This window comes from Sulfolobus acidocaldarius DSM 639, from assembly GCF_000012285.1.
In the GTDB taxonomy this organism is placed as follows: Archaea; Thermoproteota; Thermoprotei_A; order Sulfolobales; family Sulfolobaceae; genus Sulfolobus; species Sulfolobus acidocaldarius.
This window is the reverse complement of record NC_007181.1, coordinates 910,252-1,025,594: the sequence shown is the minus strand read 5'-3', so window position 1 is coordinate 1,025,594 and position 115,343 is coordinate 910,252. Positions and strand designations below refer to the sequence as shown.

The window sequence follows — 115,343 nt, the reverse complement described above, 5'->3', positions numbered from 1 at the left end:
TGGCTGAAATGTTGAAGAGTAGTTTAGGACCAAAGGGAATGGATAAGATGTTGATTTCAGGAACATCAGATGTCACAATAACAAACGATGGTGTAACAATAGTAAAGGAAATGGATATACAACATCCCGCAGCAAAATTAGTTGTGGAAGCTGCTAAAGCTCAAGACGCTCAGGTAGGAGATGGTACTACCTCAGCAGTAGTATTAAGTGGATTCTTAGCAGATGAAGCTGATAAACTAATTGATCAAAAAATACATCCAATCGTTATTATTGAAGGATATAAGAAAGCGCTTCAAATCGCTTTAGAAACTGGTAAATCAGTAGGTTTGAGTGTAAACCCACAGGACAGGAAATCGCTCAAGAATGTTGCCTTTACCGCATTGTCAAGTAAATTCTTTGCAAATTCAGAAACCTTAAACAGAATAATAGATGTCTCTATAGATGCAATATTATCCGTTGTAGAAAAAGTAGACAATGCTTACAAGGTGGATTTATCTAATATTAAATTCATAAAGAAGAAGGGAGAAAGCGTAGACGAGACAACTTTAGTCAGAGGATATATTTTGGACAAGGAAGTTGCACATGAGAATATGCCAAGAAGAGTTGAGAAAGCTAAAATAGCAATATTAGACTTCCCCCTGGAAGTGGAGAAACCTGAGATTTCTGCTAAGATGAGCTTTAATGATCCTTCTCAGATCAAGTTAGCATTAGAGGAACAGGCAAAGTACATAAGATCCATGATTGATACCCTTGAAAAAATTGGTGCGAAGGTTGTTATAACTCAAAAAGGAATGGATGACATAGCGTTACACTTCTTGGCTAAGAAAGGAATAATGGGAATAAAGAATGTCAGTAGGAGCGATGTGGAAAAAGTTGCTAAGGCTACAGGTGCTAAAATAATATCCTCACTAAAAGACGTTTCTTCAGAAGACCTTGGTCAAGCAGAATTGGTGGAGGAAAGAAAAATTGGTAACTCAAAGGTTATTCTCATAGAAGATTCCAAAGACACTAAAGCTGTAACAGTTCTGATTAGGGGTTCAAGTGAAATAATAATGGATGAGCTAGAGAGGAGTTTTCAAGATTCATTGAACGCAATTAAGAACGTTATAGAGAGCCCATACATAGTTGGTGGTGGCGGATCTTATGAAGTTGAGTTAGCAATGAAGATCAGAGAAGAATCAAAGAAGGTTGGTGGAAAAGAACAATTGGCGATAGAGGCTTTCGCAAATGCTCTAGAGGAGATTACAACAACCTTAGCAGGAACTGCAGGTATGGACGAGATAGATACTGTTGTGAAGTTAAGGAATCTACATGCGAGTGGAATGAAATTTGCTGGAATTAATGTACTTAAGGGTAAGGTTGAAGAAGACGTGACCAAGGAGAACATCATTGATCCATTGATAGTTAAGGAGAGTGTACTAAAGAGTGCTACAGAAGCTGTCACAGCACTACTAAAGATAGATGACTATATTGCAGCTTCACCAACACAACAGAAAGGCGCAGGAGAACAACAAATGCCTCAATATCCTATGGGATAAAAAGTTAAAATATAGGATTTCTTTTCTTTCCCTCATGACTTACTCCTTGTCCCTTAAACCTTTCTTCATCCCAAACATTTCCTCTTTCATGATAACCTCTTTCCTCCCAGAATCCGTCAATATATTCTCTCGAGAACTGTATTGCCGTTAACCATTTGGCACTTTTCCAGCCATATAGGTGAGGGATAAACGGTCTAGCGGGAAATCCTGACTTAATATCTAGGGGTCTACCATTCATCTTAAGGGCTATTATGGAATCTTCATGCAAGGCATCTTCTAATGGCACTACGGTTGTGTAACCATCCAATGAGTAGAAGATAACCCACTTCGCTCCTGGCTTCACTTTTGCCTTCTCGGCTATTGTCTTCATCTTTATTCCCTCCCATTCAACGTTTTCTACACTCCAGCCTGTAACGCAATGAAAGTCTTTGGTATACTTTACGTCGATCATCTTCAGCATTTCTTCATAAGTAATCTCTATTTTATTCTCAACCTCTCCAAAAATTTTGAGCCTATACTCGTTTAAGTTTACTTGGGGTACACCCAAAGCTGCATAATAAATGAATCGTTTCACATACTTTTGTCCTGGTGGAACTTCTTTCTGCATTGTTTATAACTTGTATAATAAGTATTTAAAATAGCGTTAAAATGATGCTAACAGTCTATATTTCGCCATGGTCTGAGCCTTAGAATAGCACTCCTGTAACTGCTTAGCACTTGCTGACCATCTGAAATTCTCATTAACTCTCCTTACACAATTTTGCCTTATTTTGTCCCATAACTTCACATCATTCGTCTTAACTTCAGTATATTTTAGAAAATCTCCATTGTTTGTTTCTGAAGCCATAGACAATGATAAAGCAGAAATTAACGCTTTTGATAGTTCCCAGACATTTTCCGGTTCTACCAGTAGTCCTGTTCCCTGCTCTTGGTCAACCCTGATGTCTACTATACTCTCTCTCAGCCCGCCTACCGAGTATGCAACTACCGGGGTTCCTACAGCCATTGACTCTACTGCAACTAGCCCAAATGGTTCCCATCTTGAGGGTATCACAAACACTGAGGCACTATAGTAGAAGAGCCTGTACAGTTCCTTACTCATTTTGCCTAGGATTATCCTAATGTTACCACCGTGTCTAGATATATTAGATACCACATTTTGTAGTAATCCATAGTCTGAGGAGGGTAATCCTAATATTATTAGACGGGCATTGTTAATGGTCTTAAGTACTTCATCAAATGCTATGAGTAATGAGTCTATTCCCTTCTGATAAACCATTCTTCCTGCAAATAGAATTAGAGGACCGTTTTCTAGTCTACTATATGTCCAGTCATCCTTTATACCTATATTGAATCTGTTATTCCAAAGTATGTTACCTGTAGTGTAATCCTCAGGGGTTACTCTTAGGACTTCTAGTTCGTCAAATAACCTTTTTCTTATTTCAGCCCTATCCTCAGTCCCAAACTTGCTGTAAGCGTACTTTTTAGTCTCCTCTACTTCCCAATCAGTACCGTTATAATGGATACAACTCTTGTTCTCTATCCAGTTTCCTATGAAGTTAAATATATCATATGTTAGGTAGCTTTTACTAACTGATGTTATTAGATCAGCCTCATAAGAACCAAACTTTTCTATGGAACCAGAAGAGAAGAAATCCCACACTTCTCTAGTTGTGTACAAGTCATGTTTTATTATTCTCCAAATGTAATGTGGATAATTCATCAGTCCACTCCAATCTTCTGACGCGTAATGCCAAGGTGCACTGACCTTGTTTAACAGGTGAACTGTAAATACTAGAGGAACTATTACTCTCCTAGCCTCAAATGTAAATTTAGCAGTCACACCTGCAATTACAGAGTGCCAATCATGTACGTGTATTATGGACGGTATGTCATTAGGTATTGAGAACTTTGCATACTTCTCGACAGCCCTAGCCAGAAGTGAAGATTTCTCCATGGCGTTATCGTAAATGTTCCATGAATCAATTATCCTTCCCGTGTTGTAATCCAGTCCTTTAATTAAAACCACGTTCATTCCATCCAAATTTCCATGTTCAAACCCTAGCTTGTAGTGATAAGATTTACCATCAATACCTATTCTATCTCCTTCTGCGACTAAAGATATTTCGTTCAATTTAAGGAGTGACCTATAATAGTCATTAAGATGACGACCATGGCTTGGCATGATTACAGTTACTTTTATACCCTGCTTAACTAATTCTTTACCAAGATTATATACTACTGGTCCCAATCCCCCTAGACTAGCTACTTTCTCTAGCTCGGCACTGATCATCCAGACGTGCTTTAGTTCGTCCTCAAACCATAGGCTTTCATATCTCTTCATTGCTTAATCCACTCTTGAATATACTTTTCGAAGTCTTTATATTCTGGCTTTTGTTTTATCAGCTCTTTATACTGGTCTATCGTCCAAACTTCCTTACCTCTCTTCAAACCCTTGTAAAATATAAACGGTTCATTTTCTATCTTTAACTTCTTTCTCATTTCCTCTTGAAACATCGAGATAGCGTAAATCTCGTTTATGAACGCATCAATTGGTGAGTTAAAGGAGCTAAAATATGAGTGAACCTCTGCTGGACTACTACTACCTAAAAACAGGTAATAATAATGATCACTAGTTGTGAAATACTTCCAGGCTTTAAGGTACTCTTTACCCAACTCTTTTGCCAACATTTCGGTTCTTCTGACCATTTCATCATAAGCCCATTGCATTATATTTCCTAACCAACTTGACTCATCCTTGTTTATATCAGCCCAAGACGATGTTTGAGTTATTTCTATCTCTTGAACAGCCCTATCATATACCTCTTTAGGTAGTTTCATCTTTATTTCTCTTCTAGAAAGTTCTCTTGGTAACCATCTCAAGAAGTCTAGGATTCCGCTCTCAGGCCAATGATGCTCCCCAAATGTTTCATAATCAACGAAGATTAATCCAACATCACCCTCTGACCACAGTACCCAATCAGAGAGTTTTTGTGCAGTCAATGGGTATTGGTCCCAATTCCTGTTCGAAAACCTGAAGGCAATATCATCACTTAGCCTATAGTTTCTCAGTAAGCCTACTAATTTACTGTTCTTTATTCTGTAGACATAATTTGGTGATCTACCGTTCAGTACGCTCTCTTTTCCTTCCATTATAATTGATTTGAAACCTAAGTTCTCAACTTCCTTTAATATTCTGGGAGTAACTAGTAGTTCAGTGTTCTCAAAAGTTGTCGGTGTCTGATCAAAGTATTCCTTTATTAATTCTGAGTGCTGTTTAACTTGTTCTTTCCATTCATCTAAGTCATCCCACAAACCTGTTATCGAGTGGTAATAAGTTTGAGATAAAAACTCCACCTTTCTTGTATACGATAGCTGTTGAAGTAAGTCTATTACTTCTCTTCCCCACTTTTCTGCCTGCTCCATGAAGGTTCCTGATATTGAATAGAATACCTTGACGTCATATCCTTCATTTTCCCCCCTCTCAATTTCATCTAGAATTATCTTAGTTGCAGGTATATAGCATTTTTGTTTAGCTCTAAGAAATACATCCCTATTTAACTGGTTATCAAAATATTTTTCTATCGGATTATCTCTAAATTGGGGGTTCCAAAAGTAGCTTCCTTTTATTCTAAAAGGCTGGTGAACTTCGAACCCTAAGATGACATTTCTCATATGAGAATATTTATAGTCTCATAAGTAAAAACTATTACTGATGACTAGAATAGAAGATATAAAAGTGATTATACCAATTGGCGGTGAGGCCACTAGGCTAAGACCATTAACTATTGAAACATCGAAAGCTACAGTGAGGCTTCTGAATAGACCACTGATTGAGTATACCTTGATTGAGTTAGCCAGACAGGGTATTAAAGAAATAATATTTGGAGTGAGAGGATACGTAAACTATAGATCTTTATTTGACATCTATCAAGAAGGCATAGGTTTCTCAGCAAGGTATCACATAAAGCCTAGAGTACACTTCAAATACCAACCAAGAGTAGATAGTATAGGGAATGCTGACTCTGTAAGGATAAACATGGAATACTATAATATCAATGATCCTGTGCTTGTTGTACAGGGCGATAATCTCTTCAAATTGGACGTTAAGAAATTATTAGAATATCATGAAGAAAAGAGAGCAATGATGACAATAGTGATCAAACCTATGGAAAATGTTGAGGAGTTTGGTGTTGCGGAATTGGAAAGTGACAACAAGATAAGGAGATTCGTTGAGAAGCCAAGGAGAGAGGAGGCTCCATCAAATCTGGTTAACACAGGAATATATGTATTGAGCCCAGAAATCAGGAAAATATTTGAGAGCGAGGAGGTCAAAGAGATGTACGAAATGGGTAAAATGGACTTTGGCAAGGATATCATACCCTATTTAATAAGGAAAGGTTATCCTGTATACGCGTATAAGATGGACGGTTTATGGTTTGACGTTGGAACACCTGGTAGATACCTGGATGCAGTTTATACTTTACTTAGGGAATTGGATGATAGGGATGTCCATGGGGTAAAAATTGTAAGCAATAGGAGAATATTTGTACAAGGTACTAGTTACGACTCGAGAAAAAGGAGAGCCAAAATTAAAAGGATGTATAGAAACGGGGAATTGAAACTTGAGGGAAATATCTTAATTGGTAGGCACTGTCAGATAGGTAAGGATACTTATATAGAGGAATCGTCAATAGATAATTTCACAATAATCGGTAGAAGGGTTAAGGTAGTAAAGAGTGCTGTTATGGACAGAGTATATATCGGGGACAACGCAATTGTTGAAAGATCAATAGTGGGTAGACATGTAGAGATTAGATCTTCTCCCAAAAAACCAACTGTGGTAGTAAATAGTGTAATAGCTGATGGTACAGTGGTGGATGAAGGAACAGAAATAGTGAACTCAAAGATTTATCCACATAAGGTTATTAATGCGGATAGTAAGCTATATGATACGATACTCACATGAGATACGTCAGTATTGGTAACGAAAGAACATTGATTAATTTGGATCAGTTAGGGAGAATAATAGATATTTACTACCCACACGCTGGGATGGAAAACCACACTAATGGGAAACCAGTTAGACAATATATTTTCACGCAGGGAAAATTAATACCTGATGAGGAGTGGCGAGTATCACTGAATTACTTCCACAATACTAACATTGCAGAAATAGATGCATCTATAAATTCAGATATAAGATTATTAGCATATGATTTTTCAGATATTTATGCACCACTGTACTATAGGATATTAAAGGTTTATAACACATCTAACTCACCACTAAAAATTAAGTTAATATTCAATTTCGATCTAGATCTTTACTCAACTCCCTTTGGTGATACAGCGTTCATAGAACCTGAGACGAATTCGATTGTTCATTACAAGTCTAGACGATATATCGGCATTAAACTATTTAGTATTCTGAAAGATATGCAAGAATACTCAGTAGGCAAGGAGGAGATCGCGGACGAGATAAGACGTGGTTATCTTAGTAATCGACCAATAGAGAATGGGGATGTACAGTCGGCTCTCGCATTGGAGCTTGAAATCAACCCTTCCAATAGCGAGAAGGCATACTTAGCCTTAGCCTTTGGTAGAAGTCTATCAGAGATAAAAACCTTATTAAGAAGGGCAAATTCCACTGAGATAGAATCCTCATTTGTTACCAACCATTCATTTTGGTCCAACTGGTTGTTCAAGTCAGAAAGAAAATTTAGCTTACAAAAGATGAACGATCTATATAAAATTAGCCTGCTCACTATAAGAGACCACATGAATGAAAATGGATCTATAATCGCGTCCTCAGACTATTCCTTCATGGGAATTTATGGTGATGCTTACACCTACTGTTGGCCAAGGGACTCGGCTATTTCAGCCTACGCTTTAGATATTGCAGGTTATGGAGAACTTGCTTTAAAACACTATAAATTCATATCTAAGCTTATCAGTGAAGAGGGTTATCTTTACCACAAATATAATCCTGATTCAACACTGGCTAGCTCTTGGCATCCTTGGATTTACAAAGGAAAAAGGATACTTCCAATTCAGGAAGATGAGACTGCACTAGAGGTGTGGGCTATAGCAAATCATTACAGGATTTATAAAGACATTGATGAGCTAGTAGAAATATACAGAAGTTTCATCAAGCCAGCCATAAAGTTTCTGATGAAATTCATAGAAGACGGTCTACCTAAACCCAGTTTTGACCTCTGGGAGGAGCGTTACGGCATTCATATATATACAGTGTCAACTGTGTATGGTGCGTTAACTGAGGCGTCTAAACTAGTTTATGACATGGGAGATGAGGTAATGGCGAGTGACATGGTTTCTGTAGCAGAGTATATGAAAAGTATGATGTTGAGGAAGATGACCTATAATGGGAGATTTATTAGACGATTGGATGAGAACGGAAATATTGATACTACAATTGATGCCAGTATGTATTCTCCATTTTTCTTCGGAGTAATTGATCCTAAAGACCCAATAATGGTATCTACTATCAATGCAATCGAGTCTGCGTTAAAGGTCAATGGTGGTATTATAAGATATGAAGGCGATACATATAGGAGAAGTAAGAGTAGACCGAATCCATGGTTAATAACTACTCTTTGGGTAGCAGAGTATTATTTAAGAGTGGGTAATGTTCAGAAAGCCAATGAATACATAAGTTGGGTTTTAGATAGAGCTGTTCCTACTGGTCTACTTCCTGAACAAGTTGATCCTGATAATCTTCAAAGCACGTCAGTTTTACCATTGGTATGGTCTCATTCTGAATTGGTCATTGCATCTCACCAGATGAAAGAAGCAATTTGATAAGACTAACTAAGAGTCCATGTAATGGTCTTAAGCCTCATCCCGTAAAAAATCATTATAATCTCAACAGTTTAACATTTCACTGGATAAGTATGTTTTTATACAATGTGTATAGAATCACAGAAATCTAAGTAAATAGTTTTAATTACTACTCATTCTAATCTCGATATGAATGCATACACCCGAAGAATGCGAGAGAAAAGAGTGGTTGCTGACTTTTGGCACTGGTGGATATTCTTCCTCAACGATCTGTGGTATTAACTCAAGAACTTACCATGGTTATCTCGTAGTCCCTCTCAATCCTCCGCATAAGAGATACTTAATTCTCTCAAAATTTGAGGACTTTCTAGTTTTAAATAAGGAGGACTTCCCGCTCTCGACAAATCATTATTCCAACGCCTATTATCCTGATGGTTATAAATATCTTAAGCACTTCCACTGGGGGAGGAATTACGTAAAGTGGATTTACGATGTTAACGGAATTATTGTTGAAAAGCTACTGATTGCAAACCAAGGTACTAATGGTGTGACAATAAAATATAAGGCTACAGAGGGTTCAATAAAGGTCTATCCGCTGATGACATTTAGGAGTCATCACCTAGTCTCTCAGCCTGATAACCTTATATTCACGCAAAAAGTGAAGGATAACTTAGTCAGCCTTTACAGATACGATGGGTCGTTAGCTCTAAATTTCGTCGTGGAAAATAAGTTTAAACTTACTAACACTGGTTACTCATACTATGACTTCTTTTACGTAATAGACTATGAATTAGGGAATAATAGCAAGGAGAACCTATACAATCCATTTTTCTTAACAAGTGAAAAGAATGAACTGACAATCCATGCATACCATAATTCTTTTGATAAGTCTGAGATCAAAGAGACTCCTTCAGACATTATTAAATTGCTCGGGGAGTCATCATTAAACTTTCTTGTGAAAGGTCATCAGGGCTATTCCATAGTGGCAGGATACCATTGGTTCGATGAATGGGGTAGAGATACATTCATATCTCTTGAGGGAATACTACTATTACAGGGACTGTATGATCAAGCAAAGGAAATAATTAACAGATACTTACAATACAATAATAGGGGTCTCTTACCTAATCATATTACCCCATCCGGGGAACCGATTTACCTCGGGGTTGACGTAAGCTTATGGGCGATCAATTCGATATATAAACTCTACACTTATTCCCGTGATACTCAGTTTATAGGAAAGATTTACCCAATACTTCAGGATATCGTTGAGTCCTATATGAAGGGGAACGGAATTGTATATACAATGGGGGAAATTCTATTTCACAGGGGTGCGCCAAGAACGTGGATGGATGCCAGCTATAATGGTAGAATTGTAACCCCCAGAGAGGGAGCAGCTGTTGAGGTCAATGCCTTGTGGTACAATGCATTGATGATACTTGATTATTTCTCTAAGATCTTGGGGGACTCAAGCTCACTGTATAGAGAAGTTGCAGAAAAGGTCAAAAGGTCCTTCATGGAGAGGTTTGTCACAAATTGGGGTCTTTATGATTACCTAACTCCCTCATTTACACCAGATAACACAATAAGACCTAACCAGATTTTCGCCATATCACTTCCTTTTAACATATTGCCTGTTGAAAAGGGGAAGAGTGTAATACTAACAATAGAAAAGGAGCTTTTAAGATCATACGGGCTAAGTACACTATCATCTAAAGACCCTAAATATAAACCAGTTTATAGAGGGGAAAGAGCAAAAAGGGATGAAGCTTATCATAATGGTCTAGTGTGGCCATGGTTAATAGGAGCTTATGTCGATGCTAAGCTGAGGTACGAGACTGACATAGTGAGATCTAAGCTTCTATTGGATACTTTCAAACCTTTGTTGGAATATGCGAAGCTACACAATGGTTTTATCCCTGAATTATTTGAGGATGTTCCACCTTATTCCAACGGTGGAGCTATTGCTCAAGCTTGGAGTGTAGCCGAGGTATACAGAGCCATGAATAAACTCATATCTTTATAAAAGGTGAATCATAATTTATTATAATGCAAATAAAAACAATAATGTTACAAGATCCTCCAGTGTTAGGCTTACATGATAAACTATATGATGCATTTAAACGAATTAATACAAGGGGGATAGGAAGAGTAATAATTGTCGATAAGAGTCTTGAGGGTATAGTTTCCACTCGTGATTTAATTTCATGTATTGTCGACGCATGTGAGAAAACTTGTAACCAGGCTCAATTATATGAATTATTGAATAAGGAAATCAGTAAAGTGATGTCACCAAAGCCTGCTTATGTTTATGAGGACGATGATGTGGTAGACGCATTAACCATAATGGTTGCCAGAAATCTAGGCTCCTTACCTGTGATTGATGTGGAGAAAAAGGTGAAAGGGATAGTGACGGAAAGGGAGATGATGCTAATTTTTCAGGATCTAGATCATGTTTATCCGGTTAGTAAGTTTATGACAAAAAGGGTCACAACTATTTATGAGGATATGCCTGTTGTAGAGGGAGCAAAATTAATGGTTAAGAGAGGGTTTAGGAGACTACCAGTAGTTGATACTGAAGGTAAACTCGTAGGTGTAATTACCGCTGCAGACATACTTAAGAACTTCTTGAAACATCTCTCAAAAAACAGCTTAGATACATTTTATTACGAGAAAATAAAGGATATTAAAACTCCTAATGTACATACCATAGATCCTAATAAGTCTATAAATGAAGCAGCAGCAAAAATGTTGTTAGAGAGAATAGGTTCATTAATAGTTGTTGATAATGATAATGTACCTACTGCTATTGTAACTGAAAGAGACCTGATTATAGCCCTTCACTACCAGCTACATCTTGCTCGTTGAAAGTGAAAACTATATTATTCCTCTCTATCGAGTATAAATTATGGATGTAATATATACAGAAAAGGCTCCAAAACCCATAGGTCCATATTCTCAAGCTATTAAGGTAGGAAATTTCCTATTCGTTTCAGGTCAAATACCAATAGACCCAAAGACAGGTGAACTTGTAAAGGGCGGAATAAAAGAACAGACTAAAGCTGTGATGGAGAATCTAAAGGCGATAATTGAATCAGCTGGATTCACTCTACAAGACGTGGTAATGTCTAACGTTTACCTAAAAGATCTGAATATGTTCAATGACTTTAATGAAGTATACTCAACATATTTTCCAAACAGACCTCCAGCCCGAGTCACAGTGCAAGTAGCCAAATTACCCAGAGACTCATTAATAGAAATAAGTGTGATTTGCTCGAAAGGTTAAGTTAATAAAAAATCTTTTTTAAAAGGCTTTCTATATGGGGGCAATTTAGATCTCTATGTGTTCCATGTTCAACGCAAGTCGCTGATACAGGCTTACCCTCGAAAAGTAATACTTCAGCCATATCGTCCTGCACTATTTTGTAGAACGCCCCTTCAAAAACAACTCTGTACTGTTGCATTTTATATCACCTATTTGCCGACTTTTTTCATATACATACGCATCACTTCCATATAAGCTTTATCCCTATTAATACAAGTCAAGCCAACTCTGTTAAATCCATAATTCCAGAGACCAAGTGATTTGGTATGTATTATTTACAGTTTTATTAAATACAGTTTTAGGATAATACCCAACAATTAGGATGGATTTAGCATTCGTTAAGGACGGAGTTTATTACCTTTACATGAATGGTTCGTTGATAAGAACTAGCGAATTCAAGGTGAAGGATAATGTTATTGGCTATGTATTGAAAGAGTATAGGGAAGGAAAACCTAAACTTTCCTCAATACCAGTCCATGAGTCATCTAAAGTTAAGGAAATAGTTGAGGCTAAATTAGTTGACGAGATAAAGAACCTAAACGCATATGTCTTTGATGCCAAAGATTTTCTCATAATCCATTTCGGCTCAATAGATGAGGTAAAGAAGGATAACACTTATGTTTTCGTAAACGGAAAGCCTGTTTTGAAAACTAACTTACCCCAGTTATTCGATTTAATGAAAGGTAATTACGAGTTGGTGAAATACTTACTCAAGGAGTTTCCTAAGTATGGAGAGGTAGTGAGGAGGTCAATAATATCCCTTGTAGGCATGAATAAATGTGATGAGGCAATCACATTATACAATTCACTCGAGAAAAAATATCCTGAGGAATCATTGGCTGTGGCTGAATGCTATGAGAAAAGAGAAGAATATCTAGAAGCACTTAAAATATACTCATTCTTCTCTGAGCAAAAATACAGAGAACTAGAGAAAAGATTAAGGGATAAAGTGAATTTGTTAATTGATGAGTTTGAGAGGACATATAATGTCAAGTCACTATTCGAGGCTCTGTCCATACTACCTACTTATGACGCACCTGCGATAAAGTTAGGCTGGCATTTCATAAGGAAGAAAAATCATAAGGAAGCTGTTAAATACTTTGAGGAGGCTGTAAGGAGAAGAAGAGACTTCACAAACATTTTATCTCTGGCTAACGCTTACATACAGAACCAACAGTTCAAGGAGGCTCTAGATACAATACAAGAGGCTGAAAAGATTAGGAGAAACTCTTCTACGGCTTACCTTAAGGGAATTGCTCTGGAGTACCTGAATGCCCCCATGGAGGCGCAGAAGGAATTCTTCTTCGCTTGTAGGGAGGGCTTGGTTGATGCGTGTGGCAAGATCAAGGTTTATGAGTTATACACACCTCAAAATGAGTTTGACCCTAATTCATGGATCGGTTATGTACTCTACGGGTATAAGGTGGAAAAAGTAATAGGAAGTGGAGGAATGGGTTATGTCTTGTTGGTGGAGAAGGGCATGAGAAAGTTTGCCATGAAGATAGTGAAGAAAGAGTTCAGATATGACGAGATGTTATATGAAATTGCAAAATTACAGGAGATATCTAAGGGTTCCAAGTACATAGTGAGGATATTTGCAAGTTTTGTAGACGAGAATTTCACCGATTATTATTCCTCTCCCCCAGCGATTGTAATGGAATATATGGAGGGAGGAGATCTTAGACAAATTATAACCAATAACGAATATTCGACATTGAGACATTCCTCTAGATGGCCAGAGATAGTGTCCATAATGTTTTCTAAAATAGCTGATGCAATTATCCACGTTAACAAAAACGGATATGTGCATTGTGACATAAAGCCCTCCAATATATTGCTTAATGGAAAATTACCGAAGTACGGAGAACAGGCTGTGCAGGCACTTCTAGAGGAGAAAATTACTCCAAAGATTTCCGACCTAGGTTCCTCAGTAAAAGTGGGAACTCCTGTGATACATTATACTCCGTATTATGCTCACCCCCTGCAAAGATTCGGTGGAAGGGCTGAGTACAATTTCGATGTTTATTCGCTTACCATATCCCTTTACGTTGCGTTGACGAATAATTTCCCATTCCCAGAATGGTTAGAAAGAGAGATTGAGGAGGCTGTTATAGATCCATCAAAGAGAGAAAATGTAATAAAAGATTTCTATAATATGGATCCAAGATTGGATTATGTCCCTTCAGAGTTTCATGATCTAATACTCAGAGGTCTCAGAGGTGAGATTACAATCGAGGGAATAAGCAGAGAACTTAAGCAGATAACTAGGACAGAGTATGGGTACAATATACCTCTTAACTACTCAGAGATCTAATCTGACTTCTCTAAAATCTCGTTAAGTCTCTTTTCGTACTTGTCAAGTACATTTTGGACTTCCTTTTGAGCTTCTTCATACAAATTTACTATATCCACGAGTTTCTCTGACAGTATTGTTCCGCCAGCTCCTTTACCGCCTTTCTTCATGTCAATCCCACCTAAAATTTCATTAACTTTCTTTAAGTACTCCCATGCGAACTTGTAAGATACATTCATTGATTTCGCAGATTTAGAAATAGATCCAGTAAGTGTAATTTCCTTCAAAAGATTTATACCACCCTTTCCTAATACTGGTCTTCCATCATCTGTCTCTAACCATAGTTTGAATCTGATTTTCATAAATCTAAACCTTGTTTATATATTAGTTTCATAATAATATCAATTTTTTGTTTTACTTCCTCTAAATCTTTTCCTATTACATTTACGTGACCCATCTTTCTCCTCTTTTTAACATCTGGCTTTCCGTACCAGTAGACTTTACCATATCTTAGTACCTCTGGAGGGACATCATCTGTCCCCAGTATATTGACCATTCCTCCAAAAGTAAGTAATTCAGTACTACCTAGTTCTATCCCTGTTATTGCTCTAATGTGTTGTTCGAACTGAGAAATGTAAGCTGAGTCCAGTGTGTAATGACCGGTATTATGAACCCTGGGAGCAAACTCATTTATTAAAATTTCACCGTCTCTAACAAAGAATTCTATTCCCATGGTACCTACATAGTTCAAAGAATCTGCAAGTCTTTTAGCAATCTCCTCGAACCTATTATCGTGTAACGGTCCATAATTATAGACCAAGATTCCTTTTTCATTATAGTTAAAGGTGGGGGGATATGCCTTGAAATTACCGTTTTTATCTCTCATAGCAATTATTGAGGCTTCATAGTTGAAGTTTACAAACTCTTCAACTACAAATTTAACTTTCTTACTCTTTAAATTCTCATATTTATTAACATCACCTTTGATGAAATATTGCCCTTTACCGTCGTATCCACCTAGGCTTTCCTTAAGTACTCCTATACCGTTAAACTCCTCTTTAAGTATTTTCAATGCTTCTTCCCCGTCTTCCGCAACAAGAAACCTAGGTGTAGGTAAATTATGTTCTTTATAGTATAATTTCTCCTTATATCTTTCTCTTTTCAACTCAACGCTATTAATTCCAGGAAATAGTTTCTCCTTCTCCTGTGCATATTCTAAAGCTTTATCTAGTACATGTTCAAATTCGAAAGTAACCACATCAACTTCATCTATCATTTCTTTGTACTTTTCTGGCGGAAAGCATTTATCTGCTATTCTACACCCTGGTGTGTTTGGATCATCTAAAACATAGAAAGTGAATGGATATTTTCTTCCCTCTAATATCATCATCCACCCTAATTGCCCTCCACCTAGAATTCCAATTTTAAGGTAGTTTCGTGTTAAGGACTTCACTTTTCATATCCTCCATAAACTTCTTAATTCTCTCGGCAATCTCTGAGTACTTAATTCCTAATATTCTTAGTGCTAGCAATGCTGCGTTTTTACTATTTCCTATAGCAACTGTAGCTACTGGAACCCCATAAGGCATCTGAACTATAGATAACAGTGAGTCAAGTCCATTTAGGTTCTTAGAAGGCACAGGAACACCTATAACAGGTAGGTGAGTTAAGGAAGCAGTCATTCCTGGTAAATGGGCTGCTCCTCCAGCTCCAGCAATTATTACTTCAATCCCTTTTTGGGACGCAGTTTTCGCAAACTCCATCATAAACTCTGGGGTTCTATGAGCCGAAACAACCCTTACCTCAACTTCCACTCCAAACTCTTTCAAAATATCCACTGCATCCTTCATATATTCCCAATCGTTCTTACTTCCCATAATTACCGCTACTTTGGGCATAAGATAAATGAGACAAGTAAAAATAAAAACATTAAGACTTTCTGATGTAGAGATAGGGTATTTAAACTTTTTATAAACATATAATTTTCAAATGGATATTCATAGTGAAGAAGAATTATTCAGAATTATACGGTCAGCATACCTTGACAATAAGAAGATCCAGGTCTTAGGTTATGGTAGACATGGTAGGATATCTAAAGTTGATGAATATGTCTACACTAAAAACATGAATTGGTATGAGATCAAGGATGGTAAAGTCCAAGCATTAGCTGGTGCTGATGTAACAAAGATTAGGAAGGAAGCTAGTGAAAATGGGCTACTACTCCCAACACTTTACGACGGTACAATAGGAGGGCTATTGGCTATTAATCCTATATCCCCACTCACTACATCTTATGGGAGACCATCAGATTTCACACTATGGACTAGGTTTCTGACACCTTATGGTGGGATGAAATGGAAGGTCTTTGTCGGTTCCATGGGTCTTTTGGGGGCTATTTCGCGTGCTGAATTAAAATTATTTGAAAAGCCCAGAAGAATACTGACGTATGACAAAAACGATGCAACTGAAGAGGAAATTATGAAAGTTTCCTCATTAAGACCATTAGTATTACTTGTAGAATATGACGGGAGATTTAATGTCCATGCATCTTTTTCCGAAGAAGTGTTATTACAGGGATTCAGTGTAGACGAGGGTGTACCTATGGTTGAGGTTGACAGGGAAAGAGATGAAATAATTGTTGAAGGAGATGACACTTTTGAAAGTTTTAAGAAGATAATTGAACTCTCAAATCCTAGCTATGCCTATTGGATATATAATTCTAAAGCCTTTGTAATATTTGATGCTGACGTGGAGAAGTTAAGCCAGTTTAAGTATTATTCAAGGGATAGACCAAAAGAAATCTACCTAAAGTTAAAGAAATTATTAGACGTTAAAAATATCTTTAATTAATCCACTAACTTACCGGGGTTCATAATCCCCTTACTATCTAGTGATAACTTAAACATCTTATATAGCCTCACTTCATCCTCCTTTTCTCTTAGAATCCATGGTTTTTTCAGAAACCCTACACCATGATGATGAGATGTAGACCCTCCCCACTTTATGACCACCTCAGCTGCAGTCTCCCAGACTTTCAAGAGTACTTCAGGATCCTGTCTCAAAATAACCATAACGTATAAGCACGTGCCATTTATATATAGATGAGTAAATCTTGAAAGTACACTTTTGACTCCATTAATTAAGTACAGATTCTCCCTTAACTCCTTGTAAATTTTTGGAATTATACTCCAACTTCCAGCTAAGTCAAGAGTATCGGTCCAATATCCAGACTGGACTAGACTCAAAAAATTCGCCTCATAGTTTCTTGCAAAGACGTCCCTCCATTTCCTTACAGTTTCTTTATCTCCCTCTTTACCACCATACTTTAACGCTATACTTTTTATGAGTCTCTCCTCTACATCGACAAGCTCTTGGTCATAGCCCCTCACTCTAACCAAGGAGATGAAATACGGAAGACCTAACATATAATTAGCGCTCTCACTGTCGTGAATCACAACTCTGTATGGTGGTGGTAATCTTATCGTATATTCTTTTGCAAATTTTATGGCGTCGTCAATTGAATTGAAGTAAAATGCCAAATCCTTATGATAATTTGCTAAGGGTTTAATTTTCAGCTTTGCTTTGGTGATAACTCCCAATGTACCTTCAGAACCTATAAAGAGACTCAACATTCCTGGTCCCATTGAGTTCCTGACTGATTTATCTGGACCTATTCTGACAATTTCTCCGTTAGGTAAAACTACCTCAATCCACAACAATAACTCTTCTATATTGCTACTACTGTGGGAGCCAGACCCTTTATGGGCTATAGCTCCTCCTATAGTTGCTAGGAAAAAGGATTGTGGGTGATAATCTAATGTATAACCCTTGGAATTTAACTTGTCTTCTAAGTCCTTAATTTTGATTCCGGCTTCAACTGTTACCGTTAGATCGTCCTCATTAAGTTCTAATACCTTATTTAATTCAGATAGATCTAAAATTGTGCAAGAGTTATGATAAGCACCTCCTACAACACTAGATCCTCCAGCATATGGAACAACACATGCATTGTAATTGTTAGCTAGTTTAATTACTTCAGTGATCTCCTCCACAGATTTTGGTTTAATTACCGCACTCGGCTTTCCAACTTTTTGTCCTAAGAATTCCCTTAGGGCTAATAAAGGCGTCCAATCCCTTTTAAAACCCTCAGACTCGTTTAGAACTAATATACCCTTATCACTGACTTCCTTTAGGAATTCGTTTAACATACTAAAACAATCTGTGTTTTCATTAAAAATAAAAATTTCTAACTGAGAATGTGAAGTAAATTAGAGACAACAAATATAAGATCATTGCTTAAATTACTATTATGGTAAGGCACTTCATTATTGACTGTGACACCGCAGAGGACGATATAATGAGTTTGTTCATGCTTTTGAGACACAAAGTGAGTGTGGAAGGGGTAACAATTGTTGAGGGGAACATTTCTTACCAACAAGAGGTTAATAATGCGTTATGGGCTCTAGAGTATATAGGAGAGGAAAATGTTAAGGTCTATCCTGGCAGTGATAAGCCTTTGGTCAAGGACTTTAGGAGTGTAGAAGAGGTTCATGGTAAAGGAGGAATAGGGGATAAAATTGCAAAGCCACAAAAACTCAAGCCTGAGAACAAAAAGGCATTAGACGCCATAGTTGATATTGCCGACAGATATCCTGGAGAACTGGAAATTCTGGCTATATCCCCACTCACAAATTTAGCGTTAGCATATTTGAAAGATAAGACATTAACTGAGAAGATAAGGAAAGTCTGGGTGATGGGTGGAACAGCTTGGGGTAGAGGAAATATAACTCCAGTTGCTGAATACAATATTTGGGTTGATCCCGATGCTGCTAAGATAGTATTTAATGCAGGATTTGATATAACAATGGTGCCTTGGGACGTTATAGTGAACTATCCCGTAGACAACAGGGAATGGGAAGAGATTAAGAACATGAATACTAAGATGTCTAAGTTCTATGTAGATATTTACACTCACTATAGAGAGTATTCAATGAAAAATGAAAAAATTGGGGGTACACCTCACCCTGATCTAATCACTACAGTAGTGGCTTTAAACCATGAGAATGTTGTTAAAAGATCGGACAAACACTTTGTAGATGTAGAGAATTGTGATTGTCTAACCAGAGGTATGGTGGTCATAGACTATCTTTCTATATGGAAGAAAAATCCTAACACAGAGGTAATCTATGAAATACATAAGGAGGAATTTTTGAAGCTTTTGTATGATTTACTTAAGTGGTTCTAACAGTCGAATTTAGTGCATAGACTGTATTCCATTTCTTTAACCAAATCTCTCAATACAATATAATTCTTATATAGTTCTTTTACACCCTCCTCGGTGATGCCAATTATCATATCTCCATTTCCTATAAGAGCTTTAGTGAATATTAATCCCTTCTTCTCCAACTCTTTGAGCGATCTTGATAACCTTATATTCCTTACTCCTAGATAATTTCCAATTTCCCTTATACTTAGTTCCTCCTGGTCTGACAACAATGTAAGTATAGCTAATTCTAAGATATCCACAATTACTATTATTTATCTACGAATATTTTAAAGTTCCGCGTTTTCCAGGCTATAAAAGCGAGAACTAAGGAGGAAATGGCTGATATAAGTAGAGCAAATTTTACAGATAACGCAAGCAAGGATGCGACGTATCCTATAAGCCAAAAGATCTGTTGCAGAGAGATCATTCTTGAATAAGCACTGATACTACTTCCGTTAACTTCTTCTATAGCTAATGGGATGAGGACTTCCCATAGACCGAATGCCAGGGAAAATAAGGGGTTAAAAAACACCAGGTAAACAAGTGAAAACAACATAAGGTAAATCGGAAGTAGCTTATTCCTACCCGCAGAAAGGAACACTACAACCATACCTATTACTTCGCTCATTGTAGCTAACACTCCCACTGCTACATAAGACAAATTGTACAGGTCCTTAGTGATAAGGAACACGAAAGGAGATGCTAATGATATAGGGATGATAACGAGACCGGGTAAGGGGTTAAGTTTTCTAGTATTTTCATAAAAAACTATGCTCTCCTTGTCATATTCTAGACCTAAAACAGGTAGCCCTGAAAGAGTCATAAATAGACCTGCAGTTAAAAAAACATACCTAATTCCCAGTAACTGTGCAATAGCTCCTCCTATCACAGGAGTAAAGATTGCCGGTAAAATCGATATAGCCCACACTTTTGAAATAACACCTTTTCCTAGATTATTCATGTAATAATAATAGTTAGGTAAGGCAATTAATAGAGAAGATGAGGACATTGTAAACCCTAGAATTAGTACTGGTAAAGATGGGGCTATGGCAACAACCATAAGACCAACTCCAGATAAAGCCATGAATAATATAATAGCTCTTTTCAATCCTAGAAGTTTCGATATCTTAGCACTCAATAGGGCTGAAGGAATCCCTATCAGTGTGTATATTATGTAAATTAGTGGTATTAGTCTATCTTTAATAAATGTGGAAGCATATATAGAAGTATATGGATAATATAAGTAGTAAGCAATTCCCCATATGAACCAGCTTGTAGATAGTAGTGTTACTCTATTCATAGAGTTTACTAAATTTACATCCTAATTTACTTTACTTGATTCCTGTTAAAATATAACGATAGAGTAAAGATTTTTTAATATAGTTTAAATTATTTATACTGAGTAGTATGGCAGAAAAACCAATTGACGAGCTTCAGCAATTAGAGGAGAAGGCTGATTATAACTTACGGATATATAAAAACATCTATAAACAAAGCATAGAAGAGCCGAGTAAGTTCTGGGATAGGATAGCGGAGAGTTTGATTGATTGGTTTGAACCTTGGAAAAAAACCTTTGTTCAAGAGGAGGGCTTGCTTACAAAATGGTTTGTTGAGGGAAAGCTAAATGCCTCATATAATGCTATAGATAGACATGCTTTTTCTAACAGGAAATTTAAAGCTGCTATAATTTGGGAAAGTGGAAAACACGAGAGGAGAGTTTTAACTTATCAAGACTTGTACTATGAAGTAAATAGATGGGCTAATGCTCTGAGGGAAATAGGAGTACGAAAAGGTGATCGAGTAACAATATATATGCCACTAACTCCAGAAGGAGTAATTTCTATGCTTGCAGTGACCAGATTAGGTGCAATTCATAATGTCGTATTTGCAGGTTTTGGAGTTCAAGCCCTAGCAGATAGGATATCTGATGCAGGTTCCAAGGTTGTTATTACTGCAGATGCCTATTATAGGAGAGGAAAGTTAGTAGAATTAAAGAAAGCTGTAGATGAGTCAATTAGGTTACTTGGTAAAAACAGTCCGGTAGAGAAAGTTATCATCTACAAGAGGACTGGTTCTGAAATTCCTTTTGATGACAAAAGAGATGTGTACTTTGAAGAAATAGCTAAATATAAACCTATCGACCCTGAACCTGTAGAATCAACACATCCTCTTTATATACTTTACACCTCTGGAACTACTGGAAAACCCAAGGGTATAGTTCATAGTACCGCAGGATACTTAGTTGGAACTTCGATTATGTTACTTTGGTCTTATGGCATGAGTGAAGAGAATGATATACTGTTTAACACTTCTGATATAGGCTGGGTAGTTGGACACTCCTATATAACATATGCACCTCTAGTGATGGGTAGATCTATTGTTATATATGAGGATGCACCAGACTATCCTTATGCGGATAAATGGGCTGAAATCATAGAGAGAAATAGGGTCACTGTTTTCGGTACTTCGGCAACTGCACTTAGGTCCTTCATGAAATATGGAGACGAGGTTGTTAAAAAACATGACCTTTCCTCTCTAAGAGTAATAGTTACTGCGGGCGAACCATTAAATTATGCACCTTGGAAATGGGGTCTTGAGGTAGTAGGTAATGGTAGAGTCTACATGTCCCATCAATGGTGGCAAACTGAGACAGGATCTCCGAATTTGGGTTATATGCCTGGTCTAATTTACTTGCCAATGAAATCAGGTCCTACATGCGGATTTCCGTTACCAGGTAATAAAATAGAAATACTTGACGAAAGCGGGAACACTACGAAGCCTAGGAATAGGGGTTATTTAGTAATGCTACCGCCATATCCCCCATCAATGATGATAGGAATGTGGAATGATCCCGGAAATGAGAGATTAAAGAAGTCATATTTCAGTAAATTCCCTGGGATATATTACAGTGGAGACTATGCGATGATTGATGAGGAGGGATATATTTGGGTAATGGGAAGAGCAGACGAAACCATTAAAGTCGCTGCACACAGAATAGGAGCAGGAGAAGTTGAATCAATAACTACCTCACACCCTGCTGTCGCTGAAGCTGCTGCTATAGGGCTACCTGACCCAGTAAAGGGCGAGAATATACATATTTTCGTTGTATTAAAAACGGGACACGTTCCGTCACAGGAATTAGCGACAGAAATACAAGCATATATGAGAGGACATATGGGTGCCATAGTTACCCCTGAAATACATTTCGTGGAGAAGTTACCTAAGACAAGGTCAGGCAAAGTTATGCGGAGAGTAATAAAAGCGGTAATGTTAGGTCAGTCCACAGGAGATATCTCTACTATAGAAGATGAGACATCCATGGAGGAAATAAAGAGAGCAATCGAGGAGTTTAAACAATCCTTAAAAACGTGAAAATAGGATAAGGATCCTATGGCTATTCGTGAAGACTATTTAGGGAAGCACGTATATCTATTAGAGACAAAAATGAGATTTTTGAACAATATGAAATCACTAAAGATTGAACTATGAGAAAAACTAAAATGAATGTAAAAAATATTGATTACTTTAAAAAAGGCTTTACTTTTTCCTTCTAAATCTTGATAAGACAACCACTATTATTATTATAACGATAATTATAGCTATTATAACGTAAATTAGCGGAGAGCTAAATAGTTGTGAGAGGAACGGTTGAGATATGCTCACATAAAATGTGTCAGATTGCTCAAATGGGAATATGGCTCCTGTTTGATTCCATGTTGCTGCGATGGCTAATGGATAAACACCTGGGGAAGCTCCTCCACTTATATCAACAACAAATGTCACATTTGCAGTCTGTTGTGGATTAATGTCCCCTACAAATACCTCTGATGCGGTTAGCGCTTGTAGTGGGTTAGAGGAACTGACATGAGGATATATTACATCTGACGTCCCTAGTCTGACTATTACATTTTTAGCTGTGGCATTACCTGTGTTCTTTAACGTAATGGTTATGGGCACATTACTATCTCCTGGGTTTATTGTGGAGTACTTGACATTTGTGATTATGATATTAGCTTTGGGATATACATTTAATGCGTACTGGTAATTTGCCTTACCTCCGTCAAATGTTACGGTAAAGTTTACTGTATACGTCTTTGGAATAGTGTCGTTTGGAATGTTGATTAAGAAAGTGACATTTACAGGTGATCCTATAGGTAGTGCTCCAATCTTAATCTCAGGTGATGAGATCACTTGGAATGGTGTTGATACACTTATACTGGCGTTTTCAGCTATTCCATTTCCGTAGTTCGTCAATATTGTTAGCAATCTCACATCATAATAACCTGGGAATACCTGTGGTGGAAGGGTGACTACATTTATGGAAACATTTGGACTGTAAATGTCCACTGGCACCGTTATTTCGGTCTTATAATTATAATAGTTTAGTGTAGCAGGTATGTAATATACTCCAGGAGTTGCATTTGGGTAGACACTGACTGTTACAGTAGCGTAGTTCTCTTGCCCTGCAGGTATAATGCCTACTTGTGCATTAGTTTGAGAGAATTTTAATGGGTACTCACTATTAGAGAAGGTCAGTGTCGCATTAAGTACGTTTACATCTCCTGTGTTCTTAAGGAGAATTGTCAATGGTACCTGCGTCTCTCCAGGACTTACTGTTATGGGTGAATTTATACTACCCCATAAAGACTGAGCTTGTATTGACACGTAACCTAGTATTTCAACAGGAAGCATTACAGTCTCTTTGTACCCATTGTACATGCTTACTGTAACTGGAATGTAGTAAACTCCAGAGGACGCATTGGGATATATATCGGCTATTACTGTTGCGTAGTTGTATTGTCCTGCTGGTACGAAGCCTATTGTTGCGTTATTTTGTAGGAATTGTATTGGGTAGTGTGATTTTAGTGTTAGTGTTACGTTTGATAGTAGGTTTTCTCCCAAATTCTCCACAACAACAGTTAGAGGTATATTATTTTCACCAGGTGCAACAAGTATTGGGTTTGATGGTGAGCCCCATATTCCCTGTAAGGAAACCTGATTACTTCCCTGAATGTATATTGGGAACGTGATATTCTTCGTTATACCGTCATAATATGTTATTTTAGCACTTACAAAATACACACCAGTTGTTGCATTAGGATATACATTGCTCAACACAGTCAATTCAATAGGTACTCCAACAGGTATGTTACCTATACTCAAGTTACTTTGAAGGAACTTTACTGGATATTGTGACTCTAGTTGTAATGTAGCATTAGTTACAGTTGCAGTACCTATATTCTGTAGTATTATTGTTAGTGGTGTGTTTGTTTGTCCTGGTCCTACTACTGTTGGGTTTGATGGTGTTCCCCATACTGATGATGCTGTGAAGTTAACATACCCCAAAACGTATATAGGCATCATTACAGTCTCTTTGTACCCATTGTACATGCTTACTGTAACTGGAATGTAGTAGACACCTGGTGTTGCATTCCTATCTACACTTGCTATTACTGTTGCGTAGTTGTATTGTCCTGCTGGTACGAAGCCTATTGTTGCATTATTTTGTAGGAATTGTATTGGGTAGTGTGATTTTAGTGTTAGTGTTACGTTTGATAGTAGGTTTTCTCCCAAATTCTCCACATAGATTGTTAGGGGTAAAAATGAGGAACCAGCCGCAGCCAATTGAGGATTGGACGGAGTTCCCCATGTATCTGTCAACGATACTTTACTAACTGCACCTATGTCGATAGGGACTGTGACATACTGAACACTGTTCTGGTAATAATTTACCTTAAGTTTTATGTAATATACTCCTTCCGTAGCGTTGGGGTATACGGAGGCAAAGACTGTTGCCTCTCCATAATATCCTGGCTCTATGGCTGAAATTGTTGCGTTATTTTGTAGGAATTTAACGGGGAACTGGGAGCTGAACTCTAAGGTGACATTAGTAACTAACGCGTTTCCGAGGTTTTGTAGTATTATTGTTAGTGGTGTGTTTGTTTGTCCTGGTCCTACTACTGTTGGGTTTGATGGTGTTCCCCATACTGATGATGCTGTGAAGTTAACATAACCCAGAACTGGAACTCCTACTGATACTTGAGTATATATGCTCTGGTTATTAACTATAGCCTGGATATTTAATAACTCTTCATAAATTCCGTCCTTAACTCCATTTGCCACATTGAAGATATATGTGACATTAACCATTTGTCCTGGAGTCCATTCTGGTATAGTAACTGTAGGGTTAACATTATAGTAGTTGAACAGGTAAAAAGGATATGTATCTGTCGGTGAAATTTGTACATTATACAGGACATAGGGGTTTGAATTTATCAGGTGAAATGTTATAGGTATCTCTTGTTCTCCTGGTGTTATAAGCTCAGGGGAAGACGAGTATCCTTGAATGTTTGGTGTAGCAGTTGATATAACGTAACTAAAGGAAGTAGAGATAACAATTATTGATAGAATCAGTAATATTAGGGAAACCCTTTTCTTCATATACATCTATACTATACCGATATATCGGAATATTTAAAATATTCGTATATAAACGATAGTTTAATTGAAGAGAACCCACTATGTGGTTCCTAAATAAGACCATTTTCAATTCTTCACTAGATATTAAAAAATAATTAAGCTCGTTCTAGGAAATTATCGATATCGATAATCTAATTTATATCTTATAATTCTTGCTTATTTACAATTTTCATGATAAAAGGTAAAACTTGATCTTTAGCCATGTAAAAATGTTAAAAGTTTTTAATAAAATAACTTAAGCAAAACGACATATTAGTAATTAGGTAACTTCTAATAGTATATTCTATCAATACTATATATACCCTAATTGAATAATATTCAGTACTAGAGATATATCGAAAACTTTATTTATACGAAAATTTTTAATAGTCTCCATGGATCATAAGGGAGCAACAACCACTCTAGTTACCCTTTCTCTCATGTTGGTTTTGGTGAATTATGTAGAGACTATGGTTATACCCGCCCTTCCAAAAATAGAGGATCAGTTTTCCACTTCAGCTACTACTGTTGCGTGGATCACTTCAGCATACCTAATTGTTGGAGCAGTTGCCTCACCAGTTTTCGGAAAATTAGGAGATAGGTACGGTAAAAAGAAAATATATCTTTTAGCTATAGCCTTCTACTCTCTGGCAGTGTTAATTGCAGGATTTTCAACAAATATCTATATGCTTATATTTGCTAGAGCAATTCAAGGTCTGGGCTTTGCAGTTTTTCCAATTGCAATTGCAATAATTACTGATTTATTTCCAAGGGAAAGAGTAGCATGGGCTCAAAGTATACTAAGCGCTACCTTGGCACTAGGTCCGGCATTAGGTTTGTTAATCGGTGCATACATAGTTCAAGACTTAGGTTGGCAATATGCCTTTCATACAGCGTTCATACTCTCAATAATCCTCATGTTTATATCCATAAGATTTATCCAGGAGATACCATCTAAAACCAAGGAGAGGATTGACTATTTAGGGGCTGTATTCTTAATGTTAGCTGTAATATCACTATTAGTGTACTTGACAGAGGGACCGTCTATCGGTTGGTTTTCAGCAACTCAATTCTCACTCATTCTAACTTCAATTATAAGTTTTGGTGTGTTTATCTTTGTGGAGAGAAGAGTAGCGGAACCTCTTATGAAATTAGACCTGTTTAGAATTAGGAATATTATGGTAGCTAATATATCTGGTTTAATAGCAGGTACTGCGATGTTCCTCATGTTTATTGGCTTAACCTATTATGCCCAGTTACCCAAGCCTTACGGTCTTGGCTTAAGTATAATTGACTCTGGGTTGTTAATGGCTCCTGTAGCACTCACAATGATGGTAGTAGGTCCCATTGTAGGAAGGCTAATCAATAGCACTGGTCCTAAGCCTTTGCTTATATTTGGTTCAATTGTGGGGATTATAGGCTTTTTGTTGTTAAATGCTTTCAATTCAACTAATATTCAAGTGCTACTAGATACTGTAGTAGCATCTGTTGGCATAATATCCCTGATGATACCTTTAGTGAATATGGTGGCAGTATCCTTACCAGAGGATCAAAGAGGGGTTGGGATTGGGATGAACACTTTAATAAGGTCAATAGGAAGTTCAGTAGGACCAGTTATATCTACCGTATTTATGGATACTTATACAGCATGGATAGGTTACCTGTTTAATAATCAATATCTGCCTATAGCGTCAGTTCCGTCGTCTGAAGCATTCCATTATATATATCTAGTAGGAATCTGCTTAATGTTCATCAACTTACTGGTCGCATTACTTACCAAGAACTATGTTTTAAAACAAAAGGTCAAAACTACTGAAAGTGTAGTTTAAAAACAAAACTTTTTCCCTTGTTAACAATCATAATTAAAGTGTTATAATAGAGGATAAACTAAAATTGAAGTTTAATGCCAAATCCTAAAAGTTTTAGAAACAAATATACTTACTCAATTAAAGGGGTGAAATCAAGGTATTAGTTTTTATTTAATAAAAATCATAATTATAAAAATGTTAAATGAAATCTCTTTTACCCTTCTAATATCTTAACTATATCGTAGCTGGTCAGTCTCCTCTTTGGATCTACAACTAATGTTCCCTGTACTACGTTAGCTAACTCGGGCAGAGTATTATGAGGTAGTTTAGGTTTAAAGTTAACCATACTCATCTTAGCCATATTTATGTATTTCATCGCAATACTGGGATCCCCTTTGATGTATTCATCGAAAGCTTTATCCAAATAGTTAACATAATCTAGGTTCTTCATAGTAAGTAACTTATATAGTGTAACACCTAATGCATAATTATCCATGGAGGGTTGTGCTCCCTTTCCTGTTATTACTGCCTCTATTTGCTCTGGTGGTGAATAGGCTGGTGTTGCTTGTGTTATCTTCTCTCCTACTCTAACTGCACTACCTAAGTCCCCCAACTTAATTATTCCCGGGGTAGAAGACAGAATTTTATAAACTACTTCTGGCTCGCCGTTGATTTTCTCTTTCAGAAATATATTTTGTGGCTTTACATCTAGGTGAACATATCCCCTTTTATGTAAAAACGTCAGGGCTTTGGCTATTTCTTTTATGACGAGTTTGACTATGTACTGCCAATATTTAGACTGTACAAGATCAACTCTACTAATTAGATCGAATAATGTGCCGCCCTCCATAAACTCCATTATAATTGCCGGCGGGTACTTATAATAGCTGGTATAATCCCCAGCTAACGCAGACTGAATGTTATTTTTGTCTACAAATGAGCCATATATACTAACTAACCTTGGATCTTTTGATAACTTTTCCAAATTTTCAGATTCCTTTAACAGATTGTCAAAGTGTTCTAGGGAATTGGTGAACTTATTTACTGATAGAACTTTCATAGCGTATAATAAACCGTTCTTTTCCACTTTCATAACATATCCATTTCCACCTAATCCTATTACTTCAATTACCCTGTAACCATAAACCTCTTGACCCACCCAAATTCCAGGATCCCAATTTTCTATAGATGGTATTTTAGCTGTTTTATATCTAATCACTTTCCTCCTGAAGTTTATTTTAACTGTCCCACCTCTAAAAGTTAAACCCTCTTTTATGTCAGGTTCATAAATTTCTTCTTCATCCTCTCTAGATATCCTGATTTCATTTACTTTCCAGTACAAAGGCTCCAGCGACAGTTTAGCGAACTTTCTATCCTTGAGCTTCAATGACGCACCATTAATTTCAATTACAAAACTCGTATCTGGAGGTAGTCCTTCGACCTCAAATACTGTAAAACAGTTCCTGAACTTTTCATACGGTACACCGTCAACTGGAGAGTAATTAATCCTTATAACCTCTCCCTCAAAGGCTAAACCCGTCACCTTATTGGGCACGTAATATTTATGGTCTACCAATGTTGGGCAAAGTTCATATTTCGCTTCTGGAGTATTGCTTAATATAAGCTTCTCATTTGACTTGAGGAGTTTTACTTCAGAATTAACAACAATATTCCAGTTAGCCTGCTTCGGAAGACCGTGTTGGGAGAAAATTATTGAATCTAATTTCACGATATCAGCGTGCTTACTCAAATATATCTCATAACCCTTTATGCCTAAATTTAATAATGCTAGGGAGAAAAGGCTAGATATTATTGAAGTTACAGGAGTCTTCAACAGCCCACTTAACATATTTATTTCTCCTAGGATAGGAACAGTATTTATCAGGGACTGAGTTAGAGAAAATCCTGGATTTAAATATACTGTTAGACCTATCAGGTAAACTGAAGATACGTAAGATACTCTAGGAGATAGCAATGATATTAGTGACAAAACTATTCCTAAAACTATCAAAGCTATCAGCACATAACTGAAAACTGAAATAAGTATCATAGATGTCGATATCAATAATATAAACGACATTAACATAGCTTTTACTACTAATACTGAAAAATTCGCTTGTGAATTATCCTAATTTCCACTAACTAACACCTCGTATCATCTCAACTTTATGTGGGTATATCTTCTTATTGTATATAATTAGTATTGAAACACCTGTTTTTAAACTATTCTATCTCTTTTAATGTGATTAGCTATGATATGAGAGAAATTTATTTCATGATTAACTATTTCTAATCTTAAAATAGACAAGAAAATATTGAATGAAATTCTAGTAGGTATAATATGGTAAAAAGGGTTTATCTACTGAGGATTTGCGCAAATACACTTAAAAGTGCTAAGAATATTACTGCATATAACCAGGGCAGTTCAATTAGACCTAATTGGTCTCTAAAGTACATGAGTAATGGTAAAGAGATTAGAATAAATCCCATAACTTTGACGTTTGCCATTTCGAGAGTATAACTATTTGTTAGTCTTAGAAGTAGCTTAAGCGGAAGATTATTTTTCATTTTCGTAAACTCGGGTAATCTGAATAATAGCCTTTTACCTTCATTCATTAATACACACTTATAGATATTTTTCTTAAAATGAGTCCTCTTACCTATAACTCTGAATAATTTCTTCTCCTCAAAGAGTTCAAGGTAGTATTTGAGTGTTTGTCTTGAGACTCCTAATTCTCTAGCTGCTTTATCTAGACTCAATCCATCGTGATTGATTGTAATCATTTTGGATAAGTTAATTAAGTAAAAATATTGGGATAGGTTTTCTAAAGCTAATATATCTTCATCTTTGCTTTGTCCTTTATGATTATTTCCGTTTATCACTTCTATGTTTAAGACCGAATCGATCTTGTTCCAAAGTTCCTTTCCCTTGTCGGATAACCCATAGATATCATGTTTAACTTTTGTTACAAGTTCTTTGTCAACTAGTTTTCTTATTGCGTCTATTATGGATTTTCTGCTTGTGTTTATTGTTTGTGAGATTTCTGTTGTCGATGATGGTCCTTTGGTTGCAAGTATAATTAATATATCCCACTGTAGTTTTGCCCTAGAGAAATCGACAAGAGAGTCTAATTCTTTTAACACATCGAATAGACTCTTGGTCATCTCTTAGAGAATCTATGCCATCTGAAAATTTAAATATTACTGTTTTTATACAAAAGTAAAACACTCTAGTAAATAATTTACATATGCACTGTTAATTATGTAGCTTTAGACCATAAATAGATCTATTAAAAGAGAATATTACACATAATTCATTAGCCTTATTAGATAGTCTATACCCTCCTCTATTTCAAAAACTCCTATTTTATTGTTAATTTTTAGAATTAATATGTTATCAAATATTATAAGAGAATTATTATCCAATAAGTCAAAGCTATTTACAACTTTAAAGTTTTGTTGAATTTTATCTGCAATTTCTTTCCCATAATATCTCTTTATGTATCTATAAAGCGATTTACTATCATTTATTGTGTTAATTCCGATAATTCTAGATATGTAGAATAAGAATAGCGGAACTGGAGCCATGAATAAAGGTGTATCATAAAGTATTGATAGCACTATAAGAAAAGGTATCATTAATAATGATATAAGAATATATTGCCTTCTCATCAGTATCATGTATAATAAAATAAAAGTTCTTTAAAAAAAAGACTAAATTAACGTCGATCAGCAGTCGAAAAATTGTGATTTTTGGTCGAAGATCGAGGGGAGGTTTTTAAAGACCAACTTAGAAATCTCATTTTGAAAAAGTGATAGAAACATGATATACATGAAAAGAAGGAAAACAAGAGGTTTAGCAGGATTGGATACAGCAATAATATTAATAGCATTCATAATAACAGCAGCAGTTTTGGCATATGTTGCAGTAAATATGGGGTTATTTGTAACTCAAAAAGCTAAGACTACTATAAATAAAGGAGAAGAAACTGCGTCTACTGCGTTATCTTTATCAGGAAATGTGCTATATGCAGTGAATTATCCCACCAATACAAAGAGTTACTGGATGTATTTCACTGTATCTCCTAGTTCTGGTGTATCTAGTGTAGACTTATCTCCTTCAACTACAGCAATATCGTTTACAGCTGCTAGTAGAGGAGTGTCACTATCTAACATCTACCAATTCAGTTTATTATCTGTACTACCTAGCCAGGTGAATAACAAAGTACAAGTTAAATTAGGCACCAGTATTATAAATTTAACATTAGCCTTTTCTTCCAATAGTGCAGGACAAACTTATGTATACTATTCCGATCCCAATTATGCATTATTAGCTCTGAATTATACTTTAGGTCAGGAGGTTAAGGGTGGTCAATTAACATCTTCTCCTCTCTATATCATTTCTAATACGTCTATAGTAGCATCAAAGCCATGGCTAAAGAACGATAACGTATTTACCTTCAATATAAGTGTTAACGGTACGGAGGTAGAATACTATGCATATGTTAATAAAACATTTGCCTTCACGTATCCAGTATCCGGCTTCCCATTAGCCGGAAGTGATATAGCTCCTGCTGGATCCGTAATAGGTGTGATGATATTATTTGGTCCTGGCGAGGCAACTAACGTTTTCCAATACGAGACTGTGACAATTCAGATAACTCCAAATATTGGTTCACCATTAACAATATCCCAGTATATCTATCAGCCTGATGGAAAAGTGACAGTTATAGGATAAATGGTTTAAAATGAGAAGATATTTAAGATATAATGTTTTTTATTTAATATTTCCCACTAAGGCGGTGCATGAGTAATGGCTATCCAAGATCTATTACAATCATCATTATTCATAATATTGATAGGAGTTGGTATACCTATAGCTGCATTCCTAGAAATTCTATTCCGTGTAATTTTACCAAAGACTAAGAGAGTGCAAACCCAGCAAAGCCCTCAAAACATTTCTCAAGAACAGCGATTTCCGACTCAGCAGAAACCTGCTAATGATGAAACCTCAAAATACTCAAGTGACAGTATCGAAAAGGCTCTAAAGGATGTGTTAGGGAAGATGGATAAAAAAGAGAATGAATTGTTGACAAATATAACAAACAGTTTTAATGAGATGAAAAAATTGATAGAGAATCTTAACTCAGCAGTTGAAGAGTTAGCCTTATCTGTGAAGGCAAGTGAATCAGATTCCTCCTCACCGTTTAATACAATAATTCAGCAGGAAGAAGAACATGTTAGTAGAGAGATTAGTACCGTAAGTCAGTTAGTAGGATCTAATAACCCTAATAACGTAAACTTAACATGGTTTATAAAATCATGTGTCCTGTTGGAGATAATGGAATATGATGAAGAAAAAATTAAACAGCTGTATGAATTAGGATATGTCTCTTCAGATGATATGTTTACTATTCTAAGAATTTTATCTTTCATAAAGAATAGAAAAATTACAGCGAAAGAGTTAGCTTCTATTGCTGCAAATATAGCTGAGAGTTACTCATCACTAACTCCTGAAATTAAGAAATATATAATGATTTTGGAGGGTGGTGGTGTGAATGGTTAGTGAGGTTATAAGTGAGACCATTATGATAATAGTTTCTGTAACTCTTATTGGCGTTTTAGCGGGAACCGTTTTTTCAGTCGCCTCATCTATCTCTACGACAATGTCGTCATATTCTATTCAACAATCTCAAAAAATGTTGACACAACTACAGATAGATTATGCTACTAACACGAGCTCAAACACTGTAGTTGCATATTTACATAATGTGGGGGAAACAACGATCTCTTACCTTCAAAATAGTGTAGTGTATTTCGGTCCAAATGGTCAATTGCAACCTGTAGGCTATAATTCAGGTTCTTCCCCCTATTGGACAGTTACATCTAATTCACTACAGCCAGGGTCAGTAGTAAAAATCATTATCTATTTGTCTTCTCCGTTATCATCAAACCAATACTATACTATTCAGATTGTTACACCCAATGGATATACTGTTAGTTACATGTTTAAGGTAAGCTAAAATGGGAGTGTCACAAACTTTGGCGTTTATTCTAATAACTTTTATTGGTGTTTCATTTGGAATTGTATTGTTGAGTGCATATTTTAAGAGCCAGCAAATTTTGAATCAAGCACAAGAATTAAATCATGAATTGGAATTAGAACAGTTAGAAACGAAGATAACTGTAAGCTCCGTATCATTAACGGGAAGTACTTTGAATGTTGTGTTAGAAAATAATGGATCTACTAATCTGTATGATTTTCAAGGTTTTTCCGTTATAGTACAATACTATGCTAACATTAGCAATATCTCAACTTTCAATCTCTCGTTATATAACTACACAAAGAACTCTAACCCTAGCCCTTATTATTGGACAATTAATACTCCTTTGTTAGCTCCAGGCTCTCAGGCTACTTTAACTATCATTCTGCCATATCCTCCGTATCCAAATACTCAAGCTACAGTAGTCATTGTAACAAACTATGGTCCATCGGTAATATGGAGGGGAAGCCTATGATTATAAGTACCGGTAATGACGATCTAGATAGAAGACTAGGAGGAATACCATATCCAGCATCGATAATGATAGAAGGAGATCATGGCACGGGTAAGAGTGTGTTATCTGCTCAATTCGTATTAGGTTTTCTATTGTCAGATAAGAAGGGATATGTGATTACTACGGAGCAGACTACTAAAGATTACTTGATTAAGATGAAGGAAATAAAGATCGATTTAATACCATACTTTATAAGGGGAAAACTAAGAATTGCTCCATTGAATACGAAGAAATTTAATTGGAACTCTAGTTTAGCTGAGAAAATTTTAGATGTTATTGTAAACTTTATAAGAAGTAAAAATATAGACTTCATCGTAATCGATAGTTTGTCAATACTAGCTGCTTTCTCAAAGGAGAAGCAGTTATTACAATTTATGAAGGACATCAGGGTCTTAGTTAATACGGGTAAAATGATTCTATTCACTATTCATCCAGATACTTTTGACGAGGAAATGAAGAGTAAAATAACTAGTATAGTTGATGTGTATCTTAAGCTCTCGGCTGCGACTATAGGTGGAAGAAGAGTAAAGATCCTAGAAAGAGTAAAAACTACAGGAGGAATATCTGGTTCAGACACAATTTCTTTTGATGTGGATCCTGCGCTGGGCATTAAGGTTGTACCATTATCCTTATCGAGGGCATAAGTCATGAGCTTCGTGGAAGACTATTTAACAAAACTTCAGGAAAGACCTACAATAATAGAAAACCCAAATATCTTGAAGGGGAGCAAAATATTTAATGCAATCTATAGAGTAGACGATTTTGTTTATATTCATATTCAGAGTATAAAAAGTGAGGATGGCTATAATCAATATAATGTTATAGAACCTCCTAGACCTACTCATGATGAAATGGAGGAAATAGAGGAGAAGTTTGCCTTATCTATCGGCGATAAGGAACCACCAGAAGATACTAAGGAGAAAGAAAAATTAATACGCTCAATATTAGATAAAATCCTTCTAAGAATGAGGCTTTCTGTTCCAAAGGAATATGTTATTTACCATTTCATCAGGGATAAGTTATATACAGGTTCATTAGAACCTCTCATTAGAGATCCTTACATAGAAGATATATCAATACCAGGGCTAGGACATGTATATATCGTTCATAAGGTTTTCGGTCCAATGAGAACTTCAATTAAATTTGAGAATTATGAAGAGTTAGATAATCTAATAGTTTCCCTCAGTGAAAAGTCATATAGGCCCGTTTCTCATAACAGACCAGTAGTTGATGCGAGTCTGCCTGACGGTTCTAGGGTAAATTTTGTGTACGGTGTTGATATAAGTAGAAGAGGATCAAATCTAACTGTCAGGAAATTTAGTAGAGTTCCAACCAGTATAACTCAACTCATCATGTTTGGAACATTATCCTCTATGATGGCGGCATATATATGGACTATGCTGGATGAGGGAATGAATCTTTTTGTATGTGGAGAAACCGCATCTGGAAAGACAACTACATTAAATGCCATAACTGCTTTCATTCCCCCAAATCTAAAGATAGTTACTATTGAGGACACTCCAGAATTGACGGTTCCGCATTCAAATTGGGTTGCAGAGGTCACTAGAGAAACTGGTGGTGAAGGTACAATAAAATTATTTGACTTACTTAAAGCTGCATTAAGACAAAGACCAAACTACATACTTGTGGGAGAAATTAGAGACAAGGAGGGAAATGTCGCCTTTCAGGCTATGCAAACTGGTCACTCAGTAATGGCAACGTTTCATGCAGCGAATATAACGACGTTAATACAGCGACTTACTGGTTATCCTATAGAGGTTCCAAAGAGTTATATTAATAACTTGAATATTGCGTTATTTCAAACTGCCTTATACGATAAGAAAGGGAATCTAATCAGGAGGGTTGTCGAGGTCGACGAAATAATAGACATAGATCCTGTGACAAATGACGTAGTTTATATCCCTGCATTTACGTATGATTCAGTTCAGGATAAGATGTTATTTGCTGGAAAAGGATCTTCATATCTAATCGAGAACAAGATAGCAGTCAAGAGGGGCATAGATAGAAGGAATATCGGCTTGTTATATGATGAGTTGCAGATGCGATCCAGGTTTTTAAATCTTCTTGTAGAGAAGAAGATATTCAACTATTATGATGTTTGGGATTATATTTTAAGAGCGAGACAGATGGGTTTGGAGGAGGCGATAAAATATGTCAGTAATATTTGACAGGAATAAAAAAGAGGAAATGGACTCTAAATATATCTTTATGTTAGCTTTCATGATGGCTCTCTTTTCTGCAGGGTTGCCCCCTGAAACGGTTTTGTTAAAAGTATCAAATAAGGACTCTTTTCATCCGTATTTGAAGGTCTTTAGGAGAATAAAGAATTTAGTATCAGGATTTAGATATAAATTTTCACAAGGAATAAACTATGCTATAAGAAATTCTAAAGTAAAATTTCTAAGTGAATTTCTGGTAAGATTATCACAGGCCGTTACTTTTGGAGACGACATGGTTCAGTTTCTAGAGAGGGAAATAGATTTCTCATTGGCTGAGTACAGTTCTCACTCAGCTAGAGTTATTGAATCTATGAACAATTTCCTCACAGTCTATGCAACCTTGAATAGTTCTTTAGCATTTCTCGTAGCAGACATGACTGTCCTATCAGTTCTTTACTCTGGTGGTTCTAGTATACTATTACAGATTTTCTTTCTCTCCACGGTCATCTTAGTTAATTTAACTGTAATCATGTACTATATATATAAACCTGAAAGCTATATGCGATATAGTAGTAGAGACAGACTTTTATTAACTGCTTTAATTTTACTGGGAATTGCATTAAATCTAACCTATACATCATTTATAACAATGATAATAACAGGAGTTCTCTATTTAGGAGTGGGAATGAGATACAGGATATTTGAAAATAAAATAAATAATTTAGAGAGATATTTTTTGTTATTTACGCGTTATTTTACTAGAAATTATTCAGTTGTAAACAATCTAAAGGAGTCACTGATGGCTGTTTTAAGGGGTGATTTAGGTTCTGCAAAACCTATGATAAGAAGGGCATTAAACAGGCTAAACTTAGGAGTTAATAAAAGCAAAATTTTTTCCCTTATGGGAAGAGAAAGTAAAAGCGTACTCGTAACTATGCTCAGTGAGATCTTGTACGAGACAATTAGTAATGGAGGTAATATGTTGATCACCGGAGAGATATTAAGTAAAATAGGTGATGTAGTACTGAATATAAGAGCCAGAAAGGAGCAGAACGGTAGGGCTTTCGAGGCTTCTATATACGCACTTCAAGTGTCCTCAGCAGGCGTTTCTGCTGCCTTAATCTCTATAACTAGTATGCTGAATAATTTATTTTCGATTGGTGAATTGGCTTCGGTAATAGCGTTCAACCCTATTGATATAGGATTTGTTTCTAAAATATTTTTAATAATGCTTTTCGTCATGAGTTTTGCGAATGGGATGGCGATATCTTTGGCTTATGGTAAGTCTATTTATGCAAGCCTATACTTTATAGGTCTACTTATGATTATGAGCGCGATATCGTATTATGTCATATTAACGCTCACCGCGCAACTGTTTCAAGCTTTTTCATCTGGAGGTATAATTAGTGGCATTCAGAATACAACTTGATGAAAATATATGACCAAAGGTACTTATTTTGAAAGGACCTTAAATTATATCCTGTTAAATATTTCTGCGAATATCGAAAGTAACGGAAGTAGAATTATCACATATAACCATATCGCTTCCAATATACCCAACTGATCCTTGAGATACATAAGAACCGGAATTGATATCACGTTGAATAGCATTACTTTAGTTAAGGCGATCTCGTATCTATAACTTCCCGTGAGTTTTAACAGGATCTTAAGGGGTAGGTTTCTCTTAAGTCGTGTAAGCTCAGGTAGTCTAGATACTAACTTACGGCTCTCATCAGTTAAAACATATATCTTTTTTGACTTCCCTAAAACACTCTCCTGATTTACTACTTTCAGGAGTTTATTTTCCGTAAAGGTCTCTATGTAATATTTTAGGGTCTGCTTAGAAATTCCGAGTTCATGAGAAGCCTTATCTATGGTTATCTGTTTATTTAAAAGTGCCATCTTTAAGATCTCTAGCATGTAAAAATATTCTGCTATGTTGGTCAAACTGATACTGTTACTTTCTATGGAAGAATCAGGTTTATCTGTTACATTAATAGACATTATAGAGTCAAAACTTTCTAGTAACTTCTCCCCTTTTTCAGATAGACCATATATATCTCCTTTAACTTTTGTTACAAGTTCTTTGTCAACTAGTTTTCTTATTGCGTCTATTATGGATTTTCTGCTTGTGTTTATTGTTTGTGAGATTTCTGTTGTCGATGATGGTCCTTTGGTTGCAAGTATAATTAATATATCCCACTGTAGTTTTGCCCTAGAGAAATCGACAAGAGAGTCTAATTCTCTAAGTATGTCAAACACTCTCTTATTCATGGAAGACATTCATAATGATAATACACAGGTATTTAAATACGTAAAAATTTTAGTCCTTTTTAAGGTTAATTAATATAAAAAATAATAACCACCTAAAATCTTGGCCGAAAGCTTAACTCTCCTGTGAATTCCCTGCTGTTATTTTTACTCTAATATAGGTTTAACGTTTGAAAAGCGTACAAAATTCGGCTCTACGTGATTTCACTAAACGCAAAATTCACGTCAATACTTATATAATACTACAGAGTTGCAAGGAACTAGAAAATTTCCAACTATAAAAATCATTTTTACTTTAATTTTTAGAACATACAGATAAAAATTATTTGCTCTTGTTAGCCCCTATCCCTCTGGGAGTGTTTTAAAAAGTTTAAGTAAACGGTTTTTCAATTTACATGTATTTAAATATTATTACATGAAAATAGTTGGTAGAAAATTGAGGCTTTTAATATTTACCCCCTAATCTATTAGTAATCCAGGTTCACCTACCTACTCTATTATAATATTGTATAATTTGTTGTAATTAATTAAAAAAATCTGTCAAGACTCGAACTAACTAAATCACTATTTTGTAGTTTTTTCAACATCTAGATCCTCCTTAAACCAGGGTTTTAGCACAATTTTCAATGACTAAATATTTTTGAATGCCAATAACATGGTCTCTTATATGTATAAAAGTGCACATTCAAAATATTTTAATGATACAGTGTCGATAAATTAATAAATATAGTATAAGAAAGGAGCATAAATCAAAAGATTAAAAATTTTTATTCACTTGAGTTTATAATCTATTTACAAAGTCATTTATAAATCAACCACTATTCTATTAACAGTACAGTGCATTAGATCCTTATTGAAGCCTTATCTGGGAAGTTTTTCATAAATTTCTTTACTTTAGGGTCAATAACTAATTTGCAATAGGGATAATTCTTGTGCTTGTCGTAAAAGTCATGATGATAATCCTCAGCCTCATAAAATGCTTCAAAAGGTACTAACTCGGTAACGACCTTTTTACCTAACTTCCTCTCGTAAAGCTTAATCATCTCCTCGGCGATCTTCTTCTGTTCCTCACTATGATAGAGTATTATTGATCTGTATTGAGAGCCTACATCATTACCTTGTCTATTGGGTGTAGTTGGATCATGAATTTCAAAAAATATCTCGAGCAATTCCCTATATGTGATGACTGAGGGATCGAAGGTTATCTGGACTACCTCAGCATGTCCTGTCTCGTCTGTGCATACTTCTTCATAAGTTGGATTTGGAACTTTTCCACCGGAATAACCCGGTTTAACACTTACTACACCTTTAACTCTCTTAAACACTGCTTCTGTGCACCAGAAGCAACCTCCGCCTAAAGTTGCAACTTCCATAGTGTATATTATGTATTTAAGGTAATAAAAAGACATGTTTAATTTTCTCTAATGACCTGGAAAATCAGGAAATTACCGGCAAAATTTTGTGCGACGTCGCTTTAGTATAAGTTAACTTTTTATTATATTTAGTTAAAAAGAAATATATGGACACCAACAAAGTGTATGATACAATAATAATTGGCGGTGGTATAGCTGGTTTAAGTGCAGCTTTATACTCAGCTAGACAGAAACTATCCACCTTAGTGTTGTCCAAAGATCTAGGAGGTCAACTCACGCTGACAGACCTTATTGAAAATTATCCCGGAATCGAAAGTATAGGTGGTCGGGGTTTATCTCAGAAGATATACACTCAAGCAAAGCGATTTAACGCAGAGTTTGTTTTAGGGGAGGAAGTTAAAGAGATAAGTCAAGAAGGTGAAATTTTCATAGTTAATGGGATTCATAATGTTTATCAGTCTAAGACCATAGTCTTAGCATTTGGTAAAACTCCGAGGGAGTTAAACGTCCCAGGAGAACAAGAGTTCAAAGGTAAGGGAGTCTCCTACTGTGCTATTTGCGATGCAGCTTTTTTCAAGGGAAAACCTGCTATGGTAGTCGGTGAAGGAGAGCCAGGATTAGAGGCTATTGAGATACTTTCTAAACATGCCAATCCGGCATATTACGTTACCTCTTCAGGACAATTATCAGGAGACGAGGAATTGATAAAGAAAATTATGTCTACCTCAAACATCAAGATCTACACATCGTCTAAAGTTCTTCAGATAAACGGTAACGGAAAAGTTGAAGAAGTGGTTATCAATAAAGGGGGAGAGACATTGAGGCTGAAGGTAGAAGGAGTTATAATTGAAATGGGTTATGTTTTGAAGACTGATTTTCTAAGAGGATTTCTAAAATTAAATGATAAAGGAGAGGTGATCGTAGATGAATTTGGCAGGACAAGTAGGGAAGGAGTTTTTGCGGCTGGAGATGTGACACAGACTCCTTACAAGCAGGCAGTTATAGCAGCTGCTGAGGGTGTTAAGGCTGCATTGTCAGCTTATAACTATTTAAGAAGTAAACGTGGTTTAGGACCTATAACGGTTGACTGGAAGGCTGAGAAGAAAAAGATTAGCCTTAAGCTAAGTTAGATCTGAAAGGTTTTGTTGTCCATAGTAGCACTCATGAAAACTTATTATCATTAAATTTAGTAATAGATTCTGTGATAGAGGTAAGGACTCATACTGCCCTTCATGTCCTCAAGGGAGCTGTAGTCAAGGTTTTAGGAGCAAAGTGGACAGCTAGTGTTTACACTCAAGACAATCACGGTCGGCTAACTGTTAAATTTGAGAGAAAGCCTTCCGATGAGGAGATCGCTGAAATATTTAACTTAGCTAATAAGAAAGTACAGGAAAACGCATTGATAAGGACTGAAGTTCTTGATAGGGTTCAGGCAGAGAGGAAATATGGTGACCAGATATACGATCTCTTCCCTGTACCTCCTGAGGTTTCACAATTAAACATTGTCGTTATAGATGATTGGAACATAAATGCATGTAATAAATCTCACACAAACACTACTGGAGAAGTAGGTCAGATAATTCAAGATTATTGGCGTTATAGGAATTCTAAGCAGTTATTAGAGATTGCGTTTAATGTTAAATAATATTTACTCATATTAATTTTAAAATTTTTTAATTTAATACGCACAATATATAAGAAGTTAATATGTGAACTGGGTGTTACATGAGGAACTATTTAAGGGGAATGTAAAATTATAATTATGGTTATTTTATTATGTTTCAACATATTTTTAAAAAGTTAAAATGTAGTTTAATATATCTTTATTGAGAGATTACTTATTTATATTTTTAAATGATTTAAGCAAGTATATACTTATGCTATCAGAATTAAAAACATATATAAGTAAGCCCGTCCTTGTGGTAAGAGAAAATGACAGTCTTTTGAGGGCAACTAGAGAGATGAGAAACCACAATATAGGAGCATTAGTAGTGGTAAACGAGAATGAGGAAGTAGTTGGAATAATAACAGAAAGAGATGTAGTTAAAGCATTTGCAGATGGTAATTTTGATGCAACAGTAGGAGATTATATGAGCAGAGAGGTAAAAGGAGTAAAAATAGGCACCGATATTTATACTGCCTTAAAAACAATGGTGGATAACGGATTTAGACACTTACCGGTAGTTGAGGGTGATAAGGTCCACGGTATTGTTTCAATAAGGGATTTAGTGAAAGCGTTGGTGGACTTGGATAATCTATCGAACATGAGGATAGAAGCAAGTGATTTAAACTCATGTCCTGTATGTGGTCTGGAGATTGACGAGTTTGGGTACTGTGGTTGTGGAGCAGGATCTGACTAGAGGTTTAGTAAATAAGTTAGCCTTTTTTAAGATTTTCGATTTCTCTTCTTAAATGTTGTCTTATATTGTACGTTAGGTATAGTTTCGCCCGATTCATGACCATGAATTACGAGGTGGTTAGATAAATAAGAATAATTTGATTGGGCTAAGAAATTAATAGATGTTAAGACGATCTAAGTTCTATTCACATTTAATGTAATATTCACCGTTTAGCAATAATAATTTGCTTTAAATAAGTACACAAGAATTTTATGGAAGGTTGAAGGTTATTTTTTTACTAAGAATTTTTAGTTTAATACCTTCCATGGTTAACCATCGCAAGATTCTTTATGTTATTAACTCACCTGTACTTTCATCGAAGAATAGAGCTTTGTTCCCTGAAATAGCTAATTGTATAGTGTCACCCTTAACGTAAGAGCTTGATGAATTTGTTACAACTCTTATTTCATCCTCACGTATTTTTACATGTATCACTGAGAAAAGACCTAGAGGTTCAGTTAATTCCACGCTCCCTTTAATTTTCCCTCCTATATCTATATCTTCTGGTCTTATACCCATGATAACTTCGCTTCTACCCTTTAGTTTCTCCGATATTTCAGAGGGAATTTCAATCTTATACTCATCTAATAACACTGCACCTTCATCAACCTTTACTTTAAGTAGATTCATAGGTGGATTACCTAAGAACGACGCTACCCATATATTGTTAGGTCTCTTAAACAATTTCATTGGTTTATCGTATGCCTGAAGTACACCCTTCCTAAGTAATGCTACTCTGTCGGCTAGAGCAAGGGCTTCAGTCTGATCGTGTGTAACGTAAACTACGGTGAATCCTAACTTTCTCTGAAGTTCTTTGAGTTCTTCTCTTGCTATCATTCTTATTTGTGCATCGAGATTAGCTAAAGGTTCATCCATCAATAATAACTGTGCACCTTTGACTAGGGCACGGGCAATTGCTACCCTTTGCTTTTGTCCACCCGATAACTGGTAAGGTTTTCTATCGAGGAGCTTTTCTATCTGCAATAATTCGGCTACCTCTCTAACCTTTTTTGCTATCTCTTGTTTAGGTAGTTTTTTCAGTTTCAGAGGAAAGGCTATATTGTCAAAGACTGACATGAATGGGTATATGGCGTAGTTTTGGAATACCATAGCAACGTTTCTATCTTTAGGTGGAATATTATCGACCCTTTCTCCGTCAATGTAAACCTCACCTTTGTCTTGAACCTCAAGCCCTGATATTATTCTGAGAAGTGTAGTTTTGCCCTCTCCTGAGGGACCTAATATTACCACAAATTCCCCCTTATTTACATCAAGAGAAACTCCCTTGAGAACCTCAATAACTTGTTTTTTTATTTTAAATGATTTCCAGATATCTGATAGTTGGAGAAATGCTGATGATTGCACGCTTATCTTTTTTTACCTACTCCTTGTGGTTTAAAAATTTTACTGGAAACTAGAAATAAATTTAAGTAAATTAAATAAAGGCTAATTAATAATACTAATATCATTTCGTAAACTACATCTTATAATACTTAAGTTGACATGTTCAACGGAGGTGTCCTTAAGTTTAGACCTTAAATATTTTATATATATATTAAGTTTATAAATAATTACGTGATTAAGTTAACCCGATGAACAAAGATTACAGGAGAAGGAAAAAAGGAGTATCCAATACCCAAATAATAATAGTTGTAGTAGTGGTTTTAATAATCGTAATAGGAGTTGGTGTATATCTGTTAATGGGTAGGTCATCATCTAGTAGTCCAAGTACAACCACAAACACATCCAGCAGTATGTCTTCAAGTTCTTCGAGTGGCGGTGTATCTTCTACTACGTCGCAAACCCCAGTGACTATAACTGTATGGGATACATATAGCCCCTCGGAGGATAAGGCATTCAATCAAACTTTAGCTGCTTTCGAGCAACAGTATCCATGGATACACGTTCAAGTCACTTATGGTGTATCAGTTGCCACCTCCAACTTCGCCTCTGCTGCGAAAGCAGGTCAAGCCCCAATAGTATATAGGGATACAAGCGATGATGCAGGAAAATTATTTGCTGCCGGATTATTACTGGATCTTTCTCAGTATCTCAATTCCAGTGTATTCAGCCAATATTTACCAATAGCAATCAATAATTTCAACCTAAGTGGTAAAATTTATGGGCTTCCTGACAACGTCAACTATATTGTTATGTTCTACAACAAGAAATATGTACCATATCCTCCCAATACAACTGCTCAGTTAGTGAATATTGCGTTAAATGTGAATAAGACATACAATGTTTGGGGAATAGCTTACGGAATGGGTCAGGAATACGGTTATAGATTTGCTGCCTGGTTTGCCGGTTTTGGCGGTCAGATGTTTAATAGTCAAGGCATTCCTCAATTGAACTCAACTGCAATGGTCAATGCTTTACAATTCTGGTACAACTTAACTTATGTAATGGGAGTTAACCCACAAGGTATCTCAACCACATTAGAACAACAGCTATTTACCAGTGGTAAGGCTGCCATAATATTTGACGGTCCATGGGATCTACAGAAGTACGTTAGTGCCCTGGGCTCTGATTTAGGAGCAGCACCATTACCAATTGTAAGTCAAACAGGGTTGAGAGCTGCACCGTTTATAGGATCTACAGGTTGGGTTATATCTAGTCCACAAGCTAGTGGTGCAACTCCACAGCAGATACAAGCTGCACTTCTGTTCATCCAGTTTGTCACTGGCTATAAGGCAGAAATGAACTTATGGAACATAGCAGGAGATATACCTGCATATCTCGCTAGCTATAATCAAGCTCTTACTCAATTGAAAGCAGGTAACATAACACCCTCATATCTCGGCAGTATAATGGCAGGGATATTTGAACAGGCTAATTATGGACAGAAGTTCCCCAATATTCCACAGATGAGTTTCTATTGGAATACCTTCCATGAATACGTCACTGAGTACTATGCAGGTCAAATTACGGCTCAACAGGCTGCACAAGAAATGGAATCAACCATGATACAACAAATGCAAGCTAATGGGTATTATCCAGACTTTATTTTAGCTATACCAGATGTCATGTACTAGGTGATAATAAGTGGGTAAAAGACAAGTAATTTTTAATTATTTTTACCTTCTTCCCATACTAGCATTAGTTCTGTTCCTATTCTTATATCCAGTTGCTTACGCTGTGTATATCTCGTTCACGAATTTCAGCCTGTTTCATTTCTTCCAGTATTCTTATATTGGCTTCAAAAATTACATCAATATCTTAACTAATCCTAACTTTTACTTTGTCGAACTACTCAAAAATACGGCAATCTGGACTATAGGGAGTCTAATACCAATGATGATACTAGGTTTCTTCCTAGCACTAATACTAAATCAGAGTGACCTAAAATTTAAGAATGTTTTCTTTTCGTCCTTCTTAATACCGTGGGCATTTCCAGCATATATCTCGTTGCTTATCTGGTCAGGGATGTGGGACTACTCTTATGGTATAATAAACAAGATAATAGGGTTAATAGGAATAGCTCCAATAAATTGGCTTAACAATACCACATATGCTTGGGTAGCACTTATTCTTACTAATGTATGGTTATCTTTCCCTTATTATACCTCAATTTTTCTGTCTGCGTTACAGAGCATACCCAGAGAATTGTATGAAATAGCAGAGGTTGACGGAGCAGGCATGTTAACGAGGTTTGCCAGGATAACGTTACCAATGATGAAGAGTACATTAGTATTTGTTGGCGTAAGTGGTTTCATATTCACCTGGAACAATTTCTATCCCGTATTTATACTTACCGGAGGAGGTCCTGGCACGTCCACGGATATATTGATAGTTTATTCTTATCAGGAGGCGTTTAGTTATAACCAATATGCGCTTGCTTCTGCATACTCCATAATAAGTACTATAATACTTGCAATTATGGCTGTTATTATGTTCAGATACTCGAGAATATTGGAGGGGAGGGGATAATGCAGAGGGTCGGTAGCAAGAGAACAGTAGGTAAGATAATTAGATTGGCAATATCATATTTAGTTTTAGTCGTAATGGCAATAATTTCAATATTCCCAATTTATTACATAGTAATCACGTCACTGAACAATATCCCCTCATTAGCTTCTGTGAGTCTAGGCTCACTTTTGCCTAGCAGGATAAGTTTGAATGCATATTATGACATTTTGTTTCAGGAGCCCTTCTTTGTCTGGTTAAGAAATAGCCTTATCATGGCTTTAGGTACAATAATTGTCTCCGTATTAGTAGCCTTTTTGACCGGGGCTGCGTTATCCAGATTGAATGTACCAGGAAAGAAGGCTCTAATCGTTTTCCTCTACATACTAACTTTCTTACCATCTGTGGCTACTGTAATACCATTATATCTAATGTTCGCTTCTTTACATCTGATAAATACATATTATGGTCTTATCCTGGCTTATTCATCGGGCACATCTATTTTCGGTGCTTATCTAGTTAAAATATTCATAGATACTATCCCCCCAGAATATGAGGAGGCTGCTATGGTCGATGGTCTTTCAAGATTCAGAGCATATATAAGAATACTTTTACCGATGACACGACCAATTGTCGCTTTCGTAATGTTACTCGCCTTTTTAGGTGCTTATACTGACTATGCCTTAGCAAATGCTTTCATAACCTCAGGGAATATGTGGACCTTGACATTGGGTATGTACTATTTAGCAGTGACAAATCACTCAACCTTGTACAATGTTTTTGCAGCGTTCTCTGTAATCATGGGTGTACCAATTATGGCTATATTCATAGCCTTTCAAAAGTACATCAGGAACGTATATTCCCTATCAGGAGGTAAGTAAGGCTTTATTTTTGTTTTGTAATATTTTTTATATGATTAAAATAATTACACCAAAAAATTTATAAACTTGAATATCTATTTTTATTTATGAAAGTAGTCCTAGTGCTAAGTATATTCGTAATATCCATCCTGTCTGTCCTAGCTCTAGCGCAAACTGGAAATGTCAGCGTTAACTTTAATGTCACATCAAATGGATATGTCACAATATATCTATCTGGACTACCTAGCAGTGACGATGTTATACTACACTGGGGAGTACAACCTGGACCTCAGTCATCATGGACTCAAGTATATGATACACCAATGACCTGGAATGGAAATAACTTCTCTGCAACAATAGGTCCTTTTCAGAATGGGACTTGGATTGGATGGGTTTTCCACGACAACACCACAAATACATGGATAAACTATGATAATCATCCGTTCTGGAACTGGAATTTAGAAGTAAATCCACCAGTGGTGGGGATTACTTACGCTACAGTTCTCAGTAATGGTTCAATATTGATTACCACAATAGGAAGAGCACCAGATGATATTGTGGTTCATTACGGAATTGCATCAGGACCACAGACAGGGTTACCTTGGAGCAATATCACTGATGTGACAATGGTATATAATCCTCTGTGGGGTAATTATACTGCAGTCATAGGTCCGTTCCCTAATGGAACATGGGTTCAGTGGGTGTATCATGATCTCACTGAGAATAAATACTATAGTAATAATGGGCAGAACTTTGCTATTCAAGTTATTTACACATTTTTAACAATTACTGGTGGGAATTATGACAAGTACGTATACACTATTAATCAGAATGGTAAAATATTCTTGACTGTAGATAACAAGCTTAACAGTCCTGTAAATGTAAATATTGTAGTTAATATTCAAAATAATCAACTATCCTATAACGGAATAACCCTGAATCCTGGACAGAACAATATAACTCTTCCATTTACCGCCTCTTTTAGTCAAGGTGTCTATTATCCTGTTGTTGATCTATACTATTCCAACTCGCTACAGGGAACTTTCAATTTGCCACAACTAATTGTTCTTAACACTACTGGTAAAAGACCCATTAGTCTAGTAATAGTATGGAACATGCATCAACCACTATATCTGTCCCCTCAAGGGGTCTGGGAACAGCCCTGGGTATGGGTTCACACTGGTCAAGACTTTTATTGGAATTCCAGTCTAGTAGGAGCTTATGAATTACAAGCCCTATTAATTAACAAATACAATGTGAGCGTAACAATAGATTTTACTCCAGTCCTGTTATATCAGTGGTTGACTATTCTATCCCAAACTAATCCAAAATTCGCAAGCGGAATTAACGTAAATGTAACCCATGATACACAGGCTGTAAACTATACTCTAAATCTTTACAGGAGTTTAGCGCAGGAGGGTAAGGTAGAAGTGTTAACTGTACCCTTCTATCATCCATTACAGCCAATAATACTTGATAACGGTTGGTGGAGTGACGATTTAGCTCAAATACTTATGGGTATCCAAATGACTAGACAAGTATTTAATGTCAGCCCTGCAGGAACATGGACACCTGAACAGGCTTTCAACATGGGCTTAATAACGTTATATAATCAGACTGGTATTCGATACACCATACTAGATCAAGATGCTTATCTTCCTTACGTTACAGTAGTAAGTGGAAATACAAATCCTTATCAACCATTTGAAGTATTAAATAGCCTTGGACAAAGTACAATAGTTCTGTTTAGGGATACAGCATTATCTAATCAGTTTAGTTTCCAGTTCTTTAGTCAGCCTCCTCAGCTTACTGCACAACAACTAATCCAAGAATTAGCCATGATATATATGAATAACCCAGGAGGTGTGGTTACTGTAGCTTTTGATGGCGAGAACCCACTCATATTTAATCCATCTACCGGACCGCAGGATTTGAACGCAATCTATCAAGCTCTCTCTCAGTATCAGGGAAGTTGGTTGATTACACAAACAGCAAGTCAAGCTATAGCAACCCATAAGCCCTACAGTGTGATAACTAATTTGCCCGAAACCTCATGGAATCTAAATCTGAACTATTGGAATAACGGAAACCCAGGTAAAATAGAGATCTGGAAGAGCGTCGCAACTGCAAGAGAATATCTAGTTGCGTTAACCAAAGCAGTAGGCTTGAATTTGTCTCCAGTAGTTAATCTACCACCATCAATATCTCCAAACTCTACAAATCCAATAGCAACCTTATGGAACTACCTGTATGTAGCTGAAGGTAGTGATTGGACATGGCAAACAGGTCCTCCATCAAATGGTCCTTCATGGTTTATGTATCAAGCACTAAACTATACTAACGCCATAATTAGTACAGTGAATCAAATGTTTTCCAAAATAACTCTAACGAAAGCAAATATAGACGGTCATAAGCTTAAATTGACATTCATGAACGGTCTCAACTATACCCTAAACCTAGTGTTAGTAGTATCCTCAGGGAATTATAACACCAGTTACAACATAGTGCTAAATCCGGGGAGAAACGATATAAGTGTTAATTTACCCAAATCTGTCAACAGTGTAAATGTATATCTATACTCTCCTGTAACACCACAAGATGTAGGGGCTTCACCTATACCATTATTTAGTTATGGCTTCCTTATACATAGCTATAGTGTGAATAGTGATGGAAGTAACTCCTCTATGTTAACATTGATTGTGATAGCAGGGGCTCTAATAATCCCAGTGTTAGGTCTAACCGTAAGGAGGTTCCTGAAATAGCATAATTTATAACTAAAATATAAGGTAAAAAATCTTTTTTATTGAGTATAAACTTCTATTTTTTCAGCTGAGACGTCCTCCACGAGTGCATTATCTCCTCCTATGAGGTAACTCCTACCACTCCTTTCCTCTACTAATTCGAAATTAATCACTTCACTACTGATATTAACGTTATTGGGATAACCAAATAACTCAACATTTTCTCCTGTCCTGGTTATTACACCATCCACCTTTACCTTTAATCTTAATCCCTGCTCTTTAGCCTTCATGATCTCCCATGTAGCAAATCTATGGGCACTAAATATCATAGGGAAATCACTTTGTGTCACAGCTTTCCTGTAAACAGTCCTAGATGTCCTCCATCCTTCGAAATAGTAGTGAATGAAGAAAAGACTCATTGTCGAGTCTCTAAAGACATAACTGTAAATGTTAGGATTCGTCGAGAGGCTCATGACTCTCGGCATAAACACGCTTTCCTCTGCATCAGCAGATACCAAGAAAAAGTGTCCTAAAGAATGTACCTTTACTTCCATCACTTTACTTTCCAATAACTTGTTCACTAGAAACTCATCCACATTAGGATAAATATTTAGATAAGTTTTCACGCCTGACTCTGCAACCTTAATAATGTAGCTGATTAGCTTCTGAAGGTAGTTATTAGGAATTTCAACGTATAACTCATTTTTAGCACTCGTAATAACAGATATACAGTTGTTCAATACGTTTTCAGTGCTCTTTGTCATCCACATCATTCCCTGAGATTTCCTGTGATTAGTTTCAAGCTTTTTGATCTGTTCCAGAATAACATGTTTTCTCTTTGTCTGCTCTTGGTCTATCTTTTCCAATACTATGTTTAACCTTGCTGGGATGTAGAATTTCGGCTTACTGTTCTGAACATATATTAGACCTTTCCTCTCTAGGGATAAAAGTATATTGTAAAGCTGAGGCTGATGTATGTAAAGGTCAGATATCATCTCTTTAGCAGTAGCTCCTCCTTTATAAGTTAGATAAGCAAAAACTAAAGCTTCTTTCTTCGATATTCCCAATACTGTAAGGGCATCTATAAACTCATCATTGACTTCAAACATCTATATATAAAAGCTCTGTTAGAATTTTTAAATCTTTTTTTCTCTCCAAATCTTAATTAATAATGAATTGTAGTAAAAATTTTGATATAGTGATAACTATTTAAATTAGAGAATCAATTAGCATAATGTGGAGATTAAAGCAGAGAGAAAAGGAAAGGTAGTAAGGGTACTCATAAACAACCCTAATCCAGTTATTAAGTTTAATTTTAAGGCAGATCAATCAGAAATGATACCATCAGATATTGAAGTAACAAAAGATACTACAAGTCATTCCATAAACGTCCTTCTACCGTTAAATACAAAGACCCACGTTCTTGGACTTGGTGAAAAAGCGTTCGAGCTTGACAGAAGAAGAACTAGAGTTACTATGTGGAATACAGACTCTTATGGTTACACTTGGTATTCTGACCCACTGTATGTTAGCATACCGTTTTTTATACTTGTGGATAGTTCGATAAAAGGATATTTCTTTAATAGTCCCTCAAAACTAGTTTTTGACATGGGGTTAGAGAGATACGACAAAATTATAGTAAAAATTCCTGAGGAGAGTGTTGAATTCTTTGTCTTCGAGGGAGATTCCGTACAAGAGGTAATTGAGCATTATGTTGAATTAACAGGAAAACCGTTTGAACTTCCTGAATGGGCTTTAGGTTACCAGATAAGTAGATACTCCTATTATCCGCAAGAGACAGTAGAGGAGGTTGTGAGGAGACACCTTGAAGAGGATATACCCTTGTCTGCAATCTATCTCGACATAGATTATATGGAAAAGTATAGACTGTTTACATGGGATAAAGCAAAATTTCCATCTCCTAAGGAATTAATTGAAAAACTTCACTCCTTAGGGGTTAAGGTCGTAACTATAGTTGACCCTTGTGTGAGGTTAGATCAAAACTATCATGTATTTAAGGATGGGTTAGGTAACTATGTGGAGAACGAGGATGGGACTATTTACGCAGATATACTATGGCCAGGCTTGTCTGTATTTCCAGACTTTCTGAATTCCAAGACAAGAGAGTGGTGGAGAAACCTAGTGGAGAAATGGGTTAAAGAGAACAACATAGATGGAATTTGGTTGGACATGAATGAACCTTCTCCTCTTAATAAAAAGCCCTTCAATCCTAGAGCTATTCATAGACTAGACGATAATTCACAGGTATATCATGAGAGTGTTCATAATCTATATTCTCTATTTCAAGCAATGGCTACTAAGCCATCCGTAGATTTTGTTCTGAGCAGAGCCGGTTACTCAGGAATACAGAGATATGCTGCTATATGGACAGGTGATAACACCACCAGTTGGAGTGATTTAACTCTTCAGCTTGCATTAACTCTCGGTCTGTCAATTTCAGGTGTGCCATATGTGGGCTGTGATCTGGGTGGATTCATAGGTAGGACAACTGACTACCTCCTGTTATACAGGTATTTCCAAATTGCACTGTTCTTCCCCATTTTCAGAAATCACAAGGATAAAGGGGGGAGTGATCAAGAAATTTACTCAATACCAGATTACTGGAAGGAAAAAATTAAGAGAGTAATTAAGATGAGATATCAGTTCCTACCATACCTGAACGCATTAGCAAGAGAGTCTTCTAAAACAGGTCATCCGATTATAAGACCTTTGGCTTATCATTACTTCAGGGACGAAAATGCCTTCAAGATAAATGACCAGTATATGGTAGGAGAATACTTGCTTTACGCTCCACAAATTAATAAGGAAGGCAAAAGGCTGATCTATTTACCTGAAGGGAAGTGGTTGAATTGGTGGACTGATGAAGAGTATGAGGGAAAGAACTGGATAGAGAGTGACCATGATTTCCCATTATTCTTAAGATATAACTCAGTTGTACCCTATGGAAATGGCTTAATCACACTGAATGTTTACGGGAACAGCGGAAAGATAGAATTAGGTGATGGTACACAAATTCTCCATGAAAATGGTAACGTGAAGATCTCACCTGGAGTAAATAAAAGTAAATTTGAGGTAATGAGGAGACCGAATAAGGGTTAGCACAACTAACAATTTATTTCAACATTTGAGTAAAAATATGCATTAAGCGGTTATTACAATTTGAACAGGATAACTCCTATTTTTCATTTCTTGTATTAAATCTGAATAATTGAATAGCTAAGAATTAGACGTAAAGTACTTATACAGATCTGTCTTTTTAACTACTTTATCTTTAAAGTAAACTCCTTCTTTTTTGATCTTGAAGTCACCGACCATGACTACAACTTCATTCTTATCCCTCTCCTCCCTTATTTCATATTTTTGTCTCATTATCTTGTCTATAAGTTCAGGATCTCTTATGCCGAACGACTTCAGCAAAGAGTATAAGTACATATGTTCATATCTCTTTATTTTACCTAAAACTAAGGGAGTCTTGATCCTGTCTATGATAAGGCTTAACGCTTCAGTTGCCTCCATGTCTAAAGAGTCTTCAAACGAGATTCCGTCCAGTGTTCTCACCTTAACTCTATCCCGATAAAAATGTACCACACATGAGGGTAGCTTAATACTTTCAAGTCTATTTATGATATCGTGATTAGTAGGCATATTGTGGAAGAATATTGAAAACCTGTCATCCTTCAAATTTACGTCAGTGGACTCTTTGAGCAAGGACTCTGCTTCAGATAGGCTTAAGTTTTCTATGGAGAGTATAACATCTCCTTTTACAACGTTTACAGTCAGTTTTCCATCTATAAACCTGACTTTATAATTGAAAGCTTTTACATTATATGTGTTCAGTATGTTTAATAGCTGTCCAATGTTCTGTGTGTCAGTAGTTATGACATATTTTCCTACAACTAGTTTCATGGTTTAAATATTTTGGCTCTATGGTTTTAAAATCAATAATAGTCCTCCAGCTTCATCACTCAGCTCAGAATATATCGCTTTTTTGCTACTCACAAAATCTATCGTCGCATTACTAAACCTATAGTTATCCACCAATATCACTCCACCTTCACTTAACTTATACCATATAGTGGAGAGTTCAAACATCACATTTTCATAACTATGGTCACTATCATGAAGGAAGAAGTTCACCTCATTTACCTCCTGGAGAATTTTAGGTAAAAAACGACGTGACTCGCCAAGGAAGAATTTCCACTTTTTCCTTAGTTTTTGTGGAATTATATATCCAACTTCGTTCCCGTCTTCTAACCTATTTCTCACGTCGATAGAGTAAAGAACAGAATCTTCAGGTAAGGCTGAGAGGATTATGGTTGATGATACTCCGGGACCTACTCCCGTCTCTATAGCAATCTTTGGCGTAGTCTCCTTTATTATCGCATACAATATAATTCTTTTAGTTTTACTTAACGCATAGGGAAATTTTCCGCCTAACGATTGTTCAATATATTTTTCAATGTCCGAATATTCCTTGATATAAGTGTCAGTTTTAATCCTTAGTAGATCCATAAATGATATTTTATCATGCTAGTTTATATATACATATCAGGAAGTTAAAGTAAAATGGTCTAAACACCAATCTGTAAGTCTATTGTTCCTCCCCGAAGGTAAGATACTGTAAGTTATTGAAAAGTATGAAAATTGTTTTCATTATCTCTTAATCCAAGTGAACAAAGTACCCCCTCGTAATTTAATACCCTTGCTATAGTCCTAGTTCTCATACCATTGGAATACATCTTTAATGCCAAATCCCTAACCTCCTTATGATACCTATGCTTAGCATTTTCGAGAAACTTCCTACCACAATTGACACACTTATACTCCTGTCTTCCCCTAACCTTACCGACCTTAACGACGTAATGGCTGTTGTACTCTTATAAGTTATGTCCATATAGACCTCCTTCCTACCCATAGGTAATACTTATACAAAACGTGATAATAAATAGCACCTTCATAACGGCACTATGTCTACATATCATCCATTTAAAGCACAAGGACTAATAATTAGTTAATCTATTTAATTTAACAAGGGACCTCTAATTGGCTGAATGAGTTTTAATTAAAATATTTATATGTCTAAAGTGAAAATAATACGAATATGTGTGGGGAGTTGGTTCATATAGATTACGAAACATGGGATCAGTACATACAAGAAGATGTAATGAAAGTGTATGAAACAACATCAAAGGTTGTTAATCTATACCAACAAGTTGAGAGGATTGTTAAATTGACTTATGATAAATTAGATGATAACTTGAAGAGAATACTTTTAGGAGGTGTCACAAGAAATGAGGATGGCTCCTTTGACTACACAAAAAATAGCAGTGCAAAGTTTTACGCTGACTTTATTGGACTAACGATGGATTACAGTACATATTTACAATCACTTCAGTTAGGCACTTCTATTGTTGCAAGGCTTATAAGCAAGAAACCGATGGAGATGCGGCTTTCTAAATCGATAAAAGATTATATCCGGGAAATCAACGATTTATCTAAAAGAATTATAATCTCTAGTGGTTTTAGACCAAGGGAAGTAGAAAGAGTTTCCTTAAGCGATTTAAATGGAGTTTTTAATACATTCAAAGAACTACTAGAATCACTAGCTAGATTTTCATCAGTGTATAACCCTAGGACTTTTTTCATAACTTCTTTAACAGGTGATATTCTTAAGGCGTTTCTAGAAGCTTATGATAAGTTGAACGATAAGAGCATTAGGAATAGTGTGTTTAGGAAATTTGGAGTTGTTCCTTTGAGGATGTTCTTAAATGATGAAAGATATACAATATATGGCTACACAGATAACTCTTTAGGTCGTTATATTACTGATCTAGATAAACAGGCATATGACTTTTTACGAAACTTTCGTTCTGAGTTTATAAGACTGGATGGAAACATAGAAAAGGACTTTGAATCTTTACTTAGCTATTACATTACATCTTCAAATCTGAGTGAAGTATTAGATTTCGCTTTTTGGACTAACCCAGTTAGGTGCCATATACCCTTATCGAATCCTTCTAAGATCACTTGTGATAATTCGTATAGTGAAGCTTATAAAGCTAAATATAGGTCTAGAACATACACCCTTATAGAAATGCTCGAAGAATTTTCAATACCTCTCTTATTATATTATGATCTAAAGTTTACAACTGCTCAAGATGCCATAATAATGGAGCTAGATCCTAAACGTGAGATCCACGAAGTGTGATCGGATGGTGATGTATACGGATAAGGAAAGGGAAAAAGCTACTGAACAAAGAAGGGAAGAAGAGGCTTACTATGAGGAGATTGAGAAAAGTACGGTGACCTCTCCTGAAGTAAAGAGCACAGAGGACGTAAAAAGTAATACACTTTCTGCATCCGAAAATGTAAAATCCTCAACCAGTGTTAAAAAGCAGAAATTTGACCAGATGAGAAAGGTTAAGATCATACCCTTAACGTTTCCAAGTACTCCTAAAGTTAGCACTTCAAGTCTAGATACTGCTAACTACCTAACGTCGCTCGTTCAAAAGAGACGAGAAACAAATATTGTGCCTATTTACTTTCCTCCTCCACCATCAGTGATTTTATCAGAATTAAACATGGAAGACTATCTAAGCGCTAGCGTTAAAAGAGACAGTGTTATGCGTACACAAATAATATCTCTTCAGTTCCCAATTCCACCTCAAGTTGTAGTTAGCTCTATTGATTCTGAAATTTATCTTAAAGTTAGGGTACAACAGTCTTTAATGCCTACTAGTCCAGAAAAAGAGAGAGTTGAACAACCTAGCCTTTATGAGTCTCCTCAAGTTGTTAGGACATCATTAACTCAGCCTAAGAAAAAGATTGATATAAATATTCTTAACGATATAAAAGAGTTCCTTGGTGCATTTTCCTCAGGATTATCGACCAAACATGGTGTCATTGTAATTGTTTATGATGAAAATAAACGTGGTATTGAAGACTCGTTAGAAAGGATTGCTGAGGAAATTGCAATAATAAGTGGTTTACTAGTTAAGCCTGACCCAATAACTATAAACTTAGGCAATATAACTCAGATGGGTAACCCTGGTATCTTTAAGATAGATAAAAGCTTATGTTCAGTCCGTGAAGATAAAGATGAAGACAAGGTAAAGGAGGTATTAGAATCAAGACTTATGGGGTACCAGTTTTCCATACTCATTATGCCCTCATGCCTATATTATAGGTTTAGAGAAACGATAGGTGGTCAACCCTCAAAAATATTTATTGACGCTGATGTTATACGAGGAGCTGGCTTACCAAGCCCTATAAAAGTATATAAGGTAAACAAAGATCTAATTCAGAAAATCGCTTATGTCGCTTCAGGGTTTAATGTTAATGATGTAAGTGTGCTTTATAGATGGGACTCTATGAAGGATGTAAATACTAGTTTTGAGGAAATATTGAGTGAGAGCCGTAAATGGCTAAAGAACTCCTATCCGTGGTGGGACGTGGAATCAGTTGGCGAAAAAGAATCTGAGTACCATAAGGAGATGAAAGCTGTCGCAATAAGATATTTAATACAACAACGAGGAGTGAAGCCAGAAAACATTCATGTAGAGACACGTATTGAAGGAGTTGTGCCAGATATCTACGTGTCAGACTCAAATATAGTCATAGATGCTAAGACGAGTATTGAAAAGGAGCCAGGTGATGAAATAATTGACGCTTACAATAAATATAAGCGTATTAAATATGAGAATATTACAAATGAGGTAACCGAGGTGTGGGTTGTACTGAGACCTTTGCCGTTATTATTGGATATAGACAAAGTAGTAGGACTCTATAACCTCTTCGAAAAATTGAAGATTATGATACCTGCTAAATGCGGAAAAGATTACAAACTTCTACCTTTAGAGGAATTCCTAGACAAGATGATAAATCTTCAACAGTGTTAGTTTTCATGTATAAAGATAAACTATTTTTATATCTTAAAAAATATACAAGTTTAGCGACCTAATTATATTAAGTTATTATTTTTCTCACGAGTAAATGAGGAATTGTTTATTTTTAGTCTCTTTACTCTACAAAGAGTATTAGGAAACTGTTTAAGATGATATGTTTAAAAATCTTAATATAAAAAGTTGTGTTTTGTTTAAAATTACTTAGACACTAATGTTTCTCTATCTAGCTTAGCAAGCAATCTTGTAGTTCTTACCTTAAAGTATGTCGTGTAGTAATAACCTGCTATTACGTCTTCTATCTTCAACTTGTCGAGCTCATCATTTACGTATCCCCCAAGCTCTATCTTCGCATCTCCTTTCCATATCTCGCCTAGGACATTCTCGTCCCTAACTCTGCTAACCAGTTCAAAGACACTGGTCTCTGATTCCCCTCTTGCAGGATATATCCTAACATTTAAAGGAGCACCAAAGCTCCTCAGAGGCACGTCGTCCACCTTTTCCCTTAGCTCAACCTGTAGTCTAAACAGGAAATTTCCTCCTCTAACAACATATCCTCCAAGCTTTAGTCCATTTTCTGGTTTGTTGTACTTAGGAAGTAGAGGATGTAGTTTGGTCATGGAGATCTTAGCTATCTTTTTAGGATATCCATCTAACCATCCTCTTACCAGAGCCCAGTCCTTGTCCACCCACATGAATGGAAAGTATAAGTAGCTTTTCCCTTCATAGTATACTCGTAAACCTATGGCTCCCTCTAGATACTGGGTTAAATCTGGGTCCTGATACATAAGATCCCAAGTCTCCTCAGACGGGGAGATAAATTCAGCTATATATATCCAGCCTTCTCCCTTGCTATCGAGAAAGTTTGGTAAAAACTGATACAAAGTGTCTTTTTGAAATTTTACATAAGCCGAAATATATGTCACACCATAGTACCATGGCGGAGGAGGAACAATAGCTGATTTACCACTTCTCGTGAAAGGGTATGTGAGCAGATTATCATTCATAAATTCAACTAATTAACTCCATATATAAAGCTTTAATCTTACTAGTTATAGACTCGCGGTAGTATATGAGAGTAGGAGGAGAGAGAAAAAATCTCTGTCCTAGAAACGTGAGTGAACGTTATTTTAGGTTCAGTTCATGCACTAGGATGCGCAGGAGTGAACTCTACAAGCTTAACCAATATCTCACCAATTTATCCGCTATTTTCTCGAAATTGTTTTCCTGTTCCCTTACTTCCTCTATCATCTTACTATCTCCTCCGTAAACCCTTAACCAATCTCTCAGCATCTCCGAATCCACTTCTATATGGAATTGTATTCCTAAGGCTCTTCCGATATTAAATGCCTGATAATATTTTTCACTGTAAGCCAGTAGTGTAGCGCCATGGGGTAGGGAAAAAGTATCACCATGCCATTGAAACACATGTAACTCATCTGATCCAAAATAGTCCTTAAAATCATTTACTAGTCTTATTCTTGAAACACCTATTTCAACTCCGAACTGCCCCTTTACTACTTTTCCTCCTAAAGCTTCGGCAATTAACTGTGATCCAAGGCAAATACCTAAAACTCTTTTCTTCTCTGAGTAAGCTCTCCTGATCAACTTCATTTCTAGATCTAAAAAACGGTATTTTTCTCTTTCATATACTCCCATGGGTCCTCCCATAATGACCACGTTATCAAATCTCTCTTCGCCCGTTATTTCCTCAGCATATATTTCGGTTACATTTTTCAGAAACCTACTGAGTATACCCAGCCTTTCCACAGGATGGTTGTATATGGCTAAAGTGTTCATGCAATTATAAACTACTGTCGTCATATTAAGTTTTGTAGATATAAGGGATCCCAGTTTAATATGGACTGTGTATTTTAAGTCTAAATGTGCCATAACCTACAAGGCTACCCTGAATTAGGCATTAAAATGTAATAGTGTTTGTATGGTTCTGAAAACTAACTGATAATTCAAGCGTATAAATCATGAGACCGTGTATATAATCTATAAAACCTTCAGACAACTAGTATATTTTGAGTTTCAATGATGAAAGTTTTAGTCGTGGGTGCTAGTGGAGTACTGGGAAGGAATGTCATACCTTTACTAGTTCGTGAAGGCTATGAAGTAACCGGAATCACAAGGTCAGTTGAAAAAGTCGGGATCCTCAGGAGCTTAGGCTCACATCCAGTAGTCTGTAACGTATATGATATGCCGAGATTGTATAACGTAGTGAGGGAATCTAATCCAGACGTAATTATAAGTTTTCTGACTGATCTGCCAGATGATATGAAACTGATTAATGAGTTTGCGCCTTTAAATAATAAGATTAGAAGAGAAGGAACGGCAAATCTGATACGAGTATCTAAAGATATCGGAGTAAGTAGGATTTATATGGAAAGTGTTGCATGGAAATTGAATGGTGATTCTGGAAGAGCAGTAGATGAGATGGAAAGTATCGTGAAAGAGGCTAATGGGGTCGTACTAAGATATGGTCGTTTATATGGTGAGGGAACGTATTATGTTAATGAAATTCCTCCTCCACCCAGGGTGAGGATTGATAAGGCTGCATTGATGACGGTAGAAGCTCTCTAAGTGAAATCAGGCGTGGTTATGATAGTCGAATAAAGATTTTAAGAGAAGCCATTTTAAAAAACTCTTCAATCTCTTTTCAAATTCTTCAAGTCGTCTCTCAGAATCCCAACTTCGTCTATAATCCGATCCAACTCATCATAATCAATGTCCTTACCACTGTCCAATTCATTTATCATGTCATTTATTTTGTCCAATATCCTTTCTAATTTATCTCTTATGTCTTCCAATTCCTCTTTTGCCTCTTCTCTCATATGTAAAATATTAAGTATGTCAATTAAAAAATCTGATTAGTTCGTGCTGGAGCTTAAATTCCTACGGAAAATATCCTCAGCATTGACTTTTCAGCTAGCTCTTTAGGTATTATGGAAAGGAGTGTCGTCTCGTTACCTCCGCCACAAAATACCTCTTTATCATCATCTGCAAGTTCTTCATCCATTATAGTCTCAACTCCATTTATTAAAGGTGGTAAACCACCAACTTCATATCCAGTTATCTTCTTTACTTCACTAGCTTTAGCCACTCTAATTTCTCTCACGTTAAGATACAGTTTTAATTTATCTAAGTCAACCCTTCTATTACCTCTCAGGAACACTGCATATGGTTTGTTATCTGCAATAACCAAAATCGTTTTAGCTATTCTATCTTCTGAGACTCCTAAAGACATTGAGGCATCTTTTACTGTCCTTGCATTAGGAACAGAAATGAATTTATAAGACAGAGCCAATTTTTTAAGGATATCCTCCAGGTCATTCATCGTTAAAATTTAGAACAAGTATGTATTTAAATTTGTTTTGAGAACAGAGGCTAGAAAGCCGTGATGATCTTGAGTTCTAGAGAATGTTGAGAGAGATAACTAAAGTTGTGCAATTCTTATACACATATGACAAACGATTAAGCTTTTACTGAGGGAATTTTCACGTGTTATCTTGTTAATATTCTCTATTGTCGAAAACTATCTTATACATATTGTATTTATTTCCTATTATTACTAAACAAAATCTTTAAATAAATTATTAAGCTCAATATTAAATATGGCGAACGAATTAATCAAAAATCTAGTAAGAGACTTCATAGATATACAAAAACTTAATCCTCTAGATAGACCAGAAAGAATTAATGATTTGTTTACTAGATTAAATTTCCTCGGAAAGATAGAGGATTTTAATTGGGTAAGGGATATTTATGAGGAAATCCATGTGAAAGATAGAGGCGGGAAGACAGCCCTCATGTGGTACGATTTAGATACCAAAGTTGAGGAGATTTACACTTATCAAGATCTTCTGATCAGAGCTAATAAATTGATTAACTTTCTTAATCCAGTGGTATAGGTAAGGGAGATCCAGTTTACTTGATGACACCCGTGTTTCCTGAGCAGTGGGTTACGTTCTTAGCTACTATAAAGGCTGGTTTTGTGCTAGTACCTACAGCGAATAATCTTACAGCTTATGAATTAGGCTATAGATTTGCTGATCTTAAGCCTAAAGTTATAATAGCTGATCCAAAAAGTGCAGAAAGGATAGACCAAGCTCTAGGGGATCTAAAACCCTTAAAAATAGTCGTGAGAGGAAGAGTTAATGGCTGGACAGACTTTGAGCTTACTCAAAGTGAAAGTGAAAGCGCTGAGGCATATCCTACCTCATCAGAGGACGATATTTTAAACTACTTTACGTCTGGTACTACAGGATTGCCTAAAAGGGTTATTCACACTGCTACTTCATATCCATTGGGGCACTTATCCACTGCCTCTATAATAGGGGTGTCGACTGAGGACATTCATCTGAATTTGAGTGCACCAGGTTGGGCTAAGTTTGCCTGGAGTTCATTCTTTTCTCCGTTGATAGTTGGAGCAACAATAATGGCTGTCAACTACGAGGGTAGACTAAACGCCCAGGAATATTTGAGTGTTGTAGATAATTTCAATGTAACGTCATTTTGTGCACCCCCTACAGCCTGGAGACTGTTTAATTTAGTGGATCTGTGGAAGTTTAAATTCCATAAGCTGAGGAATGTTGTTTCCGCTGGTGAACCTCTGAACCCTGAGATAATAAAGGTATGGAAGGATAAGTTTGATTTGACAATAAGAGACTTCTATGGGCAGACAGAAACAACCGCAATTATAGGCAATCCACCGTGGAGAGATGTGACTCCAGGATCCTTTGGCATACCGTCGCCCCTATACGACGTTGTTCTACTCGATGACGAAGGTAAAGAGATAACTAAACCCTTCGATGTTGGGCATATAGCTATTAGATTAACTAAATGGCGTGCTATTCCACTGTTTAAAGGATATTCTAATGAGGAGAAAAACAAAGAGGCATTTAGAAACGGTTATTACTTCACTGGAGATAAGGGATATTTTGACGATAAGGGTAACTGGTACTTTGTTGCTAGGGCTGATGACGTGATAAAAACCTCCGACTACAGGGTGGGACCCTTTGAAGTGGAGAGCGCGTTAATTGAACACCCTGCAGTAGCTGAGGCTGCGGTAGTTGGTTCACCAGATCCTGTTAGGTGGCAACTCGTTAAAGCCTTTGTAGTACTTAAACCAGGATACTCACCCTCTTATGAATTAGCCAAAGAACTGGTCAATCATGTTAGTAAGAGTCTATCTCCGTATAAGGTACCAAGGAAAATAGAGTTTGTAAATGAATTACCAAAGACTATTAGTGGTAAAATAAGGAGGAATGAATTAAGGAAGCTGGAGGAGGATAGATATAAAAAGGGTGAGAAAAGCGAAAACGAGTACACTTTTTAAGCGTAACAAGAACCCAATCGAGCTTTTTACTATCACATTTAAAAGATAAATGAATAAAAAAGAAGTGTGTGTCTTTACTTTTATCAAATGTACTCATAATTTATCTCATATTTCACCAGATATCCTGCAGTATTGTTAGTGGAGTTCTGCACACCTAATGCGTAGAAGTTCTCTTCAAAACCCTTACCATTCACTAGGTAGATAGCGTTTAGTGACTTTTGGGTTTGGGCATAGTTACTTGTAATAGACACTAAAACTGCTCCCCCATACTTGTTTATTATCTCTAAAATACCTGAAAACCCACCTATAGCATTAGAATTCTCACTGATCTGGATGGTTAGGTTATAGTTATCGTATACGTAGCCGAATTTATAAAATAGTCCTAAGCTCAGGGTTCCATTCTGTAAATAGCTAGCATTGTATGGAATTATATTTGGATTAGTTATGGGGACAACGAAGGAGGTTAACTGGAGATTTATTGGGAACGTTCCCTCCAAAATTAGCTCTGCGTTGTGTAATCCCTTGATTAAACTAATTTCTTTAAATTGTTGATCAAGTATAGCCTGTTGATAGATAAAACTAGGATTGAAAGATTGGTAAGCTGTTACTTTTCCTTCTTCATAAGTGGTAGCAAACTCTTGCCCATTCTCGAATTTCAGTATAGATGTGTAGTTTATTGAATAATATTCTCCCTGTTGATAATATGTGGAACCAGATAAACCTGTAAATATCGGCTGAGAGTCAACATACCTTGCATCGGCAGATATAAGCTTTGAACTTATTAATGGGTTAGAGTTGTTCACCCAAAGCATCAGGACACCCGAAATTGTCCATGACAGCGCGGTAGAACCTAACTCCTGTGCAGAAGCTAACAGATTACTAACTGTTACTGTTATATTTGGCTTAGTTGAAGTTGCTAAGAGGGGTGTCAGCTCTATATATTGTGGTGTCTCAAAAGCTAATGTGTTTATGGAGGTTACCGGTCTCCACCAGAACAAGTTTATCCCGCCTGTATATATTATAGGATATGGATTCACTACTCCCGCCAAAAGGCTGTTATAATATACTAGTATATTTCTAGTGGCTGGTATATTCGTATACCAAAATTCATCTAAACCACCGCCTTCATAGTAGAGCAATAGAACTGACCTAAATGTTCCATTAGGCATTACTACACTTTGGGTTACCTGATCATTTAATGGATTTAGAACAACCCTCGAGTAGTTTAAGCTGTTCATGAAGAGCGGTATGAAGTAATTTGGTAGTCCCGCAGGTTTGTTACCTGGATAAAGTAACAGCGTTACGTTCATTGAGTAAAGACCAACTATACCAACACTTTTGGCGTAGTAAGTGGCTAAGACAAGCTGGAAAGTCACATTACCCTGTAGCAAGTTTTCAAACATAGTGACATCAGTCTGAGCTGTACTATTTCTGATCTCTTGTGTTGATCCCCAGAATATTGGTATACCATTTGCAAATATGTAAACAGGTCTGTCAAACTGAGCACCTCCGTACTCTTTGATAGATATGTTCAGCAGTATCATGCTGTAATTACCTGGCGGAATATATAATGTTACAACTTTTGGAATTATTCCTGTGTTATTGAATACCATGTTTTGGGCTACGTTGACTATTATAGGTGTAACATTGCTCTTTATGAAAAATGGCTCTTCAGAATAGTATGCAGGATCCACTCCGTTAGGAAATCCTGTTATGTTGTAAATCGTCATATCATTATAGACCCCATAATGGGAGGATGAAGTAGTAGACCCCATTAGTGTTAATGGTGTAATACCAAGAGCAATAACCAGTATAAGTAAGAGGGCTTTCATTCTTGTCTCACCTCCTTCTTAACAACAAGTATATGACAAGGATCAATGATATTATGGCTATTATTAGGGAAGCTATGGTGATATTTCTATAAAACGCTACGTCAGACGCATTACTGGATATTTTACTTGATAGTGAGGTTGTCGCGTTAGACAATGAACTTGATAGTGATATTTGAGGATAAGCATTGTATACCGTAGCACTCACATTATACGGTAATCCATTATATGTCATAACCACTATAGTGTATTGTCCCGACGGTAAAGCGGATGAAGAGAAGGGTATTGAAATCGTTGTGGAATTTTGTGATGAGCTAATAACTGAGTACCTTGTCGATATTCCATTCACTAAAACGTTCAGTATCTTAGCGTTATAACCGGAGACAGTTAGGTTTAGTGCACTTATTTTCTGCGTTATATTTACAAATTGAGGTGATATGGTAGGAGGTGATATTGTAGATACATGTTGTACGTTCGATAGGCTTACTCCGTTTAGCTCAACATTACTATTGACCTGATTGAATGCATAAGTCGAGTTTGCTATTACTACAGAAGTCAGTATGAGGCTAGAGTTATATAATTGTATCGCTACACTGTCAGGATCACCACCTATTGTGGATTGGGCTATTGATAATTTAGAGTTCTTCGCGGTCAGTGAATTTAATGTTGAACTACTTACTCCAACCTGTGAGTTAACCACTGTCAAGTTACCTACTACAACATTATTCAGGGAGATATTAACATTTATTAGTTCTAGATTACCTACGTAAACATTACTCAGAGAATTGGATGAGAGTAACGGCACACTCGTGTAGTTTTGACTAGTAATTATCACTTTACTACCTAAGTAGGTGTATGGAAGAACGTTGAAGTAAGTTGGACCTGAAGATATTGGGTTACCGTTAGCAGAAACTCCTGATATATATACTGTCCAAGGTCCAGATAAAGTGTAGGGCGGATATCCTAGATAGAATGAATTTGCCCCAAGTACTGAGGGTATCTGGAAAGTTCCCTCCCAGAGTCCCAGAGTGGAGTTAAATTGGAGCGGTACTGAGTAATTCGTAGCTACCAAATAAGACTTAAATGCTATGGATGAAGGCAACGGAATTGCGTTAAATATCCCATATTCCACCTCAGTACCGTTAGTATACGTTATGTTGGCATATATTTTGATGTGTTGCCCTTCATAAGCTATTCCTTTTACTTTTATATTGTAACTTAGTGATGCTGGAGAGACATAAAAAGACGTGAAGAACTCACCTGTGCTGACCCCGATTCCTGTTCTCGCCTGTGATTGAATGATTACACTATAGAATCCTGGAGTAAAGTTTGAAGGTATTGTGAAGTTCGCGTAATATAATCCAAAGAAGTTAAATACGCCGAATAGAGTTATCTCAGGAGCTTGAGTTAAATTAACTGTTGATACTAGTTGACCATTTTGGTTGTATATAAATGCTGACACGTTCGAGGACAACTGACCTGTCCCTTCTGGAGTTAGAGTAAAAGCAAATAGCGTTATATTCTGTCCAGGAGATACTCCAGGAAATCCAGTATTTATTGGAGTGTATACTGCACCTTCTATTATGTTTCCAAAGTAAACATAAGTGTACGCACTACCATAAGACGTGTTAACAACTAGTATATATGTGCCCTGTTCAGCAGGAGTAATAAGGGCTAACTGACCAACATATTCACCAGGTTGAGATGTTGGAGTTAATACAGCGCTCTCCACAACCTTTCCATTCTTTAGCAGGTAAACGTTAACTGTTTGGTTAACAGCCGGAGTTCCATCTGGATTATATATTTGAGCTACTACGCCAAATGGTGTGTTGAGTGACAAAGGAGGACCATAGGGGAATGGAATTGGAGATAAGATGTTTATTGATTGTCCAACATCTATATCGTAGCTCGAAGTTCCCGAAAAGCCTGCTGATGAACCATTGACAATTATAGACCATATATTTGGTGTCATTCCAGGTTGTATATTAAAACTTCCGACCCAATCAGTACCATTAAATGATAAGGGTATAGTTGTTACTGTCCCACTGGTAGTCTGAATATATGCACTAAATGTTCCTTGGCTCACTATGGTGCCGTTAGGATAGGTTATGTATGCTATTACACTTACAGTACTATTATACATATACCACGGGATTGTACCATTTGTAGTGACTGAAATTTCTAAATTATTTGTCTTTAAGTATTGCTGAATAGCATTTAATAATTCTCCGACATTAGGAGTTCCTAAGCCGGTAACTAAATTATATCCTGGCTTAGCATAAAATTCTCCGTTGTAACCAAGGGTGATTTGATGGAATGACTCTTGGTAAAGTGCAGGATTCTTGTATATCCAGTAGAGGATTGGATTGAGTAGACCTATTGGTCTACCTAGCTGAGAGATAATGTCAGCCAACATACCAGCCCAGAGTGGTGAAGCTAAACTAGTTCCTCCAATTATTTCTTCAGAGCCCAAAACTGTAATATTAAATCCGGTATATGGATTGGCATCTGCTGCCACATCAGGGACAGCTCTAAATGAGGAGTTTATAACTCCGTCTTGGTACCATGGTCTAGGGAAAAATGTACTATATCCACCACCAGAGGAAACTGTACCAGCATACTCAAAATATTGTGGCAATACACTCCAGGCTGTCTCATAGGCTTTTCCAGAGCTTAAATACAAAGTTGTACCGCCAACCGCTGTAACGAATGGAGAAGTAGCAGGGAATGATGCACCACCGTATGTGGTCAGTGAATCGCCATAAGCACCAGTATCACCTGACGATGCGAAGAAAGTTATTCCCTCAGCAGTTCCTAGTGCGAAGTAATAGTCTAAGTACGGATAGTTGGGAAATGGTTGACCGTTTATAAAGTAGTAGAATCCTGAAGCGGCGAATAAGTTTTCAGATAACCCCCAGCTCATTGATACAACATCTCCTAGTTTTTGCGTAACAACATAATCAACAGCCGCATAAAGCGTTGGACCACTATCTGAGGAGACCACTAAATTGATTTTGGCATAAGGAGCCATAGCATGGGCCGCTTCCACATCTAAAGCTGTCTCTATATCCCAACCTGTTGCTATTCCCTGCTCAGGAATGTAAGGACCTACAGCGTAAACACTTAAGTTTGCTGGTGGTAATCCGTATATCTGATCGAAACTCTTTACATCTTGATATATCAGAGGGTCTCCAAAAGCATCTATTATTGCAATTGTCACGTTCTTACCTGTCCCTGTAACATTATATGCAGTCCTTAACGCATTTGGACCATACCCTAGGTAAGAGAACTGAAAAGCTGGATGGGTCGTATTGTTCAATTGCATAAAATAGGGCTGGAAGGCAGTTTCGTTGTCAAGTCCACCTACTATAATCCCTGTTAGACTAAATGAAGGAGATGTAAGAGGCTTATAGTATACATGTCCGTTATAACTGAATAAACCTAACTCGGTACTAAACACGTTATCTATTTTTCCTGCAGTGGCAGTAGCAACAACTGCAAATGGGCTAGAATAATATATTGTAAAACCATTGCTTTCTAGGAAATTAATTAGAGAAGTTACTTTATTTGGCTGAGAAAATTCCTTAATAATTTGTTGTGGAGTTAGGGGAGATATCTGGTGGTTTGCAACTTCTTCTGCAGTATAATATAGCATGTTTAGGTTCTTGGGCGGGATGAAAAATGTTAGTGTCAGTAAGGTATTAGATGGTAAGAGTTTTGCATTAGTATAAGAATTAAAAAATGTGTTCTGATTTGAGGGGCTTGAGATCCCTAGACTTAATATTCCACTTATAGAGATTAAGAGTATGGATATTGGTATCAAGAATTTGACTTGCATAAAATATTCTTATAAATCATATTAATAAGTTTTTTAATATGTCATCATTTTTTAATTCCTTTTTAAATTCTTTTTAATTTTTAGGTTAAAGATAGAAAAAAGATTCTACTATTCTTTATGACGAGATAGACAAACCGTTATTCTTATTCTAACACTCCACGTTATTTGTATAACACGCTGTATATCTTTAAATGCTCTGCATGCGCACTATCCTTACTCATTTTCACATGCTTCTTCAAATCACTAAAGCACTTAGATCTTATTTCCTTCTTGCAAACTGGGCATTTATCAGCGGGATTTTTCTCAAGATGGATCTTCAAACTCCTTAAATCCTTCACTAATACTGAACATGAATCGTGGAAATAACAACTTAACATGGGTTTTTAGAAGGATATACACACCCACTAGTACTATTATGCGAAATACATTAATAAAGATTACTAATAGATTAAATGCCCTCTTGAAAGCGTGATAAACGAGATATTTTGAAACTGGGACATAGTTAATTCATTATCTATACTCAATTCTAGTAGAGCTATTAGGTGTCATAATTAAGGCTTGAAACGAATTTAAGATATATACCATAAAACGTGATATTAGATTTAAACCTATATATCGAATATTGTTAGCTTCATCCAGTTAAACGAAATATTTCCTAAGACCCAGGCATAAGGTATTTTTCCCGTAACACTAAATTAAACATAGAAGCTCTAGATTAATCAAAATAAATTTTACAAGGCTTTTAAACTCTAAGTATCTTAGATCTAGACATGAATTTGTCAAAATTTTCGATGAGCGATAGATTTTTAGACCAGTTCAAAGTTACAACAACCTAAAAAGTTAATCGTAGGAATTAGATATTCGTATTTTCAAATTAATACTTCGAACTAGCATAAAGTAATAGGAGGAATTGCGTAATTTTTACCTTATCACGATATAGATATCTAGTTTATATCATGAGCATTACTTCAAATAAATATTAATCCTTATTACTGACCGCGCATTAATCTTGATAGTAAGAACTTTGATTTATATTAATAGAGGTTATAAAGATGGTAGTCAATAGTTTCAAAAACAAATTTAACTTTTCCCTAAAAGTTCCATTAAATATGTTGGTGTAACTGGTGTTCTTTGTAACTTTACCTTCCTACCAAATTTATCCTTTATAGCTTTTTCAAGACCAATAAAGGTTGCAACTAGTCCTCCAATACTACCAGCCTCTCCTACGCCTCTTGTACCACTAAGTAGTCCAGACTTAAACTCGACCTCGTCAACAATAACTCTCCAAGTAAACTCCTCTGGAGAAGGCATGCCAGCATCAGCTATAGAAGAGAATGTTGGATTTCCCTCCTCATCATAAGTTGCCCACTCACAGAGCACTTGCGCTATACCCTGCATTACTCCACCTATAACTTGCCCTTCAACTTCTTCTTTTACGACAACTCTTCCTACATCATCCACTGCAACGTATTCTCTTACTCTTGGTGTTAAGGTTTCCAAATCAATGTCCACTACGGATATGTGAAATCCTGGTGCGAACACATCTCCAGCCTTAACGTATACCTCTGACTCATAGATTTGTTCTCCATGGAGGGCTTTATCCAAGTCTATCCCCTGTTCCGTTTAGCTTTTTCTTCAAATTTCTACAGGCTTCAATTATGGCAGATCCTCCTACCGACAATGCTCTACTCCCGTAGCTACCTACTCCTTCTTTCAAACCATCAGTGGTACCTGTGTAAACCTAAATAACATTTTCTGAGACGCCGAGCTCCTCAATTACGAGTTTGGAGAAGGAGGATAGGTAAGCCTGACCATGATGCCCTGAACCAGTAATTACTTCCACCTTACCCTTTCCGATTCTGACCTTTGCTTCCTCTCCTGGTGAAGTTCTACTTTCACACGCATTCTTCATACCCTTACTAGACATATTCAGGGATTACTCAATTCCAATCGTACCTATCCACTTAAATGCCAACGTGGAACCTAAAATGCCCGTAAGAAGATGCTTTGAATTAGGTAGGGCTATTGCCAGAATTGTAGCTAAGAAAAGACCAGAGAACGAGAAGGTTGCTATAATTGGTACAGGAGGCTTGTCCCATTTTCCAGGAACGCCTTACTATGGTAAAATCGATATTGATTTTGATAACTTTATCCTGGAGACATTGAAGGCAGGAAAAGGAAAGGAATTAGCTAAGTTGAGTGATGATAAGCTTGAGGAGACTGGAAATATCGAGTTGAGAACTTGGATCGTACCTGTAGGGGCAGTCGGAAATAAGCCAGCAGAGATATTGGAAAGACAGATAACCTACCATATTGACTATGCTGTTGTTAATTTGCTTTTTTAGAAGTGTCGAATTTAGAAGTGAAAGTAACGAGCGTTAGGAAGGATAAATACTTAATCAAAACCTTTTTATTCGTGTTTCAGATACTTATTTTGATTTAATAGATGATCCGATTTTCGTTTTTCCATAGGTTTACTACCAGCGATAACTCTAACATGAAATATAAATATAGGTACTCTAAATTCTAAAAATTTTAGATAAAACCATTTTTCAGATAGAACTATTCCGCTAAAAAAGTTTTATATAATGGTTATTTGGACAGCGATCCTAAACTAAAACCAGACTAAAGCGTGTAACATAAATCAAATCTAACGAGATTAGGTAAATGTATTGTCTCAACCTGACTATGCGTATGTATTATGAACCATGTTATCTCTATAAATACTACAGTATCTCTCACAGCATGATTTACGTGTATACTATTGTAATACCGCTTTTCATTAGATAACATGTAAAAGGTATTCCGAGAATTTTATCTTTAATGGATCCTAGACTCTGTGTAATATGCAGAAGCTCAAAGTACTTATGCGGACTGGCTTATTGCCCCATCGTAGTTAAGAGTATAACTAAGAAGATAGTGGTACCTAAAGATATGGTTGGTTCATCTCCCCCCTCAATATTTGTGGGAAGATATGGATACCCAAAAGTGAGTGTTTATCCATCAGCCCCTCCAGTGGTAGATGATACATCAATATACGAGGATCCTAAAACTTGGCTTAACATGGATCTTAACACCTTTTTATCTTTAAGGCTAAGTCTAGTGAGAGGAGGGGAGTCCTTCAGGGTTACTGATGCTAATAATCCCCAAAGATTTTTACATGATGTCCAGACTCTCTCAATCTCATCAGGACCATCTGAGATAGAAATGGAATTTGCTAAGGAACCTAGAAAGGTTGTCTTAGACGAAACGTTACCACCTATAGGTCCTTCAGCACCAATAAGGGAGTTCAAATTAGGTACGCTTTCAGCACCTCAAAGAATAGTGGAAAGAGTTTATGAAGATAAGGATCTTAAGTCTAAAGATGCTGTAATAACTCTTTACAGTAATAAGGTCGAGGTTAACGTAATATCACGTCTTTTAAGTGTAGGAGTTCTAGGGGTTAAGAGGAAATTGGTTCCAACGAGGCGGAGTATAACAGCCGTTGACAAACTGGTCTCTGACAGCTTAATAGAGGAATTAAAGCATTTTGAGAGCATTGACAAGATCGAAGTTTATGTAAGGAGGCATATGAAGAATCTCTTTATAGGAATTCTAATACCAGGGAATTGGGCTTTTGAGTGGGGCGAAGCATGGTTTCCAGGAAGCACGTGGAACCAGTTTGGTCATGGGGAAGTAGCATTGGAGTTAGATTATGAGGGGTATAGGGGAAGGAGGACATATCCTAAAATTGGTGGCTGTTATTATGCTTCTAGGTTGGGGGTTGCTGAAAGTCTTCGTCTAAGGAAGAGACAAGCTATGGTGATACTATGGAGAGAAATTTACCCCGGATTTAATTTACCTGTAGGAGTTTGGTTTGTGAGGGAAAACATTAGGGAAATGTTTAAGCAGAAACCAGAAGTATTTGATACGCTTGACCAGGCATTAAGAAGAGTTAAGGGAGAGTTGAAAGTGAATCTTCAAGAGTGGTTAAAGATATCATATGTGGTAAAGCTCTTTAGGTCGAGGTTATTTTAATGATAATTAGGGAAGTTGAGGTTAAAAGTGCACTGAGTAAGTCTGGTTTAAAGGAAATTGATTATTCCTTAAACCCGTATAACAACTGCAGATTTTCCTGTATCTATTGTTATGCCCAAAGGTATGTGAGTGATAAATGGGGAGAGGTTATAACGATTAAGAGGAATATTGTGGATGTTCTTAAGAGGGAGGTCTATAAGTATAGGAGAGGAGTAGTAGGAGTATCCACAATAGTAGACCCTTATCAACCAGTAGAGGGGCTGTATAAACTTACCAGGAAAAGCTTAGAGGTTCTCCTATCCCATGGCTTTAGGGTCTCTATTCAGACTAAGTCACCTATGGTTGTCAGGGATCTGGACTTGTTGTCAAGGTATAGTGATAAGGTGGATGTAGGTTTAACCATTACAACACTGGATAAGGTTGTGAGTAGATATATTGAGCCTCTAGCACCTCCCCCTAAGGCAAGAGCAGAATCAATTAAGAAGTTATCTAGAAGCGTTAGAACCTGGATTTTTCTAGGACCTATTATAAAAGGGGTTAATGACAGTGGCTTTGAGGAAATAGTGAAGTTAGCCAGCGAGACTTCATCATTCATAGTATATGATAAATACAATAATTATAGGGGTTTGCCTAACTTCGATTGCAATCAGTCATGGTGGGAGGAAAAAGAGAATGAAATAAAGGACTTATGTGAAAGATATGGAGTCCATTGTCATTCTGAGAGAGAGGACTGGATTTATGAGCGTCAACGTAGATACAAGACATTATTTTAAATGTTTAAATTTCTGGAAGTTATGAGCATAAGTAAAGTGGCAAGGATATTAAAAAGGTTAACATCATGTTGTTTGAGAACTTATCATTTAGTTAGTTAAATTTTTATATTTTATCTTAAATCCTATTTAATCATGGGGAAAACCACTAATATAGCCCTCATAATTATTATGGCAACATTACTGTCTGGAGTAGCCATTGCCTCAGTTGAATTACAAACGCAGGCTACATATTCAGTTACAGGTTTTGTAACTGATGTCCAAGGTTATAATGGCGGGATACTCTTAGCAGTTAACCAGCAATCTATAGTATCTCAGGGAATATCATATTCTTCGAATGTGTATTATGTTAACTCATCTAATTTAGTTAAAATACTAACAGTGAGTCCTCCAATAAATTTCAGTGTAGAATCAACTGTTATACCCTACAATGGTTCCTACTCAGTGGTCGATTCAGTATATATAAATGGGTCATCCTTAAGTAGCTTATTCTCTGGTACTTTTAAGAATCTATATTATAGTAACGTCTCTATAATATCAAAGCTTAAAGTAGTCAGCTCCCAGTTCTTCAGGAACTATACCGTGGCATATCCTACTCAGCATGGTTTAATTTATCTAACTTTACTCGGTAATCAAAGTGTATTGTATATTCCAAACCAAGTAATATATAGATTTTACAACCAGACTATATATAGTTTCTTTAATTCTAGTTATGGTAATATACTAATAATTTATTTAGCGCCACCATCCCAACTGATTTCTTCGTTTCTAGGTCCCGTAACCCCTTCAGCTTTGCATTTCAAATCAGAGATAACTCTCTTGGGTAAATGGAACATAAGTTTAAGCAGTTTATCTGGTGTTGAGTTAATAAAGGACTATTACCTAATAGTATCGAATTCAACATCAACAATGGTAATCAACGTTACTAATGGTAAAATATTGAAAGAAATTCCTAGTGGAGGGGCAATCCCATCAGGAAATTTAGTGGAAAATAATACAGCATTCTTTGTAATAGGGACTAATTTGATTAAATTAAATTTAGAAAACCTCGACTATAATATCTTCCCTATCCCTGGTCTAGCTTTACCTAGTCAAGTTACCTTTGGACGTGGTTATGCCGTAATTAATAATGTGATAGAAAATAAATATAGTTATAACTACATATTAGTTAACTACACTAACGGAAATATCATATATAATTCAACCTCCTCATACGCATACCCATTACAGGCTTTTTACTCTAATGGATACCTATATCAGATTCAGCTGACTGAAGCTAACAATGCATATATCTCGCTCATTAATGTGTTAACGCCAACGTTTTCATATTCTTCAAGCACAACGACGACAAGCACAACATCCACTACAACCTCTACATCTACTACTACCAGTACATCTTCTACTACTACGACATCAACAACAAGTTCAACTACTACTCAGACCACTAGCCAGACTACTTCCACAACATCCACTACAACCTCTTCCACATCCAGCACCTCTTCATCGAGTGTTTCATCCTCTACATCTACTTCAACGAGTTCACAAAGTTCCACAACTACTACTCAATCATTATCATCTACAGTGCCTTCATCAACTCCTGCTTCCTCTAGTTCAGGATTATCTTTAGGCATTATAGCTACTGTGGTTGTCGTGGTAATCATTGTTGCAGTACTCGTTATATTGTTGTTGAGGAGAAGATAAGCTAAGGAGTAAAATTCTGAGGGCTTTGATGAGAGTTTATGTTTAAGCTTATTTTTCCTACAATCGGTCTTTCTCTTTTATTATTGTTTGTAGAGAATTTTATTAGCATTTAGTAATGTAAGAATAAAAAACTAAAAGTCAATGGTTTCTAATTACAAGATGAAGTTAATGAGAGCCAGAGTTTTGAAAATGTTCTATTATAGTCTAAAGGAGAGATATAACATAAGTGTATTCATATTCCTAATTCTTGTAAATTTGATAGCTTTGATATCTCGAGTAATTACTGACAATCCTTACAACTCTTTTAAAGTGTTTCCTGTTGATTACGGACAGATTACTGTCATCATGATATCTTTTCTAGTGTTAACGTTCTCTATCATAAGGGGTTTATTTCAAATGGAAATTAAAAGTAATATAGATTTTCTATTAACTACTCAGGAGAGACCACAGTATCTTCTACTTATGGCTGGAATTGCAGATTCTATTTACATGGTAATCCTTTTAATCTCATTCGTTATCACATACTCCAAATTTCTTAATGCTATAAATATTCTTGATTTAGTAATGTTTACTACTTCATTATCAATACTTATTGTGTCCTTAAAGTCCATTACAACACTTAAAAGACTGGTGATAGTTTTAGTAATATCAGCATACATTATAGTTTCAGCGTTATTATTTCCTCCTCTTAACCCAATCATTTGGATTATTCAGGGGAGCGTATTAGGCTCAATAGTCTTAGCCCTCTCACTTGCCATAAGTACTCTATTCTGCATTCATGCATCAAATGAAATTTACCAAAATGCTTATGGAGGTGACAGGTATGAATTGTCAAACGACGAGGTAAAAGTCAATAAGGAATTACCAAAAAATATCGTAAAACTAATGTTTTACACTTCTGTTCACTCGATTATCGGAGCAAGGGCAGGATTTAGGAACGTATTGTATGTGATTATACCTCCTTCTCTCCTACTGGGTTTATTAGCGTGGTTTTTTGGTCACAACTTTGTGTGGTTGCTGATACTATCCATCTTGGGATACATTAATTATTCTGTATATGTGGGATTTTCCATAGAGTCTGAAAGACTATGGATAAATTTTGTGAATTTGGACTTCGTTAGCTATATAAGATATAGGATGCTGATTAGGGTAATTATGTCCTTCATATCACTATCACCTTTCCTAGTATCTTTAGCCCTGTTGCATGATATGTCATTGTTTTTTGTAACTCTCTCATATCCGTTCCTAATATGCCCACTATCATGGCTTTTATTCACCTACTCTGGTGTACCTCAAACTAAGGATATTGGTGTTGACTATGCAAATCAGGAAGCCTTTCTCACAATTTCTAGGATGATGATAATGTTAATACTCCCTGTTTTAGGTACAGCGGAAGCTATTATTGGTTCTTTAAGTCTCTACCTGGGAAGTGAAATACTCTCCTTCACGAATATTATCGCATACGTAATACTGGTTTATGTAAAGTCTGGTATATGGGGTAAGGTAGTAGAAAAGTTAACTGTAAATGGGTATGTGTAACTGCAGTTAGCAGATGTGAAAAACATTTTGGTTGAGATGTAAAAATTTATCTTTCTATAATCTAGACACCTTTAGTACAAAATATCCCATCACTAGAGCTATTATATGCGCGGTAGTACAGTATATGCAAATCGCATGAATTAACTCCACTTCAGTGTAAATTAAATATCCCACAAACATAACTCCTATTATCCAAGGGTAAATGGTAACCTCTTTCTTTATCATCCACAATCCTAGCATTAATGCGAACCATGCCAGTCCTAGTATTGCCACGGGAATTCCGAAGAACCTAGAATAAGGACTTGAGGCTACAGTCCCACAGTTTACATAGCTATTTATGTTACAATAGCCTGTATTGAAAGTTGCAGTCAAGGTCTCGTAAGTTAAATAAGAGGATAAAATTATGCCTATTATGGATAAAAGGACGAAAGCTATGTTAATTGACCTTGATAACATAAATTATTCTTAGGAAAAGGAATTATATAAGAATGTGTTCATTTCATTTAACATTAGCTATAATTGATTAATAGTATAGAAGGAGTCCCTGATTATGAAGTCTTGCATATATTAAGATAAGATTTCACTCTTAGACCTGGGATTTTGGATGTGATAATTAACCACAATATTCTATCAAAAAGGAGTAAAACCGTTACTAACTCATGATTAAATTTTTACAAATACTTAATGTGTAGATTTAAAAACTATTTAACCCATAAATTTACCATCCTTAATTTCCCTCCAATCAGGTACTGGAGGAATTACCTTATCTTCACTTTTTACTAGAACCTCGATAAACTTAGGAGAATCATCAACCAATGCTTCTTTGGTCACGCTCTCTATTTCTTCACTCTTCTCTATACGGAGGTAGTCTATTCCAAATGAAGACGCCAGTTTTGAGTAGTCAATTTCACTGATTTCAGTCCCAGAAAGTACTCTTCCATATTTACTTAACATAGCAGCTCTTATCCATCCAAATGACTTATTATTGAATACGAAAATCTTAGCATTAACGTTAAGCCTTTTAACAGTTTCAAGCTCTCCAAGATTGAAGAATAGGTTCCCATCAGTGGTAATTGAGAGTATCCTACCACCCGTCGCAAAGTAAGCACCTATTAAAGCAGGCAATGCATAACCTAACCCGCCCATGGAGTAATTATACATTATTCTCCTTCCAGCCAACTTTAACTTAAGGTATGCTGAACTAAAGATCGCTCCTGTCCCTGGATCCACTACCAGAAATGTTTTTTCATCAACAAACTCCGACAGTATCTTCATGAATCTTACAGGGTTTGTAAGCTCTGTTTTTTCATTAGCAAGGGACTCCACAAACTGCTCAAAACCTCTTTTCTCCCTTTCAATCTCACTAATGGACTGATTTCTCTTAACTTCTCTTATCATTCTAATCATTTCCTTCAGCGTGAGCTTTGCATCGCCTAAAAGTGGGATAACCTTGTAATTATTACCCAGTTCTCTCTCGCTAACATCCAATTGTATAATTGTTGATTTACTACTAGGTAACCTCCAGTCCCATGTGTTAGCCGAGTCAGTATTTGTTCCTATCAGGAATACTACATCAGCTTCAGCTAGAATTTTATTAGAAAATCTTGTGCCTCCTCTGGCTCCTATTACGCCTATAGAGAGGGGGTGTGTTTCAGGAAAAGAGCCTTTTCCGGTTATGGTTGTGGCTACTGGTATTGACAAAGCCTCTGCTAATTTGACTACTTCTTCACTTGCATTTGATAATAGGACTCCCTGACCGCATACTATTACAGGATTTTTAGCAGAGTAGAGTATTTTTAATGCCTCAGTGATCCTTTCTGGGTCAGGCATAAATCTGAGGGAGGGATAGACCGAAAATTCAGGTTGGGAATATACCTCCTCATCACTCACTTCCCCATCATATATATTCATAGGTATTTTAACTACCACGGGTCCTGTCCTTCCTGTCGTGGCAACTCTAAATGCCCTTCTTACGACTCTAGGTAATTGGGAGGGATCGTTTACAGAAAGAAATTCCTTTGATAGCTTGTTGAGGTAAGAATTATCGTGTTCAGTTAACATGTTTCTTTTTTCGACATAGGTTGGAATATCACTAACGAACATGATGATCGGGATTCCTGAAATGTTAGCCTCAGCCAATCCCGGAAGTGTATATGGTGCCCCTACATTTGGAACCTCAACAATTCCAGGTTTATAGGAGAATCTAGCATATGCATCAGCCATTATTACTGCATTTCTCTCATCTCGGGCAAACACATGGGTGATATTTGGATAATCATTAAATGCATCATATAGAGGGAATGAGGTCTCTCCTACAAGACCAAATACGTGTTTAACATTATACTTATCTAGAAGTTCGAGCAAAGACTTAGACGCTTTCATAAAATCCCCTTCCTATATTCGGTTTTAGGATAAAAGAATTTTTACAACCAAAATTTCCTTTTTAGGACATCTATATCGGTATGGCTTCTTCCACGCCATAAAGGGCTAGGCTTCCCTCATTATATAAAAATAGTTTTCCATATTAACGGAAGGGACTAGAACAAAAAATAAAATGATTTTTAATATCTTTCTCCTGAAAGACTCAACGAATTCGTTCAACTACTGGTTTTCGCACCTCTTTGTCTCATTGCTTCATTAACTTCCTCTAATCTTACTCCTACTGTCTTAGGGACTGTGAACCATAGTAGAGCAGCTGCAAATGGAACCGGTAATGCCAATATGACCCATGCGTACAACGGTCCTACAATTGAGATCAGTGGGAATAGAAGCAGTGGTCCTATTACACCACCTAAATGACCTATTCCATCAGTTATAGCAAAACCTGTTGACCTAGCAGTAGTGGGGAATGATTCGCTGGACATTAAATAGCCAGCCAGGTAAGGAGGATTCACAACAAACTCAAGAAGGAAATAAGTAATGAACCATGGTATTAGTGCCTTATTCAATATGAGAAATGTTGTGACATAACTACTTACCAAAAAACCTATGGCGCCAACTTGCGTTAATATTCTTCTATCAGTCCTCTCAATGAATCCCAGCATCGCAAAAGATATTATTGTAGCTCCTACAGCAACAAACCCTAATAACCTTATGTATTCAGCATACTGCCCCGGTGTTAAACCAACAACTGCTTTGACGAATGTTGGACCTAATCCTGTTGAAGTGTATTGGATAAAGTATATGAAGAACCAGAATACTGTCAATCCTATTAGCCTCTTCAGGAATTTAGATTCTCCTAGTATCTTCAGAGGACTTACTTGTTCTTGCTCATACGAGACTATCTTAGGAGGTGGTAGAGTCGAAACTTTAGCTCTTACCATACTAACTCTTTCTATTCCTTCTACTAAGTTTTCGGCTTGTTGATACTTACCCTTTTTAATTAAGACTCTTACACTTTCAGGAGCTTTGATACTGACTACAACAGTTGATATTAGCCCTAGGACTGCGGCTAGGCCAAAGGCTATTCTCCATCCTATAGTTTCGTTAGCAGTAACTATAAACGCAACTAATAAAGTCCCTAAACCCACAGCGATCCAACCAGATATAAATATCCAGTTTCCGTACTTTCCTCGTTTAGAGCTTGGAGAGAACTCAGATATGTAGACCATGGCTAAGTTTAATGATGCACCTGTACCAACTCCTTCAATAAACCTGAACACAAATAACATGGGGTAATTTACAGAAAGCGCCATTCCTAAGCTACCTATTGTCAACAATACAAATAAGGCTATTAATGCTGGTCTCCTTCCTATTCTATCAGCCACAAGTCCTAAACCTATTGAGCCTATTATGTAAGCTGCTAATCCTATGGAGACGATTATAGAGGCTTGGGTAGTATTTATAAACGGTATATAAGGTAAAGCTAATCCTAAATTTGATACAGCATCATATAATGTGGCGAAATATCCTATTCCTATAGCCCATAGTAAAGCATATGATAAACCCCATACTGGTAGTCTATCTATTCTAGCTACATACTCATCTAATGCAGACGGTTTGCCTGAACTCATTATTTTACTTTTATTTTGACTTCATATAAATATAATTCTAAATATTTAAAAAATATTGAAGAATAATGATGAATTTTATTAAATATCTTTATAATAAAAGTTGTTGATTTACTTTCTATTTCTCAAGATAAGAAGTTAGTGTGCCACAAAATGTTGTATAAAAAAGAGTTAAAGATTAGCTTGTTAGTAATAAACGATCTTAGTGTTTGTCCTCTTAAATGCTCCTTTACTTCTTTTACTTTGCTGTAATATCTCAATAAAAAATGGCAATATCGCCTTTCTATACTCCCTTAAACTGAGGCTTTCTCTTTTCCATAAACGCTCTCACTCCTTCTTTAGAGTCCTCGCTAGTTAAGAGAAGACCAAATAATGTTGATTCTAAGCTAAGTCCAGTGGATATTTCCCTCTCTTCAGTGGAATCTATAGCTAGTTTCGCAGCAGCTAGTGCTAAGGGTGATTTCTCAGCTATTTTAAGCGCTATTCTTTTAGCCTCTTCCTCTAACTTCTCTGGCGGCACCACAAATTCTATTAACCCTATCTCTCTAGCCAAGGACGCAGAAATCCTTTCTCCCAAAAATACAATATATTTAGCCCAACCTCTACCAACTAGTCTAGTTAACCTCTGGGTTCCTCCTCCACCTGGAATTAAGGCTAGGTTAATTTCAGGCTGTCCTAATTCAGCATTAGAGGAAGCTATTCTGATATCACATGCCATCGCCAACTCAAGTCCTCCACCTAAGGCAAACCCATTTATAGCAGCGATAACTGGTTTAGGGAACTTAGCTACGGTACTGAAGAGATCCTTTCTGAATATTGCCCTTGACGCAGGACTTCCGGACTGTTGGAAACCTGTAACATCTGCACCTGCGGAAAACGCTTTACCACTTCCTGTAATAATGACTACTCTTACCCGTTGATCCTCAGCTAAGGTTGAAAGAGTGTTAGTTATCTCCTCAGACATCCTTCCGTTGATTGCATTTAACCTCTCAGGTCTATTCAGAATAATTGTTGCTATAGGTTCTTCTATCCTCACGATTATGGTGTCCAGCTTTTTCTCTTCTGCTTTCTTATACTCATAAAATCCTTTACCCGTCTTTTTACCAAGTTCGTTTCTCTTCTGCATTTCCAGGAGTAGAGGATCAGGATCGTAAAAATCAGATGATGATATATCTTTTAGTGTTCTCATTGCGCTGAGTATCTCGTCTATACCAATTTCATCAGCGTATTCGAATATTCCTTTAGGGTAGTTCAATCCCAATTTAACTGCTAAGTCTATTTCCTCCTTTGTAACAATCCCTTCTCTGTACATCCTTGAAGCTACGTTAACTGCTCCGCAAAGAATCAGAGCTGGATTTAATTTCTCCGCTAATTCCTTGGGTATTTCGGGCTTTTGATATTTTCCTGGTGCAGGGTACTGATAGTATCCCTTACCACTCTTTACACCTAATTCGCCCCTCTTGACTTTCTCTTCCACCATACTACAGGGAGGTCTATTGGTCTTTAAACCCAATTTCTCTCTAGATCTTAATGCGTTATATCCTATGTCAAGCCCACTGTAGTCTGCAAGTATGAATACTCCCATTGGGAAACCCAACTTATACATGGTTACAGCATCTACTTCCTTGATATCTGCGAGTCCTTTTTCCACTAGCAAACAGGCTGTACCTGAAACTGCACCTAAAATATTATTCACAACGTAACCCGGCACATCTTTCTTTATCAGTATTGGTTTCTTTCCTATCTTCTTGGCTAATTCATAGGTCGTCAGAGCTACTTCATCATTGGTCTTTTCCCCTTTCATCACTTCGACAAGTTCCATGAGAACTGGTGGATTGAAAAAGTGCATGGCTACAACTCTTTCAGGTTTCGATGTGGCTTCAGCGATACTGGTAACTGGTAATGTACTTGTATTTGTGGCTAAAATTGTATTAGGTGAAAGTAGTTTATCCAGAGTGGAAAATATTTGTCTTTTCAGATCTATTATCTCAGGAGAAGCTTCAACTACAAAATCGGCATCACTAACACTTTCATTTAACCCAACAACAGGTCTAATCCTTGATAGTACTTCATCAACAGTTTCCTTGATCCTGTCTTTCTCCTTAAGTTTACTTAAACTCCATCTTATGTTGTTAAGGCTTTTATTTAGAATATCTTCCGATACATCGGAGAGGTACACATGGTATCCAGCTATGGCGAACACTTCGGCTATTCCATGACCCATAGTTCCTGCTCCGACTACGAGTATTTTCTTAATATCATCGACTTTCATAATCAAAATTATAAATTTGTAGGATTAATAAATATTATACTCACGTGATCGCAGTCAAACTTTTACATTTATGGACTATTTCTGAATGTGTCCTCATTCCACCAATCTGCTTAAAAATGATCTGACACTATAAGGAACTGGTATCTTTATCATTAAAAACTCATGTTCCTTATTATCCTGGATTCTTTACACAATGTATTTTGGATATGAGGAACGTCGATCGCATAAACCCATGGTAACAAACTCTTTTAAATACTATATCTACTAATGTGGTTTATATAGGGTATAAGTACATAATCTCATTAATTTCATCCCTTCTTCATTCCACATGATTTGAGGAAATGTCTTTTGAATAAAATATATCTATGCGAATTTTAGACCGTTCTACCCACATGGTCGAAATCTATTTCTCTTAAAATAGGATCTGTTATCTGATATTCACCTTCCTTAATTTTATCTATGAAATTGTATTTAATCAAAGATTCGAGGGCAGAACTAAACTCCTTATCATCAATACTCCTCTTCAACTTCACAGAGGTAGCGAACTTTATGTCCTTCCATCTCTTGGTAACTTTAAGAGAGGATAATATGGCTAAATATAGCTCTCTATTCCTCCCTTCAAGGAAATGATTTAACTCCTCTAACATTATTCTCTTGCCCTCTTCTATGGTAGACTGTAATGAATACTCATAGTTCAACTTTCTTATGGCATAATTATTACCAAATAAAGTCAACCAACCTACTATTCCATCAAGTTTATTGACCACTTCCTCAGCCTCATTATTCTCGAAGTCGACACCCAGCTCCATCATACCCTGTTTCAAGAAATTAATTGATGTAATTTTGTCAAAAGGTCTCAATCTAACCTCGACTGGCGGTCTCCCAAGTAGAGGTGACCCTTCCTTAGGACTTAATAATGCCTTGACTAAACCTACGTAGGATCCGGAAAAAATGAACCTAACTTTAGGATTACTCATAAAGACGTTTCCCAAGACATCTAGTAAAGGTTTACTAACAGGGGAAAGTTCCTGAACCTCGTCTAGCCCTATAACCATATCTCTATTTATTGACAGGAGTAACTCCAGTAAACCTCTTTGGACTGTCAATCTACCTCTCTTGAGTTCTACGCCTAAAGGACCAAAGTTTAGGTTAACGTTAACATTGAATATGTTGAAAAGTTTATTTCTATTTATTTCTGAAATAAGCAGAGATAATAATTCTCTCAGTGTCTTAACTCCTCTTAAGTTTAAGTATATTCCGTCAGTAGAATTTCTCCTCCTTAACTCATTTATACTAACCTTCATAACACTAGTCTTTCCTATTCCCCTTTGTCCACTAATTATGACCCAATTTCTCGAAATCACCTGTTGTATAATATATTCTACCTCTGTCCCTCTGCCAAACAACTCTCTTAATTCTATCTTAGGATGTAAGTCGAATAACATGTACCCCCACCAGTTACTGGTGACCCACCAGTTAATATAATGTTCAGTCTTTTTATATGTTTTATAAGCAAGTGCTAAGAAATTTTAAGAAATCTTCCAACTTCAAGTGCTCCAAAACAACGCTCAAAAACGTCGTAGAAGACTAAAGTTAACAGAACACTTATATCAGGGTATTAGATTATTGCAAGTTTACGCTAGTATTTGTGAGTCTATTTCTAGAAAGAAAAGTTTAAAACGCAAAACTGGTATTTAATACTATGAGATTTCTTTTAGTAAGTGATGTTCATAAGTCTTTCAGAATCTACAGGAATTATAATGAGTCCGTTGCGGTAGAATGGTTATTAAACGTTATTGATAGGGTTAAGCCAGAGGTTCTCATATCAGCTGGTGATTGGGATGATGGAATGACACCTAATGACTTCTTAAATATAATGTCTAAAGTGAAAAAGTTACTTACCGTTTATGGGAATCATGAGAATTTTCCGCTTATCGAAGGTTACGTTATGCATGACGGAAAGGTATATGAGGTAGGAGGATTGAAAATTGCTGGAATTAATGGACTAATAGGGGAAGGAAGTAAAAAGGGAATTCCTATGACCTCTCCCACACGATTTAGAAATGCACTCTACAGGATAAAAAAGGCAGTAGATAGATTAGATATACTGGTGATGCACCAACCACCATACCTCCCAGAAGTATATCCGGAAATGAGCGAGGATGAGGGCAGTGCCTTAGTATATCAGGGGATAGAAGAGCTAAAACCAAGACTTTTCTTTAACGGACATATGACTCAAGGTTGTTACACCTTTCATAATTTCCAGTTCCAGACTAAATACTTGAGAGTAGATAGCTCCCAGCTTCATAAGTGTTATGGAGTGTTAGAGTCGAATAGCAGAGAGTTAACAGTATATCAAGAGGAGAAGGAAGTATTTAAAATGGAATTTTAGCAACGACAATATTCACGTACTCATAGTTCTTGAAATTAAGACGAAGTTAAATGTGAGAGGAAACCTTAATTCAAGAAATACTTCAATTACTTAGTAATATATATGCCTCTACCCATTATTGGTGACGCTGTATTTTTACGGGATGCTATATAACCTCACATCCTTTTGGGATAACCAAGTTATCTATCTGATAAAAAATTTCATTAAAGGTCACCCTTTGTCTCACCTCCTTAAATACCTCTTGTACATTTTGATGAATAAAATAGAACTGATTACAAAACCTATAAATGACGAGGCTAAATAATATTCACTGACGAATTGATATATTGGACTAGCAGTGTACACATAACCTGAGATCCCCAGCAGAATTAGAAATATTATTAAAGACGGTTTCAGCAAAACTCTCTTAAACTTGATAGAGAGGATTAAAACCGCAAATGCTATTATATTCAACGGCAATAGGAAGTTCAATATTGGCATATAATAGACCTCTGCATATCCATCATATTTAGGTACAGTCGCAATATAACCATAATGGACAGGGTATTGCAAGGGGATAGGATAAGTCCAATTATAGGGCTCTAATATTATAGGAGACCTAGGGGGAGAGTTGAAGTTGAAGCTCTGCAATAAACCTTGGACTCCCTGCTCTGCCAATGTGGTGATGTAGGGCAAATTGAAGTTGTAGTCGATGAAACCTAGGATGGTGTAGCCGGACATTGTGTAGTTATTAACGTAACCCTCTTTCGCATAAGGAGAAATGATAAGTAATGGAATTCTTTGACCAAGACCGTAGTAATTAATGGAGGGAGGGACTACCTGATCAAAGTATCCTCCGCCCTCATCAAATGTTATGAAGATAGCTGAAGAATTCCACTCTTTACTCTCCATCACAGCGTTAATGACATCAACTAAAAGTTTCTCCCCACTTGTAAGGTTTTCTGGTGGGTGCATGTCGTATTGGTCTGTGGAGCCACCTAGGAACATGACCCAAGATACAGAAGGCAAATTTCCACTTTTTAAGTCTTCATAAAACTGGCTGATGTTAGCATAATGAGAGGTATAATTATCAGAGCCTATGAAAATATTTAGAGGATAAGGTACCCCACCCTCATAGCCATAAACGTAGTATTTCCATGTCAAGTTGTACTCTGAAAGTTGATAAAATATACTCTGCTGAATTGGAACGACTTGACCTGGTTCATCAGTGAAAAAAGGGGGAGGACTTCCTGTGAGATAAGCTATTCTGTTAGGTGCTGTAAGCCCCATAACCGGGGAGAAGTAATTGTCTGCCAAGACGTATTCTTCAGCATAGTCCCACAAGGGAGCCAACTGTTCATACGAGAAGTACGCCATTGACTGAGGTCCTGAGTAAAAGACAAAACCGTTGAATGTGTCAAACCAATAATCACCATGATAATTGATCCATCCCTCGTTTGGATCCTCAGTGGAATAAGAGTTAGCATAATAAGGATGAGAATAACCAAAAATAGACAGCCAAGGTACATTAGGGACCGAGATGTAGTCAAGTGTACCTTGTTTTAGCTCAGTGTAATTGGTGTATAGTCCCTGGGGGAACATTACTGATAACGTTATATTATTTACAATAGGAGGATATCCAAAAGGATAAGTGCCAAACAGGTTGTCGAAAGAGTGATTCTCTTGGATAATTATTATAATGTGCTTTATCGGAGTTTGAGTGTTATAGGAGAAAGAGATAAATGACGTATTTGTTATAAACAGTGTAAGGAATAACGTGATTAAGAGAATCCTTTTCATGTACTAATGGACTCATGTAATACATTTAAAGTTTTATTCTCAAAAAGTAATTATATAATCTATAGAAACTATATATTAAATGAATTGTTTATTCTGCTTTTAAGTCCCCCGGGAAAATGATAAACAGTTAAATTAATACACTGTGTAAAACCTGAATTCTCCTATTGTCATAAAAGAGATGGAAAAATAATTTTAGGATATATTAAACTTTAAAAGATCTCTTCAAAGGATAAAATTTCAACATTAATAGAGACAGTACGTCCTTAAGCTACACATTATATCTTATCCCTAATTCATTCAGGAGCTTCTTCTCTTCATCAGTAAACTTCACTCCGTCACCAGCTAAATTATATCTTAACTTTTTAGCAGTACTCTTGATAACGTCCTCCTTATATTCTAACTTTATTTTGCCACATTCAGAAGAATTAATTGTTCCACCATTCTTAGCCTTAACGTAGTTAACATACTCTACTGAATCTCTAGTTGGCTCGAATCCGGAAAGATCTATTTCATGATTTCTTACAGACATAAGGAAGGCTATAGCGTGGGCTACTTCTTTAGGGTAATTGAGCCTGAGGCAGTCAATCAGACGAGATGTATCAATCAGACGAGATGTATGAGAGCTCTCAAGTACCATCATAGTTAATAAATTATACAGTAATACCTTAAAGGCTGTATCTCAAAAATTCTCCTTCATAGAATAGAAGATTTCCAAAACAGGTAAACAAAATTGTATTCTCTTCCTAAGTGCCCAAGTGGATTTTAACTGTTTTAAAAACCTCTTTAAGCCTTTACACATAATACTATAAATGAAGAGTCATAGTCGTAAGTTTCAAAGAGGCTGAAATGCGGTAAGGGAATTTAATATAATTCATATGGTCACTTAACCTAGTTTCAAAAGACACTTTTGTCTCGTCATTCAGGTACATTAGTGCTTAAGGTCTTACCTATTTCTATTGCCTCCAATTTAGTATCATGGAGGAAAGAGAGAATGTCATTCAACTCCTCAAAAGAAAGGTAAAATAACGCTCTAACAACCTCTTTTGCTCTCCTATCCACTTCATCTATCCATACAGGTAATGAAGAGTAGGAGACATTACCGAACACTACGGGAATTGAGTCATTTAATACGTTCAAGTCAAACGACTCTATCCTAAAGAAGCTCCTGGTAAATCCATAGAGTTTAAGTATGACATAGTATGCATATCTATCTTTCAATTCGTTTTCACTTAAAATGACGTTCCCGCTATCTTCTCTTGTAACACTTACCTTAGTGGTCAACTTAAATGGACCAATAACACAGATTTCAGGATAAATTACATTTGAGCATTGTCTCTCTGATAACAGATCTAGAACCTCTATGTCAGTTAATCTACCCATATCAGGAAAAATCTTATTTAGTTTTCTCGAGTTCTCGAGTCTCTTGACGACTCCTACAGCCTTTCTGTTCTCCAGAACGCTTATCCTATCCTTGATTAGTTTTGCCATAGACCATCTATGGGTTGCCTTACCCCAGTGTTTAATCTCATCTTTTTGCTTAGGGAAGGAGGAAAAGAATGTTGGCATTAACTCAACAGGTGTGGGATATATGGGTCCATCTACGATCAATAAATCATCTTGAATAGTCTTCATGAGTTGATTTTCCGTATAAAGCCTAGCCTCGTCTAACATGTCCTCCACGTCGTATAATGTATTCACATTTCCGTCCTCATATAATACCTCGTCTATAGCGTATTCAAATCCCATCACGTTTTTCAACTCGACCATCTGGAGATTTTCCTCAACCAAATTCCTGGAAACATCAAGGTAAGTTATTGGGAAAATGAATTTATCTTGAATATTTAGTGGGTGATATAATACACCGTTTCTTTCAGATTTAATTGCACCACCTGTAATTCCTATGTGTAAAAATGTTGACCTAAGCAGTTTGCTTGATGTATCCAGAGAGGCAATGGAGGAGAAGTTTACACTTTGGAATGAGGATATATTTATTTTATCTATCTTAAATTCGGGGAGAGTATTTATGATAAATCTCTCTTCCCCTGGGACTTGAGTTTTTTGAGGGGAGGGAATAGTTAGATTCCTCACGCTCTGTCTGGTTTTCTCCCCTAATTTTCTCAACTCCTTCTGTACCTCATTTAACCTCAAGTACATACACCTTTGCGAAGAATGATGACGAGTTAAAGAAACTGGATTTAACCAAGCAATAGCCTGCGGGAGCACTTTCAAGAAGATCAGTAAACTCTGTTAATCCTAAATCCCTAAGAACTGTCCTATCATTTCTAAATATAAATTTAGTGTTTGTCTGTTGAATTACTAAAGAGTTCAAATCTTTAGGACTATGAGTAGCCAGGATTACTCCTAGGTTCCTTTGCCTACCGAATCTCAGTATCTTGTTTATTAGTTTTTCAACAGTAGCTTTAGACACTTCCTGTGATATCTGAGGAAACATTTCATGTGCCTCGTCAATTAGAAGGAGTGTTTGTGGTATATCATTTGAATCATTTACACCCTTCTTTCTCATTTTATACATCTTGTCCTTATAATTGTAGATTATGTCCAGGATATTGTACGATATTACACTTATCGGCTCCACCAAAAATAACGTTTCTAATACTATTGACAGGTCTATAACCACGTTTTGTGAGCTTTTTAGTAAATCAATTAATTCACTTCCAGTTATTGTATTCGGTATGTCAAGGATTCCGTATTCTATTAAAGCTGATAAACTCCTTTGGATGTTTCCTGAAGTCTGGGTATTAATATTTGCTCTTCCTAGACAACTTTCTAGCATCTTATAAAACGAGGGAGATGTGGAACTCACTTCAGTTAATTTTTCACATGCTCTAACTACTGAGCTCCATGAGGCTCTGGCATAGTCGCTAAGGTAAGGAAAGGAATCGGGCAATTGTCTAAATATGTCCTTAAACCTTAACGAGAATGGGTAGAAACTTATTAATCTACCCTGTTCAGGTTCACAAACTATTGAGTTATCATCTCCCTGCCAGGTATTCTCACCACAATATCTATCCTGAACCAAATTTTCGAAACTCCCATATTCCTCCATAGCCTTAACGGTAAGAGGAACTATCACTGTTCCCTCTTTGAACTGCTTTATTAAAAATCTCACAAAGTCTCCTTGTCTATCTAAGACTATCGTGCTCTTCTTGTTTTTGTAATTACTGAAGAAAATAGTCTTCAGAAATGTGGTCTTACCTGAGCCAGTGGTACCTATCAGTAAAACGTGACTCCTCAATATGTTTTCCTCAAGTCTCAGCCTTACGTCAGTCTGTCTTGAAAAAGTAGTCACCTCACCTACTTCTAGCCCTTCGCTGGGTATGTTTATCACTTTTTCTATGAGGTCAGGCTTAGGTAAAAACACTGGTGACTGTGGATCTATCGCAGAGACATTCGGAGATATCTGTCCGTTACTCTTTATCTCTCCCAATGGGGAAAATATTATAGTGGTTGGTGTTATCATTGTTGATGGATCTTCAGAATATCTCACTGTCCTTATACCTAAACTAGCTAGTGCATCAGCCCTTGCAATCTGATCTACTGCTCCAAGAACAACTGACCCTGGTATTATTGATACTATACCGATAAACTCTCCTCTCTCTATAGGTTTTTCAAGATAGTTCTCAAATGGAATGTCTATGGCTATTGCTGGCTCTTCAGCAATTTTCACATGCGAGAAACGAGTTACCCTCCCGATGATTTTGCCATCAGAAGATAAATTTACCGCTTTCTCATCAGCTTTTGATATTAAGGATCTTAAACTATCCATCATAATACTATAAGATGTAAGGACACATTAATAAAGAAATCTGTTAGGGATAGTAGGAATCTTATGAAGTCCTTTAATCTTCAGAATTCAATCTCAGTTTAAAATATTGTAGACTGTGAGAATTTTATAAGACTGATCTTTAATACCAAATAAGACTTCTACATGACGGCAAAAAGTTATTCAAATAATGATTAGTTTTAAGGCAACGTTAAGCATATAGAGAACTTTAGGTTCTCAAATTCTTTAAAAACATCTTGTAGAGGAAAAATTATATTCCCCGAAATTTGCTACAGTAAATACTTTATAAGATAGTTCATGGTTCAAAATTTGTCAATAATTGTCAGATATTATTATAATCACTTTCAGACTCCTTGATAGAATGTAGGAAAAAAGAATTACATAGAGCTGTGTAAAAAATACTATATCAGGTTTATGTCTTCATAAGTCCTTAGTTGTACTTATGATTTCTTCGATAGCTTCTGTTCTTAATCCACTTCTAACTGCTAAGAAGTGGAATATCAGTATAATTATGGCAGCCACAATGGTATCTTCAGGGAATGGTATGATAGCGTCAAGTCCAAACCCTCCAAAATATGAGATAGTCATTACTATGAATATTAGGGCAATGAGCCAATAACTAGCTTTGATCTCTTTTCTCACATCCTGACTAACACTATCCCATAATACCAGAATATTGATTACAACTAGTGCTATCATAATTCCCATATAAAGTCCAAACGCAATGTTGTTTGCAGTTGAGAGACCAGAGGTAGCAATATCTAAGGAAAATGCTGAGGCTAATGCTATACCCAGGTCTATGGCTCCTAAGATTGCCGCCATTCTTTTGTCCAGTTTGAATATTTTATATGCATAATACCCAAAAAATATTGGCAAGCCTAGAAATATTGCAGTGACCACATAGAATAACGTCGAAAATCCAGCCCAATATACTATTAGCCCCGCTACTAATGTAGCTATCGGAGCAATTATTTTGTAAGCTGGGACCTTATACCTTCTAGGTAAATCTGGCGCTACATTCCTTAAAGTGTGTAAGCCAATGCCACCCATTATGCATGTAAATACTGTCGCCAACGATATGAAACCAACTAAAGCTATCCATGCTGGAAAAGGTAATAAGAATAGCATGCCTATCAATAACGAAGCTATTAGCGAGAAAACTGGAACACCTGTTTTACCTATTTTAAGAAACAGTGAAGGCAAGTAACCATTAGTAGCAAAACCATATATAGTTCTAGTAGAAGTTCCTACATATATCCATCCAGTACCAGCTGGAGATATAACTGCATCTATCAGAAGTATAAGAGCCCACACACTAAATAGCCCTGCTATAGGACCAACTAGCCCTGAATTCTCGAACATAAATAAGAACGGACCATTAACCATTCCACTACTGGTTAAACCAGTCCAATTACCTACTTTTACTCCTGCAGCTGACCAATTTACCCCTCCTGTAAACGCTACTTGGAGTAATGTATACAAAACTATAGCTATTAATAGAGAACCTATTACTGCAAATGGAATATCTTTCCTAGGATTCTTTCCTTCGCCACCGTATTCAACAGCTTGTCTAAATCCTAGGTATGAAAATACCACTCCAGATGTAGGTATTGCGAAAAGGACTGCTGAAAAGCCGGATAACCCAGCGGATAAGTAAGTAGATGAGGGGAAAAATCCTCCTCCTGCAGTGTAATTAGCTGGATGGTTTAGAAACGCTAGGGCTAAAATAACTGTCACAGAGGGAATTATCAGTTTCCACCACCCTGCAGCGTGTGTGACTTTGCCTAGAATGTTAACTCCCGCATAATTTAGGAAGAAGAATAGTATTAGAAGGAAATAAGCTAAGCCAATACCTTCAAGTGTTAATTGACCTGTAAATGTTCCATTAGTGGTCAAACTGTGTATGAAATAGCTCAAATATGTAACTGTTGCAGAAGCCTCTATGGCTGGAGCAGAAGCTGCGGACAGGAAATATGCCCATATCATTATAAATCCCACTATTCCTCCATGACTGTAATGAGGATACCTTACAATACCTCCTGACTTTGGTATGGCAGAGCCTAGCTCAGCATATACTAAACCCACAAATATAACTAATATTCCACCTATTAGCCACGATAAAATCCCTGCGCCACCAGCATAACCAGCAGTATATAATGCACCAAATAACCATCCTGAACCTATAACTCCACCCAGCGATAAAAACAATAACTCAAATCTACCTAGGGATTTTTTAAGCTTTAAATCTGACTCCGTCCCTAAATCTTTTACTCCACTGCTTGATCTTTGATTTTTAGATCCCATAAACATAATATAAAGTTTCTAATTTAAAAATATTATAGGTTTAACAATAACGTTGAAGTATATATACATTATTTTTTAAATATTAAACTTTTCCTTTCTTAAATAAAATTCGTATAACGAATTATTTCGTTAACGAAAAATGTAAATTTCACATTTAATGTAAAAAGATAGAAGTACGTAATATCTGATAGATATTTAGTAGCTCATTTTTGACTATTCATAATAGTTCTCTGAGTCTAGGTTTGTCTTTCATTTATCAAATGTTTAAAATTTTTAATAAAACTTTTACGACATTTTAATATTGTGCAAATTAAACATGAAAATTTTTCACCACAAAATATATCTACGGCTTGAAAGCTGACTTTAGAATAGTAGAACCAATAATCAATATAGTTTTATAAGAGTCTGAAATCATGATTGTTGAAAAGTTTTCATAGCTATGATCAGTGTTGTATTCTTATTTAATGAATCTCAAATGAATAGACAGCCCTGAAACTGTAATAGAATTAATTATAGTTAGCTTTTTCCTGTTCGTCACTGCAATTATCTTCTAATGATCTTTACTCTAAAGAGAGCAGTAATTAGTTACTTATTTCATAATAGTTCAAGCTATAGGTAAATAACTAACGGATAATTTTTAACTTTAATATTTATTAATAATCAAGTTTAAAATATTCTATTATGATAAAGGGGATACCATCAACTGTAAATGACGATTGGCAATTAAATATACATAAAATAATTCAGTATGCCGGAAAAGTTCACGGAGAAAGGGAAATAATTTCAGACAGAAGGTCTTTAGGCGGCAAGATTCACAATCTAACTTACGGGAAAATACTGGAAAGGGTTTCCAGTTTTACCAACTCAATAGAGAGTGAACTAAAGATAAATCCAGGTGATATTATAGGTATATTGGGTTGGAACGATCACAGGTATTTTGAGTCATTCTTCACTGTCCCGTCTCTAGGAGCAGTGTTACTGGAATTAAACATCAGACTCCACCCTGCAGACTTATTATACATCTTAAAATTGACCAAACCAAAAGGTCTTCTGGTTGATGATTCATTACTTCCATTGGCTGAGGCTCTATCTAAGGAGTATAATTTCGACTACACTATTATCATGAGTGATAAACCTTTTGAGGAAATTAAGACAAATATCAGGAATGCGTTTGGTTATGAAGAATTAGTGAAGTCCGGCTCACCCAACAGAAAATTTGATGAGGTAGACGAGAAGAGCTCAGCCCTAGCTGCATTTACTACCGGGACTACAGGTTTACCAAAGGGTGTATTTTACTCCCATAGGTCAATAGTTCTTCACGCATTAAATGCCTCAAGACGGTTAAAAATTTCAGATGTACTACTTCCAGTTGTTCCATTTTTCCATGTCCATGGTTGGGGTACTCAGTTTGCTGGTGCAATTACTGGTTGTAAGCAGATATTTCCTGGTAGACCAACTGTTGACTCCATGGTCGAGCACATTTTAAATCATAAAGTTACGAGAACAGGAGGAGTCCCAACTGTATTCTTTGAACTACTCCGAAGAATTGAGAACATGAATCCAAAGCCTGATTTAAAAGGGCTGGTAGTTGGAATAGGGGGAGCAGCTGCACCGCCTGCTTTAGTTTCTGCACTTGCTAAGTACGGTATAGAGGTAGCCGGTAATGGTTATGGTGCGACGGAGACTGGACCAGGTGTGGCAGGGGGAATTAAACCTGAGTTAGAGCAATTGCCTCCAGAGGAGAGACGTATAAAGGCGGGTCAAGGCTACCCAACATTTGGTGTTGAGGTTGAGTTAGTGGATCCTGTATCCGGAGAAGAGTTACCTTGGGATGGTAAGAGTGTAGGCGAGATCTGGATCAGGGGACCATGGATCGCTAAGTCGTACTATAATGACCCGAGGAGTGCAGAGTCTTTTACTAGTGATGGGTGGTGGAAAAGTAAAGATTTAGCTGTAATTGACGAGTTAAGCCACATCAAGATTGTTGATAGGTTGAAGGATGTGATTAAGAGTGGTGGTGAGTGGATTAGTAGTATTGATTTGGAGAACTTTTTGATGGCTCATCCTTATGTTAGGGAGGCTAGTGTTGTTGGTGTTCCTCACCCTAAGTGGGGTGAGAGACCATTGGCTATTGTAGTGCTTAAGTCAGACTATGAGAATTTGCCTAAGGACGAGGTTAAAAGAGAATTAAGAGAGCATCTTTTGAAGAGGTTTGCCAAGTGGCAGTTACCAGATGACATTGTCTTTGTTGATGAGATACCTAAGACTAGTGTTGGTAAGTTCAGGAAGGAGGAGTTGAGAAATAAGTATAGGGACTATTACATGAAACAATGAAAGGGTTTTATTAATTCAGAAATCGTAAGCTAGATTGATAAAGTAAATATATAAACTTATACAATGATAGTTGCACAAATCTAAAAAGAATTACCTGATAATAACTACAAGTTTATCCTATAATCTTCTATTACTCCAGTTAAGATAAGGATATAATAGTGTTTAGTACTTATATATTAAAAGCTTATATTCTAGCTTACGTATAGTTTCTTATGCCTGAAGTAGGAGAAAAAGCACCCGAGATTGAATTAGTGGATACAGACCTAAAGAAATGGAAAATACCGACAGACTTCAAGGGTAAGGTAGTCGTTTTAGCATTCTACCCCGGTGCGTTTACCAGTGTTTGTACAAAAGAAATGTGTACTTTCAGAGACTCTTTATCCAAGTTTAATGAACTTAATGCAGTTGTATTAGGTATAAGTGTGGATCCTCCATTTTCAAACAAGGCGTTTAAGGAGCAAAATAAGATAAACTTCCCATTACTTAGTGACTTTAACAGAGTAGCCGTAAAGGCTTATGGTATAGCTGGAGAATTGCCTATCCTAAAGGACTATGTGATATCAAAGAGATCAGTATTCATTATCGATAAAGACGGAGTTATTAGATACAAGTGGGTATCAGACAATCCTGGCATAGAGCCCAACTACGAAGAAATAAAGCAAGTAGTGGCAAAGCTTTCTGGGAAATAAGTTAGTACTTCATTTTATTTTTATTTTCCTTTGCGAGTATGCCAGTAGAGTCTAAGTGAAAAAGTCCGTTATAATTTAAACCCGTATCTAAAGTAGTGGGTAGACTGGAACATTATTATGAGTTTGAACCACTGTCGATATACTGATTTAAGGGTAACATGTTAATAGGAGTCTTGAAAATGCCTAAATAAGCTAACTCTTCATGCTCCATGTCGAAAATGAGATAGTCAGTGAACCTTTCCGAGCATCTCCATATACTTAGTCCACTTTCTGGCTGCCAGGCTCATTAAAGTATCTCTTAACTATTGTGCTAGTATCTAAATAGTTCATCTCTCATTTCCCCAACTAAATCACTGGCGTTTAAGGTAATTCTACTCTTGGTAACTTCCTCAAAGGAAATAAGCCTAGGCGATAGATCTAATTCTCTCATAATCTTATTGACAGTTGACAAGTTACCAAGTTCTGATACTGCTTTCTCGAAAATCTCACTGAGAGTGACCTTTCTTTCAACGGCAAGTTCTTTAGCCTTCTTTAAAACTTCACTATCTATAGATAGTTTAACCTTAACCTTTATATATACGTACGTGCTTATATTAACCTTTACGTAATCAAGCTCACAATACATGAATATGGCGATAAGACATGTTTCCATCTCCCTCCTAGTTGCCAATATTTTTAAATCTTAAGCCATATGCGTGTCTTCGTTATTGTAGAACTGTTAATAAAGATCAAGAAATTTTAAACAACATGTTACACTTCGTATCCAAAAAGTATTCAAAAGTATAATTTACTACTTTCTAATATCACTATATTCACGCCTGGCAGACCCGACCTACTATGTTTAAACTTTTATAAAGTTGACATTATAATCAACTGATTATTTTAAAGGCAGTTCTAATTTTTCAAATAAACATAACACTAATCCTATAGATATAACTAATAACTTTGCAAAACTGCCCCCAAGTAGTATAATTATAAGTGGAAAATCTCTGTCCTTACCTTAAAAACATCATAAAAAACTTTTAAATAAGGAAAGAGGCTAAGGAAAAAAGCAGATTTCCGCTTAGTCTTTCAAATCCACATTTTTAATAAACGGTCTGGAAGAAAAGCTTAATAGGACTGAAAGGTAAAGTAAAGCATGGTTTTGCCTTTTAAAACAATGGAAGCATTCAATGTAGAAATATCAGAAAAACATGAACTTTTTAGAAGGGCAGTAAGGGAATTCATGGAAAGGGATGTAGCGCCTTACGTGGAAAAAGGAGAAAAAGAGGGACAGATCCCTAAGGAAGTTTTAGAGAAAGCTAAAGAGTTAGGCTTATACGGTGTATCAGTCCCTGAGGAGTACGGAGGACAAGGCGGAGACTCACTGATGACAGTTATAGCACAAGAGGAGATGGCAAGAGTATGGGCTGCACTTTCAACAAGAGTGGCAGTAGGAGGTCTATTCATGACTCCAATACTACTTTTTGGTAGTGAGGAGCAGAGGAAGAAGTATGTTACACCTGTTGCCAAGGGAGATAAGGTAGCTGCATTTGCAAACACTGAACCACAGGCAGGAAGTGATGTTGCAGGGATGCAATCAACTGCCAAGAAAGTGAACGGAAAGTATATCCTAAATGCGAGGAAGATATTCATTACCAATGGTGGTATTGCTGATTATTATGTTGTCACTGCAAGGACTTCACCACCAGAACCAAATGCGAGGTGGAAGGGAATATCAATGTTCGTAGTAGAGAGAGAATGGAAAGGAGTAAAAGTACTAAACAGAATTGAGACAATGGGACTAAAGGCATCAAATACTGCTGAGCTGGCATTCGAGGATGTTGAAGTTCCTGCAGAGAACTTAGTAGGAGAAGAGGGCATGGGATTCAAATACGCAATGTCTACGTTTGACGCTTCGAGAGTTGGTGTGGCTGGACAAGCCTTAGGTGTTGCACAAGCTGCATTAGAGAAGATGACAAACTACTCAGTGCAAAGGAGTGCTTTCGGCTCACCACTTCTGGGATTCCAGATGGTCCAGGAGAAAATAGCAGAAACATTAACAGAAGTAAACGCAGCTAGGTTAGTTACATATTGGGCTGCTACCCTTTATAACAAAGGGATGACAAATGAGGCTATCATCGCCTCATCTATGGCTAAGTATTTTGCTACTGAGGTCGCTGAGAGGGCTGCCATAAGGGCTATAACTGTACACGGTGGATATGGTGTAGCCACTTCAACTGGTGTCGAGAGACTACTGAGAGATGTTGAAATAATGAAGATCTATGAAGGGGCAAACGATATACAGAAACTAGTTATATTGAAGGAAACGGCTAGAAGATTATTTGGCATAAAAATGTAACTAATTTTTTATACTGGATTTGTTTTATTTATTTCATGAGCAATGAGTATTACGAATACGAATTAACATTAGATAAAATTTTAGATACAGGTATTAGAACATTTCCTGATAAAGAGATAGTATACAGAGATATAAGAAGATATACTTTTTCTTCGTTCAGTAATTCTGTAAAAAGATTAGTTACTGGGTTAAAGAAACTAGGAGTGAAAAAGGGGGAGAGGATAGGGGTTTTAGACTGGGACACTGATGTATACTTCCACACTTACTACGGAGTGCCATTAAGTGGAGCTGTTTTACATACGATCAACTTAAGGTACCCATTGGATTTGATCGTAAAGACTATACTTCACGCAGAGGACAAGTACTTAGTTGTCAGAGACGAATTTGTACCTCTAATTGAAAAGGCGAAGAACATCATTCCTCCTGGTATGAAGGTAATCACGTATAGCGATAACAAGGAGAAAGTTAAATCCCCAATCTCCAATGCAGATTTCTGGGAATTGATCGAAAGTAATGAGCCTACTGAGGAGTTCGATGTTAAGGAGAATGACATGTCCACCATATTTTATACCTCAGGTACAACAGGAGAACCTAAAGGAGTATGGTTCACTCACAGAAAGTTGTTCATGCATGCCATGAGTGTGGCTTTAACCGGCACAAGGTCGCCATTTAATCTCTCACCAGAAGACGTGTATATGATCCTAGTGCCTATGTTCCATGTTCATCAATGGGGATTTCCATTTGTCACGTTTTTAGCTGGTACAAAGTATGTCTTACCAGGTAGATACGACTACGGATTTATACTTAAGTTAATGGAAAAAGAAGGAGTAACTTACTCAGCTATGGTTCCCACAATCCTTCACTTACTCTTGACCCATCCTGATGCACCTAAGTATACTCACGTGTTTAAGAAGTGGAAAATAACTATAGGTGGTTCCGCTTTACCTGAGGGTTTAGCAAGGAAGGCAAGGGAGTTGGGAATAACAGTGACCACCGGCTACGGTTTATCTGAGACTTGCCCTGTATTGAGTATGGGATACTACAACAATGTAGCACAGAAGTTAGATGCCGAGAAGAAATTCTCACTTCAGATATCCACAGGAGTCCCAATACCTCTAGTTCAAATTAGAGTTGTTGATCCTGATACAGGTAAGGACAAGAAGCCTGGAGAGATAGGTGAAATAGTTGTAAGATCTCCATGGCTCACAAAAGAGTATTATAAGAATCCTGAGAAGACAGCCCAATTATGGAGAGGTGGTTGGTTACACACAGGTGACTTAGCTTATATTGATGAATATGGTTACCTACATATCGTCGATAGAGATAAAGACGCTATAAAGAGCGGAGGCGAGTTCATACCCTCGTTACTGTTGGAAGACGCCATATCATTACATCCAAAGGTAGCACAAGTCGCTGTGGTCGGTGTTAAGGATCAGAAGTGGGGTGAAAGACCAGTTGCTTTTATTGTTGCCAAAGAGAAAGTGACTGAAGACGAGTTAAGACAGTTTATGCTTGGTTTAACCGATCAGGGAAGGATACAGAAGTGGTGGATACCAGATAAGTTCATATTTGTCGACACATTACCCTTAACTTCAACTAACAAGATAGATAAGAAAGTACTGAGAGAAATGGCAGAGAAGAACAAGTGAGATTCATGAGAAACGTGGCAATTGTTGGAACAGGACATTCAAAGTTCGGGGTAAGAAACGACGTAAGTATGCAAGAGTTAGCATGGGAAGCTGTAAAACAAGCCTTAGAAGAAGCTAATCTTGAACAGAAGGACATTCAGTACTTTGTAGTCGGAAATGTCGGAATGTGGAGTGCGGAAGAACTACCAGCTGTAGTGGTCGGAGAGTATTGTGATTTAACACCCAAGGGGACCATGAGGGTTGAAGCTGCATGTGCAACAGGGAGTGCTGCCATAAGAGACGCTTACCAAGCAATTAAAGCTGGAGAAATAGATGTTGCTCTGGTTGTAGGAGTAGAACAGATGAGTCAATCCCCTAACCCTCAAGTAATAGAACTTATAGGAAGGGCAGGGAACTACTTCTGGGAATTTGAAAACTTCGGTTTAACATTCCCAGGTTACTATGCACTATATGCAAGTGCTTATATGGCTAAATACGGAATGAAAGAAGAGGATTTAGGTAGTGTTGCTGTGAAGAACCATTACTACGGTGCAAGGAATCCTTATGCTCAATTCCAGAAGGAAATAACAATGGAAGAATACTTGAAGTCTAAACCTGTAGCCCAACCCTTAAAACTACTGGATTCTTCACCAATAACTGATGGTGCAGCTGCACTTATTTTAGCCTCTGAGGAAGTAGCCAGAAAGATAACAGACTCACCAGTATGGATAGTATCTCAGGGAGTAGCAAGTGGAACTGCTAATCTAAGCAGAAGGACAGATTTCACAGGTATAGAGGCATCATATGTGGCAGCAAAAGAGGCTTATAAGAGGGCTAAAATTGATTTCAGTGATGCATGGAGGTATTTTGATGTTGCAGATGTACATGACTGTTTCACAATAGCTGAGATAATGGCATATGAGGACTTAGGGTTTGCAAAGAGGGGAGAAGGACACTTGATGGCTAGGAATGGTGAGACATATATTGGTGGAAAAATACCAGTAAACGTTGATGGTGGTTTAAAGGCTAAAGGACACCCAATAGGGGCAACAGGAGTAAGCATGGCAGTGTCAATAACAAGACAACTACTATACAGGGCACATAAAGGCACACAGGCAGACATAAGGAACGGGATGGGAATAACACACAACGTAGGAGGAACAGGACACTACGCATACATAACAATATACTCAACCAGGAGGCCTTCAAGTTGAGTGTGAGCGAAACCAGAGATAAGATCCAAAAAGAAATTTCAGCATATGTCAAGAACTTGGACAATGTGATTAAATCTACAGGTTTACCTGTTGTAAATGACCAGAAGACTGGTAATCCAATTTGGGTTGGAGTAAGGGAAATTACTTTACGCTATCAGTTTCCCGTGAAGAAGGTATCCAAATTCTTTGAAGGATTAAAGGAAGGGAAATTACTTGCTACAAAGTGTCAAAAGTGTGGTACCATATATTTCCCTCCGCAAGATGACTGTCCAAAATGCAGAGTATCAAATCTCGAATGGATCGAGATGCCTAAGGAAGGTGAAGTTATAGCATTTACTGTGGTTAATGTTAAACCCACATCCTTTTCCCATTACAGTGACTACGTTGTGGGAATTGTAAGGATTAGTAATGGCGTAAATGTTTTGGGCTGGATAAAGGGAAATAATGTGAAAGTCGGATCTAAGGTAAAACTGGAAGTAGTAAGAAGGGAGCCTGAAGGATATTTAACCTATGTCTTCAATGTAGTCTGATTTTTCCCTCGTTTTTCTCGCTGGACGGTGTAGGTTTTAAAACGAAAATTCCTTTTCTTCTCCTTTTTTACTTAAACTCTTGAAAGACAGGAGATTATACTTTTCACATTAGACTCTGCAATCTGTCTTATATTGGACTCGCCCAGTAGCTTAGTTAACATACCCATATCTAAGATAGCTGTCCACTTTACTGCAGTTTTACCTTCTTCAGACCCTAAATCCAAAACTATATCCATCTTTATACTAACTCCTGCAGACCTACCATTACCTTTTATATGTATCTGATTGTTACTCTCGGTGGTAATTGTAGCGTTAATGGATGCTGTAAGTGTTGTAATATGTGGGATTCTCATCTCACTTACATCGATTTTGAAGACAGCCTTAAATGATTCGCCAGATATCTCGTAATTCTGAATTCCAGGTAAGCACTGGGAGAACATTTTTGGGTCTGTCAATAACTCCTTGACCTTTTCCTCCGATTTTTCTACAAGAAACTTCCCACTCATCTCCATAATTATTCCCCCCTCGCCAGTAATGACAAAAGGATATACATTGCTGTGGAGTACCTATCCTCGTCAAGAGACCCCTTCCTTTCACGTATCATCTTCACCAATACTTTAGGTACTCTCTTCTTTTCTAAGAGTTTCTCATCTAGTTCAGACATGAGTTTGATAGTGGCTGTCTTGCTTTTCTCCCTTATTCCTAGCTTTTCAGATACCATATCACTTACTTTCTCACCGGCTAGTCTAGAAGTGGTAAACTTACCTCCGATGACTGAGATCAAACCGTCTAAGCTATCCACTTTTTCATGGTCAATGATCATGAAATCCCTTGTTGCCCCTCTCCCATCTTCTGCATTTTTAATCAGAGGTCTAACAGACGCGTATGCCCTTTCAGGTTTTACCTCCTTCAACCTGGGAATCATGTATGCCCCTTCCTCAATTAACATGTTTATGTCTTCATCAGATATTTCAAAATTGTCAGGGTCAGGAATAATGGTTGCTGTGGTTCCAATTATGGATGAATCTCCATAAGGTACAATAATGTCTCCGTCTGAAGGGGGTCTAAGCCTATTTATCACCATACTGTTCAATTTTTCCTTCATGACTACCATTATTCCAGCTGTGGGGAGTAAAGGGATTTCTCCTAATCCAGCCATTTCAATTACTCTAAAAGCCCAGGGTCCTGCAGTGTTTACTATAATATCTCCATTCAAGATTTTAGTCTCACCAGAAATGTTGTCCTTAACCTCTACTCTCCTGACAGAGTTACCCTCTCTCAAGACCCTCTTCACTTCATTGTAAGTTAAAATTTTCGCACCATTGAGAGACGCTGTTAACGCCACTGTTGCCAGTAGATCATAACCATAGACCACCTTATCTGGAACCCAGATGGCTATTTTTGACTTCTTATTTATGAAGGGTTCTCTTCTGATGAGTTCTTCAACATCCATTACTTTATTAGTGATTCCAAGACTGTTGAGGGCTGATAAAAACCTCTGTGAGTAGTTTACATCGTCCTCAGTTATCCCCACGAAAACTCCTCCGGTATCTCTTACAAACTCAGGTGCTATCTTAGACAGGACTTCGTTTTCCTGTTTACACTCTTTGGCAGATTCAGGGTCGTTGACCGCATATCTAGCTCCGCTATGTAGTAAACCATGGAATTTTCCCGATGTCCCTGACGCAATATCCCCTCTTTCTACTAAAGTAACGTTTATTCCCCTCAAACTTAGATCTAAAGCTGTGAATAACCCAGTGGCGCCTCCCCCAATTACTATAACTGAACTGTTTTGCTTCATTAAAGTATAGTATAAGAAATGATATAAAACTCTTTGGTTTTAAACGTTATCATTAAATAAAAATTATATACCAAGTTTCTTAAAATAGTTAATGTGTCCAAATACATATTGGCAGTGGATGAGGGGACTACAAGTGCAAGGGCTCTAGTTTTCGATGAAGACCTAAACGTCATAAGCATAGCACAGACTGAACTGACACAGTATTTCCCAAGACCAGGTTATGTGGAGCAAAATCCTGAGGAAATATTTGAAAAGCAGGTAAGTATGATAAAGAAAGCTGTAGAGAAAGCCAAGATCGAGATTAGCCAGGTTTCTGCTATTGGTATAGCAAATCAGAGAGAGACCACCATAATGTGGGACAGTAGGAGTGGAAGACCAGTTTACAATGCTGTGGTGTGGCAGGATAGGAGGACTTCGGATATAACAGACTGGTTAAAATCAAACTACCTTAACCTGTTTAAGAGCAAGACCGGTTTAATCCCTGACCCTTATTTTAGCGCTTCAAAGATTAAGTGGATTCTTGATAACGTCCCAGGTGTAAGAGAAAAAGCAGAGAGGGGCGAAATAAAGTTTGGCACAGTAGACACATATCTAATTTGGAAACTCACTAATGGTAAAGTCCATGTTACAGACTACTCTAACGCATCTAGGACAATGCTGTTTAATATAAAAAAGTTGGAGTGGGATAGGGACATTCTAGAAATTCTAGAAATTCCAGAGGCAATACTGCCTGAAGTTAGGTCCTCCAGTGAAGTGTATGGATACGCTGAGCCCGTTGGAAATATACCGATCAGCGGAGATGCTGGAGATCAACAGGCTGCATTATTTGGTCAACTGGGATTCAGTAAAGGAGATGTGAAATGTACTTATGGTACTGGGAGTTTCATATTAATGAACTCTGGAGAGGAGATATATGATTCAAAAGACCTACTTACCACCATTGCGTGGAAAATCGGTAAAGACGTAAAGTACGCACTAGAAGGGAGCATATTCACAACCGGTGCAGCAGTTCAGTGGGTTAGGGACGGACTAGGTTTAGTAAGTAGTTCCGATGAAATCGAGAGTCTTGCGTCAAGTGTTGTTGATAACGGAGGAGTTTACTTTGTCCCTGCATTTTCTGGTTTAGGTTCTCCCTACTGGGATCCATATGCTAGGGGTCTGATCATAGGAATTTCAAGAGGGACAAGTAGGGGACATATAGCCAGGGCTGTCTTGGAATCGATCGCATATCAGGTTAGGGATGTGATAGAGGTAATTAAGAAAGACGTTGGAAAAGAATTTGTAAATGTCCTAAAGGTAGATGGCGGTGTGTCGAAAAATAACTTGTTAATGCAATTTCAGGCTGACATATTGGGAATAAGGATTGTTAGACCTAGAGTGATAGAGACTACATCAATGGGTGCATCTATGCTTGCAGGTTTAGCAGTGGACTATTGGAGTTCCCTAGAAGAGTTAAAGAGTAAATGGGCAGTAGATAGGGAGTTCATTCCTTCATTACAGGAGGATAGAAGGGAGAGATTGTATAAGGGGTGGAAGGAAGCTGTCAGGAGAACTATTGGTTGGGCAAGAGAAGTGGAGACTATGGAATAGAGAAATGCCAAAAGTTTACTATGAAACGAAATAAACTAAAGGAAGGTTTATTTATTTCTAATGTATAAATAGATTATGCCTTTAGATCCAACCATAAAGAAACTTTTAGAGTCTGGTTTTGTAATACCAATAGGTAAGGTACCTGTAGATGAAGTGAGAAAGGTATTCCGCCAAATATCCTCTGCAGCTCCAAAGATGGATGTGGGAAATATTGAGGACATAAAGATACCTGGGACAGAGACCATGATTCCAGCCAGGGTCTATTATCCCAAGACAAAGGGACCTTATGGAATACTAGTGTATCTTCATGGTGGAGGATTTGTTATAGGAGATATTGAATCATATGACCCAGTTTGTAGGGCAATAACCAACGCGTGTAACTGCGTTGTAGCGTCTATAGATTACAGACTAGCACCTGAGAATAAATTCCCATCTGCTGTTGTCGACTCTGTGGATGCCACAAAGTGGATCTATGAAAATGCGGAAAGCCTAGAGGGTAAGCAAGGTGTCGCAGTCGGCGGAGACAGTGCTGGAGGAAACTTATCTGCTGTAGTATCAATTCTGACTAAAGGTAAAATTAACCTGAAACATCAGGTGTTAATCTACCCAGCTACTGGTGCAGACTACACATCAAGGTCAATGGTAGAGTACTATGATGGGTACTTCCTTACAAGGGAACAAATTGAGTGGTTCGGCTCTCAGTACCTAAGATCTTACATGGACTTACTCGACATTAAATTTTCACCAATACTGAATCAGGATCTCACTGGACTACCTCCAGCTTTGATAATAACTGCTGAGTATGATCCTCTTAGAGATCAAGGAGAGGCTTACGCTAATAAACTATTAATGGCAGGCATACCTGTCACTAGTGTCAGGTTTAATAACGTAATCCATGGCTTCGTCTCCTTCTTCCCCTTAATACCTCAGGGTATGGACGCAATTGGTCTAATAGGGGCAACACTGAGACGAGTATTCTACAACAGTTTTTGAATACAAAATTTTAATTATTTTTGTTTGTTTATATTTAATTGAACTATGAAAGCTGTAATTCTTCCAGGTTTTAAACAAGGTTATAAAATAGATAAAAACGTGCAAGAGCCAAAGGCAGGTAAATCAGAAGTTGTGGTAAAGTTAAGGAAAGCAGCACTATGTTATAGAGACCTTCTTCAGATCCAAGGATTTTATCCCCGCTCAAAATACCCTCTTATATTGGGGCATGAGATGGTAGGAGAAATTGAGGAAGTTGGAGAAGGTGTTGAGGGATTCAAAAAGGGTGATATTGTGACCTCACTACTTTACGTTCCAGATTGGACTTGTGACAACTGTAAGATGGGAGAAGAGATATATTGTAACAACAGACAACTCTATGCACAGGAGCTTGACGGATTTTTCGCAGAGAGAATACTTGTGAAAGCAAACTCTCTTGTTAAAGTCCCTCCTGGAGTTTCAGATGAAGGGGCTGTAGTAGTTCCCTGTGTTGCTGCAATGATTTACAGAGGGCTTAAGAGAGCTAATGTAAAGCAGGGGGATATAGTTTTAGTGACTGGTGCAGGAGGTGGTGTTGGTATTCATGCCCTTCAGGTTGCTAAAGCTTTAGGAGCAAAAGTAGTAGGAGTAACAAGTGAAGAGAGTAAGGCTAAGATCGTTGGAAAATTTTCAGATTACGTGGTAGTTGGGAACAAGTTTGCTGAAGAGGTTAGAAAGGGATTTGGAGAACCTTCAATAGTAGTGGACAATGTAGGAGGTCCTACTCTTGATGAGAGTATGAGGTCACTGAAAATAGGTGGTAAGATAGTACAAGTAGGGAATATTGATCCCTCTGTCAATTTCAGTCTAAGGCTAGGTTACTTAGTCCTAAAGAATGTTGAGTTAATTGGACATGCCGGGGCTACAAAGAAGGACATAGTGGACACATTGGAGATGGTTAGGCAAAATAAGATTACGCCAGTTATAGGTGGTGAGGTATCAATAGAGGATTTTGATAAGGCTTTAGATATGTTGAAGGACAGAAAAAGACATGGTAAAATTCTTATAAAGCCATAAAATAGTGAGGAAAAATAGAAAAACTTCTTTTTATACTCTTTCCACTACAATTGCTCCTCCCTGTCCTCCTCCTACACAGAGCGTAGCAACACCGTAGTCCTTTCCTTCAATCAATAGTTGCCTAGCTAATGTCCCAACTATTCTAGCTCCTGTTGCACCTAATGGGTGACCTATGGCTATAGCTCCACCTCTCTTATTAACTGTGCTCTCATCTAATCCCAATTCCTTGATAGCGTTTAGTACTACTACAGCGAAAGCTTCATTTATTTCCCACAACGAGATGTCCTTTACATTCAAGTTAGCCTTTTCTAAAGCCTTTTTAGAGGAGGGGACTGGACCTTTGCCCATTACCGCTGGAGGAACTCCTGCAAATCCGAAACTCCTGATTTTAGCCATTGGTGTTAATCCATACCTCTTTAATGCGTTCTTAGACATGAGTAGTACATATGCTGAACCGGAGTTCAGAGGAGCTGAATTGCCTGCTGTAATTGTACCATTTGGTCTAAATGCTGGAGGTAATTGAGATAACTTCTCTAAACTTGTGTCTGGTCTCACAGACTGATCAGTAGTCAGCGTAATTTTCTTTCCTTCCACTTCAGTTTCGAAGGGTATTATCTCGTCTTTGAAATAGCCCTCTTGAATGGCTTTAGTAGCCATCTGATGACTTCTTAGTGACCATCTGTCCATCTCTTCCCTGGATATCTTTGCCTCCTCAGCCAGTCTCTCTGCTGTTAAACCCATAACATAACCAGTTGTGAGGTCATACTCAGCGTATTTTGGGTCAGTTAGAAAAGCCATGTTAGGCTCTATGTGTGGGTTGTCAAACATGGGAGTTTTTGACATTTTCTCTACTCCTCCCGCTAATACGATGTCTGCCATACCCGTAGCTACTTCCATTGCTCCTATTGCAACAGTTGTTATTGAGGAAGCACACTGTCTATCCACTGCCATTGATGGTATGGTATAAGGTAATCTGGACGCAAATACTTCATGTCTTCCTCCGAAGCTCCACTGTTCACCTACTTGCAGAGCACATCCTGTAACTATCTCCTCTATTTCTCTAGGGTTTATCCCGTTCTTTTCTATTAACCTGTTTATAACTATGCCTGCTAACTCCTCTGGTCTCAAATTATAAAAAGGATCTTTTTGTGGTTCCTTTCTAGTAAACCTTGTGAAAGGAGTTCTAGCGAAATCTACCAAATATACTTCTTGTAGCATTGTTTTAACCTCTTATAATAATTTAAACCGGGAGATTATAAAGATTGCAGAAACTCTGAAATGTCCACTTTTCCGTTATAAATTTTGCTAAGGGTAAGGCTCCTCTTTAGGTGTAAGTGTATGTCCATATCGTCAGTGAAGCCAATCCCACCATGTACTTGAATACCGCTTAAAATCACTTTTGGTATCTTTTTATTAGCTAACTCCTTCGCTAACCATACATACTTAATGTTATCAGATGCTTCCAATATTATAGACCGAACCAGCTCCACATCAACAGCGTCATTTACAACTCTGTGTTTAATAGCTTGATAAGAACCAATGGGCTTACCGAAAGCTATCCTCTCTTTGCTATACTTTACAGCCATGTTTAACACTTCCTGTCCATGTCCTAACATCTGCGATGCAAAAAGTATAGATATTTCAGCGTTGTTAACTTGTACATTTTCGCCAGCATTATGCTTAACTTCATTTATTTTCATCGAATTATCTAGAGAGTTGAAACTTTTCAATTCCGCATCTTTCCTCTTTACTATTGTGTTATCAATGAGGATTAGATCTGCTTGATCTGCACCTGGGACATAGTTGGAGTCAGAGACCGCTATCTTAACTTCACCTGAGAAGAGCTTATCCAGTATATCCTTACTCTTTATTCCCCTAGAGGCAACTACACTACTAGCTATTATACCTGGCAGAAGTTTACTACCAATTAACTCATTTATTATTACAGCATCTCTCAATGGTGAATTGGAAATATATGGTAGAATCTCCAGTTTTATTATGTCCTTCCACAACTGCTCAGTGAGTTCTTTATTTCCCTCTAAAACACTCCTAAACTTCTTTGTGTCCCACTTAGAATCCAACAGTTCCTTAATACTTCCTAAAATTAGTTTTACGTCATCACTCATTTCGAATGTGGGGTCCAGTAACATGGGGTTCACCATTATAAACTCTCTATCACATCCAAGTCCTTTGGTGTAAGCATCTCTAACTTCAATTCCTTAGCCCTCTGTATAGCCTGAATTCTCACATTCAATAGTTTTTTAGCGTACTCAACGGTGACTTCTGGGTTAAGCTTCAGAGGTATCTCTACACCTTGTGGTACATTAGGCTCTGAAAATATTCCCACAGCGTATGGTCCCAAGTAGTTAATGTGCTCCATTGCAGCCTTGTATACACTCTCTCCTCCTTCTTTTATGAGCCTTGCAATGAGATATGTCCCAAAGGCTATATGCCTTGACTCGTCAGTAGCTATATAATTCACCATTTTAGCTAGTCCTGGAAATATATTAAATGTCCTAGTTATGTATTTGAAAATATTGTATCCGCCTTCAGCAGCGACCCCTTCTACCACAAGATTGTATGTTACAGCTGCTCTAACTTGGTTCTCAGGGGACGGGTCTCTATTCAAATTCCACATTGCCTTTGGGAGCTCCTCATAGAATATCTTAGCGTAGTTTGGTGAAACATCCTTAGTTAATTCCACCAAGTCCTCCTTAACACCTACTGCGTCCAAGAACCTCCTAAAAGCTTCTACATGTTTCGCTTCCTCAAAAATAAACTGCTCTAAATACATGACCTCCTCTACTCTGCCTTCTTTAACAAGTGTGACAATCAAGGGGTGTAGATCAAGGGCTACTGCCTCTTCGCCTGCACCGAACTTAGATGTTACATTGACCATAAGAAACTTATCTATATCCCTTAACTTGTCCCAGTCTGCTCTGTCTTGGGTAAGATCAATTGTCGATGGATCCCAAAAAAGTTTCTTGCCCAGCTGATATAACTTCATAGGAAATAGAGACCAATCAATCCCTCCTTTCTTTATCGACTTAAAATACGTATGTTTGTATTCTTCGAAATTTAATACCATATCTTTATATAGTAACTCTTATGTTAAAAACTTTGCTTAAAGAATTAAAAATAAACTTATGCTAAAAATAATCTAATAAATTGGATTACAAAACTGCCAAAAAGTAGAAAAAGCAACATGACTTAATACTTAATAAAAGAGATATATCTTCAAACATTACAGTAGTGCCTGTTATTGAAAATCATAAATAAAATGAATACAAAATAAAAAATTCTTTAGATCGTCTATTGTTTCATGTAATAGTCCTTATACTTATTTCTCAACTCCTCCTTCCTGAACTTACCAACACTAGTCTTAGGTATCTCATCAACAAAGACAATATCATCCGGTAACTGCCACTTGGCAAACCTCTTAGATAAGTGATCAAGTAGTGACTTCTTTACTTCTTCCTTGTCCTTACTCTGATATTCAGGTTTAAGTGATACCACAGCCAATGGTCTCTCACCCCACTTAGGGTGAGGAACACCAACAACACTAGCCTCTCTAACATAAGGATGAGCCATCAAAAAGTTCTCCAAATCAATACTACTAATCCACTCACCACCGCTTTTAACTACGTCTTTTAACCTATCAACTAATTTAACATAGCCCAATTCATCAATAACACCTAAATCTTTACTTTTCCACCACCCATCACTAGTAAAAGACTCTGCACTCCTCGGGTCATTATAGTACGACCTAGCGATCCATGGTCCCCTAAACCAAATTTCACCCACACTCTTACCATCCCAAGGTAACTCTTCTCCTGATACAGGATCAACTACTTTTACCTCGACACCAAATAGTATTAACCCTTGTTTTAGCCTCTTGAACTTCTCCTCTACAGGTAATTGCTCGAATTCGGGCTTAGCTACCGCAGCTACCACTACCGGTCCTGTCTCAGTAGCACCATATCCTTGTCCTGTCTCAATACCGTGTTTCGCCAAGGCAGAAACTAGAGCTGATGGCGGCTCCGCTCCCCCAATACCTAGTCTTAAGCCAGCTAAATTCGGTTTAGGATCCATCGTCTCTATTCTTCTTAATAATTCTAGAACTACAGTAGGTACTGCTGCCGTTCTCGTAACTTTATGATTTAAAATGTGCTCAACCATGGAGTCAACAGTTGGTCTACCAGGAAATATCTGCTTACAACCAGTAATTGCACCAGCAAACTGAGTACCCCAACCATGGACATGGAAGAACGGAACAGCTTGTAATATCACATCTGATGGTTTAAGATCTCTAGAAATGTTTAACGCATGGAGTACCACAGATCTATGGGAGTAAAATACACCCTTTGGTAGACCCGTAGTCCCGGTAGTAAATGCAGCAAATGCCGTAGACTTTTCATCTACCTCCTCAAATTTTCTGTTGGGTGAGCCGGACTTCACTAATTCTTCATAACCAAATGCATTCCTGATATTCGTCTTGATTTCCTCAAAAGGTTTATCACTCATGATGATAGTGTAGTCAAAATTATACTCCTTAGATAGAGCCTCAGCCAATGGAAGTAAAGAATCGTCAACCAATAGACCTTTTGCCCTAGTGTGTTTTAAGATGTATAGTAAGTCTGCAGGGTGAAGTCTGATGTTTAATTCCAGTAACACTGCTCCTAGAGACGGGACAGTGAAGAATGACTCAAAATACCTGTGATCGTTCCAACCCAATATACCTATAATATCACCAGCTTTTGTATTAAGTTCCTTTTCAAGGGAGTTTGTAAAGCTAGATATTCTATGGAATATTTTTCTATAATTTAAGTTGTGGAGTACTCCCCCTTGAAATCTTCTATCTGAAATAATTTCTCTTTCTCCGTGGACTTTAGAGGCGTATTCGATTACTTTATGTAGGTTCAGTTGCCATTCATCATTTACTGTGGAGGGAATTCCTTTTATCATTATATCTATTATAAGTTGCTAATTTATAAATATTAAATTGAATAAAAATTAACGCGTATGCCCTAGCGTCAAATACATGAGCTTTTCACTGTGGTTTTCTAATATGCTTATATAACTCAAAATCAAATTCTTGAACTATGATAACAACACTAAGCCTACCAATGCCTGGTCCCCTAAAACACATTAATTCTTACGTTATAAGGGACGGAGATGATACGTTGCTTATCGACACGGGTCTTCCCATAGAGGACGATGCAGTAGTCCTAAAGGAATTTATTGAAAAGAGTGGTTATCCTGACTATGTACTTATAACCCACTATCATCCAGACCATATAGGGCAGGCTAGGCTATTTAAAAAAAGCAGGATTTTGCTTAACCAGGAAGAGCTACAGTTTATCACTGACGTCATTGAAGGAGTACATGAAAGAGAAATGAAGGATTACCTATTACGGAATGGTTTCCCAGAAAATTTTCTACAGAGAATTTTCAGTCAGAGGGCTTTCTTTAAAGAACTTCTAGCTGACATAGAATTTGAGGGTGTAAAAGACGGAGATAAGATAGTAATAGGGGGTAATGAGGCTGAAGTTATTTGGACTCCAGGACACACGGTAGGTCACTCATGTGTGAAATACGGGGAAAACCTATTTTGTGGAGACCATATCCTACCAAATGTCACACCTAATGTTTCACTCCACGCTCCATACGATGATCCCTTAGGTAGATATTTAGACAGTCTTGATAAGATAGAGAAGTTGGAGATAAATACAATTTACCCCGCCCACGGAGAACCATTTACTAACGTTAAAGAGAGAATAGAAGAGATTAAGCAACACCATTTCCATAGACTTCAAGAGATAATTGATATCTTGAAAAAGAAGGGTAGAGCTAGTGCCTTTGAAATAGCAATGAATATTTCCTGGTACAGGAAGTGGGATGAGTTGTCAAACTTTGATAAGCAGTTAGCAATGGGTGAAACCATGGCTCACATAAAGTACCTCCTATACAGGGACAAAATTAAGGAGATAAATGAAGGAACCTCTATAACTTATACACTTTAATCGGAATGGATATCATTTATTAACCCTTTAATTTTATACTACTCTATGAAAGTAGAAGATATTAAGAAAATACTCGTCATCGGAGCAGGAACTATGGGTCACGGTATAGCGGAACTAGCAGCCATAGCAGGTTATCAAGTATATCTAAGTGATGTCTCTCAAGATATATTAAATAGTGCAATGGACAAAGTCAAATGGAGTCTTACAAAGTTAAAGGAAAGAGGGACAATAAAGGAGGACGTAGAGACAGTACTGCAGAGAATAAGACCTGTAGTTGGACTAGATAAGACTGTCAGTGATGCTGATTTTTCCATTGAAGCGATAACAGAGAAAATAGATGTAAAGAGACAGACATTTGCAAAATTAGACGAGCTATTACCACCTCATGCAATACTAGCAACTAATACCAGTAGTCTACCAGTTTCCAAAATAGCTGAGGCTACAAAGAGACCTGATAAGGTAGTTGGAATGCATTACTTTAATCCCCCTGCACTTATGCCCCTAGTTGAAGTAATGAAGGGCGACAAAACCAGCGACGAGACCGCAAAGGTGACATATGAGTTAGCAAAGAAATTAGGGAAGCAGCCTATAATGATAAACAAAGATATTCCTGGATACGTTGTAAACAGGATTTTAGGAGGAATAAATATCGCATCGTGTATAGTAGTTGAGAAGAAGCTTGCTGACATAAAAGAAGTCGATGCTGTTGCAAGATACAAACTAGGCTTCCCAATGGGAGTTTTTGAACTCCTAGATTACACTGGTATAGATGTTGCATATTACATTTCAAAATCAAGGGAAGAACTGGGAGTGAAAGACGATATACCAATCTGCTCACTAATAGTTGAAAAGTTCAAGAACAATGAGTTGGGTGTTAAAAGTGGAAAGGGATTCTACACCTATCCAGGTCCAGGTAAGTACGTCAAGCCTGAATTACCTAAGGAGTTGGCAGAGAAGTTAAACCCAGCTTTAATTATTGCGCCAGCAGTAAATGAAGCCGCTAGATTAGTGAGGGAGAATATAGCCAGTAAGGAGGATGTAGACTTAGGTACAGTCCTTGGTCTAGGATTCCAGAAAGGTATACTGAAATTAGCCGATGAGGTGGGAATAGATAACATTGTGAATTCATTGTCAGAGTTAAAGAAATTAACAGGAATAAGTTCATTCGATCCAGATCCCCTGTTGACAGAGATGGTTTCTCAAGGCAAAGTGGGAATGAAGTCAGGCTCAGGATTCTTTGAGTACGGGAAGATTCAACAAAAGACACTAAAAACCTTAATACTTAGAGTTGAGCCTCCCTTAGCCTGGATAGTCTTAAATAGACCAGAGAGACTTAACGCGTTAAGCCAAGAATTAATGGGTGAACTGGACAAGGTTTTGGACGAGTTGGAGTTCAATAATGACGTCCGAGTGGTAATTATCACTGGTAATGGTAGAGCATTTTCTGCAGGTGCTGACGTAACGTCATTTACTACACTGAGACCAATTGATGTTGTGAGATACAGGTATATGAAAAACGTCATCTACAAGATTCAACTTTATACTAAGCCAGTTATCGCTGCTATAAATGGGTTCGCCCTAGGCGGAGGACTTGAGTTGGCAATGGCGTGCGACATCAGAATAGCCTCTAATTTAGCCCAGTTAGGTCAGCCTGAGATCAATATCGGAATAATTCCAGGGGCCGGTGGTACACAAAGACTTCCAAGACTAATAGGTAAAGGAAGAGCGAAGTTACTTATTTACACCGGTGATATGATCCCTGCGGAAGAGGCATATAAAATGGGACTAGTTGATCAGGTCGTTCCGGCAAACAAATTTGAGGAGGAAGTTAGGAGAGTGGCATTGAAGAT

General features: G+C 37.0%; 93 protein-coding genes and 2 pseudogenes (2 of these 95 only partly in view). 48 read left to right on the top strand and 47 right to left on the bottom strand.

What is annotated here, in order from left to right; all coding sequences use genetic code 11:
• Positions 1-1,538: the 3' portion of a thermosome subunit alpha gene (gene thsA / locus SACI_RS05735; protein ID WP_011278052.1), read on the top strand. 82 nt of this gene lie to the left of the window's left edge; the window shows 1,538 of its 1,620 coding nt (coding positions 83-1,620); its start codon lies off the left edge, out of view; it ends in the stop codon at positions 1,536-1,538.
• A 4-nt stretch (positions 1,539-1,542) separates the two neighbouring features.
• Here thsA and SACI_RS05730 read toward each other — a convergent pair whose 3' ends face one another.
• Genes SACI_RS05730 through SACI_RS05720 form a run of 3 tightly spaced genes read right to left on the bottom strand, consistent with a single transcriptional unit; the run spans position 1,543 to position 5,213 of the window.
• Positions 1,543-2,145: a sulfite oxidase-like oxidoreductase gene (locus SACI_RS05730; protein ID WP_011278051.1), complete on the bottom strand. Its 603-nt coding sequence runs from the start codon at positions 2,143-2,145 to the stop codon at positions 1,543-1,545.
• Between the two features lie 36 nt (positions 2,146-2,181).
• Positions 2,182-3,882, bottom strand: a complete 1,701-nt coding sequence (locus SACI_RS05725; RefSeq protein ID WP_011278050.1) for a glycogen/starch synthase — start codon at positions 3,880-3,882, stop codon at positions 2,182-2,184.
• The gene (locus SACI_RS05720; protein WP_011278049.1) at positions 3,879-5,213 is read right to left on the bottom strand and encodes a glycoside hydrolase family 57 protein; all 1,335 of its coding nucleotides are present in this window, start codon (positions 5,211-5,213) and stop codon (positions 3,879-3,881) included. Before SACI_RS05720 ends, SACI_RS05725 begins: the two co-directional genes overlap by 4 nt.
• 40 nt (positions 5,214-5,253) lie before the next feature.
• Here SACI_RS05720 and SACI_RS05715 point away from each other — a divergent pair, with 40 nt between their 5' ends.
• The 5 genes from SACI_RS05715 (at position 5,254) to SACI_RS05695 (ending at position 11,622) form a co-directional block, all read left to right on the top strand.
• A complete protein-coding gene (locus tag SACI_RS05715; RefSeq protein WP_011278048.1) occupies positions 5,254-6,507 on the top strand; it encodes a sugar phosphate nucleotidyltransferase in 1,254 nt (417 codons plus the stop codon).
• Positions 6,504-8,357, top strand: coding sequence for a glycoside hydrolase family 15 protein (locus SACI_RS05710; protein ID WP_011278047.1), 1,854 nt, complete (start codon positions 6,504-6,506; stop codon positions 8,355-8,357). Before SACI_RS05715 ends, SACI_RS05710 begins: the two co-directional genes overlap by 4 nt.
• 172 nt (positions 8,358-8,529) lie before the next feature.
• Positions 8,530-10,362, top strand: a complete 1,833-nt coding sequence (locus SACI_RS05705) for an amylo-alpha-1,6-glucosidase (RefSeq protein ID WP_011278046.1) — start codon at positions 8,530-8,532, stop codon at positions 10,360-10,362.
• A gap of 23 nt (positions 10,363-10,385) precedes the next feature.
• Entirely contained in the window at positions 10,386-11,204 is an 819-nt protein-coding gene (locus SACI_RS05700; protein ID WP_011278045.1) for a CBS domain-containing protein, read from the top strand.
• Between the two features lie 40 nt (positions 11,205-11,244).
• Entirely contained in the window at positions 11,245-11,622 is a 378-nt protein-coding gene (locus tag SACI_RS05695; protein WP_011278044.1) for a RidA family protein, read from the top strand.
• 1 nt (position 11,623) lies between these two features.
• Here SACI_RS05695 and SACI_RS12060 read toward each other — a convergent pair whose 3' ends face one another.
• On the bottom strand, positions 11,624-11,800 hold the full coding sequence (locus SACI_RS12060; RefSeq protein ID WP_011278043.1) for a hypothetical protein: 177 nt from the start codon (positions 11,798-11,800) through the stop codon (positions 11,624-11,626).
• A gap of 183 nt (positions 11,801-11,983) precedes the next feature.
• Here SACI_RS12060 and SACI_RS05690 point away from each other — a divergent pair, with 183 nt between their 5' ends.
• Positions 11,984-13,975 carry a serine/threonine-protein kinase gene (locus SACI_RS05690; RefSeq protein ID WP_011278042.1) on the top strand — a complete coding sequence of 664 codons (1,992 nt, stop codon included), beginning with the start codon at positions 11,984-11,986 and terminating at the stop codon, positions 13,973-13,975.
• On the opposite strand, the gene SACI_RS05685 is transcribed toward SACI_RS05690, so the two are convergent.
• Genes SACI_RS05685 through purE form a run of 3 tightly spaced genes read right to left on the bottom strand, consistent with a single transcriptional unit; the run spans position 13,972 to position 15,852 of the window.
• Entirely contained in the window at positions 13,972-14,316 is a 345-nt protein-coding gene (locus tag SACI_RS05685; RefSeq protein ID WP_011278041.1) for a winged helix-turn-helix domain-containing protein, read from the bottom strand. The two genes, SACI_RS05690 and SACI_RS05685, sit on opposite strands and share 4 nt — an antisense overlap.
• On the bottom strand, positions 14,313-15,407 hold the full coding sequence (locus SACI_RS05680; RefSeq protein WP_011278040.1) for a 5-(carboxyamino)imidazole ribonucleotide synthase: 1,095 nt from the start codon (positions 15,405-15,407) through the stop codon (positions 14,313-14,315). Before SACI_RS05680 ends, SACI_RS05685 begins: the two co-directional genes overlap by 4 nt.
• Entirely contained in the window at positions 15,379-15,852 is a 474-nt protein-coding gene (gene purE / locus SACI_RS05675) for a 5-(carboxyamino)imidazole ribonucleotide mutase (protein ID WP_011278039.1), read from the bottom strand. Before purE ends, SACI_RS05680 begins: the two co-directional genes overlap by 29 nt.
• A gap of 91 nt (positions 15,853-15,943) precedes the next feature.
• On the opposite strand from purE, the gene SACI_RS05670 reads away from it, so the two are divergent.
• Entirely contained in the window at positions 15,944-16,804 is an 861-nt protein-coding gene (locus tag SACI_RS05670) for an FAD-binding protein (RefSeq protein WP_011278038.1), read from the top strand.
• Here the strand turns inward: SACI_RS05670 and SACI_RS05665 are convergent.
• The gene (locus SACI_RS05665) at positions 16,801-18,162 is read right to left on the bottom strand and encodes an FAD-binding oxidoreductase (protein WP_011278037.1); all 1,362 of its coding nucleotides are present in this window, start codon (positions 18,160-18,162) and stop codon (positions 16,801-16,803) included. The two genes, SACI_RS05670 and SACI_RS05665, sit on opposite strands and share 4 nt — an antisense overlap.
• Positions 18,163-18,263: 101 nt before the next feature.
• On the opposite strand from SACI_RS05665, the gene SACI_RS05660 reads away from it, so the two are divergent.
• Positions 18,264-19,199, top strand: a complete 936-nt coding sequence (locus tag SACI_RS05660) for a nucleoside hydrolase (protein WP_011278036.1) — start codon at positions 18,264-18,266, stop codon at positions 19,197-19,199.
• Here the strand turns inward: SACI_RS05660 and SACI_RS05655 are convergent.
• Both SACI_RS05655 and SACI_RS05650 read right to left on the bottom strand, forming a co-directional pair.
• Positions 19,196-19,480: a MarR family transcriptional regulator gene (locus SACI_RS05655; protein WP_011278035.1), complete on the bottom strand. Its 285-nt coding sequence runs from the start codon at positions 19,478-19,480 to the stop codon at positions 19,196-19,198. The two genes, SACI_RS05660 and SACI_RS05655, sit on opposite strands and share 4 nt — an antisense overlap.
• An 8-nt stretch (positions 19,481-19,488) precedes the next feature.
• Positions 19,489-20,520, bottom strand: a complete 1,032-nt coding sequence (locus SACI_RS05650; protein ID WP_011278034.1) for a hypothetical protein — start codon at positions 20,518-20,520, stop codon at positions 19,489-19,491.
• A 107-nt stretch (positions 20,521-20,627) separates the two neighbouring features.
• On the opposite strand from SACI_RS05650, the gene acs reads away from it, so the two are divergent.
• Complete coding sequence (acs, locus tag SACI_RS05645) at positions 20,628-22,592, top strand: acetate--CoA ligase (RefSeq protein ID WP_011278033.1); 1,965 nt, start codon at positions 20,628-20,630, stop codon at positions 22,590-22,592.
• A gap of 165 nt (positions 22,593-22,757) precedes the next feature.
• Here the strand turns inward: acs and SACI_RS05640 are convergent, their stop codons facing one another.
• The gene (locus SACI_RS05640) at positions 22,758-25,661 is read right to left on the bottom strand and encodes a COG1361 S-layer family protein (protein WP_011278032.1); all 2,904 of its coding nucleotides are present in this window, start codon (positions 25,659-25,661) and stop codon (positions 22,758-22,760) included.
• A gap of 413 nt (positions 25,662-26,074) precedes the next feature.
• Between SACI_RS05640 and SACI_RS05635 the strand changes: the two genes are divergently transcribed.
• Positions 26,075-27,508: an MFS transporter gene (locus tag SACI_RS05635; RefSeq protein WP_015385572.1), complete on the top strand. Its 1,434-nt coding sequence runs from the start codon at positions 26,075-26,077 to the stop codon at positions 27,506-27,508.
• A 193-nt stretch (positions 27,509-27,701) separates the two neighbouring features.
• Here SACI_RS05635 and arnS read toward each other — a convergent pair whose 3' ends face one another.
• The 3 genes from arnS to SACI_RS05620 form a co-directional block, all read right to left on the bottom strand.
• Positions 27,702-29,537: a serine/threonine protein kinase ArnS gene (gene arnS / locus SACI_RS05630; RefSeq protein WP_015385571.1), complete on the bottom strand. Its 1,836-nt coding sequence runs from the start codon at positions 29,535-29,537 to the stop codon at positions 27,702-27,704.
• A 305-nt stretch (positions 29,538-29,842) separates the two neighbouring features.
• A complete protein-coding gene (arnR, locus tag SACI_RS05625) occupies positions 29,843-30,652 on the bottom strand; it encodes an HTH-type transcriptional activator ArnR (protein WP_011278029.1) in 810 nt (269 codons plus the stop codon).
• Between the two features lie 138 nt (positions 30,653-30,790).
• Positions 30,791-31,159, bottom strand: a complete 369-nt coding sequence (locus tag SACI_RS05620) for a hypothetical protein (RefSeq protein WP_230949778.1) — start codon at positions 31,157-31,159, stop codon at positions 30,791-30,793.
• 151 nt (positions 31,160-31,310) lie between these two features.
• Here SACI_RS05620 and SACI_RS05615 point away from each other — a divergent pair, with 151 nt between their 5' ends.
• The 7 genes from SACI_RS05615 (at position 31,311) to SACI_RS05585 (ending at position 37,654) form a co-directional block, all read left to right on the top strand.
• Positions 31,311-32,225: an archaellin/type IV pilin N-terminal domain-containing protein gene (locus SACI_RS05615; RefSeq protein WP_011278027.1), complete on the top strand. Its 915-nt coding sequence runs from the start codon at positions 31,311-31,313 to the stop codon at positions 32,223-32,225.
• A 75-nt stretch (positions 32,226-32,300) separates the two neighbouring features.
• Positions 32,301-33,053, top strand: coding sequence for a hypothetical protein (locus tag SACI_RS05610; protein WP_011278026.1), 753 nt, complete (start codon positions 32,301-32,303; stop codon positions 33,051-33,053).
• On the top strand, positions 33,046-33,510 hold the full coding sequence (locus tag SACI_RS05605; protein ID WP_011278025.1) for a flagellar protein FlaG: 465 nt from the start codon (positions 33,046-33,048) through the stop codon (positions 33,508-33,510). The genes SACI_RS05610 and SACI_RS05605 overlap by 8 nt, the downstream gene beginning before the upstream one ends.
• Before the next feature lies 1 nt (position 33,511).
• The gene (locus SACI_RS05600) at positions 33,512-34,006 is read left to right on the top strand and encodes a flagellar protein F (protein ID WP_011278024.1); all 495 of its coding nucleotides are present in this window, start codon (positions 33,512-33,514) and stop codon (positions 34,004-34,006) included.
• A complete protein-coding gene (locus SACI_RS05595; protein ID WP_015385570.1) occupies positions 33,988-34,689 on the top strand; it encodes an ATPase domain-containing protein in 702 nt (233 codons plus the stop codon). The genes SACI_RS05600 and SACI_RS05595 overlap by 19 nt, the downstream gene beginning before the upstream one ends.
• Before the next feature lie 3 nt (positions 34,690-34,692).
• Positions 34,693-36,234 (top strand): type II/IV secretion system ATPase subunit, encoded by a 1,542-nt coding sequence (locus tag SACI_RS05590; RefSeq protein WP_011278022.1) that lies wholly within the window; start codon positions 34,693-34,695, stop codon positions 36,232-36,234.
• Positions 36,218-37,654: a type II secretion system F family protein gene (locus SACI_RS05585; RefSeq protein ID WP_011278021.1), complete on the top strand. Its 1,437-nt coding sequence runs from the start codon at positions 36,218-36,220 to the stop codon at positions 37,652-37,654. The genes SACI_RS05590 and SACI_RS05585 overlap by 17 nt, the downstream gene beginning before the upstream one ends.
• Before the next feature lie 44 nt (positions 37,655-37,698).
• On the opposite strand, the gene arnR (SACI_RS05580) is transcribed toward SACI_RS05585, so the two are convergent.
• Both arnR (SACI_RS05580) and msrA read right to left on the bottom strand, forming a co-directional pair.
• Complete coding sequence (gene arnR, locus SACI_RS05580; RefSeq protein WP_015385569.1) at positions 37,699-38,499, bottom strand: HTH-type transcriptional activator ArnR; 801 nt, start codon at positions 38,497-38,499, stop codon at positions 37,699-37,701.
• 839 nt (positions 38,500-39,338) lie between these two features.
• On the bottom strand, positions 39,339-39,869 hold the full coding sequence (gene msrA / locus SACI_RS05575; RefSeq protein ID WP_230937955.1) for a peptide-methionine (S)-S-oxide reductase MsrA: 531 nt from the start codon (positions 39,867-39,869) through the stop codon (positions 39,339-39,341).
• Positions 39,870-40,015: 146 nt separating this feature from the next.
• Here msrA and SACI_RS05570 point away from each other — a divergent pair, with 146 nt between their 5' ends.
• The 3 genes from SACI_RS05570 (at position 40,016) to SACI_RS05560 (ending at position 42,229) form a co-directional block, all read left to right on the top strand.
• Complete coding sequence (locus SACI_RS05570; RefSeq protein WP_011278018.1) at positions 40,016-40,999, top strand: NAD(P)/FAD-dependent oxidoreductase; 984 nt, start codon at positions 40,016-40,018, stop codon at positions 40,997-40,999.
• A 71-nt stretch (positions 41,000-41,070) separates the two neighbouring features.
• A complete protein-coding gene (locus SACI_RS05565) occupies positions 41,071-41,514 on the top strand; it encodes a hypothetical protein (protein WP_011278017.1) in 444 nt (147 codons plus the stop codon).
• Positions 41,515-41,746: 232 nt separating this feature from the next.
• Complete coding sequence (locus SACI_RS05560) at positions 41,747-42,229, top strand: CBS domain-containing protein (protein WP_011278016.1); 483 nt, start codon at positions 41,747-41,749, stop codon at positions 42,227-42,229.
• Between the two features lie 327 nt (positions 42,230-42,556).
• On the opposite strand, the gene SACI_RS05555 is transcribed toward SACI_RS05560, so the two are convergent.
• A complete protein-coding gene (locus tag SACI_RS05555) occupies positions 42,557-43,633 on the bottom strand; it encodes an ABC transporter ATP-binding protein (RefSeq protein WP_011278015.1) in 1,077 nt (358 codons plus the stop codon).
• Between the two features lie 227 nt (positions 43,634-43,860).
• Between SACI_RS05555 and SACI_RS05550 the strand changes: the two genes are divergently transcribed.
• From SACI_RS05550 to SACI_RS05535, 4 genes are all read left to right on the top strand, one after another.
• Positions 43,861-45,303: an extracellular solute-binding protein gene (locus SACI_RS05550; RefSeq protein ID WP_011278014.1), complete on the top strand. Its 1,443-nt coding sequence runs from the start codon at positions 43,861-43,863 to the stop codon at positions 45,301-45,303.
• A gap of 10 nt (positions 45,304-45,313) precedes the next feature.
• Entirely contained in the window at positions 45,314-46,198 is an 885-nt protein-coding gene (locus SACI_RS05545) for a carbohydrate ABC transporter permease (RefSeq protein ID WP_011278013.1), read from the top strand.
• A complete protein-coding gene (locus tag SACI_RS05540; protein ID WP_011278012.1) occupies positions 46,198-47,055 on the top strand; it encodes a sugar ABC transporter permease in 858 nt (285 codons plus the stop codon). The genes SACI_RS05545 and SACI_RS05540 overlap by 1 nt, the downstream gene beginning before the upstream one ends.
• A gap of 86 nt (positions 47,056-47,141) precedes the next feature.
• Positions 47,142-49,796: a glycoside hydrolase gene (locus SACI_RS05535; RefSeq protein WP_011278011.1), complete on the top strand. Its 2,655-nt coding sequence runs from the start codon at positions 47,142-47,144 to the stop codon at positions 49,794-49,796.
• A gap of 38 nt (positions 49,797-49,834) precedes the next feature.
• Here the strand turns inward: SACI_RS05535 and SACI_RS05530 are convergent, their stop codons facing one another.
• Positions 49,835-50,884 (bottom strand): TrmB family transcriptional regulator sugar-binding domain-containing protein, encoded by a 1,050-nt coding sequence (locus SACI_RS05530; RefSeq protein WP_011278010.1) that lies wholly within the window; start codon positions 50,882-50,884, stop codon positions 49,835-49,837.
• Between the two features lie 127 nt (positions 50,885-51,011).
• On the opposite strand from SACI_RS05530, the gene malA reads away from it, so the two are divergent.
• The gene (malA, locus tag SACI_RS05525) at positions 51,012-52,895 is read left to right on the top strand and encodes an alpha-glucosidase MalA (protein ID WP_011278009.1); all 1,884 of its coding nucleotides are present in this window, start codon (positions 51,012-51,014) and stop codon (positions 52,893-52,895) included.
• A gap of 117 nt (positions 52,896-53,012) precedes the next feature.
• Here the strand turns inward: malA and SACI_RS05520 are convergent, their stop codons facing one another.
• From SACI_RS05520 to SACI_RS12410, 3 genes and pseudogenes are all read right to left on the bottom strand, one after another.
• Positions 53,013-53,702, bottom strand: coding sequence for a hypothetical protein (locus tag SACI_RS05520; RefSeq protein WP_011278008.1), 690 nt, complete (start codon positions 53,700-53,702; stop codon positions 53,013-53,015).
• Positions 53,703-53,720: 18 nt separating this feature from the next.
• Positions 53,721-54,308 carry a class I SAM-dependent methyltransferase gene (locus SACI_RS05515; protein WP_011278007.1) on the bottom strand — a complete coding sequence of 196 codons (588 nt, stop codon included), beginning with the start codon at positions 54,306-54,308 and terminating at the stop codon, positions 53,721-53,723.
• Between the two features lie 113 nt (positions 54,309-54,421).
• Positions 54,422-54,631, bottom strand: a pseudogene (locus tag SACI_RS12410) (hypothetical protein); the annotation flags it as partial.
• 266 nt (positions 54,632-54,897) lie between these two features.
• On the opposite strand from SACI_RS12410, the gene SACI_RS05510 reads away from it, so the two are divergent.
• Both SACI_RS05510 and SACI_RS05505 read left to right on the top strand, forming a co-directional pair.
• Positions 54,898-56,004 carry a hypothetical protein gene (locus SACI_RS05510; protein ID WP_011278006.1) on the top strand — a complete coding sequence of 369 codons (1,107 nt, stop codon included), beginning with the start codon at positions 54,898-54,900 and terminating at the stop codon, positions 56,002-56,004.
• A 4-nt stretch (positions 56,005-56,008) separates the two neighbouring features.
• Positions 56,009-57,694 carry a hypothetical protein gene (locus SACI_RS05505; RefSeq protein WP_011278005.1) on the top strand — a complete coding sequence of 562 codons (1,686 nt, stop codon included), beginning with the start codon at positions 56,009-56,011 and terminating at the stop codon, positions 57,692-57,694.
• A gap of 203 nt (positions 57,695-57,897) precedes the next feature.
• Here SACI_RS05505 and SACI_RS05500 read toward each other — a convergent pair whose 3' ends face one another.
• Positions 57,898-58,704, bottom strand: a complete 807-nt coding sequence (locus SACI_RS05500; protein WP_011278004.1) for an acetoacetate decarboxylase family protein — start codon at positions 58,702-58,704, stop codon at positions 57,898-57,900.
• A gap of 163 nt (positions 58,705-58,867) precedes the next feature.
• A complete protein-coding gene (locus tag SACI_RS05495) occupies positions 58,868-59,497 on the bottom strand; it encodes a type 1 glutamine amidotransferase (protein WP_011278003.1) in 630 nt (209 codons plus the stop codon).
• A gap of 240 nt (positions 59,498-59,737) precedes the next feature.
• Here SACI_RS05495 and SACI_RS05490 point away from each other — a divergent pair, with 240 nt between their 5' ends.
• On the top strand, positions 59,738-60,286 hold the full coding sequence (locus tag SACI_RS05490) for an NAD-dependent epimerase/dehydratase family protein (RefSeq protein WP_015385566.1): 549 nt from the start codon (positions 59,738-59,740) through the stop codon (positions 60,284-60,286).
• A 65-nt stretch (positions 60,287-60,351) separates the two neighbouring features.
• Here the strand turns inward: SACI_RS05490 and SACI_RS05485 are convergent, their stop codons facing one another.
• Both SACI_RS05485 and SACI_RS05480 read right to left on the bottom strand, forming a co-directional pair.
• On the bottom strand, positions 60,352-60,537 hold the full coding sequence (locus SACI_RS05485; RefSeq protein ID WP_011278001.1) for a hypothetical protein: 186 nt from the start codon (positions 60,535-60,537) through the stop codon (positions 60,352-60,354).
• A gap of 53 nt (positions 60,538-60,590) precedes the next feature.
• Positions 60,591-61,040 carry an aminoacyl-tRNA deacylase gene (locus SACI_RS05480; protein ID WP_011278000.1) on the bottom strand — a complete coding sequence of 150 codons (450 nt, stop codon included), beginning with the start codon at positions 61,038-61,040 and terminating at the stop codon, positions 60,591-60,593.
• A gap of 277 nt (positions 61,041-61,317) precedes the next feature.
• Here SACI_RS05480 and SACI_RS12225 point away from each other — a divergent pair, with 277 nt between their 5' ends.
• The gene (locus SACI_RS12225) at positions 61,318-61,614 is read left to right on the top strand and encodes a hypothetical protein (protein ID WP_232463157.1); all 297 of its coding nucleotides are present in this window, start codon (positions 61,318-61,320) and stop codon (positions 61,612-61,614) included.
• 23 nt (positions 61,615-61,637) lie between these two features.
• Positions 61,638-63,041 carry an AMP-binding protein gene (locus tag SACI_RS05475; protein WP_232463158.1) on the top strand — a complete coding sequence of 468 codons (1,404 nt, stop codon included), beginning with the start codon at positions 61,638-61,640 and terminating at the stop codon, positions 63,039-63,041.
• A gap of 83 nt (positions 63,042-63,124) precedes the next feature.
• On the opposite strand, the gene SACI_RS05470 is transcribed toward SACI_RS05475, so the two are convergent.
• From SACI_RS05470 to SACI_RS05455, 5 genes and pseudogenes are all read right to left on the bottom strand, one after another.
• Positions 63,125-64,873 carry a peptide-N4-asparagine amidase gene (locus SACI_RS05470; RefSeq protein WP_011277999.1) on the bottom strand — a complete coding sequence of 583 codons (1,749 nt, stop codon included), beginning with the start codon at positions 64,871-64,873 and terminating at the stop codon, positions 63,125-63,127.
• A 7-nt stretch (positions 64,874-64,880) separates the two neighbouring features.
• Positions 64,881-68,708 carry a S53 family peptidase gene (locus SACI_RS05465; RefSeq protein WP_011277998.1) on the bottom strand — a complete coding sequence of 1,276 codons (3,828 nt, stop codon included), beginning with the start codon at positions 68,706-68,708 and terminating at the stop codon, positions 64,881-64,883.
• Positions 68,709-69,788: 1,080 nt separating this feature from the next.
• Positions 69,789-70,313: a molybdopterin cofactor-binding domain-containing protein gene (locus tag SACI_RS05460; protein WP_048054395.1), complete on the bottom strand. Its 525-nt coding sequence runs from the start codon at positions 70,311-70,313 to the stop codon at positions 69,789-69,791.
• Positions 70,306-70,434, bottom strand: a pseudogene (locus SACI_RS11845) (molybdopterin cofactor-binding domain-containing protein); the annotation flags it as partial. The pseudogene SACI_RS11845 and the gene SACI_RS05460, both read right to left, overlap by 8 nt.
• Positions 70,435-70,449: 15 nt before the next feature.
• Complete coding sequence (locus SACI_RS05455; RefSeq protein WP_048054394.1) at positions 70,450-70,635, bottom strand: hypothetical protein; 186 nt, start codon at positions 70,633-70,635, stop codon at positions 70,450-70,452.
• Between SACI_RS05455 and SACI_RS05450 the strand changes: the two genes are divergently transcribed.
• The 5 genes from SACI_RS05450 to SACI_RS05430 all read left to right on the top strand — a co-directional run bounded on the left by SACI_RS05450 (position 70,565) and on the right by SACI_RS05430 (position 76,735).
• On the top strand, positions 70,565-71,053 hold the full coding sequence (locus SACI_RS05450) for a hypothetical protein (protein ID WP_306308644.1): 489 nt from the start codon (positions 70,565-70,567) through the stop codon (positions 71,051-71,053). The genes SACI_RS05455 and SACI_RS05450 overlap by 71 nt on opposite strands.
• Before the next feature lie 478 nt (positions 71,054-71,531).
• Entirely contained in the window at positions 71,532-72,725 is a 1,194-nt protein-coding gene (locus tag SACI_RS05445) for an Nre family DNA repair protein (protein WP_011277996.1), read from the top strand.
• Positions 72,725-73,498, top strand: a complete 774-nt coding sequence (locus tag SACI_RS05440) for an SPL family radical SAM protein (protein ID WP_011277995.1) — start codon at positions 72,725-72,727, stop codon at positions 73,496-73,498. The genes SACI_RS05445 and SACI_RS05440 overlap by 1 nt, the downstream gene beginning before the upstream one ends.
• Before the next feature lie 132 nt (positions 73,499-73,630).
• Positions 73,631-75,196 (top strand): hypothetical protein, encoded by a 1,566-nt coding sequence (locus SACI_RS11980; RefSeq protein ID WP_011277994.1) that lies wholly within the window; start codon positions 73,631-73,633, stop codon positions 75,194-75,196.
• Between the two features lie 168 nt (positions 75,197-75,364).
• On the top strand, positions 75,365-76,735 hold the full coding sequence (locus tag SACI_RS05430; RefSeq protein WP_011277993.1) for a hypothetical protein: 1,371 nt from the start codon (positions 75,365-75,367) through the stop codon (positions 76,733-76,735).
• Positions 76,736-76,789: 54 nt separating this feature from the next.
• Here the strand turns inward: SACI_RS05430 and SACI_RS05425 are convergent, their stop codons facing one another.
• The 5 genes from SACI_RS05425 to SACI_RS05405 form a co-directional block, all read right to left on the bottom strand.
• Positions 76,790-77,191: a vitamin K epoxide reductase family protein gene (locus tag SACI_RS05425; protein ID WP_011277992.1), complete on the bottom strand. Its 402-nt coding sequence runs from the start codon at positions 77,189-77,191 to the stop codon at positions 76,790-76,792.
• 249 nt (positions 77,192-77,440) lie between these two features.
• Positions 77,441-79,117, bottom strand: a complete 1,677-nt coding sequence (locus SACI_RS05420; RefSeq protein ID WP_011277991.1) for a thiamine pyrophosphate-binding protein — start codon at positions 79,115-79,117, stop codon at positions 77,441-77,443.
• A 215-nt stretch (positions 79,118-79,332) separates the two neighbouring features.
• Positions 79,333-80,748 carry an MFS transporter gene (locus tag SACI_RS05415; RefSeq protein ID WP_011277990.1) on the bottom strand — a complete coding sequence of 472 codons (1,416 nt, stop codon included), beginning with the start codon at positions 80,746-80,748 and terminating at the stop codon, positions 79,333-79,335.
• Positions 80,749-81,028: 280 nt separating this feature from the next.
• Positions 81,029-83,017: a 3-hydroxyacyl-CoA dehydrogenase/enoyl-CoA hydratase family protein gene (locus SACI_RS05410; RefSeq protein WP_011277988.1), complete on the bottom strand. Its 1,989-nt coding sequence runs from the start codon at positions 83,015-83,017 to the stop codon at positions 81,029-81,031.
• A gap of 374 nt (positions 83,018-83,391) precedes the next feature.
• A complete protein-coding gene (locus tag SACI_RS05405; RefSeq protein WP_011277987.1) occupies positions 83,392-84,462 on the bottom strand; it encodes an AAA family ATPase in 1,071 nt (356 codons plus the stop codon).
• 257 nt (positions 84,463-84,719) lie between these two features.
• Between SACI_RS05405 and SACI_RS05400 the strand changes: the two genes are divergently transcribed.
• On the top strand, positions 84,720-85,409 hold the full coding sequence (locus tag SACI_RS05400; RefSeq protein ID WP_011277986.1) for a metallophosphoesterase family protein: 690 nt from the start codon (positions 84,720-84,722) through the stop codon (positions 85,407-85,409).
• 222 nt (positions 85,410-85,631) lie between these two features.
• On the opposite strand, the gene SACI_RS05395 is transcribed toward SACI_RS05400, so the two are convergent.
• The 5 genes from SACI_RS05395 to SACI_RS05375 all read right to left on the bottom strand — a co-directional run bounded on the left by SACI_RS05395 (position 85,632) and on the right by SACI_RS05375 (position 93,297).
• Positions 85,632-87,188: an alkaline phosphatase family protein gene (locus SACI_RS05395; protein WP_011277985.1), complete on the bottom strand. Its 1,557-nt coding sequence runs from the start codon at positions 87,186-87,188 to the stop codon at positions 85,632-85,634.
• Positions 87,189-87,456: 268 nt separating this feature from the next.
• Positions 87,457-87,828 carry a hypothetical protein gene (locus SACI_RS05390; protein WP_230937956.1) on the bottom strand — a complete coding sequence of 124 codons (372 nt, stop codon included), beginning with the start codon at positions 87,826-87,828 and terminating at the stop codon, positions 87,457-87,459.
• Positions 87,829-88,103: 275 nt separating this feature from the next.
• Positions 88,104-89,342, bottom strand: coding sequence for a DNA double-strand break repair nuclease NurA (locus tag SACI_RS05385; RefSeq protein WP_015385559.1), 1,239 nt, complete (start codon positions 89,340-89,342; stop codon positions 88,104-88,106).
• Positions 89,323-90,978 carry an ATP-binding protein gene (locus SACI_RS05380; protein WP_015385849.1) on the bottom strand — a complete coding sequence of 552 codons (1,656 nt, stop codon included), beginning with the start codon at positions 90,976-90,978 and terminating at the stop codon, positions 89,323-89,325. Before SACI_RS05380 ends, SACI_RS05385 begins: the two co-directional genes overlap by 20 nt.
• 435 nt (positions 90,979-91,413) lie before the next feature.
• Entirely contained in the window at positions 91,414-93,297 is a 1,884-nt protein-coding gene (locus SACI_RS05375) for an APC family permease (protein WP_048054392.1), read from the bottom strand.
• A 681-nt stretch (positions 93,298-93,978) separates the two neighbouring features.
• Between SACI_RS05375 and SACI_RS05370 the strand changes: the two genes are divergently transcribed.
• Both SACI_RS05370 and SACI_RS05365 read left to right on the top strand, forming a co-directional pair.
• On the top strand, positions 93,979-95,631 hold the full coding sequence (locus SACI_RS05370; RefSeq protein WP_011277980.1) for an AMP-binding protein: 1,653 nt from the start codon (positions 93,979-93,981) through the stop codon (positions 95,629-95,631).
• A 212-nt stretch (positions 95,632-95,843) separates the two neighbouring features.
• Positions 95,844-96,320 (top strand): peroxiredoxin, encoded by a 477-nt coding sequence (locus SACI_RS05365; RefSeq protein ID WP_011277979.1) that lies wholly within the window; start codon positions 95,844-95,846, stop codon positions 96,318-96,320.
• A gap of 310 nt (positions 96,321-96,630) precedes the next feature.
• Here the strand turns inward: SACI_RS05365 and SACI_RS05360 are convergent, their stop codons facing one another.
• Positions 96,631-96,972 (bottom strand): hypothetical protein, encoded by a 342-nt coding sequence (locus SACI_RS05360; protein WP_230937957.1) that lies wholly within the window; start codon positions 96,970-96,972, stop codon positions 96,631-96,633.
• Positions 96,973-97,458: 486 nt separating this feature from the next.
• Between SACI_RS05360 and SACI_RS05355 the strand changes: the two genes are divergently transcribed.
• The 4 genes from SACI_RS05355 to SACI_RS05340 are packed head-to-tail and all read left to right on the top strand — an operon-like array spanning position 97,459 to position 102,033.
• The gene (locus tag SACI_RS05355; protein ID WP_011277977.1) at positions 97,459-98,661 is read left to right on the top strand and encodes an acyl-CoA dehydrogenase family protein; all 1,203 of its coding nucleotides are present in this window, start codon (positions 97,459-97,461) and stop codon (positions 98,659-98,661) included.
• A 35-nt stretch (positions 98,662-98,696) separates the two neighbouring features.
• Positions 98,697-100,310 carry a long-chain fatty acid--CoA ligase gene (locus tag SACI_RS05350; protein ID WP_011277976.1) on the top strand — a complete coding sequence of 538 codons (1,614 nt, stop codon included), beginning with the start codon at positions 98,697-98,699 and terminating at the stop codon, positions 100,308-100,310.
• 5 nt (positions 100,311-100,315) lie between these two features.
• Complete coding sequence (locus SACI_RS05345; RefSeq protein ID WP_011277975.1) at positions 100,316-101,503, top strand: thiolase domain-containing protein; 1,188 nt, start codon at positions 100,316-100,318, stop codon at positions 101,501-101,503.
• A complete protein-coding gene (locus tag SACI_RS05340; protein ID WP_015385556.1) occupies positions 101,500-102,033 on the top strand; it encodes a Zn-ribbon domain-containing OB-fold protein in 534 nt (177 codons plus the stop codon). The genes SACI_RS05345 and SACI_RS05340 overlap by 4 nt, the downstream gene beginning before the upstream one ends.
• A 71-nt stretch (positions 102,034-102,104) precedes the next feature.
• Here the strand turns inward: SACI_RS05340 and SACI_RS05335 are convergent, their stop codons facing one another.
• Together SACI_RS05335 and SACI_RS05330 are read right to left on the bottom strand one after the other, a co-directional pair.
• The gene (locus SACI_RS05335; RefSeq protein WP_011277973.1) at positions 102,105-102,545 is read right to left on the bottom strand and encodes an SRPBCC domain-containing protein; all 441 of its coding nucleotides are present in this window, start codon (positions 102,543-102,545) and stop codon (positions 102,105-102,107) included.
• 2 nt (positions 102,546-102,547) lie between these two features.
• Positions 102,548-103,834 (bottom strand): FAD-dependent oxidoreductase, encoded by a 1,287-nt coding sequence (locus SACI_RS05330; protein WP_011277972.1) that lies wholly within the window; start codon positions 103,832-103,834, stop codon positions 102,548-102,550.
• A gap of 93 nt (positions 103,835-103,927) precedes the next feature.
• Here SACI_RS05330 and glpK point away from each other — a divergent pair, with 93 nt between their 5' ends.
• From glpK to SACI_RS05315, 3 genes are all read left to right on the top strand, one after another.
• On the top strand, positions 103,928-105,424 hold the full coding sequence (gene glpK / locus SACI_RS05325) for a glycerol kinase GlpK (protein ID WP_011277971.1): 1,497 nt from the start codon (positions 103,928-103,930) through the stop codon (positions 105,422-105,424).
• Positions 105,425-105,499: 75 nt separating this feature from the next.
• Positions 105,500-106,417, top strand: a complete 918-nt coding sequence (locus SACI_RS05320; protein ID WP_011277970.1) for an alpha/beta hydrolase — start codon at positions 105,500-105,502, stop codon at positions 106,415-106,417.
• 45 nt (positions 106,418-106,462) lie between these two features.
• The gene (locus SACI_RS05315; RefSeq protein WP_011277969.1) at positions 106,463-107,470 is read left to right on the top strand and encodes an acryloyl-coenzyme A reductase; all 1,008 of its coding nucleotides are present in this window, start codon (positions 106,463-106,465) and stop codon (positions 107,468-107,470) included.
• A 30-nt stretch (positions 107,471-107,500) separates the two neighbouring features.
• Here SACI_RS05315 and SACI_RS05310 read toward each other — a convergent pair whose 3' ends face one another.
• The 4 genes from SACI_RS05310 to SACI_RS05295 form a co-directional block, all read right to left on the bottom strand.
• Positions 107,501-108,688 carry an acetyl-CoA C-acetyltransferase gene (locus tag SACI_RS05310; RefSeq protein ID WP_011277968.1) on the bottom strand — a complete coding sequence of 396 codons (1,188 nt, stop codon included), beginning with the start codon at positions 108,686-108,688 and terminating at the stop codon, positions 107,501-107,503.
• Between the two features lie 35 nt (positions 108,689-108,723).
• Positions 108,724-109,620 (bottom strand): acyl-CoA dehydrogenase family protein, encoded by an 897-nt coding sequence (locus tag SACI_RS05305; RefSeq protein ID WP_015385555.1) that lies wholly within the window; start codon positions 109,618-109,620, stop codon positions 108,724-108,726.
• An 11-nt stretch (positions 109,621-109,631) separates the two neighbouring features.
• Complete coding sequence (locus SACI_RS05300) at positions 109,632-110,558, bottom strand: R2-like ligand-binding oxidase (protein WP_011277966.1); 927 nt, start codon at positions 110,556-110,558, stop codon at positions 109,632-109,634.
• Between the two features lie 224 nt (positions 110,559-110,782).
• A complete protein-coding gene (locus SACI_RS05295; RefSeq protein ID WP_011277965.1) occupies positions 110,783-112,435 on the bottom strand; it encodes a long-chain-fatty-acid--CoA ligase in 1,653 nt (550 codons plus the stop codon).
• A gap of 137 nt (positions 112,436-112,572) precedes the next feature.
• Here SACI_RS05295 and SACI_RS05290 point away from each other — a divergent pair, with 137 nt between their 5' ends.
• Both SACI_RS05290 and SACI_RS05285 read left to right on the top strand, forming a co-directional pair.
• The gene (locus SACI_RS05290) at positions 112,573-113,493 is read left to right on the top strand and encodes an MBL fold metallo-hydrolase (RefSeq protein ID WP_011277964.1); all 921 of its coding nucleotides are present in this window, start codon (positions 112,573-112,575) and stop codon (positions 113,491-113,493) included.
• 45 nt (positions 113,494-113,538) lie between these two features.
• A protein-coding gene (locus tag SACI_RS05285) for a 3-hydroxyacyl-CoA dehydrogenase/enoyl-CoA hydratase family protein (RefSeq protein ID WP_011277963.1) crosses the window boundary here: on the top strand, positions 113,539-115,343 show its 5' portion. The gene runs 187 nt beyond the window's last position; the window shows 1,805 of its 1,992 coding nt (coding positions 1-1,805); it begins with the start codon at positions 113,539-113,541; its stop codon lies beyond the right edge, outside the window.

Bases quoted from the DNA above. Each gene is read 5' to 3' on its own strand.
- SACI_RS05720 (WP_011278049.1), bottom strand. From the start codon at position 5,213: ATGAGAAATGTCATCTTAGGGTTCGAAGTTCACCAGCCTTTTAGAATA.
- SACI_RS12225 (WP_232463157.1), top strand. From the start codon at position 61,318: ATGGCGAACGAATTAATCAAAAATCTAGTAAGAGACTTCATAGATATA.
- SACI_RS05345 (WP_011277975.1), top strand. From the start codon at position 100,316: ATGAGAAACGTGGCAATTGTTGGAACAGGACATTCAAAGTTCGGGGTA.
- SACI_RS05320 (WP_011277970.1), top strand. From the start codon at position 105,500: ATGCCTTTAGATCCAACCATAAAGAAACTTTTAGAGTCTGGTTTTGTA.
- SACI_RS05535 (WP_011278011.1), top strand. From the start codon at position 47,142: ATGAAAGTAGTCCTAGTGCTAAGTATATTCGTAATATCCATCCTGTCT.
- SACI_RS05635 (WP_015385572.1), top strand. From the start codon at position 26,075: ATGGATCATAAGGGAGCAACAACCACTCTAGTTACCCTTTCTCTCATG.
- SACI_RS05500 (WP_011278004.1), bottom strand. From the start codon at position 58,704: ATGAATGATAATCTGCTCACATACCCTTTCACGAGAAGTGGTAAATCA.
- SACI_RS05410 (WP_011277988.1), bottom strand. From the start codon at position 83,017: ATGAAAGTCGATGATATTAAGAAAATACTCGTAGTCGGAGCAGGAACT.
- acs (WP_011278033.1), top strand. From the start codon at position 20,628: ATGGCAGAAAAACCAATTGACGAGCTTCAGCAATTAGAGGAGAAGGCT.
- purE (WP_011278039.1), bottom strand. From the start codon at position 15,852: ATGCCCAAAGTAGCGGTAATTATGGGAAGTAAGAACGATTGGGAATAT.
- SACI_RS05360 (WP_230937957.1), bottom strand. From the start codon at position 96,972: ATGGAAACATGTCTTATCGCCATATTCATGTATTGTGAGCTTGATTAC.
- SACI_RS05700 (WP_011278045.1), top strand. From the start codon at position 10,386: ATGCAAATAAAAACAATAATGTTACAAGATCCTCCAGTGTTAGGCTTA.
- SACI_RS05665 (WP_011278037.1), bottom strand. From the start codon at position 18,162: ATGTTAAACGAATTCCTAAAGGAAGTCAGTGATAAGGGTATATTAGTT.
- SACI_RS05600 (WP_011278024.1), top strand. From the start codon at position 33,512: ATGGGAGTGTCACAAACTTTGGCGTTTATTCTAATAACTTTTATTGGT.
- SACI_RS05620 (WP_230949778.1), bottom strand. From the start codon at position 31,159: ATGAGAAGGCAATATATTCTTATATCATTATTAATGATACCTTTTCTT.
- SACI_RS05510 (WP_011278006.1), top strand. From the start codon at position 54,898: ATGTGTGGGGAGTTGGTTCATATAGATTACGAAACATGGGATCAGTAC.
- SACI_RS05355 (WP_011277977.1), top strand. From the start codon at position 97,459: ATGGTTTTGCCTTTTAAAACAATGGAAGCATTCAATGTAGAAATATCA.
- SACI_RS05505 (WP_011278005.1), top strand. From the start codon at position 56,009: ATGGTGATGTATACGGATAAGGAAAGGGAAAAAGCTACTGAACAAAGA.
- SACI_RS05420 (WP_011277991.1), bottom strand. From the start codon at position 79,117: ATGAAAGCGTCTAAGTCTTTGCTCGAACTTCTAGATAAGTATAATGTT.
- SACI_RS05550 (WP_011278014.1), top strand. From the start codon at position 43,861: ATGAACAAAGATTACAGGAGAAGGAAAAAAGGAGTATCCAATACCCAA.
- SACI_RS05375 (WP_048054392.1), bottom strand. From the start codon at position 93,297: ATGGGATCTAAAAATCAAAGATCAAGCAGTGGAGTAAAAGATTTAGGG.
- SACI_RS05650 (WP_011278034.1), bottom strand. From the start codon at position 20,520: ATGAATAGAGTAACACTACTATCTACAAGCTGGTTCATATGGGGAATT.
- SACI_RS05455 (WP_048054394.1), bottom strand. From the start codon at position 70,635: ATGTCTAGTAAGGGTATGAAGAATGCGTGTGAAAGTAGAACTTCACCA.
- SACI_RS05440 (WP_011277995.1), top strand. From the start codon at position 72,725: ATGATAATTAGGGAAGTTGAGGTTAAAAGTGCACTGAGTAAGTCTGGT.
- SACI_RS05725 (WP_011278050.1), bottom strand. From the start codon at position 3,882: ATGAAGAGATATGAAAGCCTATGGTTTGAGGACGAACTAAAGCACGTC.
- SACI_RS05480 (WP_011278000.1), bottom strand. From the start codon at position 61,040: ATGAATGACCTGGAGGATATCCTTAAAAAATTGGCTCTGTCTTATAAA.
- SACI_RS05670 (WP_011278038.1), top strand. From the start codon at position 15,944: ATGGATATTCATAGTGAAGAAGAATTATTCAGAATTATACGGTCAGCA.
- SACI_RS05520 (WP_011278008.1), bottom strand. From the start codon at position 53,702: ATGAAACTAGTTGTAGGAAAATATGTCATAACTACTGACACACAGAAC.
- SACI_RS05395 (WP_011277985.1), bottom strand. From the start codon at position 87,188: ATGAAAAGGATTCTCTTAATCACGTTATTCCTTACACTGTTTATAACA.
- SACI_RS05380 (WP_015385849.1), bottom strand. From the start codon at position 90,978: ATGATGGATAGTTTAAGATCCTTAATATCAAAAGCTGATGAGAAAGCG.
- SACI_RS05730 (WP_011278051.1), bottom strand. From the start codon at position 2,145: ATGCAGAAAGAAGTTCCACCAGGACAAAAGTATGTGAAACGATTCATT.
- SACI_RS05530 (WP_011278010.1), bottom strand. From the start codon at position 50,884: ATGTTTGAAGTCAATGATGAGTTTATAGATGCCCTTACAGTATTGGGA.
- SACI_RS05605 (WP_011278025.1), top strand. From the start codon at position 33,046: ATGGTTAGTGAGGTTATAAGTGAGACCATTATGATAATAGTTTCTGTA.
- SACI_RS05290 (WP_011277964.1), top strand. From the start codon at position 112,573: ATGATAACAACACTAAGCCTACCAATGCCTGGTCCCCTAAAACACATT.
- SACI_RS05475 (WP_232463158.1), top strand. From the start codon at position 61,638: ATGACACCCGTGTTTCCTGAGCAGTGGGTTACGTTCTTAGCTACTATA.
- SACI_RS05490 (WP_015385566.1), top strand. From the start codon at position 59,738: ATGATGAAAGTTTTAGTCGTGGGTGCTAGTGGAGTACTGGGAAGGAAT.
- SACI_RS05590 (WP_011278022.1), top strand. From the start codon at position 34,693: ATGAGCTTCGTGGAAGACTATTTAACAAAACTTCAGGAAAGACCTACA.
- SACI_RS12060 (WP_011278043.1), bottom strand. From the start codon at position 11,800: ATGCAACAGTACAGAGTTGTTTTTGAAGGGGCGTTCTACAAAATAGTG.
- arnR (WP_015385569.1), bottom strand. From the start codon at position 38,499: ATGAATAAGAGAGTGTTTGACATACTTAGAGAATTAGACTCTCTTGTC.
- SACI_RS05385 (WP_015385559.1), bottom strand. From the start codon at position 89,342: ATGTACTTGAGGTTAAATGAGGTACAGAAGGAGTTGAGAAAATTAGGG.
- SACI_RS05415 (WP_011277990.1), bottom strand. From the start codon at position 80,748: ATGAGTTCAGGCAAACCGTCTGCATTAGATGAGTATGTAGCTAGAATA.
- SACI_RS05690 (WP_011278042.1), top strand. From the start codon at position 11,984: ATGGATTTAGCATTCGTTAAGGACGGAGTTTATTACCTTTACATGAAT.
- SACI_RS05495 (WP_011278003.1), bottom strand. From the start codon at position 59,497: ATGAACACTTTAGCCATATACAACCATCCTGTGGAAAGGCTGGGTATA.
- SACI_RS05370 (WP_011277980.1), top strand. From the start codon at position 93,979: ATGATAAAGGGGATACCATCAACTGTAAATGACGATTGGCAATTAAAT.
- SACI_RS05570 (WP_011278018.1), top strand. From the start codon at position 40,016: ATGGACACCAACAAAGTGTATGATACAATAATAATTGGCGGTGGTATA.
- SACI_RS05585 (WP_011278021.1), top strand. From the start codon at position 36,218: ATGTCAGTAATATTTGACAGGAATAAAAAAGAGGAAATGGACTCTAAA.
- SACI_RS05295 (WP_011277965.1), bottom strand. From the start codon at position 112,435: ATGATAAAAGGAATTCCCTCCACAGTAAATGATGAATGGCAACTGAAC.
- SACI_RS05425 (WP_011277992.1), bottom strand. From the start codon at position 77,191: ATGTTATCAAGGTCAATTAACATAGCTTTCGTCCTTTTATCCATAATA.
- SACI_RS05365 (WP_011277979.1), top strand. From the start codon at position 95,844: ATGCCTGAAGTAGGAGAAAAAGCACCCGAGATTGAATTAGTGGATACA.
- SACI_RS05390 (WP_230937956.1), bottom strand. From the start codon at position 87,828: ATGATGGTACTTGAGAGCTCTCATACATCTCGTCTGATTGATACATCT.
- SACI_RS05405 (WP_011277987.1), bottom strand. From the start codon at position 84,462: ATGTTATTCGACTTACATCCTAAGATAGAATTAAGAGAGTTGTTTGGC.
- msrA (WP_230937955.1), bottom strand. From the start codon at position 39,869: ATGGAAGTTGCAACTTTAGGCGGAGGTTGCTTCTGGTGCACAGAAGCA.
- SACI_RS05300 (WP_011277966.1), bottom strand. From the start codon at position 110,558: ATGGTATTAAATTTCGAAGAATACAAACATACGTATTTTAAGTCGATA.
- SACI_RS05705 (WP_011278046.1), top strand. From the start codon at position 8,530: ATGCATACACCCGAAGAATGCGAGAGAAAAGAGTGGTTGCTGACTTTT.
- SACI_RS05710 (WP_011278047.1), top strand. From the start codon at position 6,504: ATGAGATACGTCAGTATTGGTAACGAAAGAACATTGATTAATTTGGAT.
- SACI_RS05715 (WP_011278048.1), top strand. From the start codon at position 5,254: ATGACTAGAATAGAAGATATAAAAGTGATTATACCAATTGGCGGTGAG.
- SACI_RS05400 (WP_011277986.1), top strand. From the start codon at position 84,720: ATGAGATTTCTTTTAGTAAGTGATGTTCATAAGTCTTTCAGAATCTAC.
- SACI_RS05445 (WP_011277996.1), top strand. From the start codon at position 71,532: ATGGATCCTAGACTCTGTGTAATATGCAGAAGCTCAAAGTACTTATGC.
- SACI_RS05695 (WP_011278044.1), top strand. From the start codon at position 11,245: ATGGATGTAATATATACAGAAAAGGCTCCAAAACCCATAGGTCCATAT.
- SACI_RS05430 (WP_011277993.1), top strand. From the start codon at position 75,365: ATGAGAGCCAGAGTTTTGAAAATGTTCTATTATAGTCTAAAGGAGAGA.
- SACI_RS05660 (WP_011278036.1), top strand. From the start codon at position 18,264: ATGGTAAGGCACTTCATTATTGACTGTGACACCGCAGAGGACGATATA.
- SACI_RS05465 (WP_011277998.1), bottom strand. From the start codon at position 68,708: ATGCAAGTCAAATTCTTGATACCAATATCCATACTCTTAATCTCTATA.
- SACI_RS05595 (WP_015385570.1), top strand. From the start codon at position 33,988: ATGGAGGGGAAGCCTATGATTATAAGTACCGGTAATGACGATCTAGAT.
- SACI_RS05335 (WP_011277973.1), bottom strand. From the start codon at position 102,545: ATGGAGATGAGTGGGAAGTTTCTTGTAGAAAAATCGGAGGAAAAGGTC.
- SACI_RS05315 (WP_011277969.1), top strand. From the start codon at position 106,463: ATGAAAGCTGTAATTCTTCCAGGTTTTAAACAAGGTTATAAAATAGAT.
- SACI_RS05485 (WP_011278001.1), bottom strand. From the start codon at position 60,537: ATGAGAGAAGAGGCAAAAGAGGAATTGGAAGACATAAGAGATAAATTA.
- SACI_RS05515 (WP_011278007.1), bottom strand. From the start codon at position 54,308: ATGGATCTACTAAGGATTAAAACTGACACTTATATCAAGGAATATTCG.
- SACI_RS05330 (WP_011277972.1), bottom strand. From the start codon at position 103,834: ATGAAGCAAAACAGTTCAGTTATAGTAATTGGGGGAGGCGCCACTGGG.
- SACI_RS05685 (WP_011278041.1), bottom strand. From the start codon at position 14,316: ATGAAAATCAGATTCAAACTATGGTTAGAGACAGATGATGGAAGACCA.
- arnS (WP_015385571.1), bottom strand. From the start codon at position 29,537: ATGATACTTATTTCAGTTTTCAGTTATGTGCTGATAGCTTTGATAGTT.
- SACI_RS05470 (WP_011277999.1), bottom strand. From the start codon at position 64,873: ATGAAAGCCCTCTTACTTATACTGGTTATTGCTCTTGGTATTACACCA.
- SACI_RS05310 (WP_011277968.1), bottom strand. From the start codon at position 108,688: ATGCTACAAGAAGTATATTTGGTAGATTTCGCTAGAACTCCTTTCACA.
- SACI_RS11980 (WP_011277994.1), top strand. From the start codon at position 73,631: ATGGGGAAAACCACTAATATAGCCCTCATAATTATTATGGCAACATTA.
- SACI_RS05305 (WP_015385555.1), bottom strand. From the start codon at position 109,620: ATGTTACTGGACCCCACATTCGAAATGAGTGATGACGTAAAACTAATT.
- SACI_RS05350 (WP_011277976.1), top strand. From the start codon at position 98,697: ATGAGCAATGAGTATTACGAATACGAATTAACATTAGATAAAATTTTA.
- SACI_RS05640 (WP_011278032.1), bottom strand. From the start codon at position 25,661: ATGAAGAAAAGGGTTTCCCTAATATTACTGATTCTATCAATAATTGTT.
- SACI_RS05560 (WP_011278016.1), top strand. From the start codon at position 41,747: ATGCTATCAGAATTAAAAACATATATAAGTAAGCCCGTCCTTGTGGTA.
- SACI_RS05540 (WP_011278012.1), top strand. From the start codon at position 46,198: ATGCAGAGGGTCGGTAGCAAGAGAACAGTAGGTAAGATAATTAGATTG.
- arnR (WP_011278029.1), bottom strand. From the start codon at position 30,652: ATGACCAAGAGTCTATTCGATGTGTTAAAAGAATTAGACTCTCTTGTC.
- SACI_RS05615 (WP_011278027.1), top strand. From the start codon at position 31,311: ATGATATACATGAAAAGAAGGAAAACAAGAGGTTTAGCAGGATTGGAT.
- SACI_RS05610 (WP_011278026.1), top strand. From the start codon at position 32,301: ATGGCTATCCAAGATCTATTACAATCATCATTATTCATAATATTGATA.